The organism is Pseudomonas sp. P4795, from assembly GCF_048822895.1.
In the GTDB taxonomy this organism is placed as follows: Bacteria; Pseudomonadota; Gammaproteobacteria; order Pseudomonadales; family Pseudomonadaceae; genus Aquipseudomonas.
In genome coordinates this window covers 502,671-616,822 of record NZ_JBMFBT010000002.1, presented here as the reverse complement: position 1 = coordinate 616,822, position 114,152 = coordinate 502,671, and the positions used below count along the sequence as shown (strand labels likewise).

Here is a 114,152-nt window from a genome sequence, read left to right as displayed (position 1 = left end):
TGCCTTTCGAGGGCACTGGCTGTCACGCTAACTATGAGTTGAAGTTTGCCAGACCTGGCACTCCGAGCCAGCGCGCTTTTCTGGATTCACTGACTGACATCATTTTGAAGGTGGACTATCGCGCCCGTTCTGGTGGCTTGCTTTTCGAGGCCGCAGTCGAAGCCGTGCTCGTACCACCTCCGCCCCTGCCTCTGAAAAAACGCGCAGCAGATCGCGCCGGGAAGACACCGTCATGAACTTCAACTTTGTGATTAATGGTGCTTTTATCGAGAAATTGAAGGATTGGCTGCGCAATGACCGGGGCGCGGTAAACCACTACAGCGAAACATGGCACGGCAATCCGATCGACTTGTTGGCTGCCAGAAACGAGGGTGAAGCCTGGCAAGTATTATCGCTCCTGGACAAGCCGGTACCCTTTGTGGGCAAAGCGGAATATTGGCTGCGTTTCTGGTACGAAGTCAAAGGTCTGGATGCTGGCAAGTACGGAATTGTCCAAATTTCTGGCGCTAAGTCAGGCGTCACTCGCCTGGAACTCCATAACTCACGCAGAAAGTCACGAAAGCAGAAACGAACTTCTGACGGTCCCGAGGCCGTCGAGTTGACCGAGTATGAACACAAACTGGTGATTGCTGAAGGTGAGGAGAAAATCGAACTCCGCGTTATGAGTCCGGCGAATAGCGACTCAAGTAATGGCAACGTGCGTTTCACCTTTGCCGAAGTGCTATTGGAGCTGGAGAACCTGGTGCTGAAAGGTTTGACGGTCGACGGCATCACTCAAGTCCGCAATCGAGTACCCCTGTGCATCGGTGGCAACCATATGCTCGCATTTGACGTAGAAGACACAAATGCCTGGACCGGGACGGAAGCCGCACTGGTAGTGACGCATGACCCCGATGATGTTCTGCGCGCTGCGCCTGCGATGGAATTCTATCAACCGATTAATAAGATCTGGCAGCTGTATTGCGCGGATACGCGCGCGGACGAGCATTTCACTGCCAGGCTGGCCATACGCAGCAAATACACTGCCGAGCTCTACCCTTTGCGTCTGGTTTGCGGACATTTTCGCCTGTATCTGCATGTCGTCGAAGAATCTAAGTACTTCCCGGTTATCGACCTCAGCCAGTCGGCGCACCTGACGATGGAAGTGCGATCGCATTTCACCCTAATGCCGTTGGCCAACCGGGAGGTTACTTTCAGACTGGACGATACGGTTTTACTGAAGCAGGACTCGGATGCGCTAGGCAGGGTCACGTTTTCCTATACTCCGACGACAGTCGGCGACAAGCACATCATCGCAAGCGTCTCCAGCTTCTACAGACCGGATCTGGCCGAATACACGTTCATCGTCCAGCCGATCCAAAGTGATCCATGGACGACTGCCAAAGTGAAACTGGATGTGCTTCGAGAGCTTGGCTGGGGTAGCGGGACAATTTACCTCAATCGCGGTGCCACCCATGATCTCGAGCTGTTGCTTGCAGACAATATTCTGGACACGACCGATGTAACGATGCTGTCCGAAAGCGTTGTCACGCCAGGGGAAGTCGGTGTTGTTTTTACGCCTGATATTAACCGTACACAGCAAGTCGTCGGGAATAGCGCGTCGTGGCGCCTGGCTTGCGAAAACCGCAGGAATGGCGAGTTCACGGTGTCGCTCAAGTGCGTGAAATTGCTCGAGCCCTCTCCCCGGCTGACAGTGGATCTGGACCACAATTGGAAAGAGATCGTCGAGCCAAAGGTGTTGACCAGATTTCCTGTGGAGGGGGGGACCGAAGTCCGGTTCTCCGCCCTGATCCAATCGCGAGTGCCAGGCGTGGGAGGCCTTCCAAATACGCTTACTCACTGGAGTGACAACGGCGCAGCAGAAGTTCCGGAACTGGCGGGTCCTGCCGGGAACATCATTAACGCGTTCAAACCAGGCGCCGCCGGCCCCGCATGGACCAGTGTAAAAATCGCCAATCCATACGATGGAGTCGATTGCCTGCACCGATATGAATATACGGTGTTTGACGAAAGCGCTTGGGCCGTACTGGCGGAGTTGACGCTTGATGGTCGCAAGCAGGGCTCCGTGGGACTGCTGTGCTTTCGCAATACCGACGCAGTAGAACTGAAAATCGAGCCGCGCGGCGAGCTCCTGATAGGTGAAGTCATCTCCGTAGAGCTGAGCGGTGAGACTGGGGATGATCTGCAATTTGTTATGGATCCTGAAGGGGCCACGCCACGCCAGATGACCGCGGACGGGCTGACCTACATGGTCAGTTCTACCTCGCCGATCAGCGGCATGTTCCGTGTGCAAGTGAACCACCATTCATTGGATCCGGACTTTAAACTCGACCCCGATGAGCAGGTGGGCAGATTGCTCTCGACAGTGCTGGCGGAAGAAGCGACCCCCACATTTGACGACCGGGTTTTGCTTGCCGGAGATTCGATTTGGGCCTGCCTTGGCGGGCTCCACAGGCTGCGAATAGTGCCTCTGCCAAATAGCCCGATGGTCGGACTCACGATGACTGGGCAGTTGCAAGTTGGCGACGATCTGCAGATGAAACTGACGGCCGAGAATCAGCTCCCCGTCCCTAGCTCCGGAAAGGTCTGGGACCTCGACGCCCGCGCCAGCACCCAGAAAGGCAATCAAGGCATTGGGTTGTCTCTCGAAGACAGTTTTTTCAGCTACCCGCTGTACGGCGTGCCGCTGGATCACAACCGAATTGTTTCGCATGTCGAGGAACCTAATCTCGACTTGCAGGTGAATGAATCAGTTCGGCTGTATCTGAATGCCACGTCGTATTACTCCAATCTGCCAGTGGCGGGCGTGCCGGTGACATTTGTGAATGCCGGCGATGTCAAAACGTCCCGCACCAATGAGGCGGGCGATGCCCAGTACGCGTTCAAGGCCCTCGCACCGGGAGAATTCCAGGTCCTCGCTACGGCCCTAAGCCCTTATGACGCAACGCCCCCAGTCAAGACCTTCACCCTCAAGGTCATTGGAACCAGCCAGAACGTCACTCCATCCATTCCCACCGTGCCGAAAAAGAACAAGGAAAAGGACAAAGTCATGCCAGCCATAATCAAGGGACAACGTGTTACGGATGGGATTATTCAGGTATTCGATCCTGCGTATCATCCTGAAGTCGGACAGTCCGTGCGTATGGCCGTCAGAGTAGCCAAGCGCACGCGCATGCCTGCGGAAAACGTGAGTGTGCTGTTCGAGACCCAGCCAGGGCAGACTCAGGTGCGAGTGGTGACTGATAGCGAGGGGATGGCAGAGTTTGTCTTCAAGGCCACGGCGCAGGGTAAAACGCAGGTGACGGCATTGGTTGAGGGCAGTAAGTCGAGGGCTGCCTCACATACCTTCGAGTTTCCGGTGGTGAAGGCAGGTATCTGGAACGACGCCAGCCTTACGCTCAATACAGATACAGCTAACGCGGGGGCCTGGGGAGCGAAAAGTGTGTTTCCACGATCGGCGCAATCGCACTCCGTTACATTGAAAGTCGCTGCGGGTAGTGACTTACTGAATTATCAATTTAGGTTGGGCGTCGTTGGCGAATCGTCGCTGACTGAGTTGGGCATTACCAGCGTGAGCCCTGCGCTGGGTCAGCCATTGTCAATAACTGGCTTGGGGTTGAGTTGGACACTTATCACCAACGCAACCGCCGGGGGGACTTACTCCCTGGTACTGTCGGCGAACAAACTGATGAATCAGTCTCCTGCAAATCATGTCTCTCTGGGGCCAACACCGCCCGCTCCGGCATCGAAGCAAGCTAAAAAGCGCCGGCCTTCTTCCAAGTGAGATAGCGCGTCACCAGCTCTGGCCCCAACGCCTTGGGCGGGGCCTGCACCACCGCAACACCCTGAGCACTCAACCGCTCATGCTGTTGCGCGCTGCCGTTGAGATAGTCGACGTTGGCGCAGTACGTCAGTGCGTCGTCCAGCGTTTGCACGGGTTGCTGGCGCAGGTCGTCGAGCACGGTTTCGCGCAGGCTCGCGACCAATACGCGGTGCTGTTGACTCAGGCGTTTGACGGCGCTGAGCAGTTCTTCATCGTCGTCATCGCGCAGGTTGGTCACCAGCACCACCAGTGCCCGACGTTTTTGTCTGGCCAGTAGTTGAGTCACCGCAGCCGGGTAATCGGCGGGGCGTTGCGTGCTTTCAAGATCGTAAACGCTGTTGAGCAACGTTTTTAGCTGTCCCGTGCCTTTGACCGGTTCGATGTAACGCGGCCGATCGCCGGCAAAGGTGCACAACCCCACCGCATCCCCCTGCCGCAACGCCACATAACTCAACAGCAAACACGCATTCAACGCATGATCAAAATGCGCCAGCTCGCCATCCTGACTGCGCATCCGTCGCCCGCAATCGAGCATGAAAATAATCTGCTGATCACGCTCGTCCTGATATTCACGCGCAATCGGTGTGCGATGGCGGGCGGTGGCTTTCCAGTCGATCTGGCGTTGGCTGTCGCCTTCACGAAATTCGCGTAGTTGATGAAATTCCAGACCCTGACCGCGACGCTGGCGCTGACGTACGCCGAGCTGGCTGAGCCAGTTGTCGACCGCCAGTAACTGGCCGCCGTACAGGCGGGCGAAGTCGGGGTAGACGCGGGTCTGGTCGGTGATGTTCAGCAGGCGTTTGCCCGACCATAAACCCAAGGGACTGGGCAGGTTGATTTCGCAGTGATTGAACGTGAAGTGCCCGCGTTTGATTGGGCGTAGGCGGTAGCCGATCAGGCTGCGTTGGCCGGGTTGCAGCTCGGTGGAGAGCGGCAGGTTTTCGAAGCTGAGGCCGTCGGGTACGTGGTCATAGACCGTGACGTCCAGTGGCTGGGGGTAATCGTGTTCGACTGCCAGCCGGACTTCGCTCCAGCGACCGAGTGCCAGGCTGCCGGGCATCTGCCGTTGCACGCGCGGCGAGGGCAGGCGTTTCAGGCGTACGGCGTCGAGCGTTGCCAGTGCCAATAGCGCGAGCAGCAGACCCCAGTTGATCGACAACAGCGTTGCAGGCACCTCGACATCCAGCGCCTGCAAACTGCCGAGCACAATGCCGATGGCGAGCAGGATCGCCAGCCAGATCATCAACAGCCGCGAGGGTTTCACAGGCGCGGTGCCGGGATTTGGTCGAGCAATTGCTGCAATACCTGATCGACTTGCAACCCTTCGATGTCCAGCTCCGGAGCCAGGCGTACGCGATGGCGCAATACGGCCAGTGCGCAGCCTTTAATGTCATCGGGAATCACGAATTCGCCACCGCGCAGCAAGGCGCGGGCGCGGGCGCAACGCACCAGTGCGATGGAGGCGCGTGGCCCGGCCCCGAGGGTCAGGCCCGGCCAGGTGCGGGTGCTGCGCGCCAGACGCACGGCGTAATCGAGCACTTGATCGTCGAGCGGCAAGTCACTGGCGATGCGTTGCAGGGCCTGCACGTCTTTGGCCTGCAACACCGTGCGCAACGGTTGCACGTCGAGCATGTCGGCGCGGGTCGAGCGGCTGACCTGACGCACCATGTCCAGTTCCTGATCGGCGTCCGGGTAGTCCATGCGCACCTTGAGCATGAAACGGTCGAGTTCGGCCTCCGGCAGCGGGTAAGTGCCTTCCTGTTCGATCGGGTTTTGCGTGGCGAGCACCATGAATGGTTGCGCAATCGGCAGGGCCTTGCCTTCAAGGGTCACCTGGCGTTCCTGCATCGCTTCGAGCAATGCGGCTTGTGTCTTGGCCGGGGCGCGGTTGATCTCGTCGGCCAGCAAAAGGTTGGTGAACAGGGGGCCTTTGCGCAGCTTGAACTGCTCGGTTTTCAGGTCGTACACCGCGTGGCCGGTGACGTCGCTGGGCATCAGATCCGGGGTGAACTGGATGCGTGCGAACTCACCACCGAAGCAACGGGCGAGTGCACGCACCAGCAGGGTTTTGCCGAGGCCGGGAACGCCTTCGAGCAGCACATGGCCACCGGCAATCAGCGCGGTCAGCACGTCATCGATCACGCTGTTCTGGCCGATCAGCGCCTTCTGCAATTCGCCGCGTACCGCTTGTGCGAGTTGGCTGGCGCGCTGCCGCTGCTGGGCGGCGTGGCTCGGCGAACCGGGTTCGATCTCACTCATAAAGCGTTCCTCAAGGTTTGCAGGTGGGCGACCTGGCGGCAGAATTCAGCGCTGGACAAGCGCTTTTTCGGCGCCGGGCTCAGGGCCTGGCTGATGGCGCGGGTCGGTTGCCGGGTCAGGCGCGACAGCACCAGCCATTGTTCGGCAACGTTCAATTGGTCGAATCCGGGATGACGATGACGGGCGCGGCGCAAGACATCTTGCTGCAAGGCTTGCAGCAGCGTGTGCTGGCCGTTGTGCCGCAAGATGAAATCGGCACTGGCGCGCAGGTGCTCCATCAGTTGTCGACGGCCGCTCGGTGCGGGTACCTGAACCGGGCCGTGGCGTACGCCGACGTGCCACAGCCACAGGCCGATCAACGCGAGCAGGGCAACGATGGCTTGCGGGAAGTTGCGCCAAAGCAGAGTCAGCAGACTGTCGTGCTCAGTGTTGAACAGCAGCGTGACGTCGGTATCGGCGCTCAGATACCAGAGCAGCCAGGCGTTGTCGTGCTCGGCGATGGCGGCGCTTTTCCACAGCTCGGCATCGGTGACCACGGTGATCGAGCCGAGACCGTAGGCCAGTTGCATCATGTGCGTGGCCTTGGCGCTGTTGGCCCAGGCCTGAGCGAGGTTTTTCGGATCGTCGAGATGGAACGCCGTATCAAAACCGGCGTAGGCGGGCGCGTCCTCGTCCTCCAGATACAGCTTGGTCAGTTTCGGGTAGGGGTCGTCGCCGGCATCGGCGGGTGGATCTTTCAGATCCTTGCTCATGGATTGATGCAGTTGCACGCGGTCGAGCAGCAGGTCGTTGCTCTGGCCGGTTTTCTCATCCCAGATCGATTCGGCGACGAACACCAGTCGGCCACCGGCGCGTGCCCAGTTCAGCACTTGGTCGACCTGGCGCGGGGTCATCCGCGAGCGGTCGTTGAACAGCAATAACGTGTGTTGGCGCGGATCGATGTCGGGCAGCACGCTGAGGCTTTCGGCGTGATCAACCTTGAGGCTGCGCTCACGCAAAAACATTTCTGCCGCCAGATAAGGATTGGCCTGCGCGGCGGGCGAGGGGCCATGGTCGATAACTTCTTCGTAAGGCGTGGCCTTGAGGTAAAGGAAAACGCTCAAAGCGCCCAGCAGCGCAACGAGCAATGCGCCGACGATCCACAGCGTGCGCCGGTTCAACGGACGGCTCCGGGGCCGAACAACGCGCGCCAGCCGTTACATAACTCTTCGCGCAGATGCGCCGCTGGCACTCGATGTCCGTAAGCCATGTTCTGCCAGTGGCCGGTGAGGTTGCGGCTGAAGGCGAGCAGTTCCGGACGCTGCAATTGTTCGACATGCGCCAGTACCTGACTTTCGGTGTCGGCGGGTTTCAACGTCATGTCGAAGTCGTGCAGCAAATGGCTGAGCAGCCCGCGATAGAGCAGACCCAGTGCCGCCCGAGGTTCGGTGTGCCAGAGTTGTTCGGCGTGGGCGGCGATGTCGGCGGGCAAGGTTTCGCGGTTCAGATCGAGACCAAAGGCTTGTTGGGGAACCGGTCTTTTCACACGCTCGGGCAAGCGCGGACGGCGGCTGACAAACGCTCGCACAAACTCGCGGTAGCGCCAGATCAACCAGCCGAGCGCAGCAATCACCGCGCCCCACAGCAGTATTTCAATCACCCTGGCCAAGCCATCAAGATGCTTGCCGTCGAGCCAGCCGAGCAGGGTTTTCAACCACTGCGGCGCTTCACCTGCTTCGCCTGCCTTGGCCGGGGTCGCCGGATCTTCGCCAAAACGATAACGGGTGACGGTTTCCTTGTTCTTGAACGGCGGCTGTTCCAGCACTGCCTTGATGCTGTCGCGCGACGCCTGGCTGGTCAGCGGCTGGTTCAAAAGTCGCGGGGCGTCCGGTGCAATCGCCGACTCATCGGCCCATGCCGACGGCACGCCCGGCAACAGCAGACACACCACCAGCAGCAAACCGAGTGCGCTGCTGTTCAGGCGCTGGCGCAAGCGGCGGAACACCAGCTCGATGTCCCACGCTTCCAGCAGCGTGCGCCGGTTCAGATACAGACTGAATCCGCAGGCGACATAGATCGGCTCCCAGATCACCAGCACCAGCGCATAGAAAGCATTGGTCAGATGCTCCAGCCAAGCCCAGTCGTGGTCGGCGGCGAGGATCAGGCTTTGCCAGTCCCAGTCGGTTTCGATCTGCTGCGGCAGGAGCATGTAGAACAGCACCATCAGGCCGATCCACAACGCGCTTTCCAGATGCGCACCGATCACCGTCAGCCATTGCGCAGCCCCGGCATTGCGTTGCAGCAAGACTTGCAAGCGTTGCTGGCGCGCATCGCCGTCGAGGCCTTCGAGTTGCAGCACTGGCAACAGAAAGCTGCGGCTCAGGCTGAAGCGACGCCAGGTCAGGCTGGCGAGCAATTGCGGCCTGAGCAGACGCGGCCATTCGCGCAACGCCTGTTTCAATGTGGGCGTTTCGCCGAACAGGGATTTGGACAGGATGTACAACGGCAAACGTTCGTATGCCGGTTTCAGCCACCAGAAAATCAACAACGCCAGCGACGGTGATTCCCACAACAACGTAGTCAAAAGAGCGAACAGCGGCAAAGTGACAATCGCCCAACTGGTCATCAACAGGCGCCGATGCTGCTGGCTCATGAGTACGCCGAGGTCCATGGCTTCCCAGGATGTGCGCGGGCGGATCACCACGGTCGCATCACTCAGGCGCATGGCGAGTCCTTCCGGCGAACAGCAGATAGATCGCCACACTCAGCCACAGAGCGGCACCGACCAGATATTTGGTCAGTGGCGTGACCGCGCTGCGCGACGACCAATAGGCCTCGATAAACGCCGCGATCAACAGAAACAGCATGACCCCGCACACCAGCAACACACTCTGGCGTGCCGCACGTCTCAGCGCTTCGCCACGCGTCAGCCGTCCCGGTGCAATCAACGCCCAACCGAGTTTCAAACCCGCCGCACCGGCCAGCGCAATCGCTGTGAGCTCGAACGCACCATGCCCGATCACGAACGACCAGAACGTCTGGCCAAAACCGATCTCTGTCAGATGCCCGGCCAGCGCGCCGATCATCAAACCGTTGTAGAACAGGAAAAACGCGCTGCCCACGCCTGCGAGCAATCCCCCGGCGAAGGTCTGAAAGGCAATGCCGATGTTATGCATGATGTAGTAGCCGAACATCACCCAGTCTTCACTGGCGGCACGTTCGGCCGAGCGCCCGAGATGGCCGGCGACCGGGTCGTACATGCCCTGCATCTCGCGCACCTGATCGGCGGGGATGAGGTTGTAGATCAGCTCCGGGAACAGATAAACCAGCACACCGAAACCGATCAGGCTGCCAAAAAACAGCACAGCGGAGGCGAGCACGAAGCGCCATTCTTCGCGCACCAGTCTGGGAAACCCACCGAGAATGAAGCCCAACAGATTGGCGCCGAGTTGGCTGCGATGCCGGTACAGCTGCTGATGGCCGCGCAGCACCTGCTGCTGCAACGAGTCGATCAGAAAACTGCTGTAGCCACGTTCCTGCGCCAGAGCCAGATGCTGGCAAAGTCGACGATAGGCTTTGGGAAAAGCGGCGACTTGCGCAGTGTCCTTGCCGCGCTCGAGACGTTCGAGAGCCAGCGCAAAACGCTCCCATTCGGCCTTGTGGCGGTTTTCGAAAAGGCTCTGCTTCATGTCGGCCCCAACAGGCCACGGGCGATGCCGTTGAGCTCGGCCACGGCTTTTGGCGCGCTGATGTGCAGCGGCTGGGCGAGCAGGGCGGCGAGTTCTTTGACTCGCTCGGGCGACAACTCACTCTGGCGCTCGGCGAATCCAAGCAGCGCGCGTTGCTCGCTCAAGGTCAACGGGATTGGCGCACGCCGAGGTTCGGCTTCAGGCAAGTGCGGACGGCTGAGCGGGCGTTCGCTGTAAACCACCAGCGTACCGGCGGCGATATCGCCAAGGCGTTTAAAGGCTGGATGTTGCAGGCAACTGATTGCGCCGAGGAAGTAGCCGAACGGCATCAGGTCAACGAAGCGCAGCAGATTGCGCAGCAGCGAAGCCGACCAGCCGACTGGCGTGCCATCGTCATGCACCACGCGCAGGCCCATGCATTGCTTGCCCGGCGAACGCCCCTGACGCAGCACTTCGAACAACACCATGTACCACCAGCTCACCGCGAACAGCAGTAGCGAACCGAGTCCGAGGCCGAGTTTGCCGAGCAACGCCAGTGCGATGAACAACACGCCGAGGATGATCCCGCGCAATCCCAGATCAATCGTGAAGGCCAGAGCGCGCACCATCAGCCCGGCCGGACGCAGCGGCAGGTCGATGCCTTCCGGCGTTTCGACCTGGTGCCGCGTGTCCAGCGGCGTGATCAGCGGTGCTTTCCCTGGCGGTGCTGTGTGCTCGAGCATGGTCTACCTGACAGGTGGCCGGATCGGATACGAGTGCGACCGATGCTAGCAGCCTCACGGGGGGAAACGACATAACTATGTAATACACAGCTTTCAACCAACTGTGCCTGAATGATGCTGCGCTGGCCGCGACACCGCCCGAGCGCCTAGACTTCGCCGATCTTCAGTTCAGGAACCGCCCGTGACTTCCATCTTCTGGTACGACTACGAAACCACCGGCATCAATCCGCGCTGCGATCGCCCTTTGCAGGTCGCCGGGATTCGCACCGACCACGAACTCAACGAGATCGACACGCCGGTCAATCTCTATTGTCAGCCCAGCGAAGACATCCTGCCGCACCCGGCGGCATGTGTGATCACCGGTATCACCCCGAGCCGACTGGCCGCCGAGGGTTTGAGCGAAGCCGATTTCATGACGCGCATTCACGCCCAGCTCGCTACCCCCGGCACTTGCGGTGCTGGCTACAACACTTTGCGTTTTGACGACGAGATGACGCGGTACAGCCTGTATCGCAATTTTTTCGATCCGTACGCCCGCGAGTGGCAGAGCGGCAATAGCCGTTGGGATCTGATCGATGTGGTGCGTGCCGCTTACGCGCTGCGCCCCGACGGCTTGGTGTGGCCGACGGATGACGAAGGCAAGGTCACGCTCAAGCTCGAGCGCCTGACTGCCGCCAATGGCATCGATCACGGGCATGCTCACGAAGCGCTGTCGGACGTGCGCGCAACTATCGCTTTGGCGCGCTTGATCCGCGAGAAACAACCCAAGTTGTACGACTGGCTGTTTCAATTGCGCAGCAAGCAGAAGGTCATGGATCAGATTCGCCTGTTGCAGCCTATGGTGCATATTTCCGGACGCTTCTCGGCGGCGCGCAGTTATGTTGGCGTGGTGTTGCCGCTGGCCTGGCACCCGCGCAATAAAAACGCACTGATCGTCTGCGATCTGCACCTCGATCCGCAGGGGCTGCTCGATCTGGATGCGGAGACCCTGCGCCAGCGTCTCTACACCCGTCGCGAGCAACTGGCCGAAGGCGAATTACCGGTACCGCTCAAACTTATTCATATCAACAAGTGCCCGGTGGTGGCGCCGCTGTCCGTGTTACGGGCGGACGATCAGCAAAGACTTGGACTGGATATGGCGCTGTATCAGGCGCGGGCATTGCGACTAAGTGACGCACCGGCAATCTGGAAAGATAAAGTCGCGGCGATTTATACCCGTGAAGATTTCACCCAGAGCGAAGATCCGGAACAACAGTTGTATGACGGATTTATTGGTGACCGTGATCGGCGTCTGTGTGAGCAAGTGAGGACGGCTGATCCTGAGCAATTAGCGCAAGAGCAATGGCCGTTCGATGACGAACGTTTGCCTGAATTACTCTTTCGATATCGCGCACGCAACTTTGCGGATACGTTGAATTCTGCAGAGCAAGAGCGCTGGAGAATCTTTTGTCGACAGCGTTTGTCGGCACCTGAATGGGGGGCACCTAATACCCTCGATTCTTTTGCAGAGGCCGCGCAGCAATGGCTGGCAAATGCGACACCTGCACAAAGTGCAGTGCTCAATGAGTGGGACAATTATGTTCAGGCATTGCGCAAACGTTTGAGCCTTTGAATTCGAATATGAAGGGGGCTGAATTTCAGGCATAAAAAAACGCCAGCGTTGCTGGCGTTTCTTTTGCGTCGCGGACAAGTCTGCGACGAGGGGTGCGGCTTAGCCCAGCAGGGTAGCCCAGCCTTCAACCACGTCACCGCCCCACTTGGCTTTCCACTCTTTCAGAGTCTTGTGGTTGCCACCTTTGGTTTCGATGACTTCGCCGTTGTGCGGGTTTTTGTACTGCTTAACTTTGCGAGCACGCTTGGTGCCGGTAGTTTTTACTGCGCCGCCACGTGGAGCTTTGGATTTGGACTCTGGGTCCAGCAGCGCGATGATGTCACGCAGCGACTTGGAGTATTCGCCCATCAGGGTGCGCAGTTTGCCTTCAAATTCCAGCTCGGTTTGCAGTTTGTCGTCTTGCGACAGGTTCTTCAAACGGGCTTGCAGCTCTTTGATCGCTTCTTCTGTGGCGCGATATTCGTTGATCAAGGACATGATTACTACCTTATGTGTGGTTTGCGCGATGGCAGGGACAGTGCCGCAATAATAGTCAGGCTGTTTCATCAAGTAAACATTTAGCCGGGGTTTTTATTTAAATTAGTTACGTAAAAGAGCTTCGAATTGAATATTCAGTTAAATATGTGATGCAGTCTTCACACATATTCACATTGAGTAGGTCGCGCATGGCTATTGCTGCGCCAGCATTCTGGCGTGGATCGCCGTCAAAAAATCTTCAGCAAGGCCAGCCAAAGGCTTGGCGCGCATCAATACTGCAGTTTTGCTGCGCAGTCGCTAGAATGGCGGCCTTTGCGAAGTTCTGGAGTTTCCCCCTCATGCGCACCTTTCGGCTGGTGATTTCTTGCCCGGACCGCGTTGGCATCGTTGCCAAAGTCAGTAACTTTCTGGCGTCCCACAACGGCTGGATCACCGAAGCGAGCCACCATTCGGACAATCAGGTTGGCTGGTTTTTCATGCGTCACGAAATTCGTGCCGACTCGTTGCCTTTCGGTATCGAGACTTTGCGCGAGAAGTTTGCACCCATCGCCGAAGAGTTCTCGATGGACTGGCGCATCACCGACACCGAGCAGAAAAAGCGCGTGGTGCTGATGGCCAGCCGCGAATCGCACTGCCTGGCTGACTTGCTGCACCGCTGGCACAGCGACGAGCTGGATTGCGAAATCTCCTGCGTGATTTCCAACCACGATGACCTGCGCAGCATGGTCGAGTGGCACGGCATTCCTTACTACCACGTCCCGGTCAATCCGCAGGACAAGGAACCGGCGTTCGCCGAAGTCTCGCGTCTGGTCAAGCAGCACGATGCCGAAGTGGTGGTGCTGGCGCGCTACATGCAGATCCTGCCACCGGCGCTGTGCAGCGAGTACGCGCACAAGGTGATCAACATTCACCACAGCTTCCTGCCGTCGTTCGTCGGTGCCAAGCCGTACCATCAGGCGTCGATGCGTGGCGTGAAGCTGATCGGCGCGACCTGCCATTACGTGACCGAAGAGCTGGATGCCGGCCCGATCATCGAGCAGGACGTGGTGCGTGTCAGCCACAGCGACAGCATCGAAGACATGGTGCGTTTCGGCCGTGACGTCGAGAAAATGGTGCTGGCCCGTGGTCTGCGTTATCACCTCGAAGACCGCGTGTTGGTGCACGGCAACAAGACTGTGGTGTTCTGATAGTCGACGGGGTCGTTGCCATGCACCGCGTGGCAACGATCGCAGATTTGCGGAGATAGACCATGACCGATCCACTGGACAAAGCCACCTCCAAAGCCCCTGCGACCCTCGGTGAAGGTTGCCTCAGTCGCTATGATCCGCAAGACATGACCCCGGACGACGGCACCGAATTCCCCGGCGCCGCCGAGTTGTGGCAACAACTCAACGAAGACCCGCCTAAGCCTGACGCACCTTCAGCAACTTCTTGAGCAACGGTCGCCCAAGCATCAACAGAAACACCGGCCCGCCGACCAGCAGATAGAAGTAATACGTCACCACCCGCCAGATCAGAATCGCCGCCGCAGCGGTCGAACTGCCCACCATCGGCGCCAGCAGCGCTGCCGACGTCAACTCCGCCGCCCCCGCGCCGCCCGGCAACAGACTGAATTGCCCGGCCCCCAGCGAAAGCATCTGGATCAGAAAACTCCAGGCCCACTGCAAATCCGCGCCCAGTCCGCGCAACGCCAGATACAGCACGCTGTAGCGCAGCAACCAATGCACGCAGGTCAGGGCAAACACCTTGATCAAGGTCTGCCACGGCAACTTCAGTGTGTCGGTGAACGCCGCAAGAAAATGCAGCAACTTGCGCGCCCAGCGCCGGCGGGTGTTGAGCTGTACGTTGATCCGCGCCAGTAGCCGGCCGCTCAAACGAATCAGCGCACGGTGATAACGCGCCACCAGCACACAACTGAACAGACCGCCGAACAGCGACACCGCGCTGACCATCAGCAGCCATTCCATGCGGTCGCTGATGTGCTGGAACAACGCGTAAATCAGAATCCCGCTCAGGGCGCAGAGAAAGAACAGCAGATCATTCAACTGATCCATCGCAAATACCGCACTGCCGCGCGCCGGCCGCACGCCGCTGCGTGCCAGCAGCGCCATGATCGTCAACGGCCCGCCACTGCCGCCGGGTGTGGCGCAGTAGGCGAATTCGGCGGCCATCACCACGCCAAGGCTTTTCAGTGGCGTGACCTTTTCGCGCTGATCACCCAGCAGCAGACGCAGGCGCAAGGTGTTGATGCCCCAGCACAACAGAATCATGCCGAACATGATCAGCAGCCACGACAGCGGAAAGGCACGCAGCCGAGTCCAGGTCTCGCCACCGCCGAGCAACGACGGAATCAACACCGCCGCAAGCAGGCCGATCAGCAACAGAATGCCGCGACTCATGCGACACGTTCCAATTGCTCGCGCTGTTGCGCCAGCCAGTCAATCTTGGTCATCGGTACTCGGCCTTCGGCTAACAGACGTTTAAGAGTTTGCAGCCAATAGTTTCGGGCGAACGGGTGGCGCATGTCCACCGGGTGCAGGCCGAGGCGAATCACCGGTGCCTGACGCCAACGCTGTGCGCGCTGATCACTGAGGATCTTCGACAACCCTCGGCGCCAGGCGCTGCGGGCGCTCCACACCAGTCCGGGGGCGTCGATGGCGGCAAAGTCCGGCAGGCGATAAATATGTTGGGGGTCACTGGTGTAACGCAGTGGCAGTTCGCGCAGGGCCTGGCGCGTGCCGTCGCTCATCAGCCACGCCGGCGCGACAAAGCCGTGCAACGGCCAGTCGAACTGGCGGAAGATTTCGATGCCGGCGTGCAGGCGGGCGAGGGCGGCTTCGCGCGACAGCTGGAAGAACTCGCCTTCATGGGTGTAAATCCGCCGCATGAACCAGTCGCGAAGTGTGGTTGGCGCCGGGCCGTCGTCGTCATGGAAATAACCATGCAGCGCCAACTCATCGCCACGGCGGACGCGTTCGCTGAGCAAACGACGGAAATCAGCGTGCTCACCGAGTGCATTCCGGCGATGAAAGTCTGGCACTACCAACCAGGTCATGGGCACGTCGCCCAACTGGTCGACCGCTTCGACGAAGGGCCGATAATCCGCCCACGTCGAGGGCGCAACGTCGTGCAACACCAGCAACAGGGCGCGCCGCTCGGCAGATTCAACCATTGGCCACCTGCGGCAGGGCATTGCCGAGCACTGCGTGATAGTGCCCGAGCAAACTGTCGACCACCGTGTCCCACGCGTAAGTCCGTTCGACGTGCTGGCGCGCCTGACGGCCCATTTGTCCGGCGCCGCGACTGAACAACTCACGCACGGCATTAGCCATCGCCTGCGGATTGTTCGGCGCGCAGAGCAGGCCGCAGTCTTCGCTGACAATTTCTTCAAACGCACCTGCTGCGACGGCTACCACTGGAATCCCGCAGGCCATGGCCTCAAGGATCACCAGCCCGAAAGTTTCCTGATCACCGGCATGCAGCAAGGCATCGGCACTGGCCAGCAGGCGCGCGACTTGCGCGGCCGGGCAGAATTCTCCAATCACAGTGACGTTATCCGGTACCGCCGCCGGCATCGATGAGCCGACCAATAGCAAGTGATAACGCGGGCCGAGGCGCTGCATGCACTTGAGCAACACCGGCAGATTTTTCTCCTTGGAACCACGCCCGGCGAAGATCAGCAGGTGCGTGTCCTCGCTGATGCCCAGCTCGGCGCGCAGGCCGGGATCGCGGGCGTCTGGGTGGAAGGTTTGCAGATCGACGCCCAGCGGTTGCACGAACACATTGCGTACGCCCAGCCCGGACAGTTTGTCGGCCATGACCCGGCTCGGCGCGAGCACCCTGTCGAAATTGCCGTAGAGCTTGCGCACATATGCCTCGATGTTTGGCGTGACCCACTGGCCCATTCGATTGCTGATCAACAGCGGCAGATCGGAGTGATAAAAGCCGATCACCGGCACATCCAGTTGCCGTCGCGCATCCAGTGCGGCCCACGCCGTGAGGTAAGGATCGCCGACTTCAATCAGATCGGGCTGCAAATCCTGCAACACATTGCGCCACGGTGCCAGACGCAGGGGGAAGCGATAACCCTTACCGAACGGCAGGGCGGGCGCGGGAACCGAGTACACGCCGTCCTGTTCCGCCAGATGTGCGCCGGGGATCAGCAGGCTGTGGCGGATTCCGGGTTTGCTGGTCAGGCGTCGATGCTTGGCATCCAGATAAGTGCGCACGCCGCCGCTGGCCGGGGCGTAGAACATGGTGATGTCGGCAATGTGCACGGTGAACATCCCTCCGCTGGTTGATCTCCCTTGGTTGACCTTTATCCAGAATAGATGTTCGGTTGGGGTTTGGGGCGGGATGGGCGGGTTGTGGTGTGCCAGAGGGTGGTGTGGTGGGTTTTGGGACGCCAAGCCCCTCACCCTAGCCCTCTCCCGGAGGGAGAGGGGACTGACCGTGGAGTTTGGGATGAATACATCGACCTGAAAGTCTTGAGTCGAACTCAGATTTTGAACAGCTTGAAGATCTGCTCCCTTTCCCCCTCGCCCCCTTGGGGGCGGTCCGACGTTTCGGGAGGGTTGGGGTGAGGGGGAGAGCTTTTGATCTTGATTTTGATCTTAAATGCGGAAACTCCCCACCAACTGCTTCAACCGCGAAGCCTGCTGTTCCAGATCCGAACATGCGCGCAAAGTCGCCTGCAAGTTCTCCACCCCTTCCTGGTTCAGCGTATTGATCTCGGTGATGTCAACATTGATCGACTCAACCACCGCCGTCTGCTCCTCGGTCGCGGTCGCCACCGACTGGTTCATCCCGTCAATCTCGCCAATCCGCTGGGTCACGCTGTTCAGGCGCTCACCGGCGAGGTTGGCAATCTCCACACTGTCCTGGCTGTGACGCTGGCTTTCGCTCATGGTGCTCACCGATTCGCGAGCGCCAACCTGCAGCTCCTCGATCATGGTCTGCACTTGCTGCGCCGATTCCTGGGTGCGATGCGCCAGATTGCGCACTTCGTCCGCCACCACCGCAAAGCCGCGTCCAGCCTCACCAGCGCGCGCTGCTTCGATCGCCGCGTTGAGCGCCAGCAGGTTGGTTTGCTGGGAAATGCTGGTGATCACTTCAAGAATCTGGCCGATGTTCACGGTTTTGCTGTTCAGCGATTCGATGTTGCTACTCGACGCGCTAAGCATGCTCGACAACTGATTCATTGCCTTGATGCTGCGATCCACCACTTGCTGGCCGTCTTCCGCCAGACCACGCGCATCGCTGGCCTGAGTCGAAGCTTGTGCAGCGTTGCGCGCGATTTCCTGGGCGGCGGCGCCGAGCTGGTTGATCGCGGCGGCCACGCTGTTGGTGCGCGAGGCTTGCTGGTCGGAGTTGTACATCGACGAGTTCGACGCGGCGACTACCCGCAGAGCAACTTCGTTGACCTGTCCGGTGGCCGACGACACTTCCCGAATCGAGCCGTGAATACGTTCGACGAAACGGTTGAACGCGGTGCCGAGCACGCCGAATTCATCCTGATTCTGGATGGTCAGGCGTTTGGTCAGGTCGCCTTCGCCGTCGGCGATGTCTTCCATGGCGCGGGTCATCACGTGCAGCGGCTGGATCAGGATGCGGATCAGCATACCCAACAGGGCAAGGATGATCGCCACTGCAATGACCGTGGCGATCACCGCCGAGGTGCGGAATTCGCTGAGCATCGAGAAGGCTTTGTCTTTATCCACCGACAAACCGATGTACCAGTTTACCGACGGCAGGCCTTTGATCGCGGTGAAGGTCACGATGCGCGTTTTACCGTCGACGCTGACTTCACTGAAGTCACTGCTGATGCGCGGTGTGTCCTGTGGATAGGCGTCTTTGAGTGATTTCATCACCAAAGCCTTGTCCGGGTGTACAAGGATCTTGCCGTCGGCGCTGACCAGAAAGGCGTAACCCATGCCGGAGAAATCCCGGGCACTGAGGGTGTCGATCAGGGTTTGCAGGCTCAAATCGCCACCCACCACACCGACGCTCTGGCCGGCTTTCTTCGAGGCGGTGGCGATGGAAATGATGGTCTGGCCGGTGGCGGCGTCGATGTAGGGTTCGGTCAGGGTCGGGCTGCTGCTGGATTCGGCACCTTTATACCAAGGACGCACGCGTGGATCGAAACCGTCCGGCATCTTCACGTCCGGGCGGATGGTGAAGTGACCCGTGGCGTCGCCCAGGTAGGAAGCCATGAACGTCGAGGTCAGGGCTTTCTGTTCCAGCAGGTTGGCGACAACGGATGATTCCGGGTTGACCGCGATATTCTGTGCGGCGTTCTCGATCAGCAGGATCCGTCCGCTGAGCCAGGTCTGGATGTTGTCGGCGGTGACTTCGCCCATCTCGGTCAGGTAATTGTCCAGGTCTTCGCGAATCGCGTTGCGTTGCAACCAGTCGTTGTACAGCGTGAACGAGGCGAAGGCGGCAATGACGATGAGAGCGGCGGCAAGCAAAATTTTATGGCTGAAGCGCAGGTTTTTGTTCATGGCTTGGGGTTCCGCTAAGGTCTTATTGTCCAAGGCGTGCTTTTATAAGGACGCGCAATGTGGGCAGGGGTGAAAGCAAGTTGATATTTCCGTCTCTCCTTAGGGAAATGTCCGACTGGTTTTCAATCTGGTTTCTCACCTTTAGCTATCGGCCATGTTCGATCAAAGATTAACCATTGGGTGACAAAATGCCTGACTCATCGCAACTCATCATCGGCGCCGATCTCGGCGGGCAACCGATCGCCCAGGCCATGCGCCTGGCCAACCGTCATGGCCTGGTGGCCGGCGCGACCGGTACGGGCAAGACCGTCACTTTGCAGCGTCTGGCCGAAGCGTTCAGTGACGCCGGAGTGGCGGTGTTCGCCGCCGACATCAAGGGTGACCTGTGCGGCCTGGGCGCCGCCGGTAATCCACAGGGCAAGATCGCCGAGCGTATCGCCGGCATGCCGTGGCTCAATCATCAGCCACAGGCCTACCCGGTGACTTTGTGGGACATTCATGGGCAGTCCGGTCATCCGTTACGCACGACATTGAGCGAAATGGGCCCATTGCTGATCGGTGCGCTGCTGGAGTTGACCGACAGCCAGCAGGCCGCGCTCTACGCGGCGTTCAAAGTGGCGGATCGCGAAGGGCTGTTGCTGCTGGATCTGAAGGACTTGAAGGCGCTGCTCAATCACCTCAAGGACAATCCGCAGATGCTCGGCGAGGATGCGGCGCTGATGACCACCGGTTCCAGTCAGGCGCTGTTGCGTCGCTTGGCGACGCTGGAACAGCAGGGCGCCGAAGCCTTGTTTGGCGAACCGGCGCTGCAACTTGAAGACATCCTGCAACCGGCGGCTGACGGGCGTGGACGGATTCATCTGCTCGATGCCAGTCGTCTGGTGCACGAAGCGCCGAAGGTTTATGCGACCTTCCTTCTATGGCTGCTGGCGGAACTGTTCGAACAACTGCCGGAGCGCGGCGATGCTGACAAACCGCTGCTGGCGCTGTTTTTCGACGAAGCGCACTTACTGTTCGCTGATACGCCCAAGGCATTGCAGGAGCGGCTGGAGCAAGTGGTGCGCTTGATTCGTTCCAAAGGCGTTGGCGTGTATTTCGTCACTCAGTCACCCGGCGACTTGCCGGATGATGTGCTGGCGCAACTCGGTCTGCGCATTCAGCACGGCTTGCGTGCGTTCACCGCCAAAGAGCAGAAATCCCTGCGCGCAGTGGCGGACGGTTTCCGGCCGAATCCGGCGTTCGATGCGTTGTCGGTGCTGACTGAACTGGGCATCGGCGAGGCGCTGGTCGGCACCTTGCAGGACAAAGGCACGCCGGAGATGGTCCAGCGCGTGCTGGTGGCGCCGCCGCAATCGCGGATCGGGCCGTTGACTGAAACCGAGCGCACAGTGCTGATCGCCGGGTCACCGTTCAAGGGCCGTTACGACAAGCCGATTGACCGTGAGTCGGCCTATGAAATCCTGATGGGGCGCAAAGGACTGGCGCCGGAGGCCGAGGCGGCACCGGGTAAGCCGGCGGCTGAGGAACCGAGTCTGGCGGACAAGGCCGGGGAATTCCTCGGCACGGCGGCCGGGCAGGCGCTCAAGTCGGCGATGCGCCAGGCGGCGAATTCGCTGGGTAAACAGTTGGTGCGCGGTTTGATGGGTTCATTGCTCGGCGGCAGCAAGCGCCGCTAAAAGCAAAAGATCGCAGCCTTCGGCAGCTCCTACAACGGATTGCATTTCACCCGATTACCGCGGATGAAACGCAATCCTTGTAGGAGCTGCCGAAGGCTGCGATCTTTTGATCTTGCGCTTCAGGATTTGGGTTTGGCATGTGCCGCGAGACGTTCAAGCGCCGCACGCAAATTCGGATCACTGATCCCTTCGGCGGTGGACTGAATGGTCGCCGCCGCATCCGTAGACAGATCCATCGAGTGTGTCGCCGCTCCCGGTTGTAGGGTCGGCGGCCGCACCTTGAACTGGATTCGCGTCAAATTGGCGAATTCGTCGAACATCTGCAATTGCCGTTGCAGGCGTTTTTGCTGGTAGCGCAGGCGCGTCGCCCAGTGGCCGTCGGTCACCACCAGTTGCAGCAGACCTTCGCGCCACGATGCCACCAGGCAATGTTCGCGAGCGGCAGGTTGCAGTTGACTGTCGACCAGACGTTGCAGATGACCGAGGCGTTGTGCATGACCAAAGATGGCTTTAAGCGGCCGGGCTTCGCGCAGCAGAACGGCGGGTGCTCTGGCCGTAAGAGGGCGGAATGCCATGATCGAACACCTGAAGTTGCAGAGTCGCCATGTTAGCAGAAAGGCTCCAACTCACTCGCCCATTGCTTTTGCTGGCGGTTTACTCATTAAATCAACGACTAACTTCTTTCTGAAACAGCTTGAAGTTGAAGAAAACGCCCCTATTTTAAGTGAGCCCCGTAACAGCGCCGTGCCAGTATCGTGGAACATCGCCACTTTCCTCACCACCGTTTCCGGGTAGAATGCTCGTTCGCATGCGGCCATGAGGGCTGCTCGGGCGACTCACGGGGCCGCCCTCCATCCCTTTAGTGTGGAAGATCCTGCCGATATGTTTGCGCCTTTGTTAAAGAAACTTTTTGGAAGCAAGAACGAGCGTGAAGTCAAACGCATGCTCAAGACGGTCCAGCACGTCAATGCCTTCGAAGAGCAAATGGTAGCCCTTTCGGACGATCAATTGCGTGCCAAGACTGCCGAGTTCAAGGCCCGCATCGCCAAAGGGGAAACCCTCGACAAACTGCTGCCTGAAGCCTTTGCGGTCGCCCGCGAAGCCGGCAAGCGTGTCATGGGCATGCGCCACTTCGATGTCCAGCTCGTCGGCGGCATGACCCTGCATGAAGGCATGATTGCCGAAATGCGTACCGGTGAAGGCAAGACCCTGGTGGCAACCCTGGGCGTTTACCTCAACGCACTGTCCGGCAAGGGCGTGCACGTTGTGACGGTGAACGACTACCTGGCCCGCCGGGACGCCAACTGGATGCGCCCGCTGTATGAATTCCTCGGCCTGACCGTCGGCGTCGTGACGCCGTTCCAGCCGCCGGAAGAGAAGCGCGCTGCCTACGCCGCTGACATCACCTACGGCACCAACAACGAATTCGGTTTCGACTACCTGCGCGACAATATGGCGTTCAGCATGGAAGAAAAATTCCAGCGCGAACTCAACTTTGCCGTGATCGACGAAGTCGACTCCATCCTTATCGACGAAGCACGTACCCCGCTGATCATTTCCGGTCAGGCCGAGGACAGCTCCAAGCTGTACATGGAGATCAATAAACTGATCCCGCAGCTGGAACTGCACGTTGAAGAAGTCGAAGGCGAAGTCACCAAGGCTGGCCACTACACCATCGACGAGAAGACCCGTCAGGTCGAACTCAACGAAGCCGGTCACCAGTTCATCGAAGAAATGCTCACCGGCGTCGGCCTGCTGGCCGAAGGCGAGAGCCTGTACTCGGCACACAACCTGGGCCTGCTGACCCACGTTTACGCCGGTCTGCGTGCGCACAAACTGTTCCATCGCAACATCGAATACATCGTGCAGGACGGTCAGGTGGTACTGGTCGACGAACACACCGGTCGTACCATGCCGGGTCGTCGTCTGTCCGAAGGCCTGCACCAGGCCATCGAAGCCAAGGAACAGTTGAACATCCAGGCCGAGAGCCAGACTCTGGCTTCGACCACGTTCCAGAACTACTTCCGTCTGTACAACAAGCTGTCCGGCATGACCGGTACCGCTGACACCGAAGCGTTCGAATTCCACCAGATCTATGGTCTGGCCGTGATGGTCATTCCGCCGAACAAGCCGTTGGCGCGTAAAGACTACAACGACCTAGTGTTCCTGACCGCCGAAGAGAAGTACGCGGCGATCGTCAACGACATCAAGGAAAGCATGGCCTCTGGCCGTCCGGTGCTGGTGGGTACTGCGACCATCGAAACCTCCGAGCACATGTCACGTCTGCTCGAGAAGGAAGGCATCGAACACAAGGTCCTGAACGCCAAGTTCCACGAAAAAGAAGCCGAAATCATTGCGCAGGCCGGTCGTCCCGGTGCGTTGACCATTGCTACCAACATGGCCGGTCGTGGTACCGACATCCTGTTGGGCGGCAACTGGGAAGTTGAAGTCGCGTCGCTGGAAAACCCGACCCCTGAGCAAATCGCCCAGATCAAGGCCGACTGGCAGAAACGTCACCAGCAAGTGCTGGAGTCCGGCGGCTTGCAGGTGATCGCCTCCGAGCGTCACGAGTCGCGCCGTATCGACAACCAGTTGCGTGGTCGTGCCGGTCGTCAGGGTGACGCCGGTTCCAGCCGCTTCTACCTGTCGCTGGAAGACAGCCTGATGCGCATCTTCGCCTCTGACCGGGTGAAGAACTTCATGAAAGCCCTGGGCATGCAGTCCGGTGAAGCGATCGAGCACCGCATGGTGACCAACGCCATCGAGAAGGCTCAGCGCAAGGTTGAAGGCCGCAACTTCGACATTCGTAAACAACTGCTCGAGTTCGATGACGTCAACAACGAACAACGTAAAGTGATCTATCACATGCGTAACACGTTGCTGGCCGCCGACAACATTGGCGAAACCATCGCTGACTTCCGTCAGGACGTACTCAACGCGACTGTCAGCGCGCACATTCCGCCGCAATCGCTGCCAGAGCAGTGGGACGTCGCCGGTCTGGAAGCTTCGCTGCAGAGCGACTTCGGTGTGGCGCTGCCGATCCAGCAATGGCTCGACGAAGACGATCACCTGTACGAAGAAACCCTGCGCGAGAAGCTCATGACCGAGCTGATGGCCGCGTACAACGAGAAAGAAGATCAGGCCGGTGCCGACGCGCTGCGCTCGTTCGAGAAGCAGATCGTCCTGCGTGTACTCGACGACCTGTGGAAAGACCACCTGGCGACCATGGATCATCTGCGTCACGGCATCCACTTGCGTGGTTATGCGCAGAAGAACCCGAAGCAGGAATACAAGCGCGAATCCTTCACGCTGTTCTCCGAGCTGCTGGATTCGATCAAGCGCGACTCGATCCGTGTGCTGTCGCACGTTCAGGTTCGTCGCGAAGATCCGGAAGCAGAAGAACAACGTCTGCGTCAGGAAGCCGAAGCACTGGCCGCGCGCATGCAGTTCGAACACGCCGAAGCACCAGGTCTGGAGCAACCGGAATTGCTTGGTGAGGAGGTCGATGTGGCCCTCGCCACTGCTCCGGTGCGTGCCGAACAGCGCCAGGGCCGCAACGAACTGTGCTACTGCGGTTCGGGCAAGAAATTCAAGCATTGCCACGGGCAGATCCAGTAAAACCCGTTCCAATCGCTGAAATACCCGCGCCGCGACCGGCACCAGCCGTCGCGGCGTTTTGCCATTTAAATCACCACCGCTTTGATTGGCGGTGCTGACATCATTGAGTAAGGAGCGCATTCATGGCTGTTGGTCTTGGTCCTTTGCCAACGTTGCACCCGGTTGCCGGTTTTGAACTCGGTATCGCCTCGGCCGGCATCAAGCGCCCGGGGCGCAAAGATGTCGTCGTGATGCGCTGCGCCGAAGGCTCCACCGTCGCGGGCGTGTTCACCTTGAACGCGTTCTGCGCAGCGCCGGTGATTCTCGCCAAGCAGCGCGTGCAGAATGCCGTGCGTTACCTGCTGACCAACACTGGCAATGCCAACGCCGGCACCGGCGAACCGGGCTTGGCCGCCGCCGAGCGCACCACCGCCAAACTGGCCGAGCTGACCGGGGTTGCTGCTGAGCAGATCCTGCCGTACTCCACCGGTGTGATCGGCGAGCCGCTGCCGGTCGAGAAGATCGAAGGCGCGCTGCAGGCGGCGCTGGATGACCTGTCGGAAAACAACTGGGAAGCTGCCGCCACCGGCATCATGACCACCGACACGCTGCCGAAGGGCGCCAGCCGCCAGTTCCAGCACGACGGCGTGACCATCACTGTCACCGGCATCAGCAAAGGCGCCGGCATGATCCGTCCGAACATGGCGACCATGCTTGGCTATATCGCCACCGACGCCAAAGTCGCCCGCGACGTGCTGCACAGCCTGATCCTTGATGGCGCTAACAAGTCGTTCAACCGCATCACCATCGACGGCGACACCTCGACCAACGACTGCTGCATGCTGATTGCCACGGGCAAGGCTGCGCTGCCGGAAATCACCCGCGCGGAAGGCGAGCTGTTCGCCAAGCTCAAGCAGGCAGTGTTCGAAGTGTGCATGGACGTCGCTCAGGCCATCGTGCGTGACGGCGAAGGCGCGACCAAGTTTGTGACGGTTGAAGTGAATGGCGGCGGCAATCACCAGGAATGCCTGGACGTCGGCTACACCGTGGCGCACTCGCCGTTGATCAAGACTGCGCTGTTCGCCTCCGATCCGAACTGGGGCCGTATTCTGGCTGCAGTCGGGCGTGCCGGTGTGCCGGATCTGGACGTGAGCAAGATCGACGTGTTCCTTGGCGACGTGTGCATCGCCAGCCGTGGCGCGCGCGCCGCGACCTACACCGAAGCCCAGGGCTCGGCGGTGATGCAGCAGGAAGAAATCACCATCCGCATAGAGCTGGGTCGTGGCGAGTGCAGCGAAACCATCTGGACCACCGACCTGTCGCATGAATACGTGAAGATCAACGCCGAGTACCGAACGTAAGACCGAGTGGACCCCATCGCGGGCAAGCCCGCTCCCACAGGTTTCGCGTTCTAAGTAAATCATGTGTACGACGCGATCACTGTGGGAGCGGGCTTGCCCGCGATGACGCACGAACAAACGCTAGAGATTCTGGCTTGTTACTCTGTCAAAAAGGCATCCAACCATGAGCCTGCACCTGATCATCGGCGACAAACTGCTTTCCTCCTGGTCTCTGCGCGCGGCTCTGGCACTTGAGCTGACCGGCGCTGCCTACACCGAAGAACTGATCAAACTCGGCAAGCCCGACACCCGCGAGAAACTGCTCAAGCATTCGCCGACCGGCAAAGTGCCGCTGCTGAAAACCGCACACGGCACCGTCGCCGATTCGCTGGCGATTGCCGAATATCTGGCGGAACAGTTTGCCGGTCTCTGGCCAACCGATATCGGTGCGCGTGCCCAGGCGCGGTCGGCTTGTGCGCAGATGCACGCCGGTTTCTTCGCCATGCGCAATCACATGCCGTTCGACCTCAGTCGCGATGCACCGCTGAGTCCGGTACCGCCTGAAGTGAAGGTCGATATCGAACGCATGCTCGCGTTGTGGGCTGAATGCCGCGCCGCTGCCAACGAACCGGGGCCTTTCCTGTTCGGTCGCGCGACACTGGCCGACGCCTTCTTCGCCCCGATTGCCGTGCGCCTGCGCACCTATCAAGTGCAGTTGCCGGCAGTCGATGAAGCCTATGTTGAAACCATCTACCAATGGCCGGCCTTCAAAGCCTGGCAGAAGGCCGGACTGGAGGAATTGCAGCCGTGAAACGTGTACACGTCGCCGCCGCCGTCATTCGTGACAGCAGCGGCAAGATTCTCATCGCCCGCCGTGCCGACTCTCAGCATCAGGGCGGTCTGTGGGAGTTCCCCGGTGGCAAGGTCGAAGCTGACGAATCCGTCGAAACCGCGCTGGCCCGTGAGCTGCACGAAGAGCTGGGCATTGTCGTTGGTGCTGCCCGGCCGCTGATCAAGGTTCAGCACGATTACCCGGACAAGCAGGTGTTGCTGGATGTCTGGGAAGTCTCGCAATTTACCGGCGAGCCGCACGGTGCCGAAGGCCAGCCACTGGCATGGGTTACCGCTCGCGCGCTGGGCGACTATGAATTCCCGGCGGCCAATCAGCCAATCGTCGCGGCTGCACGTTTGCCGGCCGAATACCTGATTACCCCGGAAGATCTGGAAACCCCGGAATTGCTGCGCGGTATCCAGAAAGCCATCGCTAACGGAATCAAGCTGATCCAGCTGCGCGCACCCAACGGCTACGATCCGAAGTACCGCGACCTGGCGGTGGATGCGGCGGGCCTGTGTGCCGGTAAAGCACAGTTGATGATCAAAGGGCCATTCGAGTGGCTCGGGGATTTCCCCTCCGCCGGTTGGCACATCACCTCGGCGCAACTGCGCAAGCACGCGGCGGCGGGTCGTCCGCTGCCGGCCGGGCGCTGGTTGGGAGCGTCTTGCCATAACGCTGAAGAATTGGCCCTGGCCGAGCAGATGGGTGTGGATTTCGTCACCCTGTCGCCGGTGCAACCGACCTTGACTCATCCGGAAGCGCAGTCGTTGGGCTGGGAGCAGGCTCAGGCGTTGATTGAAGGGTTCAGCAAGCCAGTGTTTGTGTTGGGTGGGGTTGGCCCGGCGGAGCGTGAGAAGGCTTGGGGCGTTGGTGCTCAGGGCGTAGCGGGGATTCGCGCGTTCTGGCCTAAGGCCTGAGTGAGGCTACTGGCCTCATCGCTGGCAAGCCAGCTCCCACAGGATGCTCGGTCATACACAAAACTGGTGTTCACCGAAAAAACCTGTGGGAGCTGGCTTGCCAGCGATGGCGTCGGTGCAGACGCTATTTATCTGCAGGTTTTGCCGCAGGCTGCCAAAGAATCTCTGCAATGCCTTGGCGCCGCGCAATCAACCGCGCCGCCACAAACAACAAATCCGACAGCCGATTGATATAAGCCAAACCCACCCCGGCCAACGGCTCCAGCGCATTCAAATGCTGGCAGCGACGCTCGGCTCCGCGCGCCAGACTCCTGCACACATGCGCCTGCGCAATCAGCATCGACCCGCCCGGCAGAATGAAATTCTCCAGTGGCCCCAACTCTTCGTTCCACAAATCAATCGCCGCTTCCAGCCGTTCGATCTCGGCAACGTTCAGCGCCTGATATTCGGGCATCGCCAGCTCACCGCCAAGGTCGAACAAGCGATGCTGACACGGCGCCAACACATCAATCAGCTCGTTCAATCCGGGGAACGTCTCACGCTCGGCAATTAACCCGGCCAGCAACACGCCGACCTGACTGTTTAGCGTATCGACCTCGCCGATGGCCTCGATGCGCGGGTGATCCTTGGGTACGCGGCGGCCGTCGCCAAGGCCGGTCTCGCCTTTGTCGCCGGTGCGGGTGTAGATCTTCGACAGGCGAAAGCCCATGGGTTACCTCGGTAGTTGATTGGTTTCAGGAACGATGGACGCCGGTTGGCTCAGCGGCAGGCGCAACGTGAAACACGTGCCCTGGCCGGGCGCGGACTGCACTTCCATCTGGCCCTTGTGATTGTTGGTGATAATGAAATACGAGACCGACAAGCCCAAACCGGTGCCTTGGCCGATTTCCTTGGTGGTAAAAAACGGTTCGAAGGTGCGCTTGCGCACGCTCTCGCTCATGCCGATGCCGTTGTCTTCGACCTGAATCTCGGCCCACGGCGGATTGAGTCTGGTGCGCAAAATGATCCGCCCCGGTTCGCTGTCGTCTGCGCGCTGATGAATCGCCTGCGCGGCGTTTTTCAGCAGGTTGAGCAGCACTTGTTCCAGCTCGTTAGCGGTGCCCGGCACCGGGCCCAGTGCCGGGTCGAACTGGCGGATGATCGCCTGACCCTTGAAGTCGAAACCGATCGCCAGATCGAAGTCATTGCCGGCGATTTCCACGGCTTGATCGATCAGCGCCGGCAGATCGCACGGGGCCATTTGCCGGGTGCTGCGGCGGCTGAAACTGAGCATGTGCGTAACGATTTTCGCCGCCCGCGCGCCGGCCTGTTGAATGCCGTCGAGCAATTTCGGCACCTCCCGCGCTTGCAGGTAGGTATTCACCGTGTCCAGTTCAATGCTCAACTGCTCGGCTGTTTCGAGGTTCTTCGGCAGATCCGCCGAGAGCCGACGGCGGATGTTCTGCACGTTATGCAGGATCGCTCCAAGAGGGTTGTTGATCTCGTGGGCCATGCCCGCTGCGAGGCCGCCAACCGAAAGCATTTTTTCCGACTGCACCATCATTTCTTCCAGCGACAGACGCTGGGTGATGTCATCGATACGAATCACCACGCCGCGCCCGGCGCCGCCCATCAGCGGGTAGAAAGTCAGCGCGTAATGCTTCGGTTCGTCGTCCTTGAACCAGGTCACGCGCTCGATTTTTGCCACCGTGTGCTGTTCGACGGTTTCCTTGAGCTGCGGCAAGAACGGCTTGAGTGGTTCGAAGGCGAGGAAGATTGGCTGGTTCAGCGCTTCGTCGAGGCGGGTGCCGGAGAGGGCGCTGGCCTCCTGGTTCCACTGCGTGACATAGAGCTGCTCGTCGAGGGCGATCAGCGCCGAGGGCATCGAGTCGATAATGCTGTTGAGGTAGTTCTGAAACCCGGTGAGCTTTTTTTCGATCTTGCTGCGGACCTGGACTTCCAGCTCCAGTTTGCGGTTGGTGTGGCGGGTTTCCTCGGCCAATCCCTGCGCCTGATCGTAAGCGGCTTGCGAATCATCGCGGGCGCGCTTGAGCTGCTGCTCGCGGGCCTCGATGCGCGACAGCATGGTGTTGAAGGCTTCGGCGAGGCTGCCAATTTCGTCATGGTTGCCGCGTGAGGCACGCAGCGCGTAGTTTTCTTCGCGAGTCACCTGCCGTGAGAGTTCTTCAAGCTGATGAATCGGCCGGGTGATCAGGCGTTTGATCTGCCGCGCGATCACCAGCCACAACAGCACGCTGAAGATCAGAATCCCCAGGCTGGCCGTCAGGGTGCCGGTGTAGAACGCCATCGGCAGTTCGCTGCTGGCTACCAGCAACAGGTGGCCCGGCGCGGTGCCGGGGCGGGGCAGGGTGATCACCTGATTGGTACGAAATTCGGTCAGTTGCCAGGCTTCAATATGCCGGTAGCGCTCCGGCAGCTTGAGCTGATCGCCATGCTGCAATTGCGCCAGACGTTCGCCCTTGCCGTCATACAGCGCGGCGGCGCGCAGCGGTGAATAACTGTTGAGTTCCTTGAGCAGGCGATCCGCACTCTGCGGCGATTGCAGCGCTTCGCTTACCAGACTCGGATTGGAGATCAGCCGGCCAATAGTCTGCAACGCCTGCGGCGCCATGCTTTCCTGGGAGATGTAATAGGCGGCGCTGATAAAGGTCAGGTTGGCCACCAGCAGAACGGTGGTCAACAGCACCAGCAGGGCGGCCAGCAGTTTCTGGCCGACCGGCAGGTTTTCGAGGCGCTGGCGCAATGGCATCAGGTTTATCGCAGCTAAGGAACAAGTGGCCAGCGTAGCCGCTGCTCAGTCGCCGGGCAATCCGAGGTGTTGCAGATGCGTGATCAGGCGCTGCTGCAATTGCTGCAAATGCGCGAGCTTCAGCTCATGCCGCGCGGCGACTTTGCAGGCATGGCCCAATAGATAGCTGATTTCCGTGCGCCGCTGGTTGGCCACGTCCTGATACATCGACGAGAAATTCGCCGCCGTAGCCTGGATGACCCGTTCGACTTCCTGTTGCAGATTCTGCGCCGCCGCCGGTTGCCCGCAACGTTCAAGCAAATCGCTAAGTTCCGCACACAAGGTGGCGACTTCACACTGATGTTGCTGCAAGCCGCCATTGCGGCAATCGTGCAGCACCGTCAGCGGGTTGATCGCGCAGTTGAGCGCCAGTTTGCGCCACAGGCGGGTGAGGATGTCGGCGCTCCATTCGTGAGGAATTTTCGCCGACTCCAGGTCCTCCAGCCAGAGGGGGGCTGTCGGGTGAGCAACGTCTCCCAGCCAAGTGAAACCGTGACCGGCGAACACCACACGCCAGTCACCGTCACGAAATGCGCCCTCGGTGCTCGAAGCACAGATGCAGCGCGCGTGCGGCACTTGTGTGGCGACCGCTTCCTGACTGCCAAGACCGTTTTGCAGCAGGATCAGCTCGGCATCCGGCGCCAGGCGATGAGCCACACTGGCGACTGCGCTTTGAGCGTCGTAAGCCTTGCAGGCCACCAACAGGCGACGGATCGGTTCGGGGCTGTCGGATGTTTCACCGGGGATCGCGTAAGTGTTGGCTTGGCCTTGTTCCACCAGAGTCAGACCGCCGGCCGCTTGATAGTCTTGCAAACGCTGGGCATCGCGCAGGATCAGCCGAACCGGCAGTCCGGCGCGCGCCAGACGTGTCGCCCACAGCGTACCTAGGCTGCCGGCGCCGAGAATGTGCCAGGGAGTGGACATCAGTTTTTCGCTCGAGTGATGGAAGGCATGTGCGGCTCGCCGTGTCGCCGGGGAAATCCCCGTTATAATGAGCGCGATTTTAACCGCAAGCCAAGCGCGCTGCGTGTGCAACCAGCGCGCCTTTTTATTGGAGAGATTACATGCCGTCGTTCGACGTGGTATCCGAACTGGACAAACACGAACTCACCAACGCGGTCGAGAACGCCGTGAAGGAACTCGATCGTCGTTATGACCTGAAAGGCAAGGGCAGCTTCGAATTCAAGGAAAAGGACCTGACCGTCAGCCTGACTGCTGAAGCCGGTTTCCAGCTGGAAGCGATGATCGAGATCCTCAAGCTGGCCCTGGTCAAGCGCAAGATCGACGTGCAGTGCCTTGAGGTCAAGGACGCCTACGCATCGGGCAAACTGATGAAGCAGGACGCCGTGCTCAAGGAAGGCATCGACAAGGAGCTGGCGAAGAAAATCGTCGGCCACATCAAGGACGCCAAGCTCAAAGTGCAAGCCGCTATTCAAGGCGAGCAAGTGCGCGTGACCGGCAAGAAGCGTGATGACCTGCAAGAAGCCATCGCTGCGCTGCGGGCCAAGGAATTCGGCATGCCGCTGCAGTTCAACAACTTCCGCGACTAAGCATCATCTGCGGACCCTGCTGGACCCTCGGCGGTTTTCTGCCGTTTTTTTTCGTGCGCCGAATGGCCGGAAATCAGGAGATAGAACATGGATTTGAATACTGAGGTCGACAACCTGGTCAAGGCGTCTCAGGCGTGGATTCCGATGATCATGGAATACGGCAGCCGCGTGCTGCTGGCCGTCCTTACCCTGGCCATCGGCTGGTGGTTGATCAACAAAGTTACCACCAAGCTCGGCGGCCTGCTGGCGCTGCGCAATGCCGATCTGGCGCTGCAAGGCTTTATCAGCAGCCTGGCCAACATCATTCTCAAAGTGCTGTTGATTGTCAGCGTCGCGTCGATGATCGGCGTTGAAACCACTTCGTTCGTTGCAGCGATTGGTGCGGCTGGTCTGGCTATCGGCCTGGCGTTGCAAGGCAGCCTGGCGAACTTCGCTGGCGGCGTGCTGATTCTGCTGTTCCGTCCGTTCCGTATCGGTGACTGGATCGAAGCGCAGGGCGTGTCGGGTACTGTCGACAGCATCCAGATTTTTCACACCGTGCTGCGTACCGGCGATAACAAGACCATCATCGTGCCCAATGGCAATCTGTCGAACGGCATCATCACCAACACCAATCGTCAGCCGACCCGCAAGGTTGTGTTCGATGTGGGTGTAGATTACGAAGCCGATCTGCAAAAGGCCCGTCAGGTGCTGCTGGATCTGGCCAACGATGAGCGTGTTCTGCAAGATCCGGCGCCGCAGGCGGTTATCTCGACACTGGGCGACAGTTCGATCACTGTTTCCCTGCGTGTGTGGGTTAAGACTGCAGACTACTGGGATGTGATGTTCATGTTTAACGAACAATCGCGCGACCGTTTGAAAACTGCCGGTATCGATATTCCGTTTCCGCAGCGGGTGATTCGTGTAGTTCAGGAACCTGCCATTTAGTAACAATGTTGATACTTGGCTTCCAGGTCAGTTTCAATAATAAAACCCAAGAGCTGTTCGCACTCTTGGGTTTTTTTATACGTTACAGGAATGTTTGCTGGCTAATAGATAGCTGGCTATTGTTGCGTTAACGATGGGTAATGGAGTGCGATCAAACTTAACGCATAAAAAAACCGTCCACCTGAATCAGGTGGACGGTTCTTGTTAGAGCAGAGCTCTACAGTACGTCAGCTGTCTATCCCTATTAGAGGATGTTCAGTGGGTACTCAACGATCAGACGAGTGTCGTTGTTGTCAGACGAGTAGCCGCTGTAAGCACCGTTCGAACGGTACATGGCGTAACGCAGACGGAACGACAGGTCTTTGGCCGGGCCTTCCTGGATCACGTACTTGGACTCGGCGTTCCACTCGTTTTCCTTGCCTTCACCCAGACCGTTGGTGGTGATGTTGTCACCCATTACGTAACGGGTCATGAAGCTCAGGCCAGGTACGCCGTAAGTTTTCATGTTCAGGTCGTAGCGAGCTTGCCAGGAGCGCTCGTCGCGGCCCACGAAGTCGGAGATCTGAATGGAGTTGGCTACGAAGATCGTGCTGTTACCGTCAACGCCATAGTAGTAAGCGTTGTCGCCGCTGGAGCGCTGGTGGGCGAGGGTGAACTTGTGAGCACCGATGCTGTAAGCAGCAGCCAGGGACCACAGGTTGTTGTCTACGCCGGTGGTGCCGTCGCCGATCGCGTCAACCAGATCACCGCGGCTGTCGCCTTTGGTGTGGTAGCCGTTCAGGTCGAAGTTCAGCGACTGGTCGTCGTTGATTGGCAAGGTGTAGTTCAGGTTGACGTAGTACTTCTTGAAGTAGTCGTCAGCGTCGGAAGCAGCCACGGCACCGGTGAAGTTGTCGGTGAAAGCGTAGCTGGCGCCGAAGATGTTGATGTTGGTCAGGCCTTTGCCGCCAAAACCGTTTTCATCAGGCAGACCGCCGATGCTGTCACGGCCCATGCCGGTTTGCTTGCTCAGGGAAGTGAAGCGACCTGCGCTCAGTTCCAGACCCTTGATCTCTTTCGAAGTGATCAGAGTACCGGTGGCGACTTCCGGCAGCATACGGCTGTCGTCAGTTGCGAAGACCGGGCTGGCAACGAATTGCTGACCGTATTTCAGAACGGTGTCGGATACGCGGAATTTCACTGCGCCGCCGATCTTGCCCTGGGATTTCTCCGGGTTGCCGTCGCTGTCGTTGGCGAACAGACCGTTACCACGGCGACCCGAACCGCCGTCCAGTTTCACCGAACCCATGGCCATGGCGTCGAGACCGAAGCCGACGGTACCTTGAGTGAAGCCCGATTCGTAAGTCAGCAGTTGGCTGACACCGGTATCCTGACGATAGCCGGAAGTGCCGGAAGTGCTGTTGCCTGCACCGTTTTTATAGTCGCGGTTCATGTATTCCATACGAGTCTTCAGCTTCAGGCTTTGATCGCCCAGGAAGCCTTTGGATTCGTCTTGAGAAGACGCTACTGCGAACTGCGAGGTGCCTGCTGCAACAGCCAGGGCGATCATGCTCCACTTCATCACGCGCATCGTGATTTGCTCCTTTGGTTTTTAGAAGAGTACTGCCGTCCCACCTGTTTTATTATCTGGGCGGCTCTTTCTTTTTGTGTCGGCGCAAACTTATATCACGCCGACCATGTTGGCGATACTTGCTAATCTAACCTTTCAGCTTCTTTACGACGCTGTCGCAAATGGTTGGGTAGATGTCGCAAATTCACAGTTCCGATGCAACCGGATTCACAACTTTATCGCTGTTTTCCGAGCTTTTGGCACCAGTAAAAAAGAGTCCCTGGCAAAACACTTGAATCTCCATCGGGCAACCCTGCCACTGTTCTTTTGGGGCTTAAGGCAACCACTTCCCGTGGTGCGCTTATAGTCCATATGGGTATGAATGCAACAAGCGTGCACAAACCATGATTTGTTCACGGTTATTTTTTCTGCGGGCTGCCTGTCGCTGTAAAAACCTTATAAATACTGGGTTCCATGTCCCTTTTGGTCTGGGCTTGACGCCATCGATGCCATGGTGTTGTCCCTCCTGAGAAAACCGCGTGACAACCAAAAGCGTTACCGGTTCACCCCACAGGTGAGTATTTGGCGGATGCCCGACGCACTGAGCGTAGACGCGCTGTGCGGTTTTGGTGCAAAAAATTTTTCCCGCTATACCGAATTCACACAGTCGGGCCATGTGGTGACGTAGAACCGGGCGCTGTTGGCTGATCATTTTGGCTGGCTCAGAGGTCGCGCGGGTTCGGTGTTGGTGCGCGAGAGCCGAAAATGGTCCATCTCGGAGCGTCGGATAAATCGACGCCGGTGCGTTGGTCGTGAAGCTCTGGTCATTCGAAGGTATGCTGCCATCCTGAGGTTTGCCGGCTGTCCGCGAGGAACGCCGGCAAACTGTTTAATGTAGATCGGCCAGGAGTGCATGCAGTGTTTGCTTTAGATTCACGACTTCAACAGGACACGCTGACCATCGGTGATTTCCCGCTGTGCCGACTGCTGCTGTCCAACGACTCCAACTACCCGTGGTTCATCCTGGTGCCACGCCGCGAAGATATCAGCGAGTTGTTTCAGTTGGATGTCGCCGACCAGCAGCAGCTGTGGCAAGAAACCACGGCGCTGGCCGAGGTGCTCAAGGATTTGTTCGATGCTGACAAAATGAACGTCGCAACCCTGGGCAACGTCGTCAGTCAGATGCATATGCATGTGATCGTGCGCAAACGCGACGACGCCGCATGGCCTGCGCCGGTCTGGGGCAAGTACCCGGCCAAGCCGTACAGCGCCGAGCAGGTAGCGGTGATTCGCGAACAGTTGCGTCAGGTGCTGGCTGACGTTTGCACTTTTGCGGAGGATTGAGTGATGAGTCTTGAACAACGCGTCAATGATCTGGAAAGCCGTCTGGCATTTCAGGACGACACCATTCAGTCGCTGAACGACGTGCTGGTGGAACAACAACGGGTGGTTGATCGCCTGCAGTTGCAAATGGCAGCACTGCTCAAGCGTCAGGAAGAGATGTCCGGCGGGTTCGGTGTTTTTGAAGAAGACGCACCGCCGCCGCACTACTGAGTTATCACCCGCCATAAAAAAACCGCGAACAGCCAGGCTGTTCGCGGTTTTTTTTGCAGCCTGGATCAGCGTCGCGGCAGGGCGGCGATCACGTCCTCGGCTTGCAGGCCTTTGTCACGGTTCATCACCGAGAACTCCACGCGCTGGCCTTCGACCAGTACGCGGTGGCCTTCGCCACGGATGGCGCGAAAGTGCACGAAGATATCATCGCCGGAATCCCGGGAGATAAAGCCGAAGCCTTTCGAGGTGTTGAACCACTTGACCGTACCGGTATCACGGTTGGTCATGTCGTAGTTCTGCGCTGCGGCCGCAGGTGAAGAGCGGTAGAAACTGGCGGCGAGGTGCAGGGCCACGGCAACCAGGGCAATGATCAGACTGAACAACACTGCTGGCTGGCCGGCGATTTCCGGCATAGGCGCGATCAGTGTCAGGGTCTGCAGGACGACAGTCAGCACCAACAGCGCGCTGACCAGATTTTGCAGATGCTGGCGAGGACCTTTGTTCCAGTAAGGAATGACTGGAGCGAGGACCAGGTTCAGCAGGCCGAAAAAGGCCAGGTAAAGTGCATCGGGTTGTTGCAGGTAAGGAAGTGCTTCGGATTTCAAGCTAGGTATGAACGACAGCAGCAAAGCCGCTGCGCCCATTAGCAGGTGGACGATTTTCAACATTTTATTGGCTCACGTTAATGACGGCTCACAAGGAAGAGCTGAAGGCGCACGGTTCGCTTCGAGAAAAATAAAGAGGCGTTGGACACGTGCCCGGCATCAGCCTATGCGCAAAAACCCGGAAAAAAGGGCCTGGCGACACGCTGCCTATTTAACAGCAAAGCCCGCAGCTACTCAAATCAGCCCGGCCAGTGGCAGTTGGTTTGTCGGTGGTTGGTAGATAGTCGGTCGATTTGTCGCAGCTATCGCCCCGATTTGGGGCTGCGAGGCGCCGATTGCCTTGCTAGAGTGGGTCAGCACCTGTTGGATGAAATTCAATCGCCTCTAGGGGGTAAGCATGGCAATCGATATCGGTATCAGCGAAGAAGACCGCAAGTCCATCGTCGAAGGGCTGTCGCGGCTGTTGTCGGACACCTACGTGCTGTATCTGAAGACCCACAACTTCCACTGGAACGTCACGGGGCCGATGTTCCGCACCTTGCACTTGATGTTCGAGGAGCAATACAACGAACTGGCGCTGGCGGTGGATTCAATCGCCGAGCGCATTCGCGCACTCGGATTCCCGGCGCCGGGCGCTTATTCGACCTACGCGCGCCTGTCCTCTATTAAAGAAGAGGACGGCGTGCCGAGTGCCGAGGACATGATCAAGCAACTGGTCGCCGGCCAGGAAGCCGTCACTCGCACTGCACGGGGCATTTTTCCGCTGCTGGACAAGGTCAGCGACGAACCGACGGCTGATCTGCTGACCCAGCGCATGCAGGTTCACGAGAAAACCGCGTGGATGTTGCGCGCGCTGCTCGAAGGCTGACGGCCCTTGGCGCATGAACAGATACTGTTCGTGCGCTGCTGCCGATTTCTGTTTCTACGCCGGGAAAAAGCAACGGCTTCTGTAGGAAACTCGGAAGCGAGTTGCGCGCTCCATGATCCGCCATGTTCTGTTGGCTTATCCTACGCAGATGGTCATAAAGTCATCTGGCTAACCCTTTGCCGCTGCGCTTTTAATGAGGCCACTGGATGTTGCCTTGATAACCAGTAGCGATGGCAAAGGAGTGTCAACGATATGGCAGATGGAGACAGGCGAAGTGACAGGGTTGTCGAATCGCAGCGGAGCATGTCGGGCGAACCGTTTCTCGGCGAGTTCGACATGGGGTTGATCCGGCCTTTATCACGGTCGGTGCGTTTGAACGGTTTTGCCACCTGCATGCGACTTGAGCAGGTGTACTGGAATATTCTGCACAGCATGGCGCATGACCATTGCTGTTCGATCGGCACATTGCTGTCGCGGGTGGATCGCGAAGTACATCTGCGCCATGGCGGCGTGAAAAACTTCAGCGGTCTGGTGCGAGTGGTGTGTGTGCTGCATGGCCTCAAGGATTCTGCGGCGGGCACTGCACGGCACAGCGAATAACACGACGGCCTGTGCAGTCTTACGGCTGCACAGGCCGCATTTAATGGATATAATCTCGCCCTTTCGCCGCGCGACCCTGCATGCGGCAGCAATCTGATCGCCGAGACACCTCCATGCCGATGTACGATTACCAATGTGCTTCCTGTGGTCATCAGTTGGAAGCCATTCAAAAGATCAGCGATTCCCCACTGGTCGACTGCCCTGCCTGTCAGGCGCCAGAGCTCAAGAAGATGCTGTCCATGCCCGGCTTTCGCCTGAGCGGCAGCGGTTGGTACGAAACCGATTTCAAGACCGGCACGAAGAAGAATCTGGCCGGCGGCGACAAATCTGACTAGGGTTCAGACCCAGGTCAAACGACACGCGCGAGTTCCTGCATGTCGCACATTGCTTGAGTGCGGCGGGATCTCCACCGAATTTCGAATTACGAGAAGCGAACCACTACCATGATGCGCAGCCATTATTGCGGCCAGTTGAACGAAAGCCTGGAAGGTCAGGAAATTACCCTTTGCGGATGGGTTCACCGTCGCCGCGACCACGGCGGGGTGATTTTCCTCGATATCCGTGACCGTGATGGTCTGGCCCAGGTGGTATTCGATCCGGATCGCGCCGAAAGCTTCGCCGCCGCCGATCGCGTGCGCAGCGAATACGTAGTGAAGATCACCGGCAAGGTGCGTCTGCGTCCGGCCGGTGCGACCAACGCCAACATGGCGTCGGGCATGATCGAAGTGCTGGGCTACGAACTGGAAGTGCTGAACGAGTCGGAAACCCCGCCGTTCCCGCTGAACGAGTTCTCCGACGTGGGCGAAGAAACCCGCCTGCGCTATCGCTTCCTCGACCTGCGTCGCCCGGAAATGGCCGAGAAGTTGCGTCTGCGTTCGCGCATGACCACCAGCATCCGTCGCTTCCTCGACGAGAACGGCTTCCTCGACGTGGAAACGCCGATCCTGACCCGTGCTACTCCGGAAGGCGCGCGCGACTACCTCGTACCGAGCCGTACCCACGCCGGTTCGTTCTTCGCCTTGCCGCAGTCGCCACAGTTGTTCAAACAACTGCTGATGGTTGCCGGTTTCGACCGTTACTACCAGATCGCCAAGTGCTTCCGCGACGAAGACCTGCGCGCTGACCGCCAGCCGGAATTCACCCAGATCGACATCGAGACCAGTTTCCTCGATGAAAAAGAGATCATGGGCCTGACCGAGCAAATGATCCGTAACCTGTTCAAGGAAGTGCTGGATCTGGAATTCGGTGAATTCCCGCACATGACTTTCGAAGAAGCCATGCGCCGCTACGGTTCCGACAAGCCGGACCTGCGTATTCCGCTGGAACTGGTCGACGTTGCCGATCAGCTCAAAGAAGTTGGTTTCATGGTGTTCAGCGGCCCGGCAAACGACCCGAAATGCCGTATCGCCGCACTGCGCGTTCCAGGCGGGGCGAGCATGCCGCGCAAGCAGATCGACGACTACACCAAGTTCGTCGGCATTTACGGCGCCAAGGGCCTGGCGTACATCAAGGTCAACGAGCGCGCTGCCGGTGTTGACGGTCTGCAATCGCCGATCGTGAAGAACATTCCGCTGGAAAACCTCAACGCGATCCTTGATCGCGTGGGTGCAGTTGATGGCGACATCGTGTTCTTCGGCGCCGACAAGGCCAAGATCGTCAGCGAAGCCTTGGGCGCGCTGCGTATCAAGCTCGGTCACGACCTGAACCTGCTGACCTGCAAGTGGGCACCGATGTGGGTTGTCGACTTCCCGATGTTCGAAGAGAACGACGACGGCAGCTTCTCCGCACTGCACCACCCGTTCACCGCGCCGAAGTGCTCGCCAGAAGAATTGGAAGCCAACCCGGCCGGCGCTCTGTCGCGTGCCTACGACATGGTGCTCAACGGCACTGAATTGGGTGGCGGTTCGATCCGTATTCACCGCAAGGAAATGCAGCAAGCGGTATTCCGTCTGCTGGGTATCAACGAAGCAGAACAGGAAGAGAAATTCGGCTTCCTGCTCGACGCCCTGAAATACGGCGCGCCGCCGCACGGTGGTCTGGCCTTCGGTCTGGATCGTCTGGTGATGCTGATGACTGGCGCCCAGTCGATCCGTGAAGTGATCGCCTTCCCGAAAACCCAGAGTGCTGCTGACGTGATGACGCAAGCACCGGGTGTGGTGGATGCCAAGGCATTGCGCGAATTGCACATTCGTTTGCGCGAAACGCCAAAGGCTGAGTAACACGGGCCTGAAGGCGCATCTTCGGATGCGCCTTTTTTCTTTCTGTAGAGACTGAAAACGGTCGAGATTTTTTGTTTGCCGGCCGCTGCAAGCGCAGGGCGGGCAACGTTTCAAAGAGAATTCGGAGCGAGTTATGGCGGGTCATTCGAAGTGGGCAAACATCAAGCACCGCAAAGAACGTCAGGATGCCAAGAAAGGCAAAATCTTCACCAAGTGGATTCGTGAGCTGACCGTTGCGGCCCGTCAGGGTGGCGGCGATCCGGGTTCCAATCCACGTTTGCGTCTGGCGCTGGACAAGGCCCTTGGCGCGAACATGAGCCGCGACATCATTGATCGCGCAGTTGCCCGTGGTGCTGGTGCTGCCGACACCGACGACATGGTCGAGCTGAGCTACGAAGGCTACGGCCCGGGCGGCGTGGCAGTGATGGTCGAGTGCATGACCGACAACCGCAACCGCACCGCTGCGGCCGTGCGCCATGCGTTCAGCAAGTGCGGCGGTAATCTGGGCACCGACGGCTCGGTGGCGTATCTGTTTGAGCGCAAGGGGCAGATTTCCTTCGCGCCCGGCGTTGATGAAGACGCGCTGATCGAGGCGGCGATGGAAGCCGATGCCGATGACGTGGTCACCCACGAAGACGGCTCGATCGAGGTGTTCACTTCGTTCGCCGGGTTCTATTCGGTGCGTAACGCGCTGGAAGCCGCCGGCTTCAAAGGCGATGACGCGGAAATCGTCATGCTGCCGACCACCAGTGCCGAGCTGGATCTGGAGGGCGCGGAGAAGGTGCTCAAGCTGATCGACATGCTGGAAGATCTGGATGACGTGCAGAACGTCTATTCCAACGCGGACATTCCGGAAGAAGTGGCTGCGCAGCTCGGTTAACAGCGACTAGATTCAATGTGGGAGCTGGCTTGCCAGCGATGGCGTCGGCACATCTGGCAAAGATGTCGCCTGATAAACAGTCATCGCTGGCAAGCCAGCTCCCACAGTTGTTAATGGTTGGATTGAAATTGGTGTTTTTCCCGATTCCGCAGGCGTTATGACTTTAATTCTTGGTATCGACCCCGGTTCGCGCATTACCGGTTATGGCGTGGTACGCGATACCGGGCGTGGCGGTTGCATTTACGTGGCCTCGGGCTGCATTCGCACTGGCGCCGGTGAGCTGCCTGATCGCCTGCAAATCGTTTATCGCGGCGTGCGCGAAATCATCCAGACCTACGGCCCGGTGACCATGGGCATCGAAAAAGTGTTCATGGCGAAGAACGCCGACTCGGCGCTGAAACTCGGTCAGGCCCGTGGCGCGGCCATCGTTGCCGGTGCCGAGGAATGCCTGGAGATCGCTGAATACACCGCGACTCAAGTCAAACAAGCCGTGGTCGGTACCGGCGCCGCCAATAAAGAACAAGTGCAAATGATGGTCATGCACATGCTCAAGCTGACCAGCAAACCGCAGATCGACGCCTCGGACGCCCTGGCGATTGCCATTTGTCACGCGCATACGCGTTCCAGTCTGTTGCCGCATGGTCTGGGAGCGGCACGCAGTCGTGGCGGGCGCCTGCGTCTCTGATAGCATCAGCAATCAAATTTGTGGAATGCGGGTTTCGCGCCTGGGTCGTCGGCCTGAAACCCTTGTTCCGACAGTCGCCAGCCCACGGCTGGCCAACGCTCAAGGATCTGAAACGTGATTGGACGCTTGCGCGGCACTCTGGCTGAAAAACAGCCACCGCACCTGATTCTCGATGTAAACGGCCTCGGCTATGAGCTCGAAGTGCCGATGACCACCCTGTATCGCCTGCCGTCGGTCGGCGAACCGCTGACCCTGCACACGCACTTGGTCGTACGCGAAGACGCGCAACTGCTCTATGGTTTTTCCGGCAAGCGTGAGCGAGACTTTTTTCGCGAGTTGATCCGTCTCAATGGTGTCGGGCCGAAATTGGCCCTCGCGCTGATGTCGAGCCTGGAAGTCGATGAACTGGTGCGTTGCGTGCAGTCCCAGGACACTTCGGCGTTGACCAAGGTCCCAGGCGTGGGCAAGAAAACCGCCGAGCGCCTGTTGGTCGAGTTGAAGGATCGCTTCAAAGCCTGGGAAACCGTGCCCGCGATGTTCGCGCTGGTGCCTAACCAGCCCGACGGCCCGGCGCCAGTCAACACCGCCGAAACCGATGCAGTCAGCGCGCTGGTCTCCCTGGGCTACAAGCCGCAGGAGGCGAGCAAAGCGATTACCGCGATTAAAGATAAAAACCTGAGCAGCGAAGACCTGATCCGACGCGCCCTGAAGGGAATGATTTAAGTGATTGAAGCTGATCGTCTGATCACCGCCACGCCTGCGCCGCGTGAGCGCGAAGAAGTCCAGGACCGGGCGATTCGTCCTGTCAGTCTGGCCGAATACATCGGCCAGCCGACCGTTCGCGAGCAGATGGAGCTGTTCATCCAGGCTGCGCGCGGGCGCAACGAATCCCTCGACCACACGCTGATTTTCGGCCCGCCGGGTCTGGGTAAAACCACGCTGGCGAATATCATCGCCCAGGAAATGGGCGTGTCGATCAAGAGCACGTCGGGCCCGGTGCTCGAGCGGCCGGGTGATCTGGCCGCGCTGCTGACCAATCTTGAGCCGCATGACGTGCTGTTCATCGATGAAATCCATCGCCTGTCGCCAATCGTCGAAGAAGTGCTGTACCCGGCGATGGAAGATTTTCAGCTCGATATCATGATCGGTGAAGGGCCGGCGGCGCGTTCGATCAAGCTTGATCTGCCGCCGTTTACTCTGGTTGGCGCAACCACACGGGCGGGCATGCTCACCAACCCGTTGCGCGACCGTTTCGGCATTGTCCAGCGTCTGGAGTTTTACAGCACCGCCGACCTGTCGACGATTGTCAGTCGTTCGGCGAGCATTCTTGGCTTGCCGCTGGATCCGGAAGGCGCGTTCGAGATCGCGCGTCGCGCCCGTGGTACGCCGCGGATCGCCAACCGTTTGCTGCGCCGAGTGCGGGATTTTGCCGAAGTCCGCGCCAAGGGCCACATCACCAAATCCGTTGCCGATCTGGCGTTGAATCTGCTGGATGTCGACGAACATGGCTTCGATCATCAGGACCGGCGACTGCTGTTGACCATGATCGAAAAATTCGACGGTGGACCGGTGGGTATCGACAGTCTTGCGGCGGCGATCAGCGAAGAGCGCCACACCATTGAAGACGTGCTCGAGCCGTATCTGATCCAGCAGGGTTACATCATGCGCACACCGCGCGGCCGGGTCGTGACTCGCCACGCTTACCTGCACTTTGGATTAAACATTCCGACACGAATGGGCGAGATGCCCGTGGTAGACGAGTTTCTCGATGCTGCGGACGATTAATACACATTGCGTGCCGATTTATTCCGGGTTTGTGCTGTCCGACGACGGTACTTTCGCGATAAAGCCGCAGATCGATGAAAAACAGTTGCCTGGCTGGATTGGCAACCCGAGGAGTAAGCACTAGAGTATGCGCGCGCAAAACGGGTTAGAGCCGTTCGCACATCGTTGTCGCGTTTATTACGAGGACACCGATGCGGGCGGCATCGTGTATTACGTTAATTACCTCAAGTTTATGGAACGGGCTCGAACCGAGCGGCTGCGTGAACTGGGCTTTGCCCAATCGCAGTTGGCAGGGGAGGATCTGTTGTTTGTCGTGCATTCCAGCGAAGCGCGTTACCACGCGCCGGCGCGACTGGACGACGAGCTTCTGGTAAGCGCTGAAGTAATCGAATTGAACCGTGCCAGCCTGCGCTTTAAACAGCAGGTCAGGCGGGCGACGGATAATGTGCTGCTCTGCGAAGGGCAGTTTTTGGTGGCCTGCGTGCGCACCGACAGTTTGAAACCCCGGGCCCTTCCCGAAGACTTGCGTGCGGCTTTCGCCGGCGCAGTCGGCACGGGTACACACTCAAAGCAGGAGATAAAGCGTGGAAGCTAACGTCGTCGACCATTCCTCCATGTGGAGCCTGGTCAGCAATGCCAGCATCGTGGTGCAGTTGGTAATGTTGACCCTGGTGGCCGCATCGGTGACCTCATGGATCATGATCTTTCAGCGCAGCAATCTGCTGCGCGCCGGTCGACGCGCCCTGGAGAGCTTCGAAGAGCGCTTCTGGTCGGGTATCGATCTGTCCAAACTCTACCGCCAGGCTGGCAGCAATCCTGATCCGGATTCCGGCGTTGAGCAGATCTTCCGTGCCGGTTTCAAGGAATTCTCCCGTCTGCGTCAGCAGCCAGGCGTCGATCCTGAGGCGGTGATGGAAGGTGTGGCGCGTGCCATGCGCGTAGCTATTTCGCGTGAAGAAGAGAAGCTCGAGCAGAGCCTGCCGTTCCTCGCCACTGTAGGTTCCGTCAGCCCGTACATCGGTCTGTTCGGTACGGTCTGGGGCATCATGAACTCCTTCCGTGGCTTGGCCACTGCCCAGCAAGCGACCCTGGCCACTGTGGCTCCGGGTATCGCCGAAGCCCTGATCGCTACGGCGATCGGCCTGTTCGCGGCAATCCCTGCGGTAATCGCTTACAACCGTTTTGCTGCCCGCAGCGAAACCCTGCTGGGCCGTTACTACACCTTCGCCGATGAATTCCAGGCGATCCTGCACCGCAAAGTGCACACCAGCGAAGAATAAGCAGGTAATTTCCAATGGCTTTAATCGCTCGAGCTCGCAAAAAGCGCAAGCCGGTCGCCGAGATGAACGTAGTGCCATACATCGACGTGATGTTGGTACTGCTGGTCATCTTCATGGTGACCGCGCCGATGCTCAATCAGGGCGTGAAAGTTGATCTGCCCAAGGTTTCCAGCGAAGCCTTGCCGCAGGACAACAACACCCAGGTCCTGACCATTTCGATCAAGGCTGACAAGACCTACTACTGGAACCTTGGCAGCGAAGTCGACACCGAGAAGCAACAGGACAGGGCCATGACCCTGCCGCAGATGACCAGCGCGGTGACAAAAATCATCGCTGCCGGCAACGGTAACGGCAAGCGTACCCAGGTCTTCATTCGTGGCGACAAGACTGTCGATTACGGTTCCGTCATGGGCGCCATGGGCGGGTTGCAGAAAGCCGGGGTCGGTAATGTTGGCTTGATTACCGAGGCCCCCTGATGCAGCCACTGCGAGAGCCGTCTGCCTCGGAAAGCTTCTTCTGGCCTAGTGTCTGGGCGATTGTCTTGCACGTGCTGGTGTTCGGCATGCTGTTCGTCAGTTTCGCTTTTACACCTGAGCTGCCGCCGGCCAAGCCGATTGTCCAGGCGACCTTGTATCAACTGAAATCGAAAAGTCAGGCGACCACCCAGACCAATCAGAAGATTGCGGGTGAGGCGAAGAAATCCGCCGCGCGTCAGACCGAAGTCGAGCAGATGGAACAGAAAAAGGTCGAGCAGGAAGAGATCAAGGCCGCTGCGGAACAAAAGAAAGAAGAAGCGGCTCAAAAAGCCGAGGAAGCCAAGAAGGCCGACGAGTCGAAAAAAGCGGACGAGGCGAAGAAGGCTGATGAAGCCAAGAAAGCCGACGAAGCCAAGAAGACCGCCGAAGCCAAAAAGGCTGAAGAGAAACAATTGGCTGATATAGCCAAGAAGAAATCTGAAGAAGAAGCCAAAAAGGCTGCTGAAGAAGAGGCCAAGAAAGCCGCTGCTGAAGAAGCCAAGAAGAAGATCGTCGAAGACGCGAAGAAGAAAGCCGCCGAAGACGCCAAGAAGAAAGCTGAAGCTGAAGAGGCGAAGAAGAAAGTCGCCGAAGACGCGAAGAAGAAAGCTGCTGCCGACGCTGCGAAGAAAAAAGCGCAGGAAGCGGCCCGTAAATCGACCGAAGACAAAAAGGCTCAGGCCTTGGCCGATTTGCTTTCCGACACGCCGCAGCGCGAGCAGGCCTTGGCCGATGAGCAGGGCGACGAAGTCGCGGGCAGTTTCGATGACCTGATTCGTGCGCGAGCAGCGGAAGGCTGGGCACGTCCTCCTTCGGCACGCAAAGGCATGACGGTCGTGCTGCAAATCGGCATGTTGCCGGACGGTACGGTGACTTCGGTCGGCGTGGCCAAATCCAGTGGCGACGGTCCGTTCGATGCTTCGGCAGTCGCGGCGGTCAAGAATATTGGACGTTTGACGGAAATGCAGGGAATGAAGCCGAGCGATTTCGCTCCGTATCGTTCATTCAAGATGACATTCACACCTGAGGATCTAGCCTTGTGAGAAACCTTCTTCGAGGAATGCTGGTCGTGATCTGCTGTATGGCAGGTTTCGCGGCAGCAGATGAAAAGAACATTCTGGTCACCAGCGGCAGCGATCGGGCTACTCCGATTGCGGTCGTACCGTTCGCCTTCCAGGGCGGTGCGGTACTGCCGGATGACATGGCTGAAATCATTGGTAACGATTTGCGCAACTCGGGCTACTACTCGCCGATTCCAAAGCAAAACATGATCAGCCAGCCAAGCCAGCCAAGCCAGCCGAGCGAAATCATCTTCCGTGACTGGAAGGCGGTGGGTGCTCAATACATGATGGTCGGCAGCATTGTGCCGGCCGGCGGCCGGCTGCAAGTGCAGTGGGCATTGTTCAACGTGGCGACCGAGCAGAAAGTCGCTGACGGCAGTGTCTCCGGTACTACCGAGCAACTGCGCGACATGGCGCACTTCATCTCCGACCAGTCGTTCGAAAAGCTCACCGGTATCCAGGGTGCGTTTTCGACTCGTCTGCTGTATGTAACGGCTGAACGCTTCTCCGAGAAGAACACCCGTTACACCCTGCAGCGTTCGGACTATGACGGTGCCCGCGCCGTGACCCTGCTGCAATCGCGCGAGCCAATCCTGTCGCCGCGTTTCGCGCCGGACGGCAAGCGCATTGCTTACGTGTCGTTCGAACAGAAGCGTCCGCGGATCTTCATGCAGAACATCGACACTGGTCGCCGTGAGCAGATCACCAACTTCGAAGGTCTGAACGGCGCGCCCGCCTGGTCGCCGAATGGTGATCGCCTGGCGTTCGTACTGTCGAAAGACGGTAACCCGGACATCTACGTGATGAATCTGGCTTCGCGTCAGATCAACCGAGTCACCGCAGGTCCTGGCATCAACACCGAACCGTACTGGGGCAAGGATGGTTCGACCATCTACTTCACCTCGGACCGTGGCGGCAAACCACAGATCTACAAAACCAGCGCAAGTGGCGGCGGTGCGGAGCGAGTGACCTTTATTGGTAACTACAACGCCAACCCCAAGCTTTCGGCGGATGAAAAGACCCTGGTGATGATCCATCGTCAGGACGGATTCACTAATTTCAAGGTGGCAGCCCAGGATTTGCAGCGCGGAAGTGTAAAAATCCTAACTGATAGCACTCTGGACGAGTCACCTACTGTTGCGCCCAACGGCACCATGGTAATCTACGCCACCCGCCAACAGGGCCGGGGAGTCTTGATGCTCGTGTCCATTAATGGACGCGTTAGGCTCCCGCTTCCTACCGCTCAAGGCGAAGTCAGAGAACCGTCCTGGTCCCCTTACCTGAAGTGAGCGGGCGCTACACGTTTTACTTAACACACTGGGGTTCATTAGGAGTTTCACGATGGAAATGCTGAAGTTTGGTAAATTTGCTGCGCTGGCTCTGGCCATGGCTGTAGCTGTAGGTTGCTCGTCCAAAGGCGGCGACAACGCCGGTGAAGGCGCTGTTGATCCAAACGCTGGTTACGGCGCAAACACTGGTGCCGTTGACGGTTCCCTGAGCGAAGAAGCTGCTCTGCGCGCAATCACCACCTTCTACTTCGAATACGACAGCTCGGACCTGAAGCCAGAAGCCATGCGCGCTCTGGACGTTCACGCCAAAGACCTGAAAGCAAACGGCGCTCGCGTTGTTCTGGAAGGCAACACCGACGAACGTGGTACTCGTGAGTACAACATGGCACTGGGCGAGCGTCGTGCGAAAGCCGTTCAACGCTACCTGGTACTGCAAGGTGTTTCCCCAGCTCAGCTGGAACTGGTTTCCTACGGCGAAGAGCGTCCAGTTGCTACCGGCAACGACGAGCAGTCCTGGGCTCAAAACCGTCGCGTCGAACTGCGTAAGTAATTCGATATGCGAACGTGCCGTCGTGCTGTAACTGTTTTGGCTCTCAGCCTCGCGCCGCTTGCGGCGTGGGCTGCGGTTCCTGTGGTCGATGACAACTCCGGTTATAACAATAGCGGGAGCAGTTATCCGCCTGCGGGTTACGGTACGAACGGCGCCTATGCCGGGGGAGCGGCTTCGGCCCCTGCCTCGGCAAATGGCATGCTGTTCAACCAATTGCAACAGATGCAGGATCAGATCTCGCGCCAGCAAGGCGTGATTGAAGAACTGCAGAATCAGGTTGCGCGCATGAAGCAAGAATCCCTGGAGCGATACCAGGATCTTGATCGGCGCATAGGATCCGGTGCTGCACCTGCCGCGACTCCCGAGAATTCTTCTGCCGGTGGCGATGCAAGTGCTGCTGCCGGTGCTGCTGCTGGAGCCGGGGCTGCTGCCGCCCAGGCGCCTGCCGCAGGTGGTGAACCGGCTGATCCGGCCAAAGAGAAGCTGTATTACGATGCCGCTTTCGACCTGATCAAAGCCAAGGATTTCGACAAGGCCAGCCAGGCTTTCAGCGCTTTCCTGCGTAAATACCCGAACAGCCAATACGCGGGCAATGCCCAGTACTGGTTGGGCGAAGTGAACCTGGCCAAAGGCGATCTGCAAGGTGCAGGTCAAGCGTTTGCCAAGGTTTCGCAGCTCTATCCAAAGCACAACAAAGTGCCGGATTCGCTGTACAAGCTCGCTGATGTAGAGCGCCGCCTCGGTCACACCGACAAGGTAAAAGGCATTCTGCAACAGGTGGTGGCCCAATACCCGGGCACCTCCGCCGCTCAGTTGGCCCAACGCGATCTGCAGCGCATGTAAGGCTGTTTGAACCGATTCGAAGAAACCCGCACTTGTTGCGGGTTTTTTCGTTAGAATTCACGCCCTTTTTCTGAAACACGCTTCTTGTGGTCTACGCGTTGGCGGGATTGCTTGAAGTGCCTGACGGAGGCGGACAGCCTGTTTAGCTGTTACGCCCGTGGCGACTATGCAAGACACATTGAGAATCACCGAAGTTTTCTACTCTTTGCAGGGGGAAACGCGGACTGCCGGGCTGCCCACTGTTTTTGTGCGCCTGACCGGTTGCCCTCTGCGTTGCCAATACTGCGACAGCGCCTATGCCTTCAGCGGCGGCACCATTCGCACTCTCGACGACATCCTCGAACAAGTGGCCGGTTTCCGTCCGCGCTATGTGTGTGTCACCGGCGGTGAACCCCTCGCGCAGCCGAACGCTATTCCCTTGCTCAAACAGCTTTGTGATGCCGGATACGAGGTTTCGCTGGAAACCAGCGGCGCCTTGGACATTTCGGCCGTTGATCCGCGCGTCAGCCGCGTGGTTGACCTGAAAACGCCGGGTTCGAAAGAAGCCCATCGCAACCGTTACGAAAATATCGAATTGCTCACGTCCAACGATCAGGTGAAGTTTGTCATCTGCTCGCGCGAAGACTATGACTGGGCAGTATCGAAGCTGATCCAGTACGGTCTCGACCGGCGTGCCGGCGAAGTGCTGTTTTCCCCAAGCCACCATGACCTGAATGCTCGGGATCTGGCGGACTGGGTGGTGGAGGACAACCTGCCAGTGCGCTTGCAACTGCAGCTGCATAAATATCTGTGGAATGACGAGCCGGGGCGCTGAAATGACTGAACAACTGAACACTGGCGAAAAACGTGCAGTAATCCTGCTCTCCGGTGGCCTGGACTCGGCAACTGTCGTCGCCATGGCCCGCGCTGAAGGCTACGCCTGCTACACCATGAGTTTCGATTACGGCCAGCGCTCGCACGCTGAACTGCATGCCGCTGCGCGTGTTTCCCGTGATCTGGGGGCGGTTGAGCACAAAGTGATTGGCCTGAATCTGGATGGCATGGGCGGCTCGGCCCTGACCGACACCAGCATCGATATCCCAGAAGCGCTGGGTGAAGGCATTCCGGTCACTTACGTGCCGGCCCGCAACACGGTGTTCCTGTCGCTGGCACTGGGTTGGGCTGAGGTGCTTGGCGCGCGCGACATCTTCATCGGTGTCAACGCAGTGGATTACTCGGGTTACCCGGATTGCCGCCCGGAGTTCATCGAGTCTTTCGAGCGCATGGCCAATCTGGCGACCAAGGCTGGCGTGGAGGGCAACGATTTCCGCATTCAGGCGCCGCTGCAAAACCTGAGCAAGGCGCAGATTGTTCAGGCGGGCGTGAAGCTCGGCGTGAATTACGCGCTGACGGTTTCCTGCTACCAGGCTGATGACGAAGGCCGTGCGTGCGGCAAATGCGACAGCTGCCGTCTGCGTTCCGAGGGCTTTGCGGCCGCGGGAATCAGCGACCCAACACCTTATTTCTGATTTATTTCAAAAAAGGTGTTGAATAGTCCTTAAAAATCAGTATTATACGCGCCACCACACAGCGGGTCGTTAGCTCAGTTGGTAGAGCAGTTGGCTTTTAACCAATTGGTCGTAGGTTCGAATCCCACACGACCCACCATTTTTGGCGGTTTAGAAAATCCGGAAGGCCCACGCAAGTGAGGATTTCCGGGTTTTTTTTTGCCTGCAATTCCGGCATATCTCCAATCCTGCTCCGCGTCATGACGCAGGTCAGAATCATCTTTTGTATCAACGGGATATTCTGTAGCCTTGCGCAGCTTCAACGCTGTCCGTGCCTGATAAAACTCACTCTCCCGGCGGTACCCTCAAGCGGTCCGGAGCCGGGTGTATACTCGACTTTCGCGCGAACGCGCCTGCAGGTCTTGCGAACATGACGCAGATTTCCGAACGCCTTCTGGTTCAAGCCCACCTCGACGCCAAACAGCCCAAACCGCTGACGCCCGAGGAAGAGGCGCATTACCGTTCTGCCATCGCCGCCGAGCTCAAGGCTCAGGACGCGGTGCTGGTGGCCCACTTCTATTGCGATCCGATCATTCAGGCCCTGGCCGAAGAAACCGGTGGCTGCGTCTCTGATTCTCTGGAGATGGCCCGCTTCGGCAATGCCCATCCGGCAAAAACCGTGGTGGTTGCTGGTGTGAAATTCATGGGCGAGACAGCGAAGATTCTCAACCCTGAGAAACGCGTGCTGATGCCGACCCTCGAGGCCACCTGCTCGCTGGACCTGGGATGCCCGGTCGATGAGTTCTCGGCGTTCTGCGATCAGCATCCGGAGCGCACGGTGGTGGTGTATGCCAACACCTCGGCAGCGGTCAAAGCCCGGGCTGACTGGGTGGTGACCTCCAGCTGCGCGCTCGAGATCGTCGAGAGCTTGATGGACAACGGCGAAACCATCATCTGGGGCCCGGACAAGCATCTGGGCACCTACATTCAGCGCAAGACCGGCGCCGACATGCTGCTGTGGGACGGTGCCTGTATCGTCCACGAGGAGTTCAAATCCAAGCAGCTTGAAGACATGAAGGCGCTGTACCCGGACGCAGCGATTCTGGTGCACCCGGAGTCGCCGACTGCGGTAATCGAACTGGCGGATGCCGTCGGTTCCACCAGTCAACTGATCGCCGCTGCGCAATCGTTACCGAACAAGACCCTGATCGTCGCCACTGACCGCGGTATCTTCTACAAGATGCAGCAGCTGTGCCCGGACAAGGTCTTCATTGAGGCGCCAACTGCCGGTAATGGCGCAGCCTGCCGCAGTTGCGCACATTGCCCGTGGATGGCCATGAACACGCTTGAGCGCACGCTCAGGTGCTTGCAGGAGGGGACTGGCGAGATCTTGGTTGATCCGGCGCTGATTCCCCAGGCGATTCGCCCGCTCAAGCGCATGCTGGACTTTACTCAGGCGGCACGGATGAAGCTGGCTGGTAACGCCTAAAGCAAAATCAAAAGATCGCAGCCTGCGGCACCTCCTACAGAGATCTATGTAGGAGCTGCCGCAGGCTGCGATCTTTTTTATGGGCGCTTACTTTTGTTTCTTCGGCACCCGCACAACCTGCGTATCGGAATAGATGTCATGCCAGGTGCGCTTCTGCTTGTCGTACAGCGACCAAAAGAACCCCAGCCCCACACACAACCACGACGCAATCGACACCATGAAGCGCAGCAGCGCCTGCCACAGGCTGATCGCCGTGCCATCGGCGTTCTGCACGCGAATGCCCCACACCTGCATTCCCAATGTCTGCCCGCCATGGGTCCAGAACTTGGCGAAGAAGCCAAACAGCACCAGCACCAGCACGGTGGAATACAGCGGATCGCCATCCAGTTGCCCGGCATCGGTCAACACCCGCAGGCGCTCTTCGCCAATGATTGCAGCCTGAATCATCTTGTAAATGCCGCCGGTGACGATCAGCAGGGCGGTGCACAACAGAAAGTCATAGAACATCGCTGCCAGGCGCCGGCCGAGGCCCACGGTTGGGAAATCGCCCTGTGGAACGAGCAGGTGTTTCGACATGGCAGCCTCTGGACGGAAAGTTAGCCGGCATTTTACGGATTCGCGCGCACAAAAAAGCCCCTGATATCAATATCAGGGGCTTTTTCGTTACAGAAGGTTAGGCTTCTGCTTGTACTTCGTCAGCCTGCATGCCTTTTTGGCCCTGGACTGCAACGAAGGTTACTTTCTGGCCTTCTTTCAAGCTCTTGAAGCCGTTGCCCTGAATGGCGCGGAAATGCACGAACAGATCCGGACCGCTTTCTGGAGTGATGAAACCAAAACCTTTCTCGTCGTTAAACCACTTGACGGTACCGCTCTGACGTGTGGACATTTCTTATTCCTTTGACGCATAAATTGATGACAGCCTCTTTCCCATGAAAGAGTACTGGGGCTGGTTGCAGGAGAGTAAGAAAACGCCGAGCGGGATGTAGCTAACTTGTAGGCTACTGCCCAGGTCACGATTCAAAGCTGACCCATGCAAACACAGTGAACAAACTTTACGCCAACTACCAAAGAAAAAACAAGCCCCGCGAAGTCCCCGGTTTTGCTGCGCCTGCTGGTAGTTAGTTATTCGCCGGGTCGGGCTTATTCGATTGATGTGTTCAATTGTTTTCGAACGTTATAAGCCGCGTTCATATTCGAAACATTGAATAATCAGTGCACTGTTTTATGGCGATTGCGTTACACATTAGTGCACGCATAACGCAATCGCGTTACTTATAGAAACAGTCAATCAGCCACGATAGTAGCGTTGCGCAACAAATGGCATTTTGCTTACAAGCAGCGGCACCTTTTTCCCACGGACGATTGCCCAGACGGGCGTATCAAGGGTGATATAGGTGCTGTCGATGTAACCCATCGCCAGAGGTGCACCCAGGGTCGGACCGAAACCGCCGCTGCACACGCTGCCGATAATCTCACCCGCTTCGTTGACGATTTCTGCGCCTTCGCGAACCGGTGTGCGTTCCTGGGGCAGCAGACCCACGCGTTTGCGCACCACGCCGTTCTGTTGCTGGGCGAAGATAGTTTCAGCGCCGGGGAAACCGCCGGCGCGTGCACCGTCAGCTCGACGTGGCTTGGACATCGCCCACAGCAGGCTGGCTTCGATTGGCGTGGTTTCGCTGTTCATGTCGTGGCCGTACAGGCACAGACCGGCTTCCAGGCGTAGCGAATCGCGGGCGCCGAGGCCGATGGCTGCCACTTCAGGTTCGGCCAGCAGGGCGCGGGCGAGTTTTTCTGCGTCGGCGGCTGGCACCGAGATTTCGAAACCGTCTTCACCGGTGTAACCCGAACGGCTGACAAAGCATTCCACGCCGAGCAGTGTCACGCGCTTGAACTGCATGAAAGTCATTTGCGCCACTTCCGGCGCCAGACGCGCGAGCACGGTCACGGCTGCCGGACCTTGCAGAGCAAGCAGGGCGCGTTCTTCGAACAGCGGCTCGATCTTGCACTCAGCGCCGATGTGCTTTTGCAGATGCGCGAGATCCTGATCCTTGCACGCAGCGTTGACCACCAGGAACAGCTCATCATTGCCGAGGTTGGCGACCATCAGGTCGTCGAGGATGCCGCCGGTTTGATTGGTGAACATCGCGTAGCGCTGCATGCCGACCGGCAGGTCGATGATGTCGACTGGCACCAGGGTTTCCAGAGCTTTGGCAGCGTTGGCGCCAGTCAGGCGAATCTGGCCCATGTGCGACACGTCGAACAGCCCGGCCTGCTCGCGGGTGTGCTGGTGTTCTTTCATCACGCCCAGCGGGTATTGCACCGGCATGTCGTAGCCGGCGAACGGCACCATGCGCGCGCCGAGTTCGATGTGCAGTGCGTAGAGCGGGGTTTTCGACAGTTGTTCGGTGGACATGCGGAACTCCTTGAAATGTTGGTTCAGGGGCAAGATCAAAAGCCCCTCACCCCAGCCCTCTCCCGGAGGGAGAGGGGGCTAGTCTGGTGTTCTCCCCCCGGAGGGAGAGGGCGTTAATTACGTGATCAGCATTCGATAATGTTGACCGCCAGACCGCCGCGGGCGGTCTCTTTGTATTTGCTTTTCATGTCGGCGCCGGTCTGGCGCATGGTGCGGATGACTTTGTCGAGGGAGACGAAGTGCTGGCCGTCGCCGCGTAGTGCCATGCGCACGGCATTGATCGCCTTAACCGAGCCCATGGCGTTGCGCTCGATGCACGGCACTTGCACCAGCCCGCCAATCGGATCGCAGGTCAGACCGAGGTTGTGTTCCATGCCGATTTCGGCGGCGTTTTCCACCTGCGAAACGCTGCCGCCGAGGACTTCACACAAGGCGCCGGCGGCCATCGAGCAAGCGACGCCGACTTCACCCTGACAGCCGACTTCGGCGCCGGAGATCGAAGCGTTTTCCTTGTACAGAATGCCGATCGCGGCAGCGGTCAGCAGAAAACGCACTACACCGTCTTCATTGGCGCCGGGGATGAAGCGCATGTAGTAATGCAACACCGCCGGGACAATCCCCGCCGCACCGTTGGTGGGCGCTGTAACGACGCGACCGCCATTGGCGTTTTCTTCGTTGACCGCGAGCGCATACAGGTTGACCCAATCGAGCACCGACAGCGGATCGCGCAGTGCCGATTCCGGGTTCTTGCACAGTTGCCGATGCAGCGCCGCCGCCCGGCGTTTGACCTTCAGCCCGCCCGGTAAAATGCCTTCGTTGCGGCAGCCAGCGGCCACGCAGTCCTGCATCACTTGCCAGATGTTCAGCAGCCCGGCGCGGGTCTCCGCCTCCGGACGCCAGGCGCTTTCGTTGGTCAGCATCAGTTGGCTGATCGACAGCCCATAGGTTGCGCAATGACTGAGCAAATCCTTGGCGCTTTTGAACGGGAAGGTCAGTGGCGTGGCGTCTTCGACGATGCGGTCGGCACCGGCCGCGTCTTCATCGACCACAAAGCCACCGCCGACCGAATAATATTCGCGACTGCGGATCTGCAAACCGGCTGCATCGAACGCGCGGAAAATCATGCCGTTGGGGTGATAGGCGAGTGGCTTGCGGATCATCGCCAGGTGTTCTTTCTCGTTGAACGCAATGCTGTGTTCACCGAGCAGATTCAATTGTCCGCTGCCACGGATTTGCGCGAGACGTGCGGCGACGGTTTCGGTATCAACGGTGTCCGGGTGTTCACCTTCCAGACCGAGCAGCACGGCTTTGTCGCTGCCGTGGCCCTTGCCGGTGGCGCCGAGGGATCCGTACAGCTCAACCCTGACGCTGGCGGTTGCGGACAGCATATTTTCCCGACGCAAGCCTTCGACGAAACGCGCGGCGGCACGCATCGGGCCGACAGTGTGGGAGCTGGAGGGGCCGATGCCAATCTTGAACAGGTCGAACACGCTTAACGACATGAGTTGTTCTCCGGTTTCTTGTTATTGGGCACGCAGGAATAGCTTGTGTAGGAGCTGCCGAAGGCTGCGATCTTTTGATCTTGATCTTTAAGAAGCAAGATCAAAAGATCGCAGCCTTCGGCAGCTCCTACAGGGGGAGCGGTGTTCTGGAGAATGGGGCGGGTGATCCCGCCCCGATCCGTTTAAGCGTAGCTTTCGATCGACGGGCAGGCGCAGACCAGGTTGCGGTCGCCGAACACGTTGTCGACGCGACCGACCGGCGGCCAGTATTTGCCTTCGATCAACGACGCCACCGGATACACCGCTTGCTCGCGGCTGTACGGGTGCGTCCACTCGCCTACCAGCTCGGCGGCGGTGTGCGGAGCGTTTTTCAACGGGTTGTCTTCCTTGTCCAGCGTGCCGTTTTCCACTGCGCGGATTTCTTCGCGGATGCGGATCATGGCGTCGCAGAAGCGGTCCAGTTCTTCCTTGGATTCACTTTCGGTCGGCTCGATCATCAACGTGCCAGCCACCGGGAACGACATGGTCGGCGCGTGGAAACCAAAGTCGATCAGACGCTTGGCGACGTCATCGACGCTGATGCCGCTGCTGTCTTTCAACGGCCGCAGATCAAGGATGCACTCGTGCGCCACCAGACCGTTGCTGCCGGTGTACAGCACTGGATAGTGCTCTTCGAGGCGACGCGAGATGTAGTTGGCGTTGAGGATCGCCAGTTGCGAAGCGCGTTTCAGACCGGCGCCGCCCATCATGCGAATGTACATCCAGGTGATCGGCAGAATGCTCGCGCTGCCGAACGGTGCCGCGCAGACTGCGCCTTCCTTGCGTTCCATGTGGCCGTGGCCTGGCAGGAACGGCGTCAGGTGCGATTTGACGCCAATCGGGCCAACACCCGGGCCGCCACCGCCGTGCGGGATGCAGAAGGTTTTGTGCAGGTTCAGGTGCGACACGTCGCCGCCGAACTTGCCCGGTGCGCAGAGGCCGACCATCGCGTTCATGTTGGCGCCGTCGATGTACACCTGGCCGCCGTTGTCATGAATGATCCCGCAGATTTCGCGGATGCCTTCTTCGAACACGCCGTGGGTCGACGGGTAGGTGATCATCAGCGCAGCGAGATGTTCGCGGTGCTCGATGGCCTTGGCGCGCAGGTCTTCGATATCGACGTTGCCACGCGCATCGCACGCAGTCACGACCACGCGCATGCCAGCCATGTTGGCAGTGGCCGGGTTAGTGCCGTGGGCGGAGGACGGGATCAGGCAGATGTCACGACGTTCATCGCCACGACTCTGGTGATAAGCGCGGATCGCCAGCAGACCGGCGTATTCACCTTGCGAACCGGCGTTCGGTTGCAGCGAGATTGCGTCGTAACCGGTAGCGGCGCAGAGCATCGCTTCCAGTTCGTCGGTCAGTTGTTGATAACCGGCACTTTGCTCGGCTGGAGCGAACGGGTGCAGCGCACCAAATTCAGCCCAGGTCACCGGGATCATTTCGCTGGCGGCGTTGAGTTTCATGGTGCACGACCCCAGCGGGATCATGGTGCGATCGAGCGCCAGATCCTTGTCCGCCAGTTTGCGCAGGTAGCGCATCAGCTCGGTTTCCGAGTGATAACGGTTGAACACCGGGTGGCTGAGGATTGGCGACTGACGCAGCAGCGCGGCCGGAATGGTGCTTTCTACCGCAGCGGCCAGAGCAGCAAAGTCCGGCATGGTTTTGCCGTCAGCGAACAGGCTCCACAGGGTTTCGATGTCGGCAGCGGTGGTGGTTTCATCCACCGACAGACCCAGACGCTGGTCATCGACTACACGCAGGTTGATCTGTTGAGCGCGCGCCATGTCGTGCAGGGCAGCGGTTTGCGCGCCAGTGGCCAGGGTCAAGGTGTCGAAGAAATTCGCTTGCTCGACCTGCAGACCCAAAGCGCTCAGACCCTTGGCCAGAATCGCCGTGAGGTGATGAATGCGATTGGCGATCTGCGTCAGGCCTTTCGGGCCGTGGTACACGGCGTACATGCTGGCTATGTTGGCCAGCAGCACTTGCGCGGTACAGATGTTCGACGTGGCTTTCTCACGGCGAATATGTTGCTCGCGAGTCTGCATCGCCAGACGCAGCGCCGGTTTGCCGAAACGGTCAACCGAAACACCAACCAGACGCCCGGGCATGTCGCGCTTGAACGCGTCTTTAGTCGAGAAGTACGCAGCGTGCGGGCCACCGAAGCCCAGCGGCACGCCGAAGCGTTGTGCGGAACCGATGGCCACGTCAGCACCGAATTCGCCCGGCGGAGTCAGCAGAGTCAGCGCCAGCAGATCGGCAGCGACCGCGACCAGTGCGTTGGCGGCGTGGAAGCGTTCGGTCAGTTCGCGGTAGTCGAACACATCACCGTTGCTTGCCGGGTATTGCAGCAGCGCGCCGAAGAACGGCGTCACGTCAGTCAGTTCGCGTTCGTCGCCAACTACCACGTCGATGCCCAGCGGCTCGGCACGGGTGCGCAGCACGTCGAGGGTTTGCGGGTGGCTGTGGATCGAGGCGAAGAACTGGTGGCTGCCCTTGTTCTTGCTCAGGCGTTTGCAGAAGGTCATGGCTTCGGCAGCGGCAGTGGCTTCGTCGAGCAAGGATGCGTTGGCAATCGGCAGACCGGTGAGGTCGCTGATCAGCGTCTGAAAGTTCAGCAGCGCTTCGAGACGGCCCTGGGAGATTTCTGGCTGGTACGGCGTGTAAGCGGTGTACCAGGCCGGGTTTTCCAGCAGGTTGCGCAGGATCGGCGACGGCGTGTGGCAGTTGTAGTAGCCCTGGCCGATGTAGGTCTTGAACAGTTGGTTCTTGCCGGCGATGCCTTTGATCATCGCCAGTGCGTCGGCTTCGCTCAGGCCATCGTCCATGCCGAGCACGCTGGTGCCCTTGATGCTTTCCGGAATCACGCTGGCGCTCAAGGCTTCGAGCGAGTCGAAACCGAGGCTGTTGAGCATCGCTTGCTCGTCGCCGGCGCGCGGGCCGATGTGACGGGCGATGAATTCGTTTTGGGTGCCGAGATTTACTTGGGTCATGTCAGATTCCTCAGGCTTCGGCTTGGGCTTTGATCAGACGGTCGTAGGCGTCCTGATCCAGCAACTTGGCGACGGCAGCAGCGTCGGATGGCTGGAAGCGGAAGAACCAGCCTTGGCCCAGCGGATCTTCGTTGACCAGTTCCGGGCTGGCGTCCAGCGCCGGGTTGACTTCGAGCACTTCGCCATCGAGCGGCATGTACACGCCGCTGGCGGCTTTCACCGATTCGACGGTGGCGGCTTCAGCGCCTTTGTCGTAAGCCTGCAGCTCAGGCAGTTGCACGAACACCACGTCGCCCAGGGCGTTCTGCGCGAAAGCGGTGATACCGACGGTGACGGAACCGTCAGCCTCGGCGCGCAGCCATTCGTGATCTTCAGTAAAACGCAACTCGCTCATGGAAACTCCTCAGGGGCCAGACTCGTCTGGTGGACGCGGTGGAATACTCGGGCGCAGAGGCCCTTATTTATGAGGGTTGGGTTAGCAAGATTGCGGCCAAGGTTAAAAAGTCTATATGAATCAGCTGGTTAGAAATTTTAGGCGAAGATGTTTAACCAAGGGCTGTAGCGATATCGCTACAGCATGGGGCGAGGAAAAAAGCTGAAGCGGATCAAAGCCTTGCACAGCAGTGATCGGAGGAGGGTGGAACGATATCGTTCCGATGTAGCGCTTTCAGTACAGATGGAGGTCGGTTTTGCCGCAGGCGATGAAGCTTCTGAACTGCAAACCCGAACTGTAGGAGCTGCCGCAGGCTGCGATCTTTTGATCTTGATCTTGAAACCAAGATCAAAAGATCGCAGCCTGCGGCAGCTCCTACAGGGGATTTGAGTGAATCAGGGTTTGTTGGGGATGCCGTATTTGCGCAGTCGATGCGCGATCGCCGTGTGCGAGGTTTGCAGGCGGCTGGCGAGTTGGCGGGTCGATGGATAACTCACGTAGAGTTTTTCCAGCAGCGTTTTTTCGAAAGCTTCAACCGCTTGTTCGAGACTGTCGACATCGCTGTCAGTCTGGCGCGCCACGGAGGTACCGGCGATGTCGAGGTCGCCGATGTCCACCAGACTACTTTCGCAAATCGCCGCAGCACGGAAGATCACGTTCTGCAATTGCCGCACGTTGCCCGGCCAGCGATTACCGAGCAGCGCCGGATAAGTGCCCGGTGCCAGACGACAGACCGGCCGCTGGATCTGCGCACAGGCCTGCTGCATGAAATAGCGCGCCAGCAACAGAATGTCCTGACCGCGTTCGCGCAGCGGTGGCACTTCGACGTTGAGCACGTTGAGGCGATAGAACAGGTCTTCGCGGAACGTGCCTTCGCTGACCATTTTTTCCAGATCGCGGTGGGTAGCGCTGAGGATGCGCACGTTGACCTTCACCTCGCGATCACCACCGACTCGACGGAAGCTGCCGTCGTTGAGAAAGCGCAGCAGTTTGGCCTGCAAGTACGGCGACATCTCGCCGATCTCGTCGAGAAACACCGTGCCCTGATTCGCAAGTTCCATCAGCCCCGGTTTGCCGCCACGTTGCGCGCCAGTGAAGGCGCCGGGGGCGTAGCCGAACAGCTCGCTCTCGGCGAGATTCTCCGGCAGGGCCGCGCAGTTCAGCGCGAGAAACGGCGCACTGTGCCGTGCACTGATGGCATGACAGGCGCGCGCTACCAGCTCTTTGCCAGTGCCGGTTTCACCCTGAATCAGTAACGGCGCATCAAGTGCTGCGACTCGCTGAGCGCGGGCCTTTAGCGTGCGGATTGCCGGGGATTCGCCGAGCAGCGCATCGAAACCTTCAGCGTGATCGTGGTGCAGCGCCGAGAGTTGTTCGCCGATGCGGTTCGGTTGATACAGCGTGAGCAGGGCGCCGGCGTCGGTGATCGGCGTGGCATCCAGCAGCAAGGTCTGGCCGTTGACGGTGATCTCGCGCAGCGGCAGGCGGAAGCCGTGTTCGAGCAAGGTGTCGAGCAGGGCCGGATCGTTGAACAGTTCAGAGACGCTTTCACCGGCCGGTTCGCGCCCGTATAGAGCGATCAACGCCGGGTTGGCCAGCAGCACCTTGCCGGCGCTGTCGAGGGCCAGTACCGGGTCGGTCATGGCTGCGAGCAAGGCGTCGAGCTGCAAATGACGGCGCTGGCCGGGGAGGATGTCGACCACCGTTACCGCTTCGACGCCAAGTACGCGAAACAGGGCATCTTTGAGCTCTTCGAGCACATCCGGACTCAGCGTCGGGGCGTCGATGTAGACGTTCGGCGGAACCATTTCCACCGCATCCAGATTGAGGTTGCGCCCACCGAGCAGGGCCAGGACTTCCTGGGTGATGCCGACGCGGTCGATGAAACTGACGTGGATACGCATGGGGCGGATTTGGGTTCTGGATTGCGGAGGGTGGCAAGTATGCCTTGCCGGGGGCTGGGGTGAAATCCTGAGATTTGCGGCGTATTGAAGATCCACCCCTCACCCCAGCCCTCTCCCCAGAGGGGCGAGGGGGAAAGGGAGCAGATCCGGGGCTTTTCAATACTTGAGTTCGACTCGAATTTTCAGGTCGATGGACATGGAATGGGCGACTCGGTCAGTCCCCTCTCCCTTGGGAGAGGGCTAGGGTGAGGGGCTTTTCAGGTTCACTCCAGATGTTCGGGCTTAACCGGATCCCCCGATTTCATATTCAACTGCACCCGCACGTCCTCAAACATCAGGTCGTAGTACTTGTGACTCGAACCGAGGCTGCTGTGCGCTTTGGGGATGCCGTTCTTTTCCAGGATTTTTGTGACGTTGCTGGCGAAGTTGTACGCCTGGTCCTTGGGCAGGAAAAACGCTTCTTTCACGTCCTTGCCCTGAATCGAACCATGCAGTGTGAACTGCATCCCTTTGCCTTCTTTGGCGTCCTGTACGACTTCATAGTCGAGGTGCAAGTCGTAGCTGACATCATCCTTGGTCAGAGCGTGACGCTCGAAATGCAAATGTCCCGGGTCGAACGTTGCCATTGCTGTTTCTCCTCACAAATAAGTAATGCCAGGTTTCGCCGTGCTGATGCGCGTGCCGGCCGTGCCCTGGACAATCGCTTCGATGTCCGCCAGCGAACCGATCACCGCGACCTTGCCAGTATTGCGGGCAAATTCGCAAGCTGCCTGGACCTTCGGCCCCATCGAGCCTGCGGCGAAACCGAGACGTTCAAGTTCGTCCGGGTGGGCCTGGGCGATGGCTTTCTGGGTCGGTTTGCCGTAATCGATATAAGCCGCGTTGACGTCGGTGGCGATCACCAGCAAATCACTTTCAAGCTGTTCGGCCAGCAGCGCCGAGCACAGGTCTTTATCGATCACCGCTTCGATGCCTTTGAGATTGCGGTTCTCGTCGTACATGGTCGGAATGCCGCCGCCACCCGCGCAAATCACGATGCTGCCCTTGTCCAGCAGCCACTTGATCGGGCGGATTTCGAAAATGCGTTTTGGTCGTGGACTGGCCACCACACGACGATATTTGTCGCCATCGGGAGCAATCGCCCAGCCTTTTTCGGCGGCGAGTTTTTCTGCGTCGGCCTTGGTGTAGACCGGGCCGATCGGTTTGGTCGGGTTCTTGAAGGCCGGGTCGTTGGCGTCGACTTCGACTTGCGTCAGCAGGGTGGCGAACGGGACTTCGAAGTCCAGAAGATTGCCCAGTTCCTGTTCGATGATGTAGCCGATCATGCCTTCGGTTTCCGCGCCGAGCACGTCCAGCGGGTACGGCGCGACCGAGGTGTAAGCGGCGGCTTGCAACGACAGCAGGCCGACTTGCGGGCCATTGCCGTGGGCGATGACCAGTTGGTTGCCGGGATAAATCTTGGCGATTTGCTCGGTGGCGATGCGGATGTTGGCGCGCTGATTGTCAGCGGTCATCGGCTCACCACGGCGGAGCAGGGCGTTACCGCCCAGAGCTACGACGATACGCATGGTGCATGTCCTTTCAGAATTCGATAACCCTGTAGGAGCTGCCGAAGGCTGCGATCTTTTGATCTTGCCCCTTAAAATCAAGATCAAAAGATCGCAGCCTGCGGCAGCTCCTACAGGTCAGTGGTTAATCAAAATGATCAGCCATGACAGGTCAGTGGCTGATCAGGCGATCAGCCTTTTAGATATCCGCCAACGCCGACACCAGAATCGCCTTGATGGTGTGCATGCGGTTTTCCGCTTGCTCGAAGGCGATGTTGGCCGGGGATTCGAACACCTCTTCGGTGACTTCGACGCCATTGGCCAGGTGCGGATAGCGCGCGGCGATGTCTTTGCCGACCTTGGTTTCGCTGTTGTGGAACGCCGGCAGGCAGTGCATGAATTTCACCCGTGGGTTGCCCGAGACTTTCATCATGTTGCTGTTGACCTGGTACGGCAGCAGTTGCTCGATGCGCTCGTCCCACGCTTCCACCGGCTCACCCATCGACACCCAGATGTCGGTGTGGATGAAGTCCACGCCTTTGACCGCTTCTTTCGGGTCTTCGGTGATGGTGATGCGCGCGCCGCTTTCTTCGGCGAATTCTTTGCACTGCGCGATGAAGTCAGCGTGCGGCCACAGCGCTTTCGGCGCGGCGATACGCACGTCCATGCCGAGTTTGGCGCCGATCATCAGCAACGAGTTGCCCATGTTGTAGCGCGCGTCGCCGAGGTAGGCGTAGCTGATGTCGTGCATCGGCTTGTCACTGTGTTCGCGCATGGTCAGCACGTCGGCGATCATTTGGGTCGGGTGGAATTCAGCGGTCAGACCGTTGAACACCGGCACGCCGGCGTACTTGGCCAGCTCTTCGACGATTTCCTGTTCGAAGCCACGGTACTCGATGGCATCGAACATCCGGCCGAGGACGCGGGCGGTGTCTTTCATGCTTTCTTTGTGGCCGATCTGCGACGACACCGGGTCGATGTAGGTGACGTGAGCACCCTGATCGTGGGCCGCCACTTCGAAGGCGCAACGGGTACGGGTCGAAGTTTTTTCGAAGATCAGCGCGATGTTCTTGCCTTGCAGGTGCGGACGCTCGGTGCCGGTGTACTTGGCGCGTTTGAGGTCGCGGGACAGGTCGATCAGGTAGTTGAGCTCGCGAGTGGTGTGGTGCATCAAACTCAGCAAGCTGCGGTTGCGCATGTTAAAAGCCATGATGGATCTCCTTGGGTTTCGGTTATCCGCCTGCTTCACGCCGGATAGGCGCGAAGCAGGGCATACAAATCAATAGTCGATTGGGTCGCGAATGATCGGGCAGGTCATGCAGTGACCGCCGCCACGGCCGCGACCGAGTTCACCGGCGCTGATGGTGATCACCTCGACCCCGGCCTTGCGCAGCAGGGTGTTGGTGTAGGTGTTGCGGTCGTAGCCGATGACCACGCCAGGTTCCACGGCCACCACGTTGTTGCCGTCGTCCCACTGCTCGCGTTCGGCCGCGAAGCTGTTGCCGCCGGTTTCCACCACGCGCAGCTTCGGCAGTTTCAGTGCCGCGGCCACGGTGTCGAGGAAGCTGCTTTCTTCACGGCGGATGTCGATGCCGCCCTGTTTGCTTTCGTCAGGACGCAGGGTGAAGGCTACGATCTGATTGACCACTTCCGGGAAAATCGTGACGAGGTCGCGGTCGCAGAAGCTGAACACGGTGTCGAGGTGCATCGCTGCGCGGGATTTCGGCAGGCCGGCAACGATGACTTTTTCCACGGCCTTGTTCTTGAACAGGTTCAGCGCCAGTTGGCCGATGGCCTGACGCGACGAACGTTCGCCCATGCCGATCAACACCACGCCGTTGCCGATCGGCATCACGTCGCCGCCCTCAAGGGTCGAGCTGCCGTGTTCCTTGTCCGGGTCGCCGTACCAGATTTCGAATTCGGCGTTGGTGAACTGCGGGTGGAATTTGTAGATGGCGGTGGCCAGCAGGGTTTCCTGACGGCGCGCCGGCCAGTACATCGGGTTCAGGGTCACGCCACCGTAAATCCAGCAGGTAGTGTCGCGGGTGAATTGGGTGTTGGGCAGCGGCGGCAGAATGAAGCTGGAGTGGCCGAGGAAGTCGCGGAACATCTGAATGGTCTTGCCGCCGAAGCTGTCCGGCAGATCATCGGCAGACACGCCACCAATCAGGAATTCGGCGATGTGCCGTGGCTCAAGGCTTTTCAGCCAGGATTTGACTTCGTTGATCAGACCGAGGCCCACCGAATCGGCGGTGACCTTGCGCTCGAGAATCCAGTCCAGCGCTTCCGGGTTGGCGACGATGTCGGTCAGCAGGTTGTGCATTTCCAGCACGTCGATCCCGCGTTCGCGCATCTTGGTCACGAAGTCGAAGTGGTCGCGCTTGGCCTGAGCTACCCACAGCACGTCATCGAACAGCAGTTCATCGCAGTTGTTCGGGGTCAGCCGCTGATGGGCCAGACCTGGGGAGCAGACCATGACTTTGCGCAGTTTGCCGGCTTCGGAATGGACGCCGTACTTAACTTTTTCCGTGGTCATTGCAGTGATCCTCCAGAGATAAAACGTTTGGCAATTACAGAGTCAGGAAGCCGTCATACAGTCCGTAGGCTGCTACCAGAGCGCCCACGACCACTGCGGCGAAAATCAGCTTCTCGACGTTGGTGAATACCGGTTGTTTGAGTTCGAGCTTGGCCTTGGCGAACAGGATCGCGCCGGGCGCATACAACAGAGCAGAGAGCAGCAGGTACTTGACCCCGCCGGCGTACAGCAGCCAGACCGCGTAGATCAGGGCGATGCCGCCGATCAGCAGATCCTTGCGCCGTTCAGCCGCGAAGCCTTCGTAGCTTTCGCCGCGTACCGCCAGCAGCAGGGCATACGCCGCCGACCACAGGTAAGGCACCAGAATCATCGAGGTGGCGAGGTAGATCAGCGACAGGTAAGTGCTGGCCGAGAACAGGGTGATGATCAGGAAAATCTGCACCATTGCGTTGGTCAGCCACAGGGCGTTGACCGGTACGTGGTTGGCGTTTTCCTTGCGCAGAAACTCGGGCATGGTGTGGTCTTTGGCGGCGGCGAACATGATCTCCGCGCACAGCAGCACCCACGACAACAACGCCCCGAGCAGCGAGATGATCAGACCGACGCTGATCAGCACCGCGCCCCAGTGACCGACCACGTGCTCCAACACGGCAGCCATCGACGGGTTCTGCAGTTTCGCCAGTTCCGGTTGAGTCATGATCCCCAGCGACAGCACATTCACCAGCACCAGGAACAGCAGCACAGTGATGAAACCGATCACCGTGGCTTTACCGACGTCCGAGCGTTTTTCCGCCCGCGCCGAGAAAATGCTCGCGCCTTCGATACCGATGAACACCCAGACGGTGACCAGCATCATGTTGCGCACCTGGTTCATCACGCTGCCCAGATCCGGATTCTTGATGCCCCAGATGTCGGCGGTGAAGATGTCCAGTTTGAAAGCGAATACCGCGATCAACACGAACAGCAGCAGCGGCACGACTTTGGCGACCGTGGTCACGAGGTTGATGAACGCCGCTTCCTTGATCCCGCGCAATACCAGAAAGTGCACGGCCCACAACAGAATCGACGCGCCGATCACCGCAGCAACCGTGTTGCCCTCGCCGAATATCGGAAAGAAATAACCGAGGGTGCTGAACAGCAGAACGAAGTAACCGACGTTGCCCAGCCAGGCACTGATCCAGTAACCCCAGGCTGATGAGAAACCCATGTAATCGCCGAATCCGGCCTTGGCGTAGGCGTACACGCCGCCGTCGAGGTCAGGTTTGCGGTTGGCGAGGGTCTGGAAGACGAAAGCGAGGGTGAGCATGCCGACAGCGGTGATGGCCCAGCCGATGAGTACTGCGCCGACGTCGGCGCTGGCTGCCATGTTTTGTGGCAAAGAGAATATCCCGCCACCGATCATTGAACCGACTACCAAGGCGACCAGCGCACCTAATCGTAGTTTTCCGGGAGCTTCAGACATTGCATGACTCCATTGCCGGAGAGAAGAGTTCACAGGGTAGATCTGTTGACTGTTCAAACAACTGACGTGGATCAGTGCATGGGCACATTCCATTGTTAATGAATGACTTAGGTATGAAGTACAGGCATAACGCTATTGTCTGTAAGGCCCGTACTAGAGGGCTTTTGTCGATTTGAGTGGGAATGGATCGTATTACTTTCGAATTATCACGCTAGTTGGTTTTCAGCATTTGGCAAATTTTCGGCATCTGTTTTCAGTACAGAATTGATTTATCAGGACTAGCGCACAAAAGTCATACACTCCTGCTAAGCGTTAGCGTTTATGGCTATAAATAACCGACGTTAATTGGGGTTATCTATTAAACGTAATCAGGCTTCAGAAATTGATAAAGGGAGACTGGAATGTCGCAACCGACGCAAAAGCTGCGCCTTGGCGCACTGATCGCCCTGGTGGTCGGATCGATGATTGGTGGCGGGATTTTTTCGCTGCCGCAGAACATGGCGGCCCGCGCCGATGCCGGGGCGATTCTGATCGGCTGGGGCATCACCGCAATTGGCATGCTGACCCTGGCGTTCGTCTTCCAGACCTTGGCCAATCGCAAACCGGAACTCGATTCGGGCGTGTATGCCTACGCCAAGGCCGGGTTCGGCGATTACATGGGTTTCTCATCGGCGTGGGGCTACTGGATCAGCGCGTGGCTGGGCAACGTCGGCTATTTCGTTCTGCTGTTCAGCACCCTCGGCTACTTCTTCCCGGTGTTCGGCCAGGGCAACACGCCGATTGCCATCGCCTGCGCATCAGTGCTGCTGTGGGCGGTGCATTTTCTGGTCATGCGCGGAATCAAGGAAGCGGCGTTGATCAATCAACTGACCACCGTGGCCAAAGTGGTGCCGTTGATCATGTTCATCGTCATCGCTGCCGTCGCGTTCAAGGTTGATATTTTTACCCGTGACATCTGGGGCCACAGCAACCCGAATTTCGGCGGGGTGATGGATCAGGTGCGCAACATGATGCTGGTCACGGTGTTCGTGTTCATCGGCATCGAAGGCGCCAGCGTGTACTCGGCGCGAGCGGAGAAGCGCAGCGACGTCGGCCGTGCCACGGTGATCGGATTTGTCGGGGTGCTGGCGCTGTTGGTGCTGGTCAACGTGCTGTCGCTGGGGATCATGAGTCAGCCGGAACTGGCGAGCTTGCAGAACCCGTCGCTGGCGGCGGTGCTGGAACATGTCGTCGGTCCGTGGGGCGCGCTGCTGATCAGCATCGGACTGGCGATTTCGCTGCTTGGGGCGCTGCTGTCGTGGGCGCTGCTGTGTGCAGAAATCCTCTTCGCCACGGCCAAGGACAAGACCATGCCGGCGTTCCTCAAGAAGGAAAATGCCAACCATGTGCCGGTCAATGCGTTGTGGCTGACCAACGTGATGATCCAGATTTTCCTGCTGATCACGCTGTTCTCCGCTGGGACTTACACCAGCCTGATTTACCTCGCCTCGTCGATGATTCTGGTGCCGTATCTGTGGTCGGCGGCGTACGCGGTGTTGTTGAGCGGGCGCGGCGAAACCTACGAACACGCGTCGGCCGAGCGCACCAAGGATCTGCTGATCGGCGGTATCGCCCTGAGTTACGCGGTGTGGTTGTTGTATGCCGGCGGGGTGAAATATCTGCTGCTGTCGGCGTTGTTGTACGCGCCGGGGGTGATTCTGTTTGCCAAGGCCAAGCGTGAGCAGGGTGAACCGTTGTTCACCACGGTTGAAAAGGGGATTTTTACCTGTGTGATCGTTGGGGCGGGGTTGGCGGCTTATGGGTTGTACAGCGGGTTGTTGTCGCTGTGAGGATGTTTGGTTGATCAGATTTTGTGGTGACAGGTCGGGCCTCATCGCTGGCAAGTCGAATCGTCGCACCGCAGCTCCCACAGGTTAAGAGGTGTTGACAGATTTTGTGTACGACTCGAAAACTGTGGGAGCTGCGGTGCGACGATTCGACTTGCCAGCGATAGCGGTGTGTCAGTTAGCAGATGCATAACTGACCTGCCGCCATCGCTGGTGCTTCCTGGTTACACGCGGAACTGATCCATCAGCTTCATCTGCTGGCTTGCCAGCGCATTCAGCTGGCTACTGATCGCTGCCGATTCAGTGGCTTGTCCGGTCAAGGTTTCAGTCACGGTGCGAATCGCCGAAACGTTGCGGTTGACCTCTTCAGCCACAGCACTTTGCTGCTCGGCGGCGCTGGCGATTTGCAGGTTCATGTCGCTGATCACCGTCACTGCGTCGCTGATCTTGCCCAGTGCATCCACTGCATGACGAATCTGCCCGGCATTGTTGTGCGCTTGGGTCTGGCTTGAATGCATGGTCGCGACCACGCCTCGAGTGCCGGTCTGGATGCGTTCGATGACCACGCGAATTTCTTCAACCGAATCCTGGGTGCGCTTGGCGAGGTTACGTACTTCGTCGGCCACCACCGCGAAACCGCGACCGCTTTCGCCAGCACGTGCCGCTTCAATGGCGGCGTTCAGGGCCAGCAGGTTGGTCTGTTCGGCGATGCTGCGGATCACTTCCAGCACCGAGCCAATCTGCTCGCTGTTGACCGCCAGCGCTTCGACTTCGGTCACCGCTTTGCTGACTTCATCGGCCAGTTGATTGATGTCGCGGGTGCTGCGCTCGATGATCGACATACCTTCGCGGGCCGACTGATCGGCACCTTTGGCTGCGTTGGCCGCGTTCGACGCGCTGTTGGCCACGTCGTGGGCAGTGGCGCTCATTTCGTTCGACGCGGTGGCCACCTGATCGATCTCGCGGAACTGCACCTGCATGCCTTCGCTGGTCTGGCGGGCGATTTCCGAAGACTGATCAGCGGTGCCGCGCGCTTCGGTGATGCTCTGTTTGATCTGCGCGATGGTCGGCTGCAGCTTGTCGAGGAAGCGGTTGAACCAGTTCACCAGCTCGCCCAGTTCATCCTTTTTGCTGTAGTTCAGCCGTTGCGTCAGATCGCCTTCGCCGCTGGCGATGTTCTTCAGCATCTCGGCGACGCTGTTGATCGGCCGGGTCACGCCCGACGCGGTGAGCCAGATCAGCAGCAGGCCGACCAGACCAGCGATCACCGCCACCGAGATCGCGGTGATGGTGCCGGTTTCCTGCGCGTCGTCGAGCACCGCTTGCAGCTTGACCGAGTCGGCCAGCAGCACTTGTTTCGGCAGGTCGATGACTACGCCCCACGCTTTGGAGTCGCTGATCGGGCTGACCGGGTACACCGCGCGAATCAAGTCGCCTTGTTCGAGAATCTTCGGCGTGCCAGCGGCGAGGAGTTGCAGCACTTCCTTGCCTTCAGCGCCGAGGGTGTCGCCGATGCTTTTACCGACCTTGCTTGCGTCAGTGCTGTAGGCGCCGAGCACGCCGCTGCCGGACACGATCAACATGTGCCCGGCTCCGCTGAACAGCTCGCGCTGGGCGTCAACGCCTGCCGCTTGCAAGGCGTCGAGCGCAATGTCGACGCCGACCACGCCGATGGCCTTACCATCCACCAGCAACGGTACGGAAATCGTGGTCATGAGCATTTCCTTGCCGCCGACGGTGTCCGCGTACGGGTCGAGCAGGCAGGTGCGCTTGTTGTCGCGAGGGCAGGTGTACCAACTGTTGTACGGCGTGCCGCTGACACTCATGGTGGTTTTGGTCAGGTCTTCTTCAACCATGATGGTATTGAGCGCAGCGCCGCCGGCACGACTCCAGTAGCTGGCGAAACGTCCGGCTTCGTTGGACTGGCGCGCAGCGTCGTTGGCGAATTCGCTGTCCTTGCCGTCCAGCGCATCGGGCTCGAATGCCAGCCAGATGCCGAGCACCTTGTTGTTGCGCTCGAACGCGGTTTTCAGGCTCTGGTTCAACTCTTCGCGCAAGGCGCCAGCGTCCAGTGAACGCTTGCTTGCCATGCTGCGCAGGTCCTTGATCTGATCCGCCAGCGCGGTAATCACCGACAGGTTTTCGCCAAAGGTTTTCTGCAGGCGAATCGCTTGTTCGCCCGCCTTGGCCTGCAACAGGTTCTGCACACTGGCGGTGAGCATCTTGCTGCTGGAGGCACTGACCAGTTGGTCGTTCTGGTTGGTCTGGTAGATGTTCATGCCGACGATCAGCGCGACCACGCCAAGCAGGCACAGGCCGGAGAGCAGCACGATTTTCAGGCGGATGGACAGAGAGTCGAACATAGGGCGTTCTCGCGAAGGGATGAGCTGTTGGCTACGGGCTGGAACGCCCCGGTTCGCCAAATCCATTCAGCGCCATTCAATGCTCATCGGCGCGGGGGCAGGTTTGCATGAGAGGCTTGCCGACGAGCGGTAGCTGCTAAACGTTTGCGCAGGACAATGTGCTGAAAAGAGGCTGCTTTTCAGTGAAGTCCTGGCCTCGTGGTGAGAAGCTTTTGTGGCGAGGGAGCTTGCTCCCGCTGGGCTGCGAAGCGGCCCCAAGTCCCGGCAAATGCGGTATCACTGAAAAACTGTATTCGCCGGATTTACGACTGCTGCGCAGCCGAGCGGGAGCAAGCTCCCTCGCCACAGGGGATTAAGCGGGGAGGGCTTCCGGGCGTGACCAGATCCACAGATTGCCCATGCTCATGCCGGCAATGGCCAGATAGATCGGCCAGCCATGATCGAGCATCACCAGCATCAGCGTCGCGCACAGCAGCATGCTGACGGTGGCGCTGACCTTGGCGCGGCGCGCGATGATCTTGCCGTTGCGCCAGTTGTGCAGGATCGGGCCGAACAGCCGGTGGTTTTCCAGCCAGGCACTCAGTCGCGGCGAACTGCGCGTCGCGGCCCACGCGGCGAGCAGGATGAACTCGGTGGTCGGCAGGCCGGGCACGACAATCGCGATCAGACCGATGCCGAGGCTGACATAGGCGAGCAGGCCGAACAGCAGGCGGGCGATTTTTGAGTGGGCGGGTTGGGGCATGGGCTCAGCGAGTTACTTCTGAAGCGGGATGGGAATCTTACAGGCTTACGCAATTCACTGTGGGAGCTGGCAAGCCAGCTCCCACAGGGTTTTGTGTTGTGCGCTGGATCAGGCGGGTTCGGCTTGGATTGAGTAGGCCTGTTCGAGCAACACCGTGAAGCGGTTGAACGCGTCGATTGCGCCTTGCTCGACTTCGGCTTCTTCCTCAGCAGTGAACTCCAGTGCATCGAGGGTTCTGACAAAACGTTTCCAGCCTTCGGCGCGACCGCCCTCTGGCTCGCCCAAGTGACGCGCACCGAAGGTTTCACTCAGCTCCAGCGCCACCGCACGCTTGATCAAAAACGCCGCACCGAGCTTCGAACCTTCGGAAACGAAGATCCAGCCCAAGGCGCGCGCCTTGCCCGGATTCTTCACCGCGCCTGCCACCGGCGCCGGTACTTCGGTATCCAGATCAGCCAGGTCAGCCTTGGCCGCATCAGCACGGCAACGCGCCGGCAGATCGGCAACGATTTCGCGCAGTTCAGGGTCGTTGTACAAACCCACCAGTTCCGACTGGAACAGGTATTGCGCGACCACGAAGCGCGCGAAGTTGGCGCGGGTCTCGAACGGGGCGTGGGCTTTGACCAGTGCGTCGAGCTTGCTGTGCGGCTCGTGGGTGATCTGGTTCAGGCGTTGCGAACGCAGGGCTTTGTCCGTGGTGGTCATGAGATGTCCTTGAAAAGAAGAGGCGCTTGATAACGAGACGTTCGGGCATGCGCCGGACAGTAAAAAAACCTGACGGCGCGCCATTCAATGCGCGCCGTCAGGCAGTCCGGATCAGATATCCCAGACCAGGTTGATCGCGAAGTTGCGACCCGGTTGAGTCAGGCGATCGAGGTTGGCCGGTTGCGTGACCGAGGCTTCGCCCACGCTGTCGTAACCGCGCACGTCATCCCACTGCCAGTATTTTTTGTCGGTCAGGTTGTAGAGGCCGGCATTCAGCGTCACGTCGTCGGTGACCTTGTAGAACCCGGCAAGGTCGAGCACGCCATAACCGGGTGTCTTGAACTGGGTGCTGGTGCCATCCGGCGTTTTGAAACTGCTGCTGTCGACACGATCCTTGCGCTTGACCAGCGTCCAGCTCAGCAGGGCACCGTAGTTGTCCTGGTCATAACCGAGGCCAAACACGCCGGTCAGCGGATTGACGCTGTTGAGTGGTTGTCCGCTGTCGTCGTTGCGGCCATACAGGTAGGCCATCGAGCCTTGTGTGTAGAGTCCGGCAGGCGCGCCGAACGTATCGAGGTTCAGACGACCCTTGAGCTCCACACCCTTGATGGTGGCGTGCTTGATGTTGTTGCTCTGGAACGTGGTTTCGGAATAACCGGGGGTGATGGCGTTTTCGTCGATGAAATCACGGTACTTGTTGTAGAACACGGCCACGTCGAACGTGCCTGCCTCGAACTGCCCGCGAAGACCGGTTTCATAGCTCTTGCTCTTTTCCGGATCGAGATCCGGATTCGGTGCAACCTGATAGCCTCCGCTGAGGTTTTCAAAGCGGCCGTACAGCGCTTTGGCGGTCGGCGTGCGGAAGCCTTCGGCGTACTGACCGTACCAGGTGTAGTTGTCGTTGAAGTTGTAAGTGGTACCGAACTTGGGCGACAGACGATGCCAGGTCTTGGTTTTATCGCTCACCGTGCCGTTACCGCTCTGGTCGGCGGTTGCCAGGAATTCATCGGTGATGTGCGGCTTGAGCTGGGTGTAGTCGTAACGTGCGCCCGGCAGGAACGTCCAGTTGCCCCAGCTGATCTGATCCTGGGCAAACAGGCTGTAGCTGTTGATGGTCGGATCGGGGAAGTCGCTGGCCGGTGTCAGGGTGTCGGTAGCGCTCGCCGCGCCGATCACGCGGCAGGCGCCGGCTACGGTCAGGCAAGTACCGCTGCCGGTGCGCAGGCCGGTAACTTTGTCCTGCTTGATGGTGGTGCCGTAGGTGACGACGTGATCGGTGTCGGCGATGGCGAAGGCCTTGTCCGCCTGGGCATCGAACACCCATTGGCGATCTTTGTAAGTGGTTTTGCGCTCACGCAATACGGTGCGCGAAGGCGCGTAGATTTCTTCGGTGCGCTGATCGGTTTTCGCGATCTGGTAATTCAGCGACCACTTGATGTGGTCAGCCAGCGCGCTGTCGAGACCGAAACTGTGCTCCAGGCCGAAACGCTCGCGCGTGACGGTGTCGTTGCCGGTGCGTGATTTGTAGAAACCGAAACCGCGTCCGGCGTTGAATGGCCCGCCGACGGCGCTCAGCTGGTTAGTGTCGCGATCGTCCTTGTAGTTTTCGTAGGTCAGACCGAAGCGCGCATCGTCGGCGTAGTTCCAGCCGAGTTTGGCCAGGACGTTGGTGGTGCGCACATCCTCGGGGTTGGCCTCGGTGCGGTTCAGGCCAGTGCCGCCGGTTTCGCCGTAGGATTCGCTTTCATGACCATTGCGCTGGCTCAGGTGCAGCAAGCCGTCGAAGTCGCCGGTCCGACCAGCGACGGTGCCGGACGTCAGCCAGCTGTCGTCGGCGGAGCTGTAACCGGTTTTCAGACGCACGCCGACGTCTTTGCCGGGCTTGATGATGTCGTCCGGGTCGAGGGTGTAGTAGCTGACCGCGCCGCCGATGGCGTTGCTGCCGTAGAGCACCGAGGCCGGACCACGCAGGATTTCCACGCGTTTGACGATTTCCGGGTCGACGTAATTGCGGTTGCTCTGCGCGTACGGACCATTGAAGAAGCTGTCGGGCACTTGCACGCCGTCGACCTGAGTCAGCACGCGGTCGCCGTCGATCCCGCGAATGTTGTAGCCGGTCAGTCCGGCACGCTGACCGGCGCCGCCCACCGAAACGCCCGGTTCGTAACGCACCAGATCCTTGATCGAGTTGACGTTGTTGCGGTCGAGCTCCTCGCGGGTCTGCACGCTGACGGTGCTCGGCACGCTGTTCACCGATTGCTCCTGACGGGTGGCGCTGATGGTCACCTGATCCAGATTGAGCGCACCGCTGGCGCTGCGTTTCTCCAGCACCACGTTGTTGTTGCTCAGTTTGCGGAAGCTCAGGTTGGTCCCCACCAACAGGCGCTCCAGGGCTTTTTCCGGCGGCAGCGAACCACGCACACCCGGCGACGCCACGTTTTGTCCCAGTTCTGCCGGCAAACCGACCTGCCAACCGGTCACGGCGGTGAAGGCATTGAGGGCTGAAACCAGCGGTTGCTGGCCGATGGCGAACGAGTAATCGCCCATGTTGCGCGTCGGTTGTTCGGTGGCGGCCATCAGCGGCGCGGTGCCGGCCATGAGAATGGCGGCGGTCAGCAACGACAGTACGCGGGAAGGGGAAGCAGTCTGGCGGGTAAGGCGAGAGGACATCGATAGCGCTCCGTGTCGCACGAATCTTTATAGGTGCTGATTGTTCGCGTGATGCGAATCAATTGCATTGGCTATAACGAGACGAACGGGCTCCAGCTATCGAGTAAAAATAATTCTCATTTAGTTCAAGATCACCAGCGCCGGATATTCCTGCAACTTGGCTGAGGTGATGTGCGCCAGGGAACGCACGACATCGAGCGGCTGGTCGAGACGATAATTGCCGGTGACGGCGACATCGGCCAACTGCTGATTGGTGTTGATGATGAAGCCCGGATAGTAGCGGCGCAGTTCGGCCAGCACTTGGTTCAGCGGGCAGTTCTCGAAGACAAGCCGACCTTGCACCCAGGCCAGATCAGTGGCCGGATCAACCTTGGTCGGGCGGTCGAAACCGTTGGGGCCAATGCTGATGCTTTCGCCTGCCGACAAACGCACACGCGCGTCATCACGCGTGGCGCGCAAATCGACATCACCACGCTGCACGCGCACCTGCGCCACGCCGTCCAGGTAACGCACGGCGAAATCGGTGTCGCGCACGCTGGCTTTCACCGGGCCGGCATCGATTTCCAGCGGCTGGCCACGGTTGGCCGGGACTTCGAAAAACGCTTCGCCCTGATACAGCCGAGCGACCCGTTGCTGATCATTGATCGTGCTGGAAAATGCCGAGTTGGTATTGAGCAAAACTTTCGAGCCGTCCTCCAGCTGCAGGCGCTGGCGCTCGCCAACCACGGTCAGATGATCGGCCTGCAAACGCAGGGGCAGATTGCTGAAACTGAACAGGCCGAGCACCAGCACGGCGGCGGTGGCCAGCGGTTTCCAGTGTGGACGCAGACGGCGCAGGAAGGCGACTTTCTGCGGCTGCGCGGCGAGGTTTTGCGCGCATTGGGCGATTTGCGGGCCGTCCCAGATGGCTTGCGCTTTGGCGAACGCTTCGGCATTCAACGGATCGGCCGCCAGCCACGCATGAAACTGCCGCGACTGCTCCGCGTCCGGACTGCCGAGCACGATGAGCCAGTCCAGTGCCTGGTCCATTGCGCTGGCGGCGTCCTGCGCCGTGTCGGGCGAAGGGGAGCGGTGGGTGTCGGTCACGGTGTTTCCTCGGCAGTGTCTGCGCACGGCTGTTTTTTTAGTGAAGCGTAAATGTCGGGCAAGGGTAGCAAAGCCCGATGATCAGTGCAGTCGATCCTGTTGGCGGCGAGAAAAGTCTTACGGTAATCACTCGCCATTCAGGCGTTCGGCGACCCCGATGCACACCGTCATGATCAATTTGAGTTCTTTTTGCACGGTACTCAGCGACACGTTGAGCTCGTCGGCGATTTCCTGATAGCTGTTTCCGTGCAGGCGGCTGAGGATGAAAATCCGCTGCTGACGCGGGCTGAGTTGACTGAGGCTCACGTTCAGGCGCTCGAGTAATTGTTCGGCGTGGGCGGCGTCTTCGGCGCTGCTGGCAGGGGCGGCGATGCTGTGCACCACCTCTTGCGGCACGTCATCGACCATGGTGCGCGAATGAATCTTGCGCGCACGCAGATGATCCAGCGCCAGGTTGCGCGCGGTCTGAAAGACAAAGGGTTCAAGGTGATCGATGGCCCTCTCGCTCAGCGCTCGCGTGACGCGCAGGTAGGTTTCCTGCAACAGGTCTTCGGCGGTGCTGTGGTTGTTGACCATGCGTTCCAGTGTTCGCAGCAGGGCACTGCGCTGGGCGAGGAAAACGTGGTTGAAGCGTGACTGACTCACGGGAGGACCTGATCCATTTCGAGCGAATGATAATGCTTATCATCCGCTCGACTGGTCAAGTGTTGATTTGTAGAAGTTTGCTTACTCGGCGTTGCACAGTGCCAAACAGTTATCCAGCATGCGGTTGGAGAAGCCCCACTCGTTGTCGTACCAGGCCAGCACTTTCAGCAGTTTGCCGCTGACTTTGGTGTGGTTGGCGTCGAAGATCGACGACAGCGGGTTGTGGTTGAAGTCGCTGGAAACCAGCGGCAACGTGTTGTAACCAAGAATCTTCGAATGCTGGCTCGCGGCTTTCAACAGGGCGTTGACTTCCTCGGCGCTGGCTTCTTTTTTCAACTGCACCGTCAGGTCCACCAGCGACACATTGATCACCGGCACGCGCACGGCCATGCCGGTCAGTTTGCCCGCCAGTTCCGGCAGCACCAGACCCACGGCTTCAGCCGCGCCGGTCTTGCTCGGGATCATGTTCTGCGTGGCCGAACGCGCGCGGTACGGATCGGTGTGGTAGACGTCGGTCAGGTTCTGGTCGTTGGTGTAGGCATGAATGGTGGTCATCAAACCGCTTTCGATGCCCAGCTCGCGATGCAGCACCTGTGCCACTGGCGCGAGGCAGTTGGTGGTGCACGAAGCGTTGGAGATGATCTGGTGCGACTGGCGCAGAATGTCGTGGTTTACACCATAAACCACGGTGGCATCGGCGCCTTTGGCCGGGGCCGAAATGATTACTTTGCGTGCGCCGGCGGTAATATGCGCGGCGGCTTTGGCGCGGTCGGTGAACAGACCGGTGCATTCGAATACCACGTCAATCTTTTCCGCCGCCCATGGCAGTTCGGCCGGGTTGCGAATGGCGCTGACCGAGATGCGGTCGCCGTTGACGGTCAGGCTCTCGTTGTCGTGCGCCACTTCAGCGTCGAACGTGCCATGCACGGTGTCGTATTTGAGTAGATGCGCATTCATCGAGCTGTCGCCCAGATCGTTGATGGCGACGATCTGCAAATCCTGACGGTAGCCTTGGGTATACAGTGCGCGCAGGACATTACGGCCGATGCGGCCAAAACCATTGATTGCAATTCGAAGAGTCATTGAGCAGCGCCGCCGTCGTTTTGTTGTTGGAATTACAAGATTATTCGCATAAAAATAGAAAACAAGCCTTTTTAGTGGCAATATTTTGTTTTATCTACAACGAGTGACCTGAATCAACTGGTCCGAATGATCGACAGAACCGCCCGTCATCCCACGCGAGCGGCGCTTTGATCAGCATAGACAATCAGGTCGCCACATCCGTTAGCCTGGAGTTCTACACATGCATCCCCGCGTCCTTGAGGTCACCGAACGGCTTATCGCCCGCAGCCGCGCCACACGTCAGGCTTACCTTGCGCTGATTCGCGGCGCTGCAACTGATGGCCCGATGCGCGGCAAGCTGCAATGCGCCAATTTCGCCCACGGCGTGGCTGGTTGCGGCACCGAAGACAAGCACAGCTTGCGGATGATGAACTCGGCCAACATCGCAATTGTTTCGTCATATAACGACATGCTCTCGGCGCATCAGCCGTACGAAGTGTTCCCGGAACAAATCAAGAATGCCCTGCGTGAAATCGGTTCGGTTGGCCAGTTCGCGGGTGGCACTCCGGCGATGTGCGATGGCGTGACCCAGGGCGAGCCGGGTATGGAACTGAGCCTGCCGAGCCGCGAAGTGATCGCGATGTCCACGGCGGTGGCGCTGTCGCACAACATGTTCGATGGCGCGCTGATGCTCGGCATCTGCGACAAGATCGTGCCGGGGCTGATGATGGGCTCGCTGCGCTTCGGTCATCTGCCAACGATTTTCGTACCGGGCGGGCCGATGGTGTCGGGGATTTCCAACAAGGAAAAAGCCGACGTGCGCCAGAAGTACGCCGAGGGCAAGGCGACGCGCGAAGAGCTGCTGGAATCGGAAATGAAGTCCTATCACAGCCCTGGCACTTGCACCTTCTACGGCACCGCCAACACCAATCAGTTGCTGATGGAAGTCATGGGCCTGCACTTGCCGGGCGCGTCCTTCGTCAATCCGAACACGCCACTGCGCGAAGCGCTGACCCGCGAAGCCGCGCATCAAGTCACGCGTCTGACCAAACAAAATGGCAACTTCATGCCCATCGGCGAAATCGTCGATGAAAAGTCGCTGGTCAACTCGATCGTGGCGCTGCACGCCACTGGCGGCTCGACCAACCACACCCTGCACATGCCGGCCATCGCCATGGCGGCGGGCATTCAATTGACCTGGCAGGACATGGCCGACCTCTCCGAAGTCGTGCCGACCCTGAGCCACGTCTACCCGAACGGCAAGGCTGACATCAACCACTTCCAGGCCGCTGGCGGCATGTCGTTCCTGATCCGCGAACTACTCGGCGCCGGCCTGCTGCACGAAGACGTCAACACCGTGCTCGGCCACGGCCTGAGCCGTTACACCAAAGAACCGTTTCTCGATAACGGCGAGCTGGTCTGGCGCGAAGGCCCGACTGACAGCCTCGACGAAAACATTCTGCGTCCGGTGGCGCGTGCGTTCTCGGCAGAGGGCGGCTTGCGCGTGATGGAAGGCAACCTCGGTCGCGGTGTGATGAAAGTGTCCGCCGTTGCGCTGGAAAACCAGATCGTCGAAGCCCCGGCGATGGTGTTCCAGGATCAGCAGGATCTGGCCGATGCGTTCAAGGCCGGTTTGCTCGAGAAAGATTTTGTCGCGGTGATGCGCTTCCAGGGGCCGCGCTCCAACGGCATGCCTGAACTGCACAAGATGACGCCGTTCCTCGGTGTGTTGCAGGATCGCGGCTTCAAAGTCGCGCTGGTGACTGATGGGCGCATGTCCGGTGCATCGGGGAAAATTCCGGCGGCGATTCACGTCAGCCCCGAGGCTTATGTCGGCGGCGCTTTGGCGCGCGTGCAAGAGGGCGATATCATCCGCGTCGATGGCGTCAAAGGTACTTTGGAACTTAAAGTCGACGCCGCTGAATTTGCAGCACGCGAACCCGCCAAAGGCCTGTTGGGCAACAACATCGGCAGCGGCCGCGAGCTGTTCGGCTTCATGCGTTTGGCTTTCAGCTCGGCGGAGCAGGGCGCCAGCGCCTTCACTTCTGCCCTGGAGACGCTTAATTGAAACTGGCTTTGGTCGGTGACATCGGAGGCACCAACGCGCGGTTTGCGTTGTGGAAAGATCAGCAGCTCGAGTCCGTGCAGGTGCTGGCCACGGCCGATCATGCCAGCCCGGAGGCGGCGATCAGCCTGTATCTGAGCGGGCTGGGTCTGGCGCCGGGGGACATCGGTTCGGTGTGCCTGTCGGTGGCCGGCCCGGTCAGCGGCGATGAATTCAAGTTCACCAACAACCACTGGCGCCTGAGCCGCAAGGCGTTCTGCCAGGCGTTGCAGGTCGAGCAGTTGTTGCTGGTGAACGACTTCTCGGCGATGGCGCTGGGCATGACCCGCTTGCAGCCCGGTGAATTTCGCGTGGTTTGCGAAGGCACGCCGGAACCGTTGCGCCCGGCGGTGGTGATTGGCCCGGGCACCGGGCTTGGCGTCGGCACTTTGCTTGATCTTGGCGAAGGGCGCTTTGCTGCACTGCCGGGCGAGGGCGGTCACGTCGATCTGCCGCTGAGCAGCCCGCGGGAAACGCAACTGTGGCAGCACATCCATAACGAAATCGGCCACGTCAGCGCAGAAACGGCGTTGAGCGGCGGTGGGTTGCCGCGTGTCTACCGCGCGATTTGTGCGGTGGATGGGCATGAGCCGAAGCTCGATACGCCGGAAGCGATCACCGCTGCCGGTCTGGCGGGGGATCCGATTGCGCTGGAAGTGCTTGAGCAGTTCTGCTGCTGGCTCGGGCGCGTCGCCGGCAATAACGTGCTGACCACGGGCGCACGTGGCGGGGTGTATATCGTTGGCGGGGTGATTCCACGCTTTGCCGATTTCTTCGTTGAAAGCGGATTTGCTCGCAGCTTCGCCGACAAGGGCTGCATGAGCGATTACTTCAAGGGGATTCCGGTGTGGCTGGTGACGGCGCCGTATTCTGGCCTTGTTGGTGCGGGAGTGGCGCTGGAACAGGCTTGAACCGAGTTGCTTCCATCGCTGGCAAGCCAGCTCCCACAGGATTGGTGACACTTTCGAAATGTGCACATGACCTGTGGGAGCTGGCTTGCCAGCGATGGGGCCAGAACAGACAACAAATATCCAAGGTTCATCAGGCATAATCCGCCCCAACTCCAACAACAAGGATGCCTTCGAAGTGAGCTCAGTCAACAAGTCGATATTGTTGGTCGATGACGACCAGGAAATACGCGAGTTGCTGGAGACCTACCTGACCCGCGCGGGTTTTCAGGTACGGGCCACGGCCGATGGCGCCAGTTTTCGTCAGGCGTTGAACGATGCGCCGAGCGATCTGGTGATCCTTGATGTGATGCTGCCCGACGAGGACGGCTTCAGCCTGTGCCGTTGGGTGCGTCAGCATCCGCGTCAGGCGCAGGTGCCGATCATCATGCTCACCGCCAGCTCCGACGAGGCCGACCGCGTGATTGGTCTGGAACTCGGTGCTGACGATTACCTCGGCAAACCCTTCAGCCCGCGCGAACTGCAAGCACGGATCAAAGCCCTGTTGCGCCGTGCCCAGTTCGGACAGGAGCGCAGCGGCAGTGAAGTGCTGGCCTTCGATGAGTGGCGACTGGATATGGTCAGCCACCGACTGTTTCACACCGACGGTGAAGAAGTGATTCTGTCCGGCGCCGACTTCGCCTTGCTCAAGCTGTTCCTCGATCATCCGCAGCAAATCCTCGACCGCGACACCATCGGTAACGCCACCCGTGGCCGCGACCTGATGCCGCTCGATCGCATCGTCGACATGGCCGTCAGCCGCTTGCGCCAACGCCTGCGCGACACGGAAAAACCGCCACGCCTGATCCGCACCGTGCGCGGCAGCGGCTACCAATTGGCAGCCAACGTGGTTGCCGGCAATGGTCACTGAGTTCCTGCGCAACGCCGCAGCGAAGGTGCCGGTGCCGCGTTCGCTGCTCGGGCGCATGCTGCTGCTGACGCTGCTGGCGGTGCTGTTTGCGCAGACGTTATCCAGCGTGATCTGGGTCTCGCAATTGCGCGCCACGCAACTCGAAGGCCTCGTTACCAGCGCCCGCAGCCTCGCGCATTCGATGACCGCCAGCGTCAGCTATTTCCGCTCGTTGCCGGTGGCCTATCGACCACTGGTGCTCGACCAGTTGCGCAGCATGGGCGGTACACGGTTTGTCGTGACGCTCAACGACAAACCGCTGGATATGGAAGTGCTGCCGGTCACGCCGCGCAAGGCAGCGGTGATGCAAGCAGTCGACGAAGTGCTGCGCCAGTCGCTGGGTCACGACACGGATATTCTGGTGACCTTCGTCAGCCCCGAGGATCTGCGTATTTTCAATGCCGGGCTGAAACTCGATGAGTTGCCGCGCTCGTGGGCGCACTACGCGCTGACGCTGGAGCCGGTGAATCCGCCGGTGCTGGTCACGCAAATTCAAATGGCGCCGGGTGAATGGCTGTACATCGCATCCCTGTTGCCCGAGCCGTACACCAGTCTTGAAGAACAAGGCCTGCCGGCGCAGCAGGTGTGGTTCATCGTCCTCACCAGCGGCTTTCTGCTGTTGTTCATTGGCCTGCTGGTGCACTGGCAGAGCCGGCCGCTCAAGCGCCTGGCACGGGCGGCGCGGGATCTGTCGCTGGGCGCGGATGTCGAGCCGGTGGCCGAGGGCGGTGGTAGTGAAGTGGTCGAAGTCGGTCGCGCGTTCAACACCATGCGCGAGCGCATCAGCCGCTATCTGACTGAGCGCAGCCAGTTGTTCAGTGCGATCTCGCATGACTTGCGCACGCCGATTACTCGCCTGCGTCTGCGCGTGGAATTGTTGGAAGACGAAAAGCTGCAAGCCAAGTTTGGCCGCGATCTGGATGAGCTGGAGTTGCTGGTCAAAGGCGCGCTGCAATGCGTGAAGGACACGGATATTCACGAGAATATCGAGCCGGTGGACCTGAATCATGTGCTTGATTGTTTGGTCGAGCCGTATCTGGCGCCCAACGGCAACGGGCGCGTGACCCAGCAGGGGCGGGCGCTGGCCGCGTATTCCGGTAAGCCGTTGGCGCTGAAACGCTGCATCGGCAATCTGATCGACAACGCTTTGAAGTACGGGCAGAACGCGCATTTGCATATCGATGATGACGAGAGCGCGTTTGTGCTGCACGTCGATGATGAAGGGCCAGGGGTGCCGGAGCAGCGGTTGGAGCAGGTGTTTGAACCGCACTTTCGACTGGCGGGGCAGCAGCAGGGGTATGGTCTTGGATTGGGGATTGCCCGCAATATTGCGCATAGCCATGGTGGGGAAGTGACGTTGCAGAATCTGCGTGAAGGTGGGTTGCGCGTGACCCTGCAATTACCGCGTTCGGTGGACTGAAGATCAAAAAAGGCCCTCACCCTAACCCTCTCCCGGAGGGAGAGGGGACTGATTGGGGGATGCTGAAGAAATAAGCCGACCTGAAAGTGTTTTGCTGAATCCATAATCGATAAGGTCTTTCAGGTCGATGTTTGACCATAGACACCTTGGTCGGCCCCCTCTCCCTCCGGGAGAGGGCTGGGGTGAGGGTCGCTCTTTGTCACGGTCCTGTGACAAACCCCGCCCCCTTCGTTACAAGCCAGTCCCGGCCCGTTGTTTAGACTCCGCGCAGTCATAACAACAAAAAAGGCCACCCATGGATCACTTCCAACCCGGCTTCAGCAGTTGGCTCAACGCCCCCGCGCACCAGCATTGGCTGGCTGCCGAAGGCCTGCGTCTGCTGGCGTTCGCCAAGGCTTCGCGCCTGCCTGAAGGCTTCGGCAATCTCGACGAGTGCGGCCAGCTTCAGGCCGATGCGCAAGCTGAAACCATGAACACCGCACGCATGACCCACAGCTTCGCCATGGCCCACATTCAGGGCCTGCCGGGTTACGCCGAGATGGTCGACCACGGCATCCTGGCCCTGCGTGGGCCGCTGCGCGATGCTTTGCACGGCGGCTGGTTTGCCACCGCCGAACACCGCGACGGCAACAGCGGAAAAAATGCCTACCTGCACGCCTTCGTCGCCCTCGCCGCGAGTTCCGCGGTGGTCGCCAATCGCCCCGGCGCTCAAGCGTTGCTCGACGACGCGATCGACATCATCGACACCTATTTCTGGAGCGAAGAAGAGGGCGCCATGCGCGAATTCTTCAACCGCGACTGGAGCGAAGAAGAAGCCTATCGCGGCGCCAACAGCAACATGCACGCCACCGAAGCGTTCCTCGCGCTGGCCGATGTCACTGAAGACCCGCGCTGGCTGGTGCGCGCGCAACGCATCGTCGAGCGGGTGATCCACGGCCACGCCGCCGCCAACGATTACCTGGTGATCGAGCATTTCGACCGCGACTGGCAGCCGCTGCGCGAGTACAACCAAGACAATCCCGCCGACGGTTTCCGCCCTTATGGCACTACGCCGGGCCACGGTTTCGAGTGGGCGCGGCTGTTGCTGCACCTTGAAGCCGCACGCGTGCAGGCGGGCATGCTCACTCCCGGCTGGCTCGTCACCGACGCGCAAAAGTTGTTCGAGAATAACTGCCGTCATGGCTGGGAGGTCGATGGCGCGCCGGGCATCGTCTACACCCTCGACTGGCACAACAAAGCGGTGGTTCGCCACCGCTTGCACTGGACTCACGCCGAAGCCAGCGCCGCCGCCAGCGCTCTACTGAAACGCACCGGCGATGCGCAATACGAAACCTGGTACCGACTGTTCTGGGAATTTTGTGAAAGCCATTTCATTGACCGCTGCGACGGCAGTTGGCACCACGAACTCGACCCGCAGAATTGCCCGAGTGCCGATATCTGGGCGGGCAAACCCGATCTGTATCACGCCTGGCAGGCGGTTTTGCTCCCGCGTCTGCCACTGACGCCGAGCATGGCCAGTGCTCTGGCGCAATTATCCTGCGCTGTTCCTGTGTAACCATGTCGTGACATTCGCGCGTCCCTTCGTTACCTGCGCAGGGATGCGCTCTGTTTAAACTCCGTGCAGCGCAAGCACCAGACTTGCATGCATAACAACAAGAAAGGTACATCTCAGATGAATGCGATTTCTCGCCTCGCCACTGTCATTTCTGTCGCCTCCCTGTTCCCGCTCGCTATCCTGCCGCTCAGTGTTTCCGCTGCCGATTCCAAAGGTTCGGTGGAAGTTGTGCATTGGTGGACGTCGGGTGGTGAAAAGGCTGCGGTCGATGTGCTCAAGGCCCAGGTCGAAAAAGACGGCTTTACCTGGAAGGATGGCGCCGTGGCCGGCGGTGGCGGTGCAACTGCCATGACCGTGCTGAAAAGCCGTGCCGTTGCCGGTAACCCACCGGGCGTAGCCCAGATCAAAGGCCCGGATATCCAGGAATGGGCATCCACCGGTCTGCTCGACACCGACGTGCTGAAAGACGTCGCCAAGTCGGAGAAGTGGGACAGCCTGCTCGACAAGAAAGTCTCCGACACCGTCAAGTTCGAAGGTGATTACGTAGCCGTGCCGGTGAACATTCACCGTGTGAACTGGCTGTGGATCAACCCGGAAGTGTTCAAGAAAGCCGGGATCGAAAAAGCGCCGACCACCCTCGCAGAATTCTACGCAGCGGGCGACAAACTCAAGGCTGCAGGCTTCATTCCATTGGCCCACGGTGGCCAGCCTTGGCAGGACAGCACCGTGTTCGAAGCGGTAGTGCTTTCGGTCATGGGCGTCGACGGTTACAAGAAAGCCCTGGTTGACCTGGACAACGCCACCCTGACCGGCCCGGAAATGGTCAAGGCGCTGACCGAGCTGAAGAAAGTCGCGACCTACATGGACCAGGACGGCAAAGGCCAGGACTGGAACCTGGAAGCGGCCAAGGTCATCAACGGCAAGGCCGGTATGCAGATCATGGGTGACTGGGCCAAGTCCGAATGGACCGCTGCCAAGAAAGTCGCCGGCAAGGACTACGAGTGCGTAGCGTTCCCGGGCACCGACAAGGCGTTCACCTACAACATCGACTCCCTGGCAGTGTTCAAGCAGAAAGATGCAGGCACCGCGGCGGGTCAGCAAGACATCGCTAAAGTGGTGCTGGGTGAGAACTTCCAGAAAGTCTTCAGCATCAACAAGGGCTCGATCCCGGTTCGAATCGACATGTTGAACAACATGGAAAAACTCGGCTTCGACTCGTGTGCTCAGACCGCTGCCAAAGACTTCCTGGCGGACGCCAAGTCCGGCGGCCTGCAACCAAGCATGGCGCACAACATGGCGACCACGCTGGCCGTGCAGGGCGCGTTCTTTGATGTCGTGACCAACTACATCAACGACCCGAAAGCCGACCCGGCCGACACCGCCAAGAAACTCGGCGCGGCGATCAAGTCGTCCAAGTAACGGTTAACTCTCTGCAGGAGTGAGCTTTTGTGGCGAGGGGATTTATCCCCGTTGGGTCGCGCAGCGACCCCAAAAAATTGTGATGGCGGAGTTTCAGATACACCGCATGCAATGGTTTTGCGACTGCTTCGCAGCCGAACGGGGATAAATCCCCTCGCCACAAGAGTCCGCTCCCACCAGGGAATGCCCTTGTAATCTTTAACCTGGATTTCCCCATGAGTTCTGTTGCTGTGTTCAGCAAGGCCTCGCCGTTCGATGCATTGCAGCGTTGGCTCCCGAAACTGGTGCTGGCGCCGAGCATGTTCATCGTTCTGGTGGGCTTCTACGGCTACATCCTGTGGACGTTCGTTCTGTCGTTCACCAGCTCGACGTTTCTGCCGACCTACAAGTGGGCGGGGCTGGCGCAGTACGAGCGCCTGTTCGACAACGACCGCTGGTGGGTAGCAAGCAAGAACCTCGCGGTGTTCGGTGGCATGTTCATCGGCATCACCTTGGTGATCGGCGTGACACTGGCGATTTTCCTCGACCAGAAAATCCGTCGTGAAGGCTTTATCCGCACCATTTACCTGTACCCGATGGCGCTCTCGATGATCGTCACCGGTACCGCGTGGAAATGGCTGCTCAACCCGGGCATGGGCCTGGACAAATTGTTGCGTGACTGGGGCTGGGAAGGCTTCCGTCTGGACTGGCTGATCGACCCGGATCGCGTTGTCTATTGCCTGGTCATCGCGGCCGTGTGGCAAGCCTCGGGCTTCATCATGGCGATGTTCCTCGCCGGCCTGCGCGGGGTTGATCAGTCGATCATTCGTGCCGCGCAGATCGACGGCGCGAGCATGCCGCGCATCTACTGGAAAGTCGTGCTGCCAAGCCTGCGTCCGGTGTTCTTCAGCGCCGTGATGATTCTGGCGCACATCGCGATCAAGAGCTTCGACCTCGTTGCGGCGATGACCGCCGGTGGCCCGGGCTACTCGTCCGACCTGCCCGCGATGTTCATGTATTCCTTCACCTTCAGTCGCGGCCAGATGGGCATGGGTTCGGCCAGTGCGATTCTGATGCTCGGTGCGATCCTCGCGATCATCGTGCCTTACCTGTACTCCGAGCTGAGGACCAAGCGTAATGACTAGTCTCGCTAGCAAACCTGCCGTCAGCCTGAGTCGCATCGCGATCTACGCGGTGCTGATCCTCGCCGTTCTGCTGTATCTGGTGCCGCTGGTGGTGATGCTGTTGACCAGCTTCAAGACCCCGGAAGACATCAGCACCGGCAACCTGCTGAGCTGGCCGACCGTGGTCAGCGGCATAGGCTGGGTGAAAGCCTGGGCCACGGTTGACGGGTATTTCTGGAACTCGATCAAGATCACCGTTCCTGCGGTCATCATCTCCACCGCCATTGGTGCGTTGAATGGCTACGTGCTGTCGTTCTGGCGCTTCCGTGGTTCGCAGCTGTTCTTCGGTCTGCTGTTGTTCGGCTGCTTCCTGCCGTTCCAGACCGTACTGCTGCCGGCCTCGTTCACCCTCGGCAAGATGGGTCTGGCGAGCACCACCACCGGCCTGGTGTTCATCCATGTGGTCTACGGTCTGGCGTTCACCACGCTGTTCTTCCGTAACTACTACGTGAGCATTCCGGATGCGCTGATCAAAGCCGCACGCCTCGATGGCGCGGGGTTCTTCACCATCTTCCGCATGATCATCCTGCCGATGTCGACGCCGATCATCATGGTTTGCCTGATCTGGCAGTTCACCCAGATCTGGAACGACTTCCTGTTCGGTGTGGTGTTCTCCAGCGGTGATTCGCAACCGATCACGGTGGCGCTGAACAACTTGGTCAACACCAGTACCGGGGCCAAGGAATACAACGTGGATATGGCGGCGGCGATGATCGCCGGATTGCCGACCCTGCTGGTCTATGTGGTCGCAGGCAAGTATTTCGTGCGCGGGCTGACGGCCGGCGCAGTCAAGGGGTAATCATGGCTACGCTCGAACTTCGCAATGTAAACAAGACCTATGGCGCCGGCCTGCCGGACACCCTGAAGAACATCGAACTGTCGATCAAGGACGGAGAGTTCCTGATCCTCGTCGGCCCTTCGGGTTGCGGCAAATCGACGTTGATGAACTGCATCGCCGGGCTGGAAACCATCAGCGGCGGCGCGATCATGATCGATGACCAGGACGTCAGCGGCATGAGCCCGAAAGATCGCGACATCGCCATGGTGTTCCAGTCCTACGCGCTGTACCCGACCATGAGCGTGCGCGAGAACATCGAGTTCGGTCTGAAGATTCGCAAGATGAGTCAGCCGGCGATCGACGAAGAAGTCGCCCGCGTGGCCAAGCTGCTGCAGATCGAGCACCTGCTCAATCGCAAGCCGGGCCAGCTCTCCGGTGGTCAGCAACAGCGCGTGGCGATGGGCCGCGCACTGGCGCGGCGGCCGAAGATTTATCTGTTCGACGAACCGCTGTCCAACCTCGACGCCAAGCTGCGGGTCGAGATGCGCACCGAAATGAAACTGATGCACCAGCGCCTGAAAACCACCACGGTTTACGTGACTCACGACCAGATCGAAGCGATGACTCTGGGCGACAAAGTGGCGGTGATGAAGGACGGCATCATCCAGCAGTTCGGCACGCCGAAAGAGATCTACAACGACCCGGCCAACCTGTTCGTGGCGAGCTTCATCGGTTCGCCGCCGATGAACTTCATCCCCCTGCGTTTGCAGCGCAAGGACGGTCGTTTGCTGGCGCTGCTCGACAGCGGTCAGGCGCGTTGCGAATTGCCGATGGGCATGCAGGACGCCGGTCTCGAAGACCGTGAAGTGATCCTCGGTCTGCGTCCGGAGCAGATTGCTCTGGCCGGGAGCGAAGCCAATGGCCTGCCAACCATTCGCGCTGAAGTGCAAGTCACCGAACCGACCGGGCCGGACACGCTGGTGTTCGTCAACCTGAACGAAACCAAGGTCTGCTGCCGACTGGCGCCGGACGTGGCGCCGCAGGTGGGCGAGACCCTGACCCTGCAATTCGATCCATCGAAAGTGCTGCTGTTTGATGCCAAGACTGGCGAACGTCTGGGGGTTGCAGGCGTGGCGCAGACCGAGGCGCACGGCGCCAACGTCGCGCAGTTCAAAGGTCGCTGAGTACAACGGATCCGCGCTGGATGGCCTGTCATCCAGCGCAATTTATGTAAACCGCGTTAGATAAAAACAGTTAATAACAATAAAACGAGGATGTAGGGATGAAGAACAACACCAACGCTCAGCGTATCGGCCAGTTGTCTGCGATTGCGGCAATGATGCTCGCCGGTAGTGTCCACGCAGCTGACGCGTTCAGCTCGGATTCCGAGTGGATGACCGGGGATTGGGGCGGCGAGCGTACCAAGCTGATCGAGCAGGGTATCGACATCAAGGCCGACTACGTCGGTGAAGTCGGCGGCAACCTGCACGGTGGCTTCAACAACGACAAGACTGCGCGTTACTCCGACCAGTTTGGTCTGGGCGTGGCGCTGGACCTGCAAAAACTGTGGGGCTGGGATAACACTCAAGCGAAGATCCAGCTGACCAACCGTAACGGCCAGAACATCTCCAACGATCGCGTTGGCGATCCGCGTGCCGGCACTCTGAGTTCGTCGCAAGAAGTTTACGGTCGCGGGCACATGGTGCGTCTGACCCAGTTGTGGATCAAGCACCAGTTCCTCGACGGCAAACTCGACGTCAAGGCCGGTTACTTCGGTGAAGGCGAAGACTTCAACACCTTCCCGTGCGAGTTCCAGAACCTGGCGTTCTGCGGTTCGCAAGTGGGTAACTGGGCGACCAATATCTGGTACAACTGGCCAGTCAGCCAGGCCGCGATTCGTGTGAAGTACAACATCAACGACGAGCTGTACGCGCAGATCGGTGCTTACAACCAGAACCCGTCGCAACTGGAACACGGCAACGGCTTCAAGCTCAGCGGCAGCGGCACCAAAGGCACTGTATTGCCGGTTGAACTGGTCTGGTTGCCTAACCCGAACAGCCTGCCGGGCGAATACCGTGTCGGTTACTACAAGAGCACGGCCAAGGCCGATGATGTTCGCGAAGACGACAACGGTAATGACGCAGCCACCACTGGCAACGCCTACCGCAGCCACAGCAGCAAATCCGGCTACTGGTTCGTCGCGCAACAGCAACTCACCAGCCACAACGGTGACAAGACTCGCGGTCTGAACATCGCGGCCAACGCGACTTTCCACGACAAGGACACCAACTTCATCGACAACTACCAGTCGCTGATGTTTGTCTACAAAGGTCCGTTCGACGCACGTCCGAAAGATGACGTCGGCATCGGCTTCGCCCGCACTCACGTCAACAAGGACGTGAAGCGCAATGCCGAACTGGTCAACGCTGCCAACGGTGTCGATAACTACGATAACCCGTTGTTCTCGCCAATTCGTGAAACCGAATACAACTACGAGATCAACTACGGCTTCCACGTTACCAACTGGCTGACCGTGCGTCCTAACCTGCAATACGTCACTCATCCGGGTGGTGTGGATGAGGTGGACAACGCTCTGGTTGCTGGCCTGAAAATTCAGTCGGTGTTCTAACGCGTCTGCGATAAGCTCCTCTCGATGTGCGCATATTTGCGGACAGCCAAGGCTGTCCGCTTTTTTTGGGGCTTGGCGCAACCCTGTAAAAGACGATTTCAGGACCGTGGCAAATGCATGAGCATCCGCTGCAACGCTTTTTCAAATCCTTGCGCGAACAACCGGTGTTCGCTTGGGAGCGCTATCAGATGCGCGACGTATTGGTGATTGATCATCCGCTCTGTCAGGCGGTGTTCAGTCGTCAGGGCGCGCAGTTGCTGCACTTCCAGCCGCGCGGGCAGAAGCCGTGGTTGTGGTGCGCGGCGAAGTGGCCGCATGTCGGCGCGATTCGCGGCGGTGTGCCGGTTTGCTGGCCGTGGTATGGCCGCCATCCGAGCGAAAACGCGTGGCCATCGCATGGCTGGGCGCGCTTGCTCGACTGGAAACTGCTCGACAGCAGCACCAGTGACGACGGCGTGCGCCTGCACTGGCAGTTACAGCTTTGCGACTGGCAGGTTGATCTGCACGCGCACCTCGGCGAACGCATGGAATTACGCCTGAGCACCGAGCATCAGGACGACATGCCGTGCCAGATGAGTCAGGCCTTGCACGCTTACTGGCGTATTGGCGATGTTTCCGAGATAGCGCTGTCTGGGCTTGAAGGTGCGCAAGGTTATGACCAGTTGAATCGTCAGGCTTGTCAGCAGGAAGGCGAGTTGCGCGTGGATGGCGGCTGTCAGCGCGTGTTCCAGCACGACGGTGAATTACAGCTCAAGGATCATGCCTGGCAGCGTGAGTTGTGCATTGATACCGGGGACAGTGGGGACACGGTGGTGTGGCATCCGGGGGCGCGGCCGTTGCTGGGTGTGAGTTGGGATGAGGTGTCGGAGTTTGTCTGTGTCGAGGCGGCGGCGGGGGGCACTGACAGTCTGCATCTGGCGCCGGGGGAGAAGGCGCATTTGAGTTTGCAGGCTTGGGCTGCGGCTTGAGTGTGTCAGGCCTACAGTCGGCCCTCACCCTAGCCCTCTCCCAGAGGTAGAGGGGACCGATTGGGGGATGCTGCAGAAATACGCCGACCTGAACGACGTTCGTTGAATCCATAATCGACTGGATCTTTCAGGTCGATGGACAACGCCAGACACCTCGGTTGGCCCCCTCTCCCTCCGGGAGAGGGCTGGGGTGAGGGTAGGCTTTTGGCTTCTAAAGCCTCAGTTGAACTCATCCCCCACCGGATACCGGCTCGCATTCAAGCTCTCTTTGATCTTGCGCAAATGCGGCTGGAAATCCACCCCGCGACGCAAAGTCATGCCGGTCGCCAGCACATCCAGCACGGTCAACTGAATGATCCGCGAAGTCATCGGCATATAGATGTCGGTGTCTTCCGGCAGCGGAATGTTCAGGCTCAGAGTACTGGCCTTGGCCAACGGCGAATTCTCTGCCGTCAGACCCAGCACCGAAGCGCCATTCTCGCGAGCAATGCGCGCCACTTCCACCAGCTCGCGCGTCCGCCCGGTGTAGGAAATGATCACAAACAACTCACCGGTATGGGCCACCGAAGCAATCATGCGTTGCATCAGCACATCGGCGTGGGCCGTCACCGCAAGATTGAAACGGAAGAACTTGTGCTGCGCATCCAGCGCCACCGGAGCGGAAGCACCGAGGCCGAAGAAGTGGATCTGCCGGGCCTGGATCAACAGGTCGACCGCGCGGCTGATCAGGTTCGGGTCGAGCGCCTGGCAAGCGCTGTCCAAGGACGCGATGGCGCTGCCGAAAATCTTCTGCGTGTAGGCCTCGGGATTGTCATCCGCTTCCACTGCACGGCTGACATACGCCGCGCCGCTGGCCAGGCTCTGCGCCAGTTGCAGCTTGAGTTCCGGATAACCACTGACACCGAACGAACGGCAGAAACGGTTGACCGTCGGCTCGCTGACCTTGGAGGCCTGGGCGAGGGCGGCGATGCTGAACCGGGTGGCCTGCTGTGGGTTGAGCAGGATCACTTCGGCGACTTTGCGTTCGGCCTTGTTCAGGTCTTCAAGGCGATTCTGGATTTGTTCCAGTAAATTTCGCACGCGGTCCATATGGATTCCTAGATTCACCGGCGCCGATCAGCGCGCAGCTATGCAAATTGGGCCTTTGATATGGCCCGTGACGGTGGCCTATCCTACTGATGGCTCCGACTGTCCACCACTCGGAATCTGAATTTTGCGAAAATGTTGTGGTTATTACTACATTTTCCCTTGAGTGATGCCTTGAAAAAAGGTATTTGTAGCTTAACTTGATAAAAGAACAAACATCATGCCTTCGATTACGGTTGAACCGTGCACCTTTGCCTTGTTCGGCGCGCTTGGCGATCTGGCCCTGCGCAAGCTGTTCCCTGCTCTCTATCAGCTGGACGGCGCCGATCTGCTGCACGCGGACACGCGCATCATCGCGCTGGCCCGTGAGCCCGGCACCGAGCAGGAGCACTTGGCGCTGATCACTAAAGAACTGCGCCGTTACGTCGAAGCCAAAGATATCAATGAAGCCGTGGTCGAGCGCTTTCTCGCGCGGCTGACCTACCTGCACGTCGACTTCCTCAAGCCTGAAGACTACGTAGCGCTGGCCGAACTGGCCGGCAGCAGCCAACGCATGATTGCCTACTTCGCCACGCCGGCAGCGGTGTACGGCGCTATTTGCGAGAACCTGGCGAAAGTCGGTCTGGCGGAAAATACCCGCGTGGTGCTGGAAAAACCGATCGGCTCGGACCTCGAATCCTCGCGCAAGGTCAACGACGCCGTGGCGCAGTTTTTCCCGGAGAACCGCACCTACCGCATCGACCATTACCTGGGCAAAGAGACCGTCCAGAACCTGATCGCCCTGCGTTTCGCCAACAGTCTGTTCGAAACCCAGTGGAACCAGAATTACATCTCCCACGTGGAAATCACCGTGGCCGAGAAGGTCGGCATCGAAGGTCGTTGGGGCTACTTCGACAAGGCTGGCCAACTGCGCGACATGATCCAGAATCACCTGTTGCAGCTGCTGTGCCTGATCGCCATGGACCCGCCGGCCGACCTGTCCGCCGACAGCATCCGTGACGAGAAAGTCAAAGTGCTCAAGGCACTGGCGCCGATCAGCCCGGAAGGCCTGACCACGCAAGTGGTGCGCGGTCAGTACATCGCCGGCCACAGCGAAGGCAAGTCCGTACCGGGCTACCTCGAAGAGCCGAATTCCAACACCCAGAGCGACACCGAAACCTTCGTTGCCTTGCGTGCCGACATCCGCAACTGGCGCTGGGCCGGCGTGCCGTTCTACCTGCGTACCGGCAAGCGCATGCCGCAAAAGCTGTCGCAGATCGTTATTCATTTCAAAGAACCGTCGCACTACATCTTCGCCCCCGAGCAGCGCCTGCAGATCAGCAACAAACTGATCATCCGCCTGCAACCGGACGAAGGTATTTCCTTGCGCGTGATGACCAAGGAACAAGGTCTGGACAAGGGTATGCAACTGCGCAGCGGTCCGCTGCAACTGAATTTCTCCGACACCTGGCGTAGCGCGCGGATCCCCGATGCCTACGAGCGGTTGTTGCTGGAAGTGATGAACGGCAATCAGAACCTGTTTGTCCGTAAAGATGAAATCGAAGCCGCGTGGAAATGGTGTGATCAGTTGATCGCCGGCTGGAAAAAATCCGGTGACGCGCCCAAGCCGTACGCGGCCGGGTCGTGGGGGCCGATGAGCTCGATTGCATTGATCACGCGGGACGGGAGGTCGTGGTATGGCGATATCTGATGTGAAACTGCCCGAGGGCGTGAACGCTCACGAATTCAAAAGCCCGGTGTTGCTCGCCGAAGGCCTGGCGCTGAATGTCGCCAAGCAATTGAGCGACGCACTGGCGGCGCGCGGCACGGCAGTGTTGGTGGTGTCTGGCGGGCGTAGTCCGGTGGCTTTTTTTCAGCATCTGGCCAAGCAGGATCTGGACTGGGCCAACGTTGTCGTGACCCTCGCCGATGAGCGTTGGGTACCGGTCGAACATGCCGACAGCAATGCCGGTTTGCTCAAGCAGTATCTGCTCAAAGGCCCGGCGGCCAAGGCGCAGTTCCTTAGTCTGTACAGCGCTGCGGCGAATGTAGAGCAGGCGGCTGAACAGGCCGATCGTTTGCTCGGCGAGCTGCCGGGTATCGACGTCCTGGTGCTGGGCATGGGTGATGACGGGCACACCGCGTCGCTGTTCCCCGGCAGCCCGAACCTTGCCGAAGCGCTGCAAGTCGATGGCACGCGTCGCTGCTGGTCGATGCTCGCGCCGAGCGTGCCGCGTCAGCGCCTGACCATGAGCCGTGCGCTGCTGGCTTCGGCGAAGCACAAGATTCTGTCGATTTCCGGTCAATCAAAACTGACCACCCTGAATACCGCACTGGCGGGTGACGATGTTGCCGCATTGCCGATTCGCGCGTTTCTGCAACCTACGTTAGAGATTTACTGGTGCCCATGAGCCAAGGAACAGCCGCTATGACAATCCCATCCCCGACCGTTTCCATGGCGGATAAAGTTGCCCTGATCGACAGTCTCTGCGCCAAGGCGCGGATCCTGCCGGTGATCACCATCGCTCGTGAACAGGATGTGCTGCCGCTGGCGGACGCCCTGGCCGCCGGTGGTTTGACCGCACTCGAAGTCACTCTGCGTTCGCAGTTCGGCCTCAAAGCCATTCAGATTTTGCGTGAACAGCGTCCGGAGTTGATGACCGGCGCCGGTACCGTGCTCGACCGCAATATGCTGGCCGCTGCCGAAGCGGCCGGTTCGCAATTCATCGTCACGCCGGGCATCACCCGTGACCTGCTGGAAGCCAGCGTCGACAGCGCGATTCCGCTGTTGCCAGGCATCAGCAACGCCTCCGGGATCATGGAAGGTTACGGCCTGGGTTATCGCCGCTTCAAGCTGTTCCCGGCTGAAGTCAGCGGTGGCGTGGCAGCGATCAAAGCGCTGGGCGGGCCGTTCGGCGAAGTGAAATTCTGCCCGACTGGCGGCGTAAGCCCGGCCAATATCAAAAGCTACATGGCGCTGAAAAACGTCATGTGCGTGGGCGGTAGCTGGATGCTTGATCCGGAGTGGATCAAGAACGGCGACTGGGCGCGCATTCAGGAATGCACCGCCGAGGCGTTGGCGCTGCTGGACTGATGCTGGACTTAATTGTTACCTGACACTTCGTTGTGTGTTCTACGGCTTTAGCGGTGCACTTGGTCGGTGCGCCGTTTTTTTTTGCCCGCAAAAATCTTTGTTATGTCGCGATACATAGTTACCGCACTTGGCTTGGCGTGTGGGGCTAACCTGCGTTCATCTTAAGGAAGAGAGAACGCGACATGGAAAACCAGTCTTCATCCTCAACCATCTATCAATTGGCCCCCGAGCAAGTCGCCGGGCCGTATTTCCGTAACCCTAAACTGCTGCGCCGCAACATCAGCGAAGGCGCCGAGGGCTTGCCGCTTCTTTTGCGTCTGACCATCGTCGACGCCATGACCGGCGAACCGGTCAATGGTGCATTGGTGGATATCTGGCACTGTAACGCGCGTGGCGCTTACTCCGGCTGGAGCCGGCTTGATCCGGATCAGGAAGTCACTGTCGACGATATCGGCTCGATCCCGCGCACCGACGACGACACTTACCTGCGCGGCGGCCAGTTCAGCGATCACAAGGGCAGGGTGCGCTTCACTACGATCTATCCGGGATTCTATGCGGGGCGTGCGCTACACATTCACGTCGCCGTGCGCATCGTCGCCGGTAATGAATACCTGGAGGAGCGCAACGTCGCCTGGGTCGGTCAGCTGTATTTCCCGGAAGTCGCCTCACGTTCGGTGCTGAATGCCAAAGCCTATCGCGGACGTGGTTCGGCGCCGTTGAACAACGCCGAGGACAGCTATTACGCGAACATGGGTGGCGAGGCGTCGACCCTGACGGTCTGGCCGGTGGGCCGCGATTCCAATGAAGACGGATTCTTCGGCCACCTGACGATCGGCATCGACACCTTTGCGGTGTCGTCGCAGATCAAACCCGAGGATTTCGACAAGTACACGGTTTAACGCAGTTCGTTCAGCGCGCCGATCAGTAACTCGATGTCCGCCACGGTGGTGGTCAGCCCGGAGGTGATGCGAATGCACGGCCCGCAGGCTGCACCTGTGCGCACTACGGTGAACAAGTTGTACTCATCGAACAAGCGCTCAACCATGGCTTGTTGATCGGCATGCCGGGTAAAGCGAAATGCCGTAATGCCGCAGTACAGGCGTGGATCATCCGGAGTCAGTACTTCGATGCCGGGCAGATTGCGCACGGCGCTGACCCACAGGTTGCGCAGGTAATTCACCCGCGCACCCTTGGCGGCCGCGCCACCCAGCGAGCGGTGCTCTTCGAACACCAGCGGCAAGGTCATCAGCGCCGGAATGTTCGGCGTGCTGTAGGGCACGCGCGAACGAATATCGTTGATCGGGAAATGCATCTCGCCCATGTCCGGATCAATATCGGCCAGGCGCTGCGGCGCGATATACAGGAAACCGAGAGTCAGCGGCGAACCGATCCATTTGTGCAGGTTATACGCGGCGAAAGCGATGCCCAGCGCTTCGAGATCGAATTCGATCTGCCCCAGTGCGTGAGCGCCGTCGAGGATGATATCGACGCCATGTTCTTTTGCCTGCGCGGCAATCGCCTGCACCGGCATCACCAGACCGGTGCGGTGGGTGACGTGGGTCAGCGCCATCAACTTGAGCTTGGGATAGCGGATGAACGCTTCGCGGTAGGTGGCCAGCAGGTAATCGAAACTGGTCGGATGTGCGTGTTCGATCTCGATCACTTCGACCCCGCGATGGTGTGCCAGCCAACGCATTGCGCCCTTGACCGTGTCGTACTCCAGATCACTGATCAACACCTGATCGCCCGGCTGCAACTGGTTGTAGTTGCGAATCAGGGCTTGCAGGCCGGCAGTAGCGTTGTGAGTGAAGGCCACGCTTTGCGCACGCACGCCGATCAGCTCGGCCAGTTGCGCGCGGATGTCGAGGCTGTCGCGCTGTTCGAACTGCTGGCGCACGTAGATCGAATTGCTGTTGTTGATCAGCTCGATGTTGCGCTGATACTCCTCGACCACGGTACGCGACATGCGCCCGAAGTAACCGTTCTCCAGATTGATCGGGCCGGATTGCAGGTCGTAGCGGCCGCAAAAGGTTTCCCAAAAATCTTCGTCGTGGGCGCGCAGGGTGTTATCAGGCATGTTTGACTCGATTCAAGGATGCGCCCTCAGTGGCGCGGTGCAGGTTTGCCATGTTTGGCGCGCAGCGGTTCGAGCAAGTCCGACAGACCGTTATGATCGATTTCCTGCATCAACGCCAGCAGCCCGCCGAGTTCGCCGTGGGGGAAGCCTTCGCGGGCGAACCAATTCAAGTACTGGCCCGGCAGGTCGGCAATGATCCGGCCCTTGTATTTGCCGAAGGGCATTTGGCGAGTGATCAACAGTTCAAGTTTTTCGGGATTCATCGGCGGGATCGTCTGGATTCAAAACTCTGTGAAAAATACAGGCATTCTGCATGCAGGCCAAATGACAGATCATGCAAATTACCAAGATACAGATAGTTCAATTGATTTTAAGTATCTGATAAATAAAGGTTTTTATAAAATAAAAAAGCTGGCACGCACTCTGCAATATCCCTTGCATCTTTCATCAACCCGCAAGGAATTGAAAAATGACCGACATGAATAAAGAAGCCATCTCCGTACTCAACGACCTGATCGAAACCAGCAAAGACGGTCAGGAAGGGTTCAAGACTTGCGCTGAAGACATCAAGCACCCAGAGCTTAAAACTCTGTTCGTAACCCGCTCCGCCGACTGCGCTGCAGCAGCTGCAGAATTGCAGGCCGAAGTACGCAAGCTGGGCGGCGACCCGGAAACTTCCACCAGCGTCAGCGGTGACCTGCACCGTCGTTGGGTCGACGTCAAAGCCATGTTCACCGGCAAAGACGAAGAAGCCGTTCTGAACGAAGCCGAGCGCGGTGAAGACCACGCCCTGAAGGCTTATCGTGAAGCGATCGAGAAGATCAACAAGCACAGCCTTGTTGGTATTCGTGATCTGGTTGAGCGTCAATACCACGGCGTGCAACGTAACCACGACCAGGTGAAAGCCCTGCGTAACCAGGCTCGTGCGCGCTCTTAAGCGTTCGTAGTCAGTAGAAAAAACGCCAGCCAGTCTGGCGTTTTTTTATGTCTGCAATTCAGGCCGCTCAGAGATCAGCCAATGCTGATTGGCGGCAATACCGGCAATGTCACCGTCTGCTGCTTGCGCGGCGCCAGAATCTCCGCTTCGCCATCCACCACCAATTCATCACGCTGGTTGAACACGCGAGTGGCGATCCGCACGCGAAACTTCGGCAGCTTCTCAAGAATCTCCAGGCGCACGGTGAGCGTGTCGCCAATCTTCACTGGCTTCTGAAAGCTCATCTGCTGACCGATATAAATAGTCCCCGGCCCAGGCAGCTCACACGCTACCGCAGCACTGATCAGCGCACCACTGAACATGCCGTGAGCAATACGCTCCTTGAACATGCTCGCGGCGGCGAATTCGGCGTCGAGGTGCACCGGGTTGTGGTCGCCGGACATCGCGGCGAACAGCTGAATGTCGCGCTCTTCGACGTGCTTGGTGTAGCTGGCAGTCTGGCCGACTTCGAGGGCTTCGTAAGGGGTGTTGGTAACCTGGGTCATCGGTATCAATTCCTGTAGCGGGATTCGATCAATCCACAAAAAATTATTCGCTTCGGTGAGGTCGGCGGTGGCTCAGGGCCTGGTCGATCCAGGTCAGCACATCGGCGATCACTTGCTCGCGGTTGCTCTCGTTGAACAATTCGTGGCGCGCCTGCGGGTAGATATTCAACTGCAGGTTCTGGCTGCCGGCCGAGCGCAGGGCGTTGGCCAGATCAGTCAGACGCTTGCCGTCGCTCACCGGATCACATTCGCCGCCGATCACCAGCAACGGCAGGCCGGGATCAATCTGCGCGAGATTGGACGCTTTGCTGATTTGCTGCAAGCCGCCGAGCAGGTCGATCCACAGCTGATTGGTGCAGCGAAAGCCGCACAGCGGATCGCTGGCGTACTTGTCGACTTCGACCGGGTCGCGACTCAGCCAGTCGAATTGCGTGCGTACCGGTTTGAATTTGTTATTGAACGAGCCGAACGACAGCCATTCGATCAGCGCGCTGCGACCCTTGGCGCCTTGGCGCAATTTCTCGAGGCGGGCGATCTGCCGGGCTGCGCGGTACAGCGCCACGGGCTGAAAATTCGAACCGCTGAGGATCGCCCCGTGCAGGCTGGCGCTGTGGTGCAGCAAATATGCCTGACCCAAATAGCTGCCCATGCTGTGCCCGAGCAGCACGATGGGCACGCCGGGATGGCGCTGCCCGATGTGCTGGTTGAGGCTGGCCAGATCGCCGATCACCTTGCACCAGCCATCGTCATCGGCGAAATGTCCGAGCGTCCCATGTTCGGCGGTTTTGCCATGTCCACGCAGATCCGGGGCATATACGCCGTAACCTTCAGCGCACAACTGCTCCGCCAGTTGCGCGTAGCGGCCACTGTGTTCGGCCATGCCGTGGGCCAGCAGAATCACGGCTTTGAGGGGTGCGCCCGGCAACCACTGGTTGACGAACAGGCGGCTGCGGTCACTCGCGTCCAGCCAGAAGGTGTCGTGGATCATGGCGCTTCCTTTTGCTACATGGGCGGTCTGACGTTGCATTGTATAGCGCGTCCGATCAGCCCACGCCACGGCAGGAAGATTCATACGATCAATGAGGACGCTGGGCGTATTTGCCTGATTGACCATAGCTGCTAGTGTCCGTGACGCACCGCTTGTCACTTCGGCTTGCTGAGAAGTGACAGAACAGCGGCCCGGATCGGCTCAGGTAAAGAGGACAAGAACAATGCAACCTGATTTTTGGAATGACAAACGCCCGGCGGGCGTACCCCTGGACATCGACATGGGTGAATTCAAGTCGGTGATCGAGGTGTTCGAGCGTTCCTGCAAGAAATTCGCTGACCGCCCGGCGTTCAGCAACATGGGCGTGACCCTGACCTACGCCGAACTCGAGCGTCAGAGCGCGGCGTTCGCCGGTTACCTGCAAGCGCACACCGATCTGGTGCCGGGGGATCGCATTGCGGTGCAGATGCCCAATATCCTGCATTATCCGATTGCCGTATTCGGCGCGTTGCGCGCCGGGCTGATCGTGGTCAACACCAACCCGCTGTACACCGCGCGGGAGATGCGCCACCAGTTCAAGGACTCCGGCGCCCGGGCGTTGGTTTACCTGAACATGTTCGGCCAGAAAGTCCAGGAAGTGCTGGCGGACACCGACATCGAGTACCTGATCGAAGCGAAGATGGGCGACCTGATGCCCACCGCCAAGGGCTGGCTGGTCAACACCGTGGTCAGCAAAGTGAAGAAGATGGTGCCGGCGTATTCATTGCCCCAGGCCATCTCGTTCAAAAGTGCGTTGCGCCAGGGGCGTGGTCTCGGGATCAAGCCGCTGAAGGTCAGTCTGGATGACATCGCGGTGCTGCAATACACCGGCGGCACTACCGGACTGGCCAAAGGCGCGATGCTCACGCACGCCAATCTGGTGGCGAACATGCAGCAGGTGCGCGCCTGTCTCGGGCAGTTCGGCAGCGACGGTCAGCCGCTGCTGCGCGAGGGCCAAGAGGTGATGATCGCGCCGCTGCCGCTGTACCACATCTATGCGTTCACCGCGAATTGCATGTGCATGATGGTCTCGGGCAATCACAACGTTCTGATCACCAATCCGCGTGACATTGCCGGCTTCATCAAGGAGCTGAAAAACTGGAAATTCTCCGCGCTGCTGGGTCTCAACACGCTGTTCGTGGCGCTGATGGAGCATCCGGATTTCAAGACGCTGGATTTCTCCACGCTAAAGTTGACCAACTCCGGCGGCACCGCGCTGGTCAAAGCCACGGCCGAGCGTTGGGAGGCACTCACCGGTTGCCGCATCACCGAAGGTTACGGTCTGACCGAAACCTCACCGGTGGCCTGCACCAATCCGTACGGTGAGCTGTCGCGGCTCGGCACAGTCGGCCTGCCGGTGCCGGGCACCACGCTTAAAATCATCAACGATGACGGCGTCGAACAACCGGCGGGGGAGCGCGGTGAGCTGTGCATCAAAGGCCCGCAGATCATGAAAGGCTACTGGCAGAAACCCGAGGCCACCGCCGAAGTGCTGGATGCCGAGGGCTGGTTCAAGTCGGGTGATATCGCGGTGATCGACCCGGACGGTTTCGTACGCATCGTTGATCGCAAGAAGGACATGATCATCGTCTCCGGTTTCAACGTGTACCCGAACGAAATCGAAGACGTGGTGATGGCCCACCCGAAAGTCGCCAACTGCGCGGTGATCGGCGTGCCTGACGAGCGTTCGGGCGAGGCGGTGAAGCTGTTTGTGGTCGCGCGCGAAAACGGCGTCAGCCTGGAAGAGCTGAAGGCCTACTGCAAAGAGAATTTCACCGCATACAAAGTGCCCAAGCACATCGTGTTGCGCGAGTCTTTGCCGATGACGCCGGTCGGGAAGATTTTGCGTAGGGAGTTGCGCGATATCGCTTGATCGTTGAATGGCCGCGCGTTGCGCGGATCGCGGGCAAGCCACGCTCCCACAGGAATTGCGTTGAACCTGTGGGAGCGGGCTTGCCCGCGATGCTTTTGAGTAGTCTCAAAGACAAGAATTCTGCGGCATTCAAGGTGGTCTAGGATTTTTGCTCTAAAATGACTGCCAGCAATTCTTGAGTCATCAATGTGACTGTAGGGGCCACTTTTGGCTCTAGTCGACCCTTTCCAAAGCTGCTACTCTCGGCGCGCTTTGTGACTTCTCGGCCGCTAAAAAGCCAGATTCACCAACACAAAACACACACCAATAATAATCGCATCAAATGCGGTGCTGAATTCGCGTTGCTGAGGAGTGGGCTTCCATGAACGAAGACTTTTGGAAGGATAAGTACCCCGCTGGTATTGCTGCCGACATCAATCCAGACGAGTACCCGAATATTCAGGCAGTGTTGAAGCAATCCTGCCAACGCTTCGCCGACAAACCGGCATTCAGCAACCTGGGCAAGACAATCACCTACGGTGAACTGTACGAATTGTCCGGTGCTTTTGCTGCTTACCTGCAACAGCATACCGATTTGCAGCCCGGTGATCGAATCGCCGTGCAACTGCCCAACGTGTTGCAGTACCCGGTCGCAGTCTTCGGTGCCATCCGCGCCGGGCTGATCGTGGTCAACACCAACCCGCTGTACACCGCGCGGGAAATGGAACACCAATTCAACGACTCCGGCGCAAAAGCCCTGGTGTGCCTGGCGAACATGGCGCACCTGGCTGAAGCCGTAGTGCCGAAAACCGGCGTCAAACACGTCATCGTCACCGAAGTTGCCGACCTGTTGCCGCCGCTCAAGCGCCTGCTGATCAACAGCGTCATCAAGTACGTGAAGAAAATGGTGCCGGCCTATCACCTGCCGAAAGCCGTCAAGTTCAACGACGTGATGAGCAAGGGCCACGGCCAGCCAGTCGCCGAAGCCAATCCGCACAGCGGCGACGTCGCAGTGCTGCAATACACCGGCGGCACCACCGGCGTGGCCAAGGGCGCGATGCTCACCCATCGCAACCTCGTCGCCAACATGCTGCAGTGCAAGGCGCTGATGGGTTCCAACCTGAATGAAGGTTGCGAAATCCTGATCACGCCGCTGCCGCTGTACCACATCTATGCGTTCACCTTTCATTGCATGGCGATGATGCTGATCGGCAACCACAACATCCTGATCAGCAACCCGCGCGACCTGCCGGCGATGGTCAAGGAACTGTCGAAGTGGAAGTTCAGCGGTTTCGTCGGCCTCAACACGCTGTTTGTGGCGCTGTGCAACAACGAAGGCTTCCGCAAGCTGGATTTCTCGGCGCTGAAAGTCACCTTGTCCGGCGGCATGGCCCTGCAACTGGCGGCGGCGGAACGCTGGAAAGAAGTTACTGGTTGCGCTATTTGCGAAGGTTACGGCATGACCGAAACCAGCCCGGTGGCCACGGTCAACCCGATCCAGCATATCCAGATCGGCACCATTGGCATTCCAGTGCCTTCAACCGTGTGCAAGGTCATCGACGATGCCGGTGTCGAACAGCCACTGGGTTCGATCGGCGAACTGTGCGTCAAAGGCCCGCAAGTGATGAAGGGCTACTGGCAGCGTCAGGACGCCACCGACGAAATGCTCGACAGCGAAGGCTGGCTGAAAACCGGCGACATCGCGTTGATTCAGCCGGATGGCTACATGCGCATTGTCGATCGCAAGAAAGACATGATTCTGGTTTCTGGTTTCAACGTCTATCCGAATGAACTGGAAGACGTGCTGGCGACGCTGCCGGGCGTGTTGCAGTGCGCAGCCATCGGCATTCCTGACGAGAAATCCGGCGAGTCGATCAAGATTTTCATCGTCGCCAAACCCGGCGTGACGCTGACCAAGGAAACCGTGATGGAGCACATGCGCGCCAACGTCACGGGTTACAAGGTGCCGCGTTCGGTTGAGTTTCGGGATGCGCTGCCAACCACTAACGTTGGCAAGATCTTGCGTCGCGAGTTGCGCGATGAAGAGCTGAAGAAGATCAAGGCGAAGAACGCCGCTTAAACAAAGAGCCCCGCAGATGCGGGGCTTTTTTATTCGGCATGAGTTATTTGCTGTTAATTAGAACCAGCCCCTCACCCCAGCCCTCTCCCAATGGGAGAGGGGGAAAGGGAGCCGATCTTCATGCTTTTCAGATCCTGAGTTCGACTCAAAACTTTCAGGTCGATGCCTTAAGGCCAAACACCTCGGTCAGTCGCCTCTCACTCCGGGAGAGGGGGAAAGCGGGCCGATCTTCATGCTTTTCAGATCCTGAGTTCGACTCAAAACTTTCAGGTCGATGTCTTAAGGCCAAACACCTCGGTCAGTCCCCTCTCCCTCCGGGAGAGGGCTAGGGTGAGGGGATACGGCCATCCCCCAATCTCACTGACGAAACGGCGCAAAATTCACGTTAGTCCCCGTCGGCCGCATGTCCTGCAGATACGAATCCTTATCCGCACTCAGCTCCAGACTCAACGCAGCCTTACGCTTGCCCTCGTTACGAATCACCAGCCCTTCAAGCTTCTCACGCAAAAACACCGTCGGCACTTTCAGGTGCAGCAACTCATCGGTATCCGGCGTGTGCATCAGCAGGTGAATCCACTCGTATTGACCGACCGCCAGACGTGTCACCGGCAAATCGAACCACCAGATGTTGCGGTTACGGTTCAGTTCGGCGAAGTGGCAGTTGTTGCTGCCGAGCACGGCGCCGCCCAGTTCCTGGTTGCGACGGGCGATGGCCAGTTTTTTATCGAGTTTCATAACATTCCTGCGGGATCGGTTCCTGGCGCGTGGCGCCCATATGCTGCGCATTCTCGTGGGTTGTCAGGCAAACATAAAGCCCAACCTTTACCGAGCGACCAAATGAGCCTCGAAAAAAAATGAAACTTGGCGCAAACCGGCCCGGTCAATCATTACGTACTGACTTTTCCACCTAATTGCACCAAGGAGAAACACCATGAGTAGCACAGGCGATAAAGTAAAAGGCATGGCCAACGAAGCAGTCGGCAACGTCAAGCAAGGCGTCGGTAAAGCCACCGACAACGACAAGCTGCAAGTAGAAGGCAAGATCCAAGAGAAAAAAGGCGAAGCCCAGCAAGCTGTCGGCAAAGCCAAAGACGCTATCAAAAAAGGCGTCGACAAGGCCTGATCCGGCCTTGAACGAAACACCGAAGCGGCCATCCAAGGATGGCCGTTTTTGTATGTTGTTCACATACAGTCACGGATCCTAGTGTTTCAAAGCTGCCATTTAGGCTACTTTGATCAGAGAAAACGGCCCCTGAGTCGCCACGACTTCAACCTGATCTGCGGCGAAAGGAGACGCGAATGATTTTTCCAGCCATGAAAGGCTTGCCTCTGCACCGGGTGATGGTGCGCACGGTCACGGAATTTATCGACGACGAAATGTCGACCTATGCTTCGGCACTGGCCTACCAGATGCTGTTCTCGCTGTTCCCGTTTATTCTGTTTCTGATCGCCCTGATCGGTTTCCTGCACCTGCCGGACTTCTTCTCCTGGCTGCGTCTGCAATCGGAACTGGTCCTGCCCCCGCAAGCGCTGGAACAGGTCAACCCGGTCATCGATCAGTTGCAGCAGTCCAAGGGTGGCTTGCTGTCGGTGGGTATCGTCATCGCCCTGTACACAGCGTCCGCCGGCGTGCGTCTGATGATGAGCGCGATGAACGCCGCTTATGACGTCGTCGAAGGCCGTCCGGTATGGAAGCGTTTCCCGCTGTCGATCATCTACACCGTCGGCATCGCCGGCATGCTGTTGGCCGCCGCCGCTTTAATGGTGCTCGGGCCGCAGGTGATGGGCTGGATTGCCGGACAGTTTGGTCTGGAGGAATTTATCGTCACGGTGTGGACCATCGCGCGCTGGCCGGTCATCGTGTTTCTGATGATGGTCGCCGTGGCATTGATCTACTACGTGATGCCCGATGTGAAACAGGAATTTCGCTTCATCACCCCCGGCTCGGTGCTGGCAGTGGTGGTGTGGATCATCGCTTCGTTGGGCTTCGCGTTCTACGTCAAGACGTTCGCCAACTACAACGCAATGTACGGCAGCATCGGTGCGATCATCGTGCTGTTGTTGTATTTCTATATTTCTGCTGCCGTGCTGCTGCTCGGTGCGGAAATGAACGCGGTGATCGAACACATGTCCAGCGAGGGCAAGGACCCGGGCGAGAAAGTCCCGGGCGAACTCGACGAACACCCCAAACAACATGTTTCCGGCCTCGGGCGCGATCACTCGCTCAAGCCGAACACTGACGAAGCCTGATCATGATCCGTGAAATCCTGAAAATGGGCGATGAACGCCTGCTGCGCATCGCCCCACCGGTACCGCCGGAAATGTTCGACAGCCCGGAGCTGTGGCAACTGATCGACGACATGTTCCAGACCATGGAAAGTGTCGGCGGCGTCGGTTTGGCCGCACCGCAGATCGGCGTCGATCTGCAGTTGGTGATTTTTGGTTTCGAGCACAGCGAGCGTTACCCGGATGCCGAAGCGGTGCCGCAGACGATCCTGATCAATCCGCTGATCACACCGCTGAATACGCTGACCGAGGAGGGCTTCGAAGGCTGTCTGTCGGTGCCGGGTCTACGCGGGGCGGTGGATCGTTATCAGCAGATTCGCTACGAAGGCTACGATCCGAAGGGAGAGCCGATTGTGCGCGTGGCCTCGGGGTTCCATGCGCGAGTGGTGCAGCATGAATGCGATCACCTGATCGGGCGGTTGTATCCGTCGCGCATTACCGATTTCAGCAAGTTCGGGTTTACCGAAGTGCTGTTTCCGGATCTTGATCCAGCTGCCGACGACTGATCAGCCGAGGCGCGGCGCCAGTTCCATGGCAACCATCGGCTTGCTCCGCGCATAACGGCTCAAGCGCTCGGCCATCGCTTGCGGCAATTCAGGGTCGAAGCTGAAACCGCGCCGCTCGTAAAAACCGCGCAAGTCCGGATGGCAGAACAACCACACCGGCTCCTCCACACCCGACACTGCTGCGTCAATCAACTGCGCGGCGATGCCTTGCTCACGACACGCCGGATCAACAAACAACCCCGTCAGCCAATGCCCTCCCGAAACCTGCCGCAAGCACAGCGCCCCAACGATTTCCTCGCGGCGCGCCACCCATAACTGCGCCTCGCGCACGGCTTTCATCGGCGACTGATGGGCGCGGTAGAACTTGTTCAGCAACGGCCAGGACAGGTCGTCGAGCAGGGCATAGCGAGTGTCGGTCATGGGTTCAGACTGTCGGTGCAAAGGTCGGCGATTATAAAACAACGCGCGTCCCGCGATAGGTGTATACCTGAGTTCACATCCCCTGTGAGTGGAGCACGCATCATGTCCAAAGGTATGGATTCAAAGAAAGCCGCGAAGAAAAAACCGGCCAAGACTGCGATTGAGAAACGCCATGAGAAAAAGGCCAAGAAACTGGATATTTTTGGTCATTGATCAACGCCCATCGGGAGCCCGCTTCTGAGCTCCCTTTATTTCCCGTGTAGCTGACCTGTTTCCAAGCCTGTGCGACCGCCCGGTCAACCAAATCTTCGCTGAACCGTTTCACTTCCGATCTTTGTCCTAAGTCACCCCGATACTGGCCGACTAGTGGCCTTGCGCACGGCTTTGCGCTGGCTATGCTGACACCTAACTAACTATGTCGACCGCAATGCCATGCGCCTCGACTGCAAACCGTTAGCTACTGATCAAAGCTGCCAGAGTGCGCGACCCAAGGCACCGGACACTGAACCAACAAGGAGCATGACTTACATGGAAGTTCTTCTGCATGTTAGGAGTGGCCCGCTCGCGGGCTATCAAGAGAAGGATGTCTTGATTAGAGCGTTGCTGCACGGACCCTCCGATTGATCATCAGTTATCACCTGACAACTTCCTCCCGTGGAGGAAGGCGTGTGCCTGTTCTTCGGAACGTAGTGGTAGATCTTGAAAGACCTGAACTTTCATCAAATCAAAAGACCGCGCGGAAGGTGATAGAGACATGTTCAACCTACATCACAAGGCCGACCTGCAAGAAATCGAGCGCTTCAGTTGTGCGCTGACCGAGGCCAACGCCAAGTTGGCGGCGATCAGCCGTTCGATGGCAATGATTGAATTCACCCCCGACGGCATTGTGCTGGATGCCAACGACAACTTCTGTAAAACCATGGGCTACAGCGCCGAGGAAGTGCGCGGCAAACACCATCGGATCTTCTGCGAAGAGGTGTTTTATCGCAGCGAAGAATACGCAAAACTCTGGCGTGACCTGGCCCGTGGCGAACCGATCAGCGGGACGTTTCTGCGCCTGAACAAAAGCGGCCGAGAGATCTGGCTCGAAGCCAGTTACATGCCGGTATATGGTCAGGACAAACAAGTAAAAAGCGTGATCAAAGTCGCCTCCGATATCACCGAGAGGGTTAACAGAGAGCATGAGGAAGAAAGCATGCTCGCGGCGATCGGACGTTCGATGGCGGTGATCGAATTCACCCCGGATGGCAATGTCATCACCGCCAACGAAAACTTCATCAAGACCATGCAGTACTCGCTCAGCGAAATCGTCGGGCATCACCACAGTCTGTTTTGTCATCGCGCTGAAGCCGACTCTGCGCAATACAAGGCGTTTTGGGCCTCGCTCAATCGCGGCGAATATCACTCGCATCGTTTCGAGCGCAAGAACAAGTCCGGGCAAATGGTGTACCTGGAAGCGTCTTACAACCCGTTGTTCGATGCCAAGGGTCGACTGTACAAAGTGGTCAAGTTCGCCAGCGACATCACTCACCAGATGACCACATTGCAGAACGCGGCGGAATCGGCCCACAGCACTTCGGTACAAAACGACGCCTGTGCGCAAAAAGGCTCACAGGTCGTGCAGCAAACGGTGCAGATCATTCAGGACATTTCCCGCGACCTCAACGAAGCGGCGCAGAGCATCGATGCGGTGAGCAAGCAGTCGGACATCATCGGCACCATCGTCCAGACCATTCGCGGCATTGCCGATCAGACCAACCTGCTGGCACTCAACGCGGCCATCGAAGCGGCGCGCGCCGGCGAGCATGGGCGCGGTTTTGCCGTGGTCGCGGATGAAGTGCGCAGTCTGGCTGCGCGCACCAGTCAGGCGACGCTGGAAATTGTCGAAGTAGTGCGCAAGAACCACGATCTGTCACTCAGCGCGGTGTCGAGCATGCAGTCGAGTTTGAGCCGCACCGGGCTGGGCGTGGAGTTGGCGAACGAAGCGGGGGAGGTGATTCTGGAGATTCAGCAGGGATCGCGGCATGTGGTGGATGCGATCAGCCAGTTTAATGAGACGTTGCAGTTGAACTGAGTTACTGGCAAACCACTACGGGAGTGAGCCTGTTTCTGAGCAGGCTCACTCCTGCATAAGGATTCCCTTCACCAGTAACCGGACGTAACTACACCGGATCCGGCAACGCCGACGCCGGCAATCCAAACACTCGGTCAAACAACCAGTTGAACGCAAACGTGTAGCACGGGATAAACACGATCAGTGCCAGATCCAGTAGAAACGCTTGCACCAGGCTGATGTTCATCCACCACGCAATCAACGGAATCAGAAACACGATCAACGTCAGTTGAAACCCTACCGCGTGGGCAATCCGCCGTTTAACTGTGCGGGTGCGTGACACCTGACGGCTTTCCCACTGCTCGAACAGCGTGGTGTAGATGAAATTCCAGGTCACAGCGATGGTGGTGATGATCACCGCCAACGGTCCGGTGCTGCCCGGGGAAGTGCCGGACAACAACGCCAGACCGAGGGCGGAAAAGGTCATGCCGATCACTTCATAAAGTGAAACGTAGACCAGTTTGCGTTTGACGCCTTGCATGCTGATTGCCTCTTTCTTGCGACTGATTGGCCAGTGGGGCTGGCGAAGGCGACGAAAGATAGCTTCAATAGGCGTGATAGAAAAAGTCAGCAGCTTTCAGTTTAATTGATAGGTCGAGCATTGAATTTCAACAGCGACAGCATCGAACTGTTTCTCGCCGTGATCGAACGCGGCTCATTTTCCGCCGCAGCTCGCGCACTGGGTAAAGTCCCGTCGGCAGTCAGCATGGGCATCGGCAACCTTGAAGCCGAACTCGGGTATCCGCTGTTCGATCGCAGCTCTCGCGAACCGCAACCCACAGCGATGGCGCTGTCGCTGGTGCCACAGGCACGGCTGATTGCCGATCAGCTCAAGCAGTTGCGCGTGCATGCGGTGGAGTTGTCGCTGGGTCTTGAGAGCAAGCTGTCGATTGGCGTGGTCGCGGATATCGACCGTCGACGTTTGCTGGCAGCGATCAAGGTGATTGCCGAGCGCCATCCGCTACTGGAGATAGAAGTGCTGACCGCCCCGCAGGATGATGTGCTGGCGATGCTGCACAGCGGTCGCGTCAGTATCTGCCTGGCGTTCGCCGGGCTGAGCGTGAACGTGCTGGAGCGTTTTCAGTTCGTTGGCAGCGAACGGATGATCGCGACGCTGGCGGCGGACAGTCCGCTGTTACAAGGGCAGGATTTGTTTTTGGAGGATTTGCTGCATGTGCGGCAGATTTTCGTCGCAAGCCGCGATCTGCCGATCAGCGAAACTCGGCCGCTGGTAGCGGAATCGCACTGGCGTACCGACAACCTGGAGACGGCGCTGGAGATGGTCGAGGCGGGATTAGGCTGGGGCAATTTCCCGCTGTCGGTGGTGCAACCGTGGCTGGATGCCGGCCGCTTGAAGCGGCTGAATTTTCGCAACATCGAAAACGGTCTGGTGCTGCCGGTGCATGCGGTGTGGCTCAAGAGCCAGCCGTTGCAAAAAGGCGCATTGGCCCTGGTCGAACTCCTCGCTCGCCCTTTGTAGGAGCTGCCGAAGGCTGCGATCTTTTGATCTTGAAGTGTGAAAGATCAAAAGATCGCAGCCTCGCTTCGCTCGACAGCTCCTACAAGGGGGGGACGTTGTCAGGTGCTTTCGCGGATTTTGAGTTCGAAGCCCATGTCTTCCACCGGTCGCGCCACGCTGTTGCCTGCCATCAACGTCAACATCTGCTCTGCCGCGCGCCGGCCAATCGCCTCGCGCGGAGTGTTGATACTGCTCAGGCGCGGCACCATGTGCTCGGACATCGGCAAGTCGTTGAAGCCGAGAATCGCCACCTGCTCGGGGATTTTGATCCCATGGCGCAGCGCTTCCAGCAGCGCGCCCTGCGCCAGGTCGTCGTTGCCGAAGAAGATCGCATCGACATCCGGATGCGCCGCCAGCAGTTGCAGAAACAGCTCCCCGCCCAATCCCACCGAGGATGAACGCGGCGTCAGCACTTCCAGATCCGGGTCATAACGACCGGCCTTCTGCAACGCCCTGCGAAACCCTTCACCACGCAACAATGTGCGCTGATCCAGCTGCGCGCCAATGTAGGCCAGACGCTTGCGTCCGCGTGACAGCAAGTGTTCGGCAGCAGTTTCGCCAGCGCTGAGCTGTGAGAAGCCCACACAATTCACTCCGGCGGCGCTGTCCAGTTCCATCATGTACACACATGGAATATTGCTGGTCTCGATCATCCGTCGCGAACTTTCGGTGCGATCAAACCCGGTCAGCAGAAAACCCCTTGGCTGATAGGCCATGTAGTTACGCAGCAGGTTTTCTTCTTCATCGCGCGAGTAGTGGAAGTTGCCGATCAACACTTCGAAGCCCTTGGGCGTCAGTATCCGATGAATGGCTTCCAGCGTGTCGATGAACAACAAGTTGGACAGCGACGGCACCAACACCACCACCGAATGGCTCTGCGCCGAGGCCAAGGCACGGGCGGCCGGGTTGACCACATAGTTCAGGTCGAGCGCGGCTTTCTGCACTTTTTCCACCAGTTCGGCGGCGACCGTGCTGACCCCGCGCAAGGCACGCGAGGCGGTAATCGGGCTGACGCCGGCCAGGCGGGCAACTTCATTCAGAGTGGGACGGCCGGTGGTGCGGGTATTTTTATCGTTTTTAGAGGTGGTCATCGGGCGGCTTGCCAAACAAAAATCAAGGCACTAAGGTAGCGCTGTCCTGATGCAGCTGCAAATGCGTGAGCGAGATCCTGCCTGATCCTTGCTTTTTGGCGTCGGGAACAAACCTGCTGCAACCCAAAAAAACGACAAGAAGGCGTCGGCAACTTCTACCGCTGCACTAGAGTCATAGCATGCAAAGGTAGCGCTGTCTGCGCGCTGAGGTGTTTCATGAATCATCCCATCACCGCCCTGGTCATCATGGGCGTTGCCGGTTGCGGCAAGACGTGCGTCAGCGAGGCCTTGTGCCATTTGAGCGGCGCCACTGCCATTGAAGGCGATACTTTCCATCCGGCCGCGAACATCGAAAAGATGAGCGCGGGGATCCCCCTGAACGATCAAGACCGCGCCGGCTGGCTCGACAGCCTGTGCGATGAGCTGCGCCGCGTCGACGCCACGGGCCAACGTCCGGTGCTGACCTGTTCCGCACTCAAACACAGTTACCGCGAAGTGTTGCGCAGTGCCTTGCCGGGCCTGGGCTTCGTGTTTCTTGAGCTGACCCCTGAAGTGGCCGCCGAACGTGTGTCGCATCGCCCCGGCCATTTCATGCCTGCAACGCTGATCGAAAGCCAGTTCGCCACCCTCGAATCGCCCAAGGGCGAGCCGTTGACCCTGGCGCTGAATGCTTCAATCCACAGCGTCGAAGAGCTGGCCGAGCAGGCCCACCAGTGGTGGCAGGCCAACGGCTTGCAGCAGCCGGTATGAGAGTGATCACGCAGATAGCGCTGTCCTCACGACTTCTGATTAACCCGCTTTAATAACAACAACAAGCCAGGAGACACCCCCTATGTTTGGCATGTCCCACGACGCGTACCTGCTGCTTGATGCAGTGGTCACGGTGATCGGACTCATCGTCCTGATCACCAAGTTCAAGCTGCATCCGTTCATTGCCCTGACCATTGCCGCTGCATTCCTCGGTCTGACTTCGGGCATGCCGATCGGCACCATCATCAAAGCGTTCCAGGACGGCTTCGGTGGCGTGCTCGGTTTCGTCGGCATCATCCTCGCGCTGGGCACCATGCTCGGCAAAATGATGGCTGAATCCGGCGGTGCCGATCAGATCGCGCAGACGCTGATCCGCGCCTTCGGCAAGGACAAAGTCCAGTGGGCGATGATGTTCGCCGCGTTCCTGGTGGGCATTCCGCTGTTCTTCGAGATCGGCTTTGTGCTGCTGATTCCGCTGGTGTTCATCGTTGCGCGCCGTACTGGTGTGTCGATCATCAAGATCGGTATCCCGCTGCTGGCCGGCCTGTCCGCCGTGCACGGTCTGGTGCCGCCGCACCCGGGCCCGCTGCTGGCCATCGGGGTGTTTGGCGCAGACATCGGCAAGACCATTCTGTACGGTCTGATCGTGGCGCTACCGACTGCGATCATTGCCGGCCCGATCTACGGCACGTTCATCGCCAAGTACATTCCGGGTCATCCGAATCAGGAACTGGTCGACCAACTGGCGCGTGAAAACGATTCCGCCGTCCTGCCAAGCTTCAGCATCACCCTGATCACCGTGCTGCTGCCGGTGTTTCTGATGCTGCTGAAAACCTTCGCTGACGTTGCGCTGCCGGACGGGCACTTCTTCCGCATCTGGATGGACATGATCGGTCACCCGATCTCAGCGTTGCTGCTCGCATTGCTGCTGTCGCTGTACACCTTCGGCTACAAGCAGGGCATCGGTTCGAATCAGATGCTCAAATGGCTCGACGCGAGCCTGGCGCCAACCG

At 59.1% G+C, this 114,152-nt stretch carries 103 protein-coding genes, 1 tRNA gene and 4 pseudogenes (2 of these 108 cut by a window edge); 61 read left to right on the top strand and 47 right to left on the bottom strand.

The window, feature by feature from the left end:
* Both ACOI8A_RS07375 and ACOI8A_RS07370 read left to right on the top strand, forming a co-directional pair.
* On the top strand, window positions 1-236 hold the end of the coding sequence (locus ACOI8A_RS07375) for a neuraminidase-like domain-containing protein (protein WP_420646276.1). It extends 4,231 nt beyond the left edge of the window; only the last 236 of its 4,467 coding nucleotides appear in the window; its start codon lies off the left edge, out of view; it ends in the stop codon at window positions 234-236.
* Window positions 233-3,784: a hypothetical protein gene (locus ACOI8A_RS07370; protein WP_420646277.1), complete on the top strand. Its 3,552-nt coding sequence runs from the start codon at window positions 233-235 to the stop codon at window positions 3,782-3,784. Before ACOI8A_RS07375 ends, ACOI8A_RS07370 begins: the two co-directional genes overlap by 4 nt.
* Here ACOI8A_RS07370 and ACOI8A_RS07365 read toward each other — a convergent pair.
* From ACOI8A_RS07365 to ACOI8A_RS07340, 6 genes are read right to left on the bottom strand one after another with little or no spacing between them, the layout of a single operon-like run.
* Window positions 3,756-5,087, bottom strand: a complete 1,332-nt coding sequence (locus ACOI8A_RS07365; RefSeq protein ID WP_420646278.1) for a DUF58 domain-containing protein — start codon at window positions 5,085-5,087, stop codon at window positions 3,756-3,758. The two genes, ACOI8A_RS07370 and ACOI8A_RS07365, sit on opposite strands and share 29 nt — an antisense overlap.
* Complete coding sequence (locus ACOI8A_RS07360; protein WP_420646279.1) at window positions 5,084-6,082, bottom strand: AAA family ATPase; 999 nt, start codon at window positions 6,080-6,082, stop codon at window positions 5,084-5,086. The genes ACOI8A_RS07365 and ACOI8A_RS07360 overlap by 4 nt, the downstream gene beginning before the upstream one ends.
* The gene (locus ACOI8A_RS07355; protein WP_420646280.1) at window positions 6,079-7,242 is read right to left on the bottom strand and encodes a DUF4350 domain-containing protein; all 1,164 of its coding nucleotides are present in this window, start codon (window positions 7,240-7,242) and stop codon (window positions 6,079-6,081) included. Before ACOI8A_RS07355 ends, ACOI8A_RS07360 begins: the two co-directional genes overlap by 4 nt.
* The gene (locus ACOI8A_RS07350) at window positions 7,239-8,786 is read right to left on the bottom strand and encodes a DUF4129 domain-containing protein (protein WP_420646281.1); all 1,548 of its coding nucleotides are present in this window, start codon (window positions 8,784-8,786) and stop codon (window positions 7,239-7,241) included. Before ACOI8A_RS07350 ends, ACOI8A_RS07355 begins: the two co-directional genes overlap by 4 nt.
* A complete protein-coding gene (locus tag ACOI8A_RS07345; protein WP_420646282.1) occupies window positions 8,773-9,750 on the bottom strand; it encodes a stage II sporulation protein M in 978 nt (325 codons plus the stop codon). Before ACOI8A_RS07345 ends, ACOI8A_RS07350 begins: the two co-directional genes overlap by 14 nt.
* Window positions 9,747-10,472 carry an RDD family protein gene (locus ACOI8A_RS07340; protein WP_420646283.1) on the bottom strand — a complete coding sequence of 242 codons (726 nt, stop codon included), beginning with the start codon at window positions 10,470-10,472 and terminating at the stop codon, window positions 9,747-9,749. The genes ACOI8A_RS07345 and ACOI8A_RS07340 overlap by 4 nt, the downstream gene beginning before the upstream one ends.
* A gap of 181 nt (window positions 10,473-10,653) precedes the next feature.
* On the opposite strand from ACOI8A_RS07340, the gene sbcB reads away from it, so the two are divergent.
* On the top strand, window positions 10,654-12,084 hold the full coding sequence (sbcB, locus tag ACOI8A_RS07335) for an exodeoxyribonuclease I (protein WP_420646284.1): 1,431 nt from the start codon (window positions 10,654-10,656) through the stop codon (window positions 12,082-12,084).
* A gap of 99 nt (window positions 12,085-12,183) precedes the next feature.
* Here the strand turns inward: sbcB and mvaT are convergent, their stop codons facing one another.
* The gene (gene mvaT, locus ACOI8A_RS07330; RefSeq protein WP_007945872.1) at window positions 12,184-12,561 is read right to left on the bottom strand and encodes a histone-like nucleoid-structuring protein MvaT; all 378 of its coding nucleotides are present in this window, start codon (window positions 12,559-12,561) and stop codon (window positions 12,184-12,186) included.
* 338 nt (window positions 12,562-12,899) lie between these two features.
* On the opposite strand from mvaT, the gene purU reads away from it, so the two are divergent.
* Window positions 12,900-13,748, top strand: coding sequence for a formyltetrahydrofolate deformylase (gene purU, locus ACOI8A_RS07325; RefSeq protein WP_420646285.1), 849 nt, complete (start codon window positions 12,900-12,902; stop codon window positions 13,746-13,748).
* 62 nt (window positions 13,749-13,810) lie between these two features.
* On the top strand, window positions 13,811-13,996 hold the full coding sequence (locus tag ACOI8A_RS07320; protein WP_420646286.1) for a hypothetical protein: 186 nt from the start codon (window positions 13,811-13,813) through the stop codon (window positions 13,994-13,996).
* Here ACOI8A_RS07320 and ACOI8A_RS07315 read toward each other — a convergent pair.
* The 5 genes and pseudogenes from ACOI8A_RS07315 to ACOI8A_RS07295 all read right to left on the bottom strand — a co-directional run.
* A complete protein-coding gene (locus ACOI8A_RS07315) occupies window positions 13,965-14,960 on the bottom strand; it encodes a lysylphosphatidylglycerol synthase transmembrane domain-containing protein (protein WP_420646287.1) in 996 nt (331 codons plus the stop codon). The two genes, ACOI8A_RS07320 and ACOI8A_RS07315, sit on opposite strands and share 32 nt — an antisense overlap.
* Entirely contained in the window at window positions 14,957-15,733 is a 777-nt protein-coding gene (locus tag ACOI8A_RS07310; protein WP_420646288.1) for a DUF2334 domain-containing protein, read from the bottom strand. Before ACOI8A_RS07310 ends, ACOI8A_RS07315 begins: the two co-directional genes overlap by 4 nt.
* On the bottom strand, window positions 15,726-16,847 hold the full coding sequence (locus ACOI8A_RS07305) for a glycosyltransferase family 4 protein (RefSeq protein WP_420646289.1): 1,122 nt from the start codon (window positions 16,845-16,847) through the stop codon (window positions 15,726-15,728). The genes ACOI8A_RS07310 and ACOI8A_RS07305 overlap by 8 nt, the downstream gene beginning before the upstream one ends.
* 327 nt (window positions 16,848-17,174) lie before the next feature.
* Window positions 17,175-17,939, bottom strand: a complete 765-nt coding sequence (locus ACOI8A_RS07300) for a methyl-accepting chemotaxis protein (RefSeq protein WP_420646677.1) — start codon at window positions 17,937-17,939, stop codon at window positions 17,175-17,177.
* Between the two features lie 93 nt (window positions 17,940-18,032).
* A pseudogene (locus ACOI8A_RS07295) lies at window positions 18,033-19,064 on the bottom strand (cache domain-containing protein); the annotation flags it as partial.
* Between the two features lie 188 nt (window positions 19,065-19,252).
* On the opposite strand from ACOI8A_RS07295, the gene ACOI8A_RS07290 reads away from it, so the two are divergent.
* On the top strand, window positions 19,253-20,740 hold the full coding sequence (locus tag ACOI8A_RS07290) for a helicase HerA-like domain-containing protein (protein WP_420646290.1): 1,488 nt from the start codon (window positions 19,253-19,255) through the stop codon (window positions 20,738-20,740).
* A 119-nt stretch (window positions 20,741-20,859) separates the two neighbouring features.
* On the opposite strand, the gene ACOI8A_RS07285 is transcribed toward ACOI8A_RS07290, so the two are convergent.
* Complete coding sequence (locus ACOI8A_RS07285) at window positions 20,860-21,315, bottom strand: DUF721 domain-containing protein (RefSeq protein WP_420646291.1); 456 nt, start codon at window positions 21,313-21,315, stop codon at window positions 20,860-20,862.
* On the opposite strand from ACOI8A_RS07285, the gene ACOI8A_RS07280 reads away from it, so the two are divergent.
* From ACOI8A_RS07280 to ACOI8A_RS07260, 5 genes are all read left to right on the top strand, one after another.
* Window positions 21,314-21,535 carry a hypothetical protein gene (locus ACOI8A_RS07280; RefSeq protein ID WP_420646292.1) on the top strand — a complete coding sequence of 74 codons (222 nt, stop codon included), beginning with the start codon at window positions 21,314-21,316 and terminating at the stop codon, window positions 21,533-21,535. The two genes, ACOI8A_RS07285 and ACOI8A_RS07280, sit on opposite strands and share 2 nt — an antisense overlap.
* 87 nt (window positions 21,536-21,622) lie before the next feature.
* Window positions 21,623-24,358 carry a preprotein translocase subunit SecA gene (secA, locus tag ACOI8A_RS07275; RefSeq protein ID WP_420646293.1) on the top strand — a complete coding sequence of 912 codons (2,736 nt, stop codon included), beginning with the start codon at window positions 21,623-21,625 and terminating at the stop codon, window positions 24,356-24,358.
* Between the two features lie 122 nt (window positions 24,359-24,480).
* Window positions 24,481-25,698 (top strand): bifunctional glutamate N-acetyltransferase/amino-acid acetyltransferase ArgJ, encoded by a 1,218-nt coding sequence (gene argJ, locus ACOI8A_RS07270; protein ID WP_420646294.1) that lies wholly within the window; start codon window positions 24,481-24,483, stop codon window positions 25,696-25,698.
* A 163-nt stretch (window positions 25,699-25,861) separates the two neighbouring features.
* Entirely contained in the window at window positions 25,862-26,488 is a 627-nt protein-coding gene (locus ACOI8A_RS07265) for a glutathione S-transferase family protein (protein WP_420646295.1), read from the top strand.
* The gene (locus tag ACOI8A_RS07260; protein ID WP_420646296.1) at window positions 26,485-27,429 is read left to right on the top strand and encodes a Nudix family hydrolase; all 945 of its coding nucleotides are present in this window, start codon (window positions 26,485-26,487) and stop codon (window positions 27,427-27,429) included. The genes ACOI8A_RS07265 and ACOI8A_RS07260 overlap by 4 nt, the downstream gene beginning before the upstream one ends.
* A 124-nt stretch (window positions 27,430-27,553) precedes the next feature.
* Here the strand turns inward: ACOI8A_RS07260 and ACOI8A_RS07255 are convergent, their stop codons facing one another.
* From ACOI8A_RS07255 to ACOI8A_RS07245, 3 genes are read right to left on the bottom strand one after another with little or no spacing between them, the layout of a single operon-like run.
* The gene (locus ACOI8A_RS07255; RefSeq protein ID WP_420646297.1) at window positions 27,554-28,138 is read right to left on the bottom strand and encodes a cob(I)yrinic acid a,c-diamide adenosyltransferase; all 585 of its coding nucleotides are present in this window, start codon (window positions 28,136-28,138) and stop codon (window positions 27,554-27,556) included.
* A gap of 3 nt (window positions 28,139-28,141) precedes the next feature.
* Window positions 28,142-30,178 carry a sensor histidine kinase gene (locus ACOI8A_RS07250; protein WP_420646298.1) on the bottom strand — a complete coding sequence of 679 codons (2,037 nt, stop codon included), beginning with the start codon at window positions 30,176-30,178 and terminating at the stop codon, window positions 28,142-28,144.
* Window positions 30,179-30,223: 45 nt separating this feature from the next.
* Window positions 30,224-31,141: a putative 2-dehydropantoate 2-reductase gene (locus ACOI8A_RS07245; RefSeq protein WP_420646299.1), complete on the bottom strand. Its 918-nt coding sequence runs from the start codon at window positions 31,139-31,141 to the stop codon at window positions 30,224-30,226.
* A gap of 140 nt (window positions 31,142-31,281) precedes the next feature.
* On the opposite strand from ACOI8A_RS07245, the gene ACOI8A_RS07240 reads away from it, so the two are divergent.
* Both ACOI8A_RS07240 and ACOI8A_RS07235 read left to right on the top strand, forming a co-directional pair.
* A complete protein-coding gene (locus ACOI8A_RS07240; RefSeq protein WP_007912755.1) occupies window positions 31,282-31,767 on the top strand; it encodes a YajQ family cyclic di-GMP-binding protein in 486 nt (161 codons plus the stop codon).
* A gap of 87 nt (window positions 31,768-31,854) precedes the next feature.
* On the top strand, window positions 31,855-32,694 hold the full coding sequence (locus ACOI8A_RS07235; protein ID WP_420646300.1) for a mechanosensitive ion channel family protein: 840 nt from the start codon (window positions 31,855-31,857) through the stop codon (window positions 32,692-32,694).
* Between the two features lie 244 nt (window positions 32,695-32,938).
* Here the strand turns inward: ACOI8A_RS07235 and ACOI8A_RS07230 are convergent, their stop codons facing one another.
* The gene (locus tag ACOI8A_RS07230; RefSeq protein WP_420646301.1) at window positions 32,939-34,264 is read right to left on the bottom strand and encodes an OprD family porin; all 1,326 of its coding nucleotides are present in this window, start codon (window positions 34,262-34,264) and stop codon (window positions 32,939-32,941) included.
* Between the two features lie 897 nt (window positions 34,265-35,161).
* Here ACOI8A_RS07230 and ACOI8A_RS07225 point away from each other — a divergent pair.
* Together ACOI8A_RS07225 and ACOI8A_RS07220 are read left to right on the top strand one after the other, a co-directional pair.
* Window positions 35,162-35,587 (top strand): HIT family protein, encoded by a 426-nt coding sequence (locus ACOI8A_RS07225; protein ID WP_420646302.1) that lies wholly within the window; start codon window positions 35,162-35,164, stop codon window positions 35,585-35,587.
* 3 nt (window positions 35,588-35,590) lie between these two features.
* Window positions 35,591-35,797 carry a SlyX family protein gene (locus ACOI8A_RS07220; protein ID WP_420646303.1) on the top strand — a complete coding sequence of 69 codons (207 nt, stop codon included), beginning with the start codon at window positions 35,591-35,593 and terminating at the stop codon, window positions 35,795-35,797.
* A 65-nt stretch (window positions 35,798-35,862) separates the two neighbouring features.
* Here the strand turns inward: ACOI8A_RS07220 and ACOI8A_RS07215 are convergent, their stop codons facing one another.
* Entirely contained in the window at window positions 35,863-36,465 is a 603-nt protein-coding gene (locus tag ACOI8A_RS07215; protein ID WP_420651203.1) for a cold shock domain-containing protein membrane protein, read from the bottom strand.
* Window positions 36,466-36,799: 334 nt separating this feature from the next.
* Between ACOI8A_RS07215 and ACOI8A_RS07210 the strand changes: the two genes are divergently transcribed.
* From ACOI8A_RS07210 to nadA, 19 genes are all read left to right on the top strand, one after another.
* A complete protein-coding gene (locus ACOI8A_RS07210) occupies window positions 36,800-37,270 on the top strand; it encodes a Dps family protein (protein ID WP_420646305.1) in 471 nt (156 codons plus the stop codon).
* Between the two features lie 252 nt (window positions 37,271-37,522).
* A complete protein-coding gene (locus ACOI8A_RS07205; RefSeq protein WP_420646306.1) occupies window positions 37,523-37,870 on the top strand; it encodes a ribbon-helix-helix domain-containing protein in 348 nt (115 codons plus the stop codon).
* Between the two features lie 113 nt (window positions 37,871-37,983).
* Window positions 37,984-38,205: an FmdB family zinc ribbon protein gene (locus tag ACOI8A_RS07200; RefSeq protein WP_420646307.1), complete on the top strand. Its 222-nt coding sequence runs from the start codon at window positions 37,984-37,986 to the stop codon at window positions 38,203-38,205.
* A gap of 108 nt (window positions 38,206-38,313) precedes the next feature.
* Entirely contained in the window at window positions 38,314-40,089 is a 1,776-nt protein-coding gene (aspS, locus tag ACOI8A_RS07195; protein WP_420646308.1) for an aspartate--tRNA ligase, read from the top strand.
* Between the two features lie 133 nt (window positions 40,090-40,222).
* The gene (locus ACOI8A_RS07190; RefSeq protein WP_420646309.1) at window positions 40,223-40,969 is read left to right on the top strand and encodes a YebC/PmpR family DNA-binding transcriptional regulator; all 747 of its coding nucleotides are present in this window, start codon (window positions 40,223-40,225) and stop codon (window positions 40,967-40,969) included.
* Between the two features lie 157 nt (window positions 40,970-41,126).
* The gene (ruvC, locus tag ACOI8A_RS07185) at window positions 41,127-41,654 is read left to right on the top strand and encodes a crossover junction endodeoxyribonuclease RuvC (RefSeq protein ID WP_420646310.1); all 528 of its coding nucleotides are present in this window, start codon (window positions 41,127-41,129) and stop codon (window positions 41,652-41,654) included.
* Between the two features lie 114 nt (window positions 41,655-41,768).
* The gene (ruvA, locus tag ACOI8A_RS07180) at window positions 41,769-42,377 is read left to right on the top strand and encodes a Holliday junction branch migration protein RuvA (RefSeq protein ID WP_420646311.1); all 609 of its coding nucleotides are present in this window, start codon (window positions 41,769-41,771) and stop codon (window positions 42,375-42,377) included.
* On the top strand, window positions 42,378-43,439 hold the full coding sequence (gene ruvB / locus ACOI8A_RS07175) for a Holliday junction branch migration DNA helicase RuvB (RefSeq protein ID WP_420646312.1): 1,062 nt from the start codon (window positions 42,378-42,380) through the stop codon (window positions 43,437-43,439).
* A gap of 127 nt (window positions 43,440-43,566) precedes the next feature.
* Window positions 43,567-44,034: a tol-pal system-associated acyl-CoA thioesterase gene (ybgC, locus tag ACOI8A_RS07170; RefSeq protein WP_420646313.1), complete on the top strand. Its 468-nt coding sequence runs from the start codon at window positions 43,567-43,569 to the stop codon at window positions 44,032-44,034.
* Window positions 44,024-44,719: a protein TolQ gene (tolQ, locus tag ACOI8A_RS07165; protein ID WP_007995636.1), complete on the top strand. Its 696-nt coding sequence runs from the start codon at window positions 44,024-44,026 to the stop codon at window positions 44,717-44,719. The genes ybgC and tolQ overlap by 11 nt, the downstream gene beginning before the upstream one ends.
* Window positions 44,720-44,742: 23 nt before the next feature.
* Window positions 44,743-45,195 (top strand): protein TolR, encoded by a 453-nt coding sequence (tolR, locus tag ACOI8A_RS07160; protein ID WP_401268701.1) that lies wholly within the window; start codon window positions 44,743-44,745, stop codon window positions 45,193-45,195.
* Complete coding sequence (tolA, locus tag ACOI8A_RS07155; RefSeq protein WP_420646314.1) at window positions 45,195-46,277, top strand: cell envelope integrity protein TolA; 1,083 nt, start codon at window positions 45,195-45,197, stop codon at window positions 46,275-46,277. The genes tolR and tolA overlap by 1 nt, the downstream gene beginning before the upstream one ends.
* A gap of 17 nt (window positions 46,278-46,294) precedes the next feature.
* Window positions 46,295-47,584 carry a Tol-Pal system beta propeller repeat protein TolB gene (gene tolB / locus ACOI8A_RS07150; RefSeq protein ID WP_420651222.1) on the top strand — a complete coding sequence of 430 codons (1,290 nt, stop codon included), beginning with the start codon at window positions 46,295-46,297 and terminating at the stop codon, window positions 47,582-47,584.
* A 52-nt stretch (window positions 47,585-47,636) separates the two neighbouring features.
* Complete coding sequence (gene pal, locus ACOI8A_RS07145; RefSeq protein ID WP_003178634.1) at window positions 47,637-48,134, top strand: peptidoglycan-associated lipoprotein Pal; 498 nt, start codon at window positions 47,637-47,639, stop codon at window positions 48,132-48,134.
* Window positions 48,135-48,140: 6 nt separating this feature from the next.
* A complete protein-coding gene (gene ybgF / locus ACOI8A_RS07140) occupies window positions 48,141-48,977 on the top strand; it encodes a tol-pal system protein YbgF (RefSeq protein ID WP_420646315.1) in 837 nt (278 codons plus the stop codon).
* Window positions 48,978-49,143: 166 nt separating this feature from the next.
* The gene (gene queE, locus ACOI8A_RS07135) at window positions 49,144-49,791 is read left to right on the top strand and encodes a 7-carboxy-7-deazaguanine synthase QueE (RefSeq protein ID WP_420646316.1); all 648 of its coding nucleotides are present in this window, start codon (window positions 49,144-49,146) and stop codon (window positions 49,789-49,791) included.
* A 1-nt stretch (window position 49,792) separates the two neighbouring features.
* The gene (gene queC, locus ACOI8A_RS07130) at window positions 49,793-50,485 is read left to right on the top strand and encodes a 7-cyano-7-deazaguanine synthase QueC (protein ID WP_420646317.1); all 693 of its coding nucleotides are present in this window, start codon (window positions 49,793-49,795) and stop codon (window positions 50,483-50,485) included.
* Between the two features lie 63 nt (window positions 50,486-50,548).
* Window positions 50,549-50,624 (top strand) — tRNA-Lys (locus tag ACOI8A_RS07125).
* Window positions 50,625-50,894: 270 nt separating this feature from the next.
* Entirely contained in the window at window positions 50,895-51,953 is a 1,059-nt protein-coding gene (nadA, locus tag ACOI8A_RS07120) for a quinolinate synthase NadA (RefSeq protein ID WP_420646318.1), read from the top strand.
* An 87-nt stretch (window positions 51,954-52,040) separates the two neighbouring features.
* Here the strand turns inward: nadA and ACOI8A_RS07115 are convergent, their stop codons facing one another.
* The 12 genes from ACOI8A_RS07115 to arcD (ACOI8A_RS07060) form a co-directional block, all read right to left on the bottom strand.
* Window positions 52,041-52,529: an RDD family protein gene (locus tag ACOI8A_RS07115; RefSeq protein WP_420646319.1), complete on the bottom strand. Its 489-nt coding sequence runs from the start codon at window positions 52,527-52,529 to the stop codon at window positions 52,041-52,043.
* A 97-nt stretch (window positions 52,530-52,626) separates the two neighbouring features.
* Entirely contained in the window at window positions 52,627-52,839 is a 213-nt protein-coding gene (locus ACOI8A_RS07110) for a cold-shock protein (RefSeq protein WP_003227496.1), read from the bottom strand.
* A 402-nt stretch (window positions 52,840-53,241) separates the two neighbouring features.
* Window positions 53,242-54,366 carry a glycine cleavage system aminomethyltransferase GcvT gene (gcvT, locus tag ACOI8A_RS07105; RefSeq protein WP_420646320.1) on the bottom strand — a complete coding sequence of 375 codons (1,125 nt, stop codon included), beginning with the start codon at window positions 54,364-54,366 and terminating at the stop codon, window positions 53,242-53,244.
* Between the two features lie 125 nt (window positions 54,367-54,491).
* Window positions 54,492-55,868: an L-serine ammonia-lyase gene (locus ACOI8A_RS07100; protein ID WP_420646321.1), complete on the bottom strand. Its 1,377-nt coding sequence runs from the start codon at window positions 55,866-55,868 to the stop codon at window positions 54,492-54,494.
* A 182-nt stretch (window positions 55,869-56,050) separates the two neighbouring features.
* The gene (gene gcvP / locus ACOI8A_RS07095; RefSeq protein ID WP_420646322.1) at window positions 56,051-58,903 is read right to left on the bottom strand and encodes an aminomethyl-transferring glycine dehydrogenase; all 2,853 of its coding nucleotides are present in this window, start codon (window positions 58,901-58,903) and stop codon (window positions 56,051-56,053) included.
* Window positions 58,904-58,913: 10 nt separating this feature from the next.
* Window positions 58,914-59,297, bottom strand: a complete 384-nt coding sequence (gcvH, locus tag ACOI8A_RS07090; RefSeq protein WP_420646323.1) for a glycine cleavage system protein GcvH — start codon at window positions 59,295-59,297, stop codon at window positions 58,914-58,916.
* A 434-nt stretch (window positions 59,298-59,731) separates the two neighbouring features.
* Window positions 59,732-61,240, bottom strand: a complete 1,509-nt coding sequence (locus ACOI8A_RS07085) for a sigma-54-dependent transcriptional regulator (protein WP_420646324.1) — start codon at window positions 61,238-61,240, stop codon at window positions 59,732-59,734.
* A gap of 263 nt (window positions 61,241-61,503) precedes the next feature.
* Window positions 61,504-61,866 carry a DUF5064 family protein gene (locus ACOI8A_RS07080; RefSeq protein WP_420646325.1) on the bottom strand — a complete coding sequence of 121 codons (363 nt, stop codon included), beginning with the start codon at window positions 61,864-61,866 and terminating at the stop codon, window positions 61,504-61,506.
* Between the two features lie 12 nt (window positions 61,867-61,878).
* Window positions 61,879-62,808, bottom strand: coding sequence for a carbamate kinase (gene arcC, locus ACOI8A_RS07075; protein ID WP_420646326.1), 930 nt, complete (start codon window positions 62,806-62,808; stop codon window positions 61,879-61,881).
* Window positions 62,809-62,986: 178 nt separating this feature from the next.
* The gene (locus tag ACOI8A_RS07070) at window positions 62,987-63,997 is read right to left on the bottom strand and encodes an ornithine carbamoyltransferase (protein ID WP_420651202.1); all 1,011 of its coding nucleotides are present in this window, start codon (window positions 63,995-63,997) and stop codon (window positions 62,987-62,989) included.
* A gap of 69 nt (window positions 63,998-64,066) precedes the next feature.
* Window positions 64,067-65,323 carry an arginine deiminase gene (gene arcA / locus ACOI8A_RS07065; protein ID WP_420646328.1) on the bottom strand — a complete coding sequence of 419 codons (1,257 nt, stop codon included), beginning with the start codon at window positions 65,321-65,323 and terminating at the stop codon, window positions 64,067-64,069.
* A gap of 34 nt (window positions 65,324-65,357) precedes the next feature.
* Window positions 65,358-66,785 carry an arginine-ornithine antiporter gene (gene arcD / locus ACOI8A_RS07060; RefSeq protein ID WP_420646329.1) on the bottom strand — a complete coding sequence of 476 codons (1,428 nt, stop codon included), beginning with the start codon at window positions 66,783-66,785 and terminating at the stop codon, window positions 65,358-65,360.
* A gap of 401 nt (window positions 66,786-67,186) precedes the next feature.
* Here arcD (ACOI8A_RS07060) and arcD (ACOI8A_RS07055) point away from each other — a divergent pair, with 401 nt between their 5' ends.
* Window positions 67,187-68,614 carry an arginine-ornithine antiporter gene (arcD, locus tag ACOI8A_RS07055; protein WP_420646330.1) on the top strand — a complete coding sequence of 476 codons (1,428 nt, stop codon included), beginning with the start codon at window positions 67,187-67,189 and terminating at the stop codon, window positions 68,612-68,614.
* Between the two features lie 221 nt (window positions 68,615-68,835).
* Here the strand turns inward: arcD (ACOI8A_RS07055) and ACOI8A_RS07050 are convergent.
* The 8 genes and pseudogenes from ACOI8A_RS07050 to gap form a co-directional block, all read right to left on the bottom strand.
* Window positions 68,836-69,363 (bottom strand): annotated as a pseudogene (locus ACOI8A_RS07050) (methyl-accepting chemotaxis protein); the annotation flags it as partial.
* 378 nt (window positions 69,364-69,741) lie between these two features.
* Window positions 69,742-70,701, bottom strand: a pseudogene (locus tag ACOI8A_RS07045) (chemotaxis protein); the annotation flags it as partial.
* Between the two features lie 625 nt (window positions 70,702-71,326).
* Window positions 71,327-71,716: a YbaN family protein gene (locus tag ACOI8A_RS07040; protein WP_420646331.1), complete on the bottom strand. Its 390-nt coding sequence runs from the start codon at window positions 71,714-71,716 to the stop codon at window positions 71,327-71,329.
* Window positions 71,717-71,824: 108 nt separating this feature from the next.
* Window positions 71,825-72,421 (bottom strand): biliverdin-producing heme oxygenase, encoded by a 597-nt coding sequence (locus tag ACOI8A_RS07035; RefSeq protein WP_420646332.1) that lies wholly within the window; start codon window positions 72,419-72,421, stop codon window positions 71,825-71,827.
* Window positions 72,422-72,532: 111 nt separating this feature from the next.
* Window positions 72,533-75,091 (bottom strand): TonB-dependent receptor, encoded by a 2,559-nt coding sequence (locus ACOI8A_RS07030; RefSeq protein ID WP_420646333.1) that lies wholly within the window; start codon window positions 75,089-75,091, stop codon window positions 72,533-72,535.
* Between the two features lie 120 nt (window positions 75,092-75,211).
* Window positions 75,212-76,177 carry a FecR family protein gene (locus ACOI8A_RS07025; protein ID WP_420646334.1) on the bottom strand — a complete coding sequence of 322 codons (966 nt, stop codon included), beginning with the start codon at window positions 76,175-76,177 and terminating at the stop codon, window positions 75,212-75,214.
* A 126-nt stretch (window positions 76,178-76,303) separates the two neighbouring features.
* Window positions 76,304-76,822, bottom strand: coding sequence for an RNA polymerase sigma factor (locus ACOI8A_RS07020; RefSeq protein WP_420646335.1), 519 nt, complete (start codon window positions 76,820-76,822; stop codon window positions 76,304-76,306).
* 81 nt (window positions 76,823-76,903) lie between these two features.
* Entirely contained in the window at window positions 76,904-77,905 is a 1,002-nt protein-coding gene (gene gap, locus ACOI8A_RS07015; RefSeq protein WP_420646336.1) for a type I glyceraldehyde-3-phosphate dehydrogenase, read from the bottom strand.
* A gap of 220 nt (window positions 77,906-78,125) precedes the next feature.
* On the opposite strand from gap, the gene edd reads away from it, so the two are divergent.
* The 11 genes from edd to ACOI8A_RS06960 all read left to right on the top strand — a co-directional run bounded on the left by edd (window position 78,126) and on the right by ACOI8A_RS06960 (window position 91,777).
* Complete coding sequence (edd, locus tag ACOI8A_RS07010; RefSeq protein ID WP_420646337.1) at window positions 78,126-79,952, top strand: phosphogluconate dehydratase; 1,827 nt, start codon at window positions 78,126-78,128, stop codon at window positions 79,950-79,952.
* The gene (locus ACOI8A_RS07005) at window positions 79,949-80,899 is read left to right on the top strand and encodes a glucokinase (protein WP_420646338.1); all 951 of its coding nucleotides are present in this window, start codon (window positions 79,949-79,951) and stop codon (window positions 80,897-80,899) included. The genes edd and ACOI8A_RS07005 overlap by 4 nt, the downstream gene beginning before the upstream one ends.
* Window positions 80,900-81,074: 175 nt before the next feature.
* On the top strand, window positions 81,075-81,806 hold the full coding sequence (locus tag ACOI8A_RS07000) for a response regulator (protein ID WP_420646339.1): 732 nt from the start codon (window positions 81,075-81,077) through the stop codon (window positions 81,804-81,806).
* Complete coding sequence (locus ACOI8A_RS06995; protein WP_420646340.1) at window positions 81,796-83,265, top strand: ATP-binding protein; 1,470 nt, start codon at window positions 81,796-81,798, stop codon at window positions 83,263-83,265. Before ACOI8A_RS07000 ends, ACOI8A_RS06995 begins: the two co-directional genes overlap by 11 nt.
* Window positions 83,266-83,560: 295 nt before the next feature.
* Window positions 83,561-84,820 (top strand): AGE family epimerase/isomerase, encoded by a 1,260-nt coding sequence (locus ACOI8A_RS06990; RefSeq protein WP_420646341.1) that lies wholly within the window; start codon window positions 83,561-83,563, stop codon window positions 84,818-84,820.
* Between the two features lie 117 nt (window positions 84,821-84,937).
* Window positions 84,938-86,239, top strand: coding sequence for an ABC transporter substrate-binding protein (locus ACOI8A_RS06985; protein WP_420646342.1), 1,302 nt, complete (start codon window positions 84,938-84,940; stop codon window positions 86,237-86,239).
* Between the two features lie 215 nt (window positions 86,240-86,454).
* Window positions 86,455-87,363: a carbohydrate ABC transporter permease gene (locus ACOI8A_RS06980; RefSeq protein WP_420646343.1), complete on the top strand. Its 909-nt coding sequence runs from the start codon at window positions 86,455-86,457 to the stop codon at window positions 87,361-87,363.
* Entirely contained in the window at window positions 87,356-88,201 is an 846-nt protein-coding gene (locus tag ACOI8A_RS06975) for a carbohydrate ABC transporter permease (RefSeq protein WP_420646344.1), read from the top strand. Before ACOI8A_RS06980 ends, ACOI8A_RS06975 begins: the two co-directional genes overlap by 8 nt.
* Before the next feature lie 2 nt (window positions 88,202-88,203).
* Window positions 88,204-89,364, top strand: coding sequence for an ABC transporter ATP-binding protein (locus ACOI8A_RS06970; RefSeq protein WP_420646345.1), 1,161 nt, complete (start codon window positions 88,204-88,206; stop codon window positions 89,362-89,364).
* A gap of 98 nt (window positions 89,365-89,462) precedes the next feature.
* Window positions 89,463-90,809: a carbohydrate porin gene (locus tag ACOI8A_RS06965; RefSeq protein WP_420646346.1), complete on the top strand. Its 1,347-nt coding sequence runs from the start codon at window positions 89,463-89,465 to the stop codon at window positions 90,807-90,809.
* Window positions 90,810-90,922: 113 nt separating this feature from the next.
* Window positions 90,923-91,777 carry a D-hexose-6-phosphate mutarotase gene (locus ACOI8A_RS06960; RefSeq protein WP_420651200.1) on the top strand — a complete coding sequence of 285 codons (855 nt, stop codon included), beginning with the start codon at window positions 90,923-90,925 and terminating at the stop codon, window positions 91,775-91,777.
* 219 nt (window positions 91,778-91,996) lie between these two features.
* Here the strand turns inward: ACOI8A_RS06960 and ACOI8A_RS06955 are convergent, their stop codons facing one another.
* On the bottom strand, window positions 91,997-92,857 hold the full coding sequence (locus tag ACOI8A_RS06955; protein WP_178129043.1) for a MurR/RpiR family transcriptional regulator: 861 nt from the start codon (window positions 92,855-92,857) through the stop codon (window positions 91,997-91,999).
* A 226-nt stretch (window positions 92,858-93,083) separates the two neighbouring features.
* Here ACOI8A_RS06955 and zwf point away from each other — a divergent pair, with 226 nt between their 5' ends.
* The 4 genes from zwf (at window position 93,084) to ACOI8A_RS06935 (ending at window position 96,835) form a co-directional block, all read left to right on the top strand.
* The gene (gene zwf, locus ACOI8A_RS06950) at window positions 93,084-94,553 is read left to right on the top strand and encodes a glucose-6-phosphate dehydrogenase (protein ID WP_420646348.1); all 1,470 of its coding nucleotides are present in this window, start codon (window positions 93,084-93,086) and stop codon (window positions 94,551-94,553) included.
* Window positions 94,540-95,253 carry a 6-phosphogluconolactonase gene (gene pgl / locus ACOI8A_RS06945; RefSeq protein WP_420646349.1) on the top strand — a complete coding sequence of 238 codons (714 nt, stop codon included), beginning with the start codon at window positions 94,540-94,542 and terminating at the stop codon, window positions 95,251-95,253. Before zwf ends, pgl begins: the two co-directional genes overlap by 14 nt.
* A gap of 17 nt (window positions 95,254-95,270) precedes the next feature.
* Window positions 95,271-95,936 (top strand): bifunctional 4-hydroxy-2-oxoglutarate aldolase/2-dehydro-3-deoxy-phosphogluconate aldolase, encoded by a 666-nt coding sequence (locus ACOI8A_RS06940; RefSeq protein WP_420646350.1) that lies wholly within the window; start codon window positions 95,271-95,273, stop codon window positions 95,934-95,936.
* 182 nt (window positions 95,937-96,118) lie between these two features.
* Entirely contained in the window at window positions 96,119-96,835 is a 717-nt protein-coding gene (locus tag ACOI8A_RS06935) for an intradiol ring-cleavage dioxygenase (protein WP_420646351.1), read from the top strand.
* On the opposite strand, the gene ACOI8A_RS06930 is transcribed toward ACOI8A_RS06935, so the two are convergent.
* Both ACOI8A_RS06930 and ACOI8A_RS06925 read right to left on the bottom strand, forming a co-directional pair.
* Window positions 96,832-98,013: an aminotransferase class V-fold PLP-dependent enzyme gene (locus ACOI8A_RS06930; RefSeq protein ID WP_420646352.1), complete on the bottom strand. Its 1,182-nt coding sequence runs from the start codon at window positions 98,011-98,013 to the stop codon at window positions 96,832-96,834. The genes ACOI8A_RS06935 and ACOI8A_RS06930 overlap by 4 nt on opposite strands.
* A gap of 26 nt (window positions 98,014-98,039) precedes the next feature.
* Window positions 98,040-98,276, bottom strand: coding sequence for a DUF3820 family protein (locus ACOI8A_RS06925; protein WP_420646353.1), 237 nt, complete (start codon window positions 98,274-98,276; stop codon window positions 98,040-98,042).
* Window positions 98,277-98,482: 206 nt separating this feature from the next.
* Here ACOI8A_RS06925 and ACOI8A_RS06920 point away from each other — a divergent pair, with 206 nt between their 5' ends.
* Window positions 98,483-98,950, top strand: coding sequence for a PA2169 family four-helix-bundle protein (locus ACOI8A_RS06920; RefSeq protein ID WP_420646354.1), 468 nt, complete (start codon window positions 98,483-98,485; stop codon window positions 98,948-98,950).
* 74 nt (window positions 98,951-99,024) lie between these two features.
* Here ACOI8A_RS06920 and ACOI8A_RS06915 read toward each other — a convergent pair whose 3' ends face one another.
* Together ACOI8A_RS06915 and ACOI8A_RS06910 are read right to left on the bottom strand one after the other, a co-directional pair.
* Complete coding sequence (locus ACOI8A_RS06915) at window positions 99,025-99,495, bottom strand: MaoC family dehydratase (protein WP_420646355.1); 471 nt, start codon at window positions 99,493-99,495, stop codon at window positions 99,025-99,027.
* Window positions 99,496-99,538: 43 nt separating this feature from the next.
* A complete protein-coding gene (locus tag ACOI8A_RS06910; RefSeq protein ID WP_420646356.1) occupies window positions 99,539-100,483 on the bottom strand; it encodes a lysophospholipase in 945 nt (314 codons plus the stop codon).
* A 223-nt stretch (window positions 100,484-100,706) separates the two neighbouring features.
* On the opposite strand from ACOI8A_RS06910, the gene fadD2 reads away from it, so the two are divergent.
* Entirely contained in the window at window positions 100,707-102,395 is a 1,689-nt protein-coding gene (fadD2, locus tag ACOI8A_RS06905; RefSeq protein ID WP_420646357.1) for a long-chain-fatty-acid--CoA ligase FadD2, read from the top strand.
* Window positions 102,396-102,756: 361 nt separating this feature from the next.
* A complete protein-coding gene (gene fadD1, locus ACOI8A_RS06900) occupies window positions 102,757-104,454 on the top strand; it encodes a long-chain-fatty-acid--CoA ligase FadD1 (protein ID WP_420646358.1) in 1,698 nt (565 codons plus the stop codon).
* A gap of 357 nt (window positions 104,455-104,811) precedes the next feature.
* Here the strand turns inward: fadD1 and ACOI8A_RS06895 are convergent, their stop codons facing one another.
* Window positions 104,812-105,189, bottom strand: a complete 378-nt coding sequence (locus ACOI8A_RS06895; protein WP_420646359.1) for a hypothetical protein — start codon at window positions 105,187-105,189, stop codon at window positions 104,812-104,814.
* A gap of 196 nt (window positions 105,190-105,385) precedes the next feature.
* Between ACOI8A_RS06895 and ACOI8A_RS06890 the strand changes: the two genes are divergently transcribed.
* The 3 genes from ACOI8A_RS06890 to def all read left to right on the top strand — a co-directional run bounded on the left by ACOI8A_RS06890 (window position 105,386) and on the right by def (window position 107,246).
* Window positions 105,386-105,577, top strand: coding sequence for a CsbD family protein (locus tag ACOI8A_RS06890; RefSeq protein WP_420646360.1), 192 nt, complete (start codon window positions 105,386-105,388; stop codon window positions 105,575-105,577).
* A gap of 176 nt (window positions 105,578-105,753) precedes the next feature.
* Complete coding sequence (locus ACOI8A_RS06885; RefSeq protein ID WP_420646361.1) at window positions 105,754-106,704, top strand: YihY/virulence factor BrkB family protein; 951 nt, start codon at window positions 105,754-105,756, stop codon at window positions 106,702-106,704.
* Between the two features lie 2 nt (window positions 106,705-106,706).
* Window positions 106,707-107,246: a peptide deformylase gene (gene def, locus ACOI8A_RS06880; RefSeq protein ID WP_420646362.1), complete on the top strand. Its 540-nt coding sequence runs from the start codon at window positions 106,707-106,709 to the stop codon at window positions 107,244-107,246.
* Here def and ACOI8A_RS06875 read toward each other — a convergent pair whose 3' ends face one another.
* Complete coding sequence (locus ACOI8A_RS06875) at window positions 107,247-107,666, bottom strand: GNAT family N-acetyltransferase (protein ID WP_420646363.1); 420 nt, start codon at window positions 107,664-107,666, stop codon at window positions 107,247-107,249.
* A 754-nt stretch (window positions 107,667-108,420) separates the two neighbouring features.
* On the opposite strand from ACOI8A_RS06875, the pseudogene ACOI8A_RS06870 reads away from it, so the two are divergent.
* Window positions 108,421-109,197, top strand: a pseudogene (locus tag ACOI8A_RS06870) (PAS domain-containing protein); the annotation flags it as partial.
* Window positions 109,198-109,200: 3 nt separating this feature from the next.
* Complete coding sequence (locus tag ACOI8A_RS06865) at window positions 109,201-109,740, top strand: methyl-accepting chemotaxis protein (RefSeq protein WP_420651221.1); 540 nt, start codon at window positions 109,201-109,203, stop codon at window positions 109,738-109,740.
* Between the two features lie 88 nt (window positions 109,741-109,828).
* On the opposite strand, the gene ACOI8A_RS06860 is transcribed toward ACOI8A_RS06865, so the two are convergent.
* Window positions 109,829-110,260, bottom strand: coding sequence for a PACE efflux transporter (locus ACOI8A_RS06860; RefSeq protein WP_420646364.1), 432 nt, complete (start codon window positions 110,258-110,260; stop codon window positions 109,829-109,831).
* A 120-nt stretch (window positions 110,261-110,380) separates the two neighbouring features.
* Between ACOI8A_RS06860 and ACOI8A_RS06855 the strand changes: the two genes are divergently transcribed.
* A complete protein-coding gene (locus ACOI8A_RS06855; protein WP_420646365.1) occupies window positions 110,381-111,259 on the top strand; it encodes a LysR family transcriptional regulator in 879 nt (292 codons plus the stop codon).
* 98 nt (window positions 111,260-111,357) lie between these two features.
* Here the strand turns inward: ACOI8A_RS06855 and ACOI8A_RS06850 are convergent, their stop codons facing one another.
* A complete protein-coding gene (locus ACOI8A_RS06850; protein ID WP_420646366.1) occupies window positions 111,358-112,389 on the bottom strand; it encodes a LacI family DNA-binding transcriptional regulator in 1,032 nt (343 codons plus the stop codon).
* A 216-nt stretch (window positions 112,390-112,605) separates the two neighbouring features.
* Here ACOI8A_RS06850 and ACOI8A_RS06845 point away from each other — a divergent pair, with 216 nt between their 5' ends.
* Window positions 112,606-113,139, top strand: coding sequence for a gluconokinase (locus ACOI8A_RS06845; protein ID WP_420646367.1), 534 nt, complete (start codon window positions 112,606-112,608; stop codon window positions 113,137-113,139).
* An 82-nt stretch (window positions 113,140-113,221) separates the two neighbouring features.
* Window positions 113,222-114,152 carry the 5' portion of a GntP family permease gene (locus ACOI8A_RS06840; RefSeq protein WP_420646368.1) on the top strand. The gene runs 422 nt beyond the window's last position, so the window shows 931 of its 1,353 coding nt (coding positions 1-931); the start codon lies at window positions 113,222-113,224; its stop codon lies beyond the right edge, outside the window.

Excerpts from the sequence above, each read along its gene's own strand:
- ACOI8A_RS06890 (WP_420646360.1), top strand. The coding sequence starts at position 105,386 with ATGAGTAGCACAGGCGATAAAGTAAAAGGCATGGCCAACGAAGCAGTC.
- secA (WP_420646293.1), top strand. The coding sequence starts at position 21,623 with ATGTTTGCGCCTTTGTTAAAGAAACTTTTTGGAAGCAAGAACGAGCGT.
- ACOI8A_RS07205 (WP_420646306.1), top strand. The coding sequence starts at position 37,523 with ATGGCAGATGGAGACAGGCGAAGTGACAGGGTTGTCGAATCGCAGCGG.
- ACOI8A_RS07265 (WP_420646295.1), top strand. The coding sequence starts at position 25,862 with ATGAGCCTGCACCTGATCATCGGCGACAAACTGCTTTCCTCCTGGTCT.
- argJ (WP_420646294.1), top strand. The coding sequence starts at position 24,481 with ATGGCTGTTGGTCTTGGTCCTTTGCCAACGTTGCACCCGGTTGCCGGT.
- arcD (WP_420646329.1), bottom strand. The coding sequence starts at position 66,785 with ATGTCTGAAGCTCCCGGAAAACTACGATTAGGTGCGCTGGTCGCCTTG.
- ACOI8A_RS07100 (WP_420646321.1), bottom strand. The coding sequence starts at position 55,868 with ATGTCGTTAAGCGTGTTCGACCTGTTCAAGATTGGCATCGGCCCCTCC.
- ACOI8A_RS07210 (WP_420646305.1), top strand. The coding sequence starts at position 36,800 with ATGGCAATCGATATCGGTATCAGCGAAGAAGACCGCAAGTCCATCGTC.
- ACOI8A_RS06935 (WP_420646351.1), top strand. The coding sequence starts at position 96,119 with ATGGAAAACCAGTCTTCATCCTCAACCATCTATCAATTGGCCCCCGAG.
- arcA (WP_420646328.1), bottom strand. The coding sequence starts at position 65,323 with ATGACCACGGAAAAAGTTAAGTACGGCGTCCATTCCGAAGCCGGCAAA.
- ACOI8A_RS06875 (WP_420646363.1), bottom strand. The coding sequence starts at position 107,666 with ATGACCGACACTCGCTATGCCCTGCTCGACGACCTGTCCTGGCCGTTG.
- ACOI8A_RS06845 (WP_420646367.1), top strand. The coding sequence starts at position 112,606 with ATGAATCATCCCATCACCGCCCTGGTCATCATGGGCGTTGCCGGTTGC.
- ACOI8A_RS07310 (WP_420646288.1), bottom strand. The coding sequence starts at position 15,733 with ATGGTTGAATCTGCCGAGCGGCGCGCCCTGTTGCTGGTGTTGCACGAC.
- ACOI8A_RS07305 (WP_420646289.1), bottom strand. The coding sequence starts at position 16,847 with ATGTTCACCGTGCACATTGCCGACATCACCATGTTCTACGCCCCGGCC.
- queC (WP_420646317.1), top strand. The coding sequence starts at position 49,793 with ATGACTGAACAACTGAACACTGGCGAAAAACGTGCAGTAATCCTGCTC.
- def (WP_420646362.1), top strand. The coding sequence starts at position 106,707 with ATGATCCGTGAAATCCTGAAAATGGGCGATGAACGCCTGCTGCGCATC.
- ACOI8A_RS06990 (WP_420646341.1), top strand. The coding sequence starts at position 83,561 with ATGGATCACTTCCAACCCGGCTTCAGCAGTTGGCTCAACGCCCCCGCG.
- ACOI8A_RS07085 (WP_420646324.1), bottom strand. The coding sequence starts at position 61,240 with ATGCGTATCCACGTCAGTTTCATCGACCGCGTCGGCATCACCCAGGAA.
- ACOI8A_RS06910 (WP_420646356.1), bottom strand. The coding sequence starts at position 100,483 with ATGATCCACGACACCTTCTGGCTGGACGCGAGTGACCGCAGCCGCCTG.
- ACOI8A_RS07250 (WP_420646298.1), bottom strand. The coding sequence starts at position 30,178 with ATGCCATTGCGCCAGCGCCTCGAAAACCTGCCGGTCGGCCAGAAACTG.
- ACOI8A_RS07255 (WP_420646297.1), bottom strand. The coding sequence starts at position 28,138 with ATGGGCTTTCGCCTGTCGAAGATCTACACCCGCACCGGCGACAAAGGC.
- ruvC (WP_420646310.1), top strand. The coding sequence starts at position 41,127 with ATGACTTTAATTCTTGGTATCGACCCCGGTTCGCGCATTACCGGTTAT.
- pal (WP_003178634.1), top strand. The coding sequence starts at position 47,637 with ATGGAAATGCTGAAGTTTGGTAAATTTGCTGCGCTGGCTCTGGCCATG.
- ACOI8A_RS07035 (WP_420646332.1), bottom strand. The coding sequence starts at position 72,421 with ATGACCACCACGGACAAAGCCCTGCGTTCGCAACGCCTGAACCAGATC.
- gap (WP_420646336.1), bottom strand. The coding sequence starts at position 77,905 with ATGACTCTTCGAATTGCAATCAATGGTTTTGGCCGCATCGGCCGTAAT.
- ybgF (WP_420646315.1), top strand. The coding sequence starts at position 48,141 with ATGCGAACGTGCCGTCGTGCTGTAACTGTTTTGGCTCTCAGCCTCGCG.
- ACOI8A_RS07070 (WP_420651202.1), bottom strand. The coding sequence starts at position 63,997 with ATGGCTTTTAACATGCGCAACCGCAGCTTGCTGAGTTTGATGCACCAC.
- ACOI8A_RS06885 (WP_420646361.1), top strand. The coding sequence starts at position 105,754 with ATGATTTTTCCAGCCATGAAAGGCTTGCCTCTGCACCGGGTGATGGTG.
- arcC (WP_420646326.1), bottom strand. The coding sequence starts at position 62,808 with ATGCGTATCGTCGTAGCTCTGGGCGGTAACGCCCTGCTCCGCCGTGGT.
- purU (WP_420646285.1), top strand. The coding sequence starts at position 12,900 with ATGCGCACCTTTCGGCTGGTGATTTCTTGCCCGGACCGCGTTGGCATC.
- ACOI8A_RS07340 (WP_420646283.1), bottom strand. The coding sequence starts at position 10,472 with ATGCTCGAGCACACAGCACCGCCAGGGAAAGCACCGCTGATCACGCCG.
- ACOI8A_RS06860 (WP_420646364.1), bottom strand. The coding sequence starts at position 110,260 with ATGCAAGGCGTCAAACGCAAACTGGTCTACGTTTCACTTTATGAAGTG.
- edd (WP_420646337.1), top strand. The coding sequence starts at position 78,126 with ATGCATCCCCGCGTCCTTGAGGTCACCGAACGGCTTATCGCCCGCAGC.
- fadD2 (WP_420646357.1), top strand. The coding sequence starts at position 100,707 with ATGCAACCTGATTTTTGGAATGACAAACGCCCGGCGGGCGTACCCCTG.
- ACOI8A_RS07370 (WP_420646277.1), top strand. The coding sequence starts at position 233 with ATGAACTTCAACTTTGTGATTAATGGTGCTTTTATCGAGAAATTGAAG.
- ACOI8A_RS06975 (WP_420646344.1), top strand. The coding sequence starts at position 87,356 with ATGACTAGTCTCGCTAGCAAACCTGCCGTCAGCCTGAGTCGCATCGCG.
- ACOI8A_RS06995 (WP_420646340.1), top strand. The coding sequence starts at position 81,796 with ATGGTCACTGAGTTCCTGCGCAACGCCGCAGCGAAGGTGCCGGTGCCG.
- ACOI8A_RS07080 (WP_420646325.1), bottom strand. The coding sequence starts at position 61,866 with ATGGCAACGTTCGACCCGGGACATTTGCATTTCGAGCGTCACGCTCTG.
- ACOI8A_RS07360 (WP_420646279.1), bottom strand. The coding sequence starts at position 6,082 with ATGAGTGAGATCGAACCCGGTTCGCCGAGCCACGCCGCCCAGCAGCGG.
- ACOI8A_RS06930 (WP_420646352.1), bottom strand. The coding sequence starts at position 98,013 with ATGCCTGATAACACCCTGCGCGCCCACGACGAAGATTTTTGGGAAACC.
- ACOI8A_RS07215 (WP_420651203.1), bottom strand. The coding sequence starts at position 36,465 with ATGTTGAAAATCGTCCACCTGCTAATGGGCGCAGCGGCTTTGCTGCTG.
- ACOI8A_RS07220 (WP_420646303.1), top strand. The coding sequence starts at position 35,591 with ATGAGTCTTGAACAACGCGTCAATGATCTGGAAAGCCGTCTGGCATTT.
- ACOI8A_RS07315 (WP_420646287.1), bottom strand. The coding sequence starts at position 14,960 with ATGAGTCGCGGCATTCTGTTGCTGATCGGCCTGCTTGCGGCGGTGTTG.
- ACOI8A_RS07190 (WP_420646309.1), top strand. The coding sequence starts at position 40,223 with ATGGCGGGTCATTCGAAGTGGGCAAACATCAAGCACCGCAAAGAACGT.
- ACOI8A_RS07350 (WP_420646281.1), bottom strand. The coding sequence starts at position 8,786 with ATGCGCCTGAGTGATGCGACCGTGGTGATCCGCCCGCGCACATCCTGG.
- ACOI8A_RS07240 (WP_007912755.1), top strand. The coding sequence starts at position 31,282 with ATGCCGTCGTTCGACGTGGTATCCGAACTGGACAAACACGAACTCACC.
- ACOI8A_RS07300 (WP_420646677.1), bottom strand. The coding sequence starts at position 17,939 with ATGTACAACTCCGACCAGCAAGCCTCGCGCACCAACAGCGTGGCCGCC.
- ACOI8A_RS07290 (WP_420646290.1), top strand. The coding sequence starts at position 19,253 with ATGCCTGACTCATCGCAACTCATCATCGGCGCCGATCTCGGCGGGCAA.
- ACOI8A_RS06920 (WP_420646354.1), top strand. The coding sequence starts at position 98,483 with ATGACCGACATGAATAAAGAAGCCATCTCCGTACTCAACGACCTGATC.
- aspS (WP_420646308.1), top strand. The coding sequence starts at position 38,314 with ATGATGCGCAGCCATTATTGCGGCCAGTTGAACGAAAGCCTGGAAGGT.
- gcvH (WP_420646323.1), bottom strand. The coding sequence starts at position 59,297 with ATGAGCGAGTTGCGTTTTACTGAAGATCACGAATGGCTGCGCGCCGAG.
- ACOI8A_RS07110 (WP_003227496.1), bottom strand. The coding sequence starts at position 52,839 with ATGTCCACACGTCAGAGCGGTACCGTCAAGTGGTTTAACGACGAGAAA.
- ACOI8A_RS07280 (WP_420646292.1), top strand. The coding sequence starts at position 21,314 with ATGATCGAACACCTGAAGTTGCAGAGTCGCCATGTTAGCAGAAAGGCT.
- nadA (WP_420646318.1), top strand. The coding sequence starts at position 50,895 with ATGACGCAGATTTCCGAACGCCTTCTGGTTCAAGCCCACCTCGACGCC.
- ACOI8A_RS07285 (WP_420646291.1), bottom strand. The coding sequence starts at position 21,315 with ATGGCATTCCGCCCTCTTACGGCCAGAGCACCCGCCGTTCTGCTGCGC.
- ACOI8A_RS06915 (WP_420646355.1), bottom strand. The coding sequence starts at position 99,495 with ATGACCCAGGTTACCAACACCCCTTACGAAGCCCTCGAAGTCGGCCAG.
- ACOI8A_RS06865 (WP_420651221.1), top strand. The coding sequence starts at position 109,201 with ATGACCACATTGCAGAACGCGGCGGAATCGGCCCACAGCACTTCGGTA.
- ACOI8A_RS06965 (WP_420646346.1), top strand. The coding sequence starts at position 89,463 with ATGAAGAACAACACCAACGCTCAGCGTATCGGCCAGTTGTCTGCGATT.
- queE (WP_420646316.1), top strand. The coding sequence starts at position 49,144 with ATGCAAGACACATTGAGAATCACCGAAGTTTTCTACTCTTTGCAGGGG.
- pgl (WP_420646349.1), top strand. The coding sequence starts at position 94,540 with ATGGCGATATCTGATGTGAAACTGCCCGAGGGCGTGAACGCTCACGAA.
- ACOI8A_RS06850 (WP_420646366.1), bottom strand. The coding sequence starts at position 112,389 with ATGACCACCTCTAAAAACGATAAAAATACCCGCACCACCGGCCGTCCC.
- ACOI8A_RS07320 (WP_420646286.1), top strand. The coding sequence starts at position 13,811 with ATGACCGATCCACTGGACAAAGCCACCTCCAAAGCCCCTGCGACCCTC.
- zwf (WP_420646348.1), top strand. The coding sequence starts at position 93,084 with ATGCCTTCGATTACGGTTGAACCGTGCACCTTTGCCTTGTTCGGCGCG.
- ACOI8A_RS07230 (WP_420646301.1), bottom strand. The coding sequence starts at position 34,264 with ATGCGCGTGATGAAGTGGAGCATGATCGCCCTGGCTGTTGCAGCAGGC.
- fadD1 (WP_420646358.1), top strand. The coding sequence starts at position 102,757 with ATGAACGAAGACTTTTGGAAGGATAAGTACCCCGCTGGTATTGCTGCC.
- tolB (WP_420651222.1), top strand. The coding sequence starts at position 46,295 with ATGCTGGTCGTGATCTGCTGTATGGCAGGTTTCGCGGCAGCAGATGAA.
- ACOI8A_RS07345 (WP_420646282.1), bottom strand. The coding sequence starts at position 9,750 with ATGAAGCAGAGCCTTTTCGAAAACCGCCACAAGGCCGAATGGGAGCGT.
- ACOI8A_RS06970 (WP_420646345.1), top strand. The coding sequence starts at position 88,204 with ATGGCTACGCTCGAACTTCGCAATGTAAACAAGACCTATGGCGCCGGC.
- ybgC (WP_420646313.1), top strand. The coding sequence starts at position 43,567 with ATGCGCGCGCAAAACGGGTTAGAGCCGTTCGCACATCGTTGTCGCGTT.
- ACOI8A_RS06895 (WP_420646359.1), bottom strand. The coding sequence starts at position 105,189 with ATGAAACTCGATAAAAAACTGGCCATCGCCCGTCGCAACCAGGAACTG.
- ACOI8A_RS07040 (WP_420646331.1), bottom strand. The coding sequence starts at position 71,716 with ATGCCCCAACCCGCCCACTCAAAAATCGCCCGCCTGCTGTTCGGCCTG.
- ACOI8A_RS06925 (WP_420646353.1), bottom strand. The coding sequence starts at position 98,276 with ATGAATCCCGAAAAACTTGAACTGTTGATCACTCGCCAAATGCCCTTC.
- ACOI8A_RS06980 (WP_420646343.1), top strand. The coding sequence starts at position 86,455 with ATGAGTTCTGTTGCTGTGTTCAGCAAGGCCTCGCCGTTCGATGCATTG.
- ACOI8A_RS07200 (WP_420646307.1), top strand. The coding sequence starts at position 37,984 with ATGCCGATGTACGATTACCAATGTGCTTCCTGTGGTCATCAGTTGGAA.
- mvaT (WP_007945872.1), bottom strand. The coding sequence starts at position 12,561 with ATGTCCTTGATCAACGAATATCGCGCCACAGAAGAAGCGATCAAAGAG.
- gcvP (WP_420646322.1), bottom strand. The coding sequence starts at position 58,903 with ATGACCCAAGTAAATCTCGGCACCCAAAACGAATTCATCGCCCGTCAC.
- ACOI8A_RS07115 (WP_420646319.1), bottom strand. The coding sequence starts at position 52,529 with ATGTCGAAACACCTGCTCGTTCCACAGGGCGATTTCCCAACCGTGGGC.
- tolA (WP_420646314.1), top strand. The coding sequence starts at position 45,195 with ATGCAGCCACTGCGAGAGCCGTCTGCCTCGGAAAGCTTCTTCTGGCCT.
- gcvT (WP_420646320.1), bottom strand. The coding sequence starts at position 54,366 with ATGTCCACCGAACAACTGTCGAAAACCCCGCTCTACGCACTGCACATC.
- arcD (WP_420646330.1), top strand. The coding sequence starts at position 67,187 with ATGTCGCAACCGACGCAAAAGCTGCGCCTTGGCGCACTGATCGCCCTG.
- ACOI8A_RS06985 (WP_420646342.1), top strand. The coding sequence starts at position 84,938 with ATGAATGCGATTTCTCGCCTCGCCACTGTCATTTCTGTCGCCTCCCTG.
- ACOI8A_RS07245 (WP_420646299.1), bottom strand. The coding sequence starts at position 31,141 with ATGTCCACTCCCTGGCACATTCTCGGCGCCGGCAGCCTAGGTACGCTG.
- ACOI8A_RS06940 (WP_420646350.1), top strand. The coding sequence starts at position 95,271 with ATGACAATCCCATCCCCGACCGTTTCCATGGCGGATAAAGTTGCCCTG.
- ACOI8A_RS07235 (WP_420646300.1), top strand. The coding sequence starts at position 31,855 with ATGGATTTGAATACTGAGGTCGACAACCTGGTCAAGGCGTCTCAGGCG.
- ACOI8A_RS07030 (WP_420646333.1), bottom strand. The coding sequence starts at position 75,091 with ATGTCCTCTCGCCTTACCCGCCAGACTGCTTCCCCTTCCCGCGTACTG.
- ACOI8A_RS06960 (WP_420651200.1), top strand. The coding sequence starts at position 90,923 with ATGCATGAGCATCCGCTGCAACGCTTTTTCAAATCCTTGCGCGAACAA.